At 50.6% G+C, this 115,343-nt stretch carries 110 protein-coding genes and 1 pseudogene (2 of these 111 running past the window's edge); 72 read left to right on the top strand and 39 right to left on the bottom strand.

The window, feature by feature from the left end; all coding sequences use genetic code 11:
- Window positions 1-238, bottom strand: the 5' portion of a protein-coding gene (locus tag WFK81_RS17890) for an NADPH-dependent FMN reductase (protein ID WP_336787751.1). Its footprint begins 332 nt before the window's first position; 238 of the gene's 570 nt are visible here — the first part of the coding sequence; the start codon lies at window positions 236-238; its stop codon lies off the left edge, out of view.
- 190 nt (window positions 239-428) lie between these two features.
- Between WFK81_RS17890 and WFK81_RS17885 the strand changes: the two genes are divergently transcribed.
- The 14 genes and pseudogenes from WFK81_RS17885 (at window position 429) to WFK81_RS17825 (ending at window position 15,608) form a co-directional block, all read left to right on the top strand.
- Window positions 429-1,307, top strand: a complete 879-nt coding sequence (locus tag WFK81_RS17885; RefSeq protein ID WP_336787750.1) for a helix-turn-helix transcriptional regulator — start codon at window positions 429-431, stop codon at window positions 1,305-1,307.
- A gap of 182 nt (window positions 1,308-1,489) precedes the next feature.
- Complete coding sequence (locus WFK81_RS17880) at window positions 1,490-2,395, top strand: alpha/beta hydrolase (protein WP_336787749.1); 906 nt, start codon at window positions 1,490-1,492, stop codon at window positions 2,393-2,395.
- A 158-nt stretch (window positions 2,396-2,553) separates the two neighbouring features.
- A pseudogene (locus WFK81_RS30980) lies at window positions 2,554-2,634 on the top strand (short chain dehydrogenase); the annotation flags it as partial.
- A gap of 247 nt (window positions 2,635-2,881) precedes the next feature.
- Entirely contained in the window at window positions 2,882-4,405 is a 1,524-nt protein-coding gene (locus tag WFK81_RS17875; RefSeq protein ID WP_336787748.1) for an MFS transporter, read from the top strand.
- 198 nt (window positions 4,406-4,603) lie between these two features.
- On the top strand, window positions 4,604-5,248 hold the full coding sequence (locus WFK81_RS17870; RefSeq protein ID WP_336787747.1) for a TetR/AcrR family transcriptional regulator: 645 nt from the start codon (window positions 4,604-4,606) through the stop codon (window positions 5,246-5,248).
- A 79-nt stretch (window positions 5,249-5,327) separates the two neighbouring features.
- Window positions 5,328-6,080, top strand: a complete 753-nt coding sequence (locus WFK81_RS17865; RefSeq protein ID WP_336787746.1) for an ATP-binding cassette domain-containing protein — start codon at window positions 5,328-5,330, stop codon at window positions 6,078-6,080.
- Window positions 6,058-6,765, top strand: a complete 708-nt coding sequence (locus tag WFK81_RS17860; RefSeq protein WP_336787745.1) for an ABC transporter permease — start codon at window positions 6,058-6,060, stop codon at window positions 6,763-6,765. Before WFK81_RS17865 ends, WFK81_RS17860 begins: the two co-directional genes overlap by 23 nt.
- Before the next feature lie 593 nt (window positions 6,766-7,358).
- The gene (locus WFK81_RS17855) at window positions 7,359-8,303 is read left to right on the top strand and encodes an ABC transporter permease (protein ID WP_336787744.1); all 945 of its coding nucleotides are present in this window, start codon (window positions 7,359-7,361) and stop codon (window positions 8,301-8,303) included.
- A gap of 14 nt (window positions 8,304-8,317) precedes the next feature.
- Window positions 8,318-9,247, top strand: coding sequence for a carbohydrate ABC transporter permease (locus WFK81_RS17850; protein WP_336776231.1), 930 nt, complete (start codon window positions 8,318-8,320; stop codon window positions 9,245-9,247).
- A gap of 96 nt (window positions 9,248-9,343) precedes the next feature.
- Window positions 9,344-10,855 carry an ABC transporter substrate-binding protein gene (locus WFK81_RS17845; protein WP_336787743.1) on the top strand — a complete coding sequence of 504 codons (1,512 nt, stop codon included), beginning with the start codon at window positions 9,344-9,346 and terminating at the stop codon, window positions 10,853-10,855.
- A 150-nt stretch (window positions 10,856-11,005) separates the two neighbouring features.
- Entirely contained in the window at window positions 11,006-12,766 is a 1,761-nt protein-coding gene (locus WFK81_RS17840; protein ID WP_336787742.1) for a sensor histidine kinase, read from the top strand.
- Window positions 12,741-13,502: a response regulator transcription factor gene (locus WFK81_RS17835; protein ID WP_336787741.1), complete on the top strand. Its 762-nt coding sequence runs from the start codon at window positions 12,741-12,743 to the stop codon at window positions 13,500-13,502. Before WFK81_RS17840 ends, WFK81_RS17835 begins: the two co-directional genes overlap by 26 nt.
- A gap of 7 nt (window positions 13,503-13,509) precedes the next feature.
- On the top strand, window positions 13,510-15,039 hold the full coding sequence (locus WFK81_RS17830) for an ABC transporter substrate-binding protein (RefSeq protein WP_336787740.1): 1,530 nt from the start codon (window positions 13,510-13,512) through the stop codon (window positions 15,037-15,039).
- Between the two features lie 74 nt (window positions 15,040-15,113).
- Window positions 15,114-15,608: a DinB family protein gene (locus tag WFK81_RS17825; RefSeq protein ID WP_336787817.1), complete on the top strand. Its 495-nt coding sequence runs from the start codon at window positions 15,114-15,116 to the stop codon at window positions 15,606-15,608.
- Between the two features lie 133 nt (window positions 15,609-15,741).
- Here WFK81_RS17825 and WFK81_RS17820 read toward each other — a convergent pair whose 3' ends face one another.
- From WFK81_RS17820 to WFK81_RS17800, 5 genes are all read right to left on the bottom strand, one after another.
- The gene (locus WFK81_RS17820; protein WP_336787739.1) at window positions 15,742-16,722 is read right to left on the bottom strand and encodes an NAD(P)/FAD-dependent oxidoreductase; all 981 of its coding nucleotides are present in this window, start codon (window positions 16,720-16,722) and stop codon (window positions 15,742-15,744) included.
- A gap of 46 nt (window positions 16,723-16,768) precedes the next feature.
- Complete coding sequence (locus tag WFK81_RS17815) at window positions 16,769-16,999, bottom strand: ferredoxin (protein ID WP_336787738.1); 231 nt, start codon at window positions 16,997-16,999, stop codon at window positions 16,769-16,771.
- A 139-nt stretch (window positions 17,000-17,138) separates the two neighbouring features.
- Window positions 17,139-17,987 (bottom strand): RnfABCDGE type electron transport complex subunit D, encoded by an 849-nt coding sequence (locus WFK81_RS17810; protein ID WP_336787737.1) that lies wholly within the window; start codon window positions 17,985-17,987, stop codon window positions 17,139-17,141.
- A complete protein-coding gene (locus WFK81_RS17805; protein ID WP_336787736.1) occupies window positions 17,988-18,869 on the bottom strand; it encodes an FAD:protein FMN transferase in 882 nt (293 codons plus the stop codon).
- A gap of 16 nt (window positions 18,870-18,885) precedes the next feature.
- Complete coding sequence (locus WFK81_RS17800; protein WP_336787735.1) at window positions 18,886-19,401, bottom strand: FMN-binding protein; 516 nt, start codon at window positions 19,399-19,401, stop codon at window positions 18,886-18,888.
- A gap of 121 nt (window positions 19,402-19,522) precedes the next feature.
- Here WFK81_RS17800 and WFK81_RS17795 point away from each other — a divergent pair, with 121 nt between their 5' ends.
- Both WFK81_RS17795 and WFK81_RS17790 read left to right on the top strand, forming a co-directional pair.
- Window positions 19,523-20,206: a response regulator transcription factor gene (locus tag WFK81_RS17795; protein WP_336787734.1), complete on the top strand. Its 684-nt coding sequence runs from the start codon at window positions 19,523-19,525 to the stop codon at window positions 20,204-20,206.
- Window positions 20,199-21,449, top strand: a complete 1,251-nt coding sequence (locus WFK81_RS17790) for a sensor histidine kinase (protein WP_336787733.1) — start codon at window positions 20,199-20,201, stop codon at window positions 21,447-21,449. Before WFK81_RS17795 ends, WFK81_RS17790 begins: the two co-directional genes overlap by 8 nt.
- Before the next feature lie 127 nt (window positions 21,450-21,576).
- On the opposite strand, the gene WFK81_RS17785 is transcribed toward WFK81_RS17790, so the two are convergent.
- The gene (locus WFK81_RS17785; protein WP_336787732.1) at window positions 21,577-22,002 is read right to left on the bottom strand and encodes an exosporium protein C; all 426 of its coding nucleotides are present in this window, start codon (window positions 22,000-22,002) and stop codon (window positions 21,577-21,579) included.
- 213 nt (window positions 22,003-22,215) lie between these two features.
- Here WFK81_RS17785 and WFK81_RS17780 point away from each other — a divergent pair, with 213 nt between their 5' ends.
- The gene (locus WFK81_RS17780; protein ID WP_336787731.1) at window positions 22,216-23,610 is read left to right on the top strand and encodes an MATE family efflux transporter; all 1,395 of its coding nucleotides are present in this window, start codon (window positions 22,216-22,218) and stop codon (window positions 23,608-23,610) included.
- Between the two features lie 361 nt (window positions 23,611-23,971).
- Here WFK81_RS17780 and ligD (WFK81_RS17775) read toward each other — a convergent pair whose 3' ends face one another.
- Both ligD (WFK81_RS17775) and WFK81_RS17770 read right to left on the bottom strand, forming a co-directional pair.
- Complete coding sequence (ligD, locus tag WFK81_RS17775) at window positions 23,972-24,283, bottom strand: non-homologous end-joining DNA ligase LigD (RefSeq protein WP_336787730.1); 312 nt, start codon at window positions 24,281-24,283, stop codon at window positions 23,972-23,974.
- Entirely contained in the window at window positions 24,262-24,423 is a 162-nt protein-coding gene (locus tag WFK81_RS17770; RefSeq protein WP_336787729.1) for a hypothetical protein, read from the bottom strand. Before WFK81_RS17770 ends, ligD (WFK81_RS17775) begins: the two co-directional genes overlap by 22 nt.
- Before the next feature lie 81 nt (window positions 24,424-24,504).
- Here WFK81_RS17770 and ligD (WFK81_RS17765) point away from each other — a divergent pair, with 81 nt between their 5' ends.
- From ligD (WFK81_RS17765) to WFK81_RS17725, 9 genes are all read left to right on the top strand, one after another.
- Window positions 24,505-25,440 (top strand): non-homologous end-joining DNA ligase, encoded by a 936-nt coding sequence (ligD, locus tag WFK81_RS17765; protein ID WP_336787728.1) that lies wholly within the window; start codon window positions 24,505-24,507, stop codon window positions 25,438-25,440.
- A gap of 143 nt (window positions 25,441-25,583) precedes the next feature.
- Window positions 25,584-27,131: an ATP-binding protein gene (locus WFK81_RS17760; protein ID WP_336787727.1), complete on the top strand. Its 1,548-nt coding sequence runs from the start codon at window positions 25,584-25,586 to the stop codon at window positions 27,129-27,131.
- A 128-nt stretch (window positions 27,132-27,259) separates the two neighbouring features.
- The gene (locus tag WFK81_RS17755) at window positions 27,260-27,721 is read left to right on the top strand and encodes a phage tail protein (protein WP_336787726.1); all 462 of its coding nucleotides are present in this window, start codon (window positions 27,260-27,262) and stop codon (window positions 27,719-27,721) included.
- A gap of 263 nt (window positions 27,722-27,984) precedes the next feature.
- Window positions 27,985-29,475: a PTS mannitol transporter subunit IICB gene (locus WFK81_RS17750; RefSeq protein ID WP_336787725.1), complete on the top strand. Its 1,491-nt coding sequence runs from the start codon at window positions 27,985-27,987 to the stop codon at window positions 29,473-29,475.
- Window positions 29,476-29,561: 86 nt separating this feature from the next.
- A complete protein-coding gene (locus WFK81_RS17745) occupies window positions 29,562-31,625 on the top strand; it encodes a BglG family transcription antiterminator (protein ID WP_336787724.1) in 2,064 nt (687 codons plus the stop codon).
- The gene (locus WFK81_RS17740) at window positions 31,622-32,056 is read left to right on the top strand and encodes a PTS sugar transporter subunit IIA (RefSeq protein ID WP_336787723.1); all 435 of its coding nucleotides are present in this window, start codon (window positions 31,622-31,624) and stop codon (window positions 32,054-32,056) included. Before WFK81_RS17745 ends, WFK81_RS17740 begins: the two co-directional genes overlap by 4 nt.
- Window positions 32,056-33,207 carry a mannitol-1-phosphate 5-dehydrogenase gene (locus WFK81_RS17735; protein ID WP_336787722.1) on the top strand — a complete coding sequence of 384 codons (1,152 nt, stop codon included), beginning with the start codon at window positions 32,056-32,058 and terminating at the stop codon, window positions 33,205-33,207. Before WFK81_RS17740 ends, WFK81_RS17735 begins: the two co-directional genes overlap by 1 nt.
- 42 nt (window positions 33,208-33,249) lie before the next feature.
- Window positions 33,250-34,968: a phosphoenolpyruvate--protein phosphotransferase gene (gene ptsP, locus WFK81_RS17730; protein ID WP_336787721.1), complete on the top strand. Its 1,719-nt coding sequence runs from the start codon at window positions 33,250-33,252 to the stop codon at window positions 34,966-34,968.
- Window positions 34,968-35,231, top strand: coding sequence for an HPr family phosphocarrier protein (locus WFK81_RS17725; protein ID WP_336787720.1), 264 nt, complete (start codon window positions 34,968-34,970; stop codon window positions 35,229-35,231). The genes ptsP and WFK81_RS17725 overlap by 1 nt, the downstream gene beginning before the upstream one ends.
- 193 nt (window positions 35,232-35,424) lie before the next feature.
- Here WFK81_RS17725 and WFK81_RS17720 read toward each other — a convergent pair whose 3' ends face one another.
- Together WFK81_RS17720 and WFK81_RS17715 are read right to left on the bottom strand one after the other, a co-directional pair.
- Window positions 35,425-37,158, bottom strand: coding sequence for a SulP family inorganic anion transporter (locus tag WFK81_RS17720; RefSeq protein ID WP_336787719.1), 1,734 nt, complete (start codon window positions 37,156-37,158; stop codon window positions 35,425-35,427).
- A 172-nt stretch (window positions 37,159-37,330) separates the two neighbouring features.
- Window positions 37,331-37,666 carry an ArsR/SmtB family transcription factor gene (locus WFK81_RS17715; protein WP_127494716.1) on the bottom strand — a complete coding sequence of 112 codons (336 nt, stop codon included), beginning with the start codon at window positions 37,664-37,666 and terminating at the stop codon, window positions 37,331-37,333.
- 176 nt (window positions 37,667-37,842) lie between these two features.
- Between WFK81_RS17715 and WFK81_RS17710 the strand changes: the two genes are divergently transcribed.
- Both WFK81_RS17710 and WFK81_RS17705 read left to right on the top strand, forming a co-directional pair.
- The gene (locus WFK81_RS17710) at window positions 37,843-38,448 is read left to right on the top strand and encodes a hypothetical protein (protein WP_336787718.1); all 606 of its coding nucleotides are present in this window, start codon (window positions 37,843-37,845) and stop codon (window positions 38,446-38,448) included.
- Entirely contained in the window at window positions 38,448-38,789 is a 342-nt protein-coding gene (locus WFK81_RS17705) for a zinc ribbon domain-containing protein YjdM (RefSeq protein WP_336787816.1), read from the top strand. Before WFK81_RS17710 ends, WFK81_RS17705 begins: the two co-directional genes overlap by 1 nt.
- Before the next feature lie 130 nt (window positions 38,790-38,919).
- Here the strand turns inward: WFK81_RS17705 and WFK81_RS17700 are convergent, their stop codons facing one another.
- The 12 genes from WFK81_RS17700 to WFK81_RS17645 all read right to left on the bottom strand — a co-directional run bounded on the left by WFK81_RS17700 (window position 38,920) and on the right by WFK81_RS17645 (window position 51,786).
- The gene (locus WFK81_RS17700) at window positions 38,920-39,663 is read right to left on the bottom strand and encodes an SDR family NAD(P)-dependent oxidoreductase (protein WP_336787717.1); all 744 of its coding nucleotides are present in this window, start codon (window positions 39,661-39,663) and stop codon (window positions 38,920-38,922) included.
- Window positions 39,664-39,689: 26 nt separating this feature from the next.
- Window positions 39,690-40,652: a helix-turn-helix transcriptional regulator gene (locus WFK81_RS17695; protein WP_336787716.1), complete on the bottom strand. Its 963-nt coding sequence runs from the start codon at window positions 40,650-40,652 to the stop codon at window positions 39,690-39,692.
- Window positions 40,653-40,697: 45 nt separating this feature from the next.
- The gene (locus WFK81_RS17690; protein ID WP_336787815.1) at window positions 40,698-42,212 is read right to left on the bottom strand and encodes an MDR family MFS transporter; all 1,515 of its coding nucleotides are present in this window, start codon (window positions 42,210-42,212) and stop codon (window positions 40,698-40,700) included.
- Window positions 42,213-42,552: 340 nt separating this feature from the next.
- Window positions 42,553-43,026 (bottom strand): YhcH/YjgK/YiaL family protein, encoded by a 474-nt coding sequence (locus tag WFK81_RS17685; RefSeq protein ID WP_336787715.1) that lies wholly within the window; start codon window positions 43,024-43,026, stop codon window positions 42,553-42,555.
- A gap of 22 nt (window positions 43,027-43,048) precedes the next feature.
- Window positions 43,049-43,903, bottom strand: a complete 855-nt coding sequence (locus WFK81_RS17680; protein ID WP_336787714.1) for a MurR/RpiR family transcriptional regulator — start codon at window positions 43,901-43,903, stop codon at window positions 43,049-43,051.
- A gap of 10 nt (window positions 43,904-43,913) precedes the next feature.
- Window positions 43,914-44,765 (bottom strand): ROK family protein, encoded by an 852-nt coding sequence (locus WFK81_RS17675; protein ID WP_336787713.1) that lies wholly within the window; start codon window positions 44,763-44,765, stop codon window positions 43,914-43,916.
- 5 nt (window positions 44,766-44,770) lie between these two features.
- Window positions 44,771-45,451, bottom strand: coding sequence for an N-acetylmannosamine-6-phosphate 2-epimerase (locus WFK81_RS17670; protein WP_336787712.1), 681 nt, complete (start codon window positions 45,449-45,451; stop codon window positions 44,771-44,773).
- A gap of 34 nt (window positions 45,452-45,485) precedes the next feature.
- A complete protein-coding gene (locus WFK81_RS17665) occupies window positions 45,486-46,331 on the bottom strand; it encodes a carbohydrate ABC transporter permease (RefSeq protein ID WP_336787711.1) in 846 nt (281 codons plus the stop codon).
- A gap of 18 nt (window positions 46,332-46,349) precedes the next feature.
- A complete protein-coding gene (locus WFK81_RS17660; protein ID WP_336787710.1) occupies window positions 46,350-47,204 on the bottom strand; it encodes a carbohydrate ABC transporter permease in 855 nt (284 codons plus the stop codon).
- 103 nt (window positions 47,205-47,307) lie between these two features.
- Window positions 47,308-48,708 (bottom strand): ABC transporter substrate-binding protein, encoded by a 1,401-nt coding sequence (locus WFK81_RS17655; protein WP_336787709.1) that lies wholly within the window; start codon window positions 48,706-48,708, stop codon window positions 47,308-47,310.
- Window positions 48,709-48,758: 50 nt separating this feature from the next.
- Complete coding sequence (locus WFK81_RS17650) at window positions 48,759-49,670, bottom strand: dihydrodipicolinate synthase family protein (RefSeq protein WP_336787708.1); 912 nt, start codon at window positions 49,668-49,670, stop codon at window positions 48,759-48,761.
- 307 nt (window positions 49,671-49,977) lie between these two features.
- Window positions 49,978-51,786 carry a sensor histidine kinase gene (locus tag WFK81_RS17645; protein ID WP_336787707.1) on the bottom strand — a complete coding sequence of 603 codons (1,809 nt, stop codon included), beginning with the start codon at window positions 51,784-51,786 and terminating at the stop codon, window positions 49,978-49,980.
- 208 nt (window positions 51,787-51,994) lie between these two features.
- On the opposite strand from WFK81_RS17645, the gene WFK81_RS17640 reads away from it, so the two are divergent.
- From WFK81_RS17640 to WFK81_RS17630, 3 genes are all read left to right on the top strand, one after another.
- A complete protein-coding gene (locus tag WFK81_RS17640; RefSeq protein WP_336787706.1) occupies window positions 51,995-53,386 on the top strand; it encodes an ABC transporter substrate-binding protein in 1,392 nt (463 codons plus the stop codon).
- A gap of 112 nt (window positions 53,387-53,498) precedes the next feature.
- The gene (locus tag WFK81_RS17635; RefSeq protein WP_336787705.1) at window positions 53,499-54,395 is read left to right on the top strand and encodes a carbohydrate ABC transporter permease; all 897 of its coding nucleotides are present in this window, start codon (window positions 53,499-53,501) and stop codon (window positions 54,393-54,395) included.
- An 11-nt stretch (window positions 54,396-54,406) separates the two neighbouring features.
- Window positions 54,407-55,243, top strand: a complete 837-nt coding sequence (locus tag WFK81_RS17630; RefSeq protein WP_336787704.1) for a carbohydrate ABC transporter permease — start codon at window positions 54,407-54,409, stop codon at window positions 55,241-55,243.
- 287 nt (window positions 55,244-55,530) lie between these two features.
- Here WFK81_RS17630 and WFK81_RS17625 read toward each other — a convergent pair whose 3' ends face one another.
- Together WFK81_RS17625 and WFK81_RS17620 are read right to left on the bottom strand one after the other, a co-directional pair.
- Window positions 55,531-57,168 (bottom strand): response regulator transcription factor, encoded by a 1,638-nt coding sequence (locus tag WFK81_RS17625; RefSeq protein WP_336787814.1) that lies wholly within the window; start codon window positions 57,166-57,168, stop codon window positions 55,531-55,533.
- A 130-nt stretch (window positions 57,169-57,298) separates the two neighbouring features.
- Window positions 57,299-58,174 carry an aminoglycoside phosphotransferase family protein gene (locus tag WFK81_RS17620; RefSeq protein WP_336787703.1) on the bottom strand — a complete coding sequence of 292 codons (876 nt, stop codon included), beginning with the start codon at window positions 58,172-58,174 and terminating at the stop codon, window positions 57,299-57,301.
- A 334-nt stretch (window positions 58,175-58,508) separates the two neighbouring features.
- On the opposite strand from WFK81_RS17620, the gene WFK81_RS17615 reads away from it, so the two are divergent.
- Together WFK81_RS17615 and WFK81_RS17610 are read left to right on the top strand one after the other, a co-directional pair.
- A complete protein-coding gene (locus WFK81_RS17615; RefSeq protein ID WP_336787702.1) occupies window positions 58,509-59,135 on the top strand; it encodes a nitroreductase family protein in 627 nt (208 codons plus the stop codon).
- Window positions 59,136-59,243: 108 nt separating this feature from the next.
- Window positions 59,244-59,627, top strand: coding sequence for a winged helix-turn-helix transcriptional regulator (locus WFK81_RS17610; protein ID WP_336787701.1), 384 nt, complete (start codon window positions 59,244-59,246; stop codon window positions 59,625-59,627).
- On the opposite strand, the gene WFK81_RS17605 is transcribed toward WFK81_RS17610, so the two are convergent.
- On the bottom strand, window positions 59,617-60,681 hold the full coding sequence (locus tag WFK81_RS17605) for an SDR family oxidoreductase (RefSeq protein WP_336787700.1): 1,065 nt from the start codon (window positions 60,679-60,681) through the stop codon (window positions 59,617-59,619). The genes WFK81_RS17610 and WFK81_RS17605 overlap by 11 nt on opposite strands.
- A gap of 170 nt (window positions 60,682-60,851) precedes the next feature.
- Between WFK81_RS17605 and WFK81_RS17600 the strand changes: the two genes are divergently transcribed.
- The 8 genes from WFK81_RS17600 (at window position 60,852) to WFK81_RS17565 (ending at window position 68,187) form a co-directional block, all read left to right on the top strand.
- Window positions 60,852-61,457 (top strand): TetR/AcrR family transcriptional regulator, encoded by a 606-nt coding sequence (locus WFK81_RS17600; RefSeq protein ID WP_336787699.1) that lies wholly within the window; start codon window positions 60,852-60,854, stop codon window positions 61,455-61,457.
- 251 nt (window positions 61,458-61,708) lie between these two features.
- Entirely contained in the window at window positions 61,709-62,476 is a 768-nt protein-coding gene (locus WFK81_RS17595; protein WP_336787698.1) for an ABC transporter ATP-binding protein, read from the top strand.
- A gap of 27 nt (window positions 62,477-62,503) precedes the next feature.
- Window positions 62,504-63,559, top strand: coding sequence for an aliphatic sulfonate ABC transporter substrate-binding protein (locus WFK81_RS17590; protein ID WP_336787697.1), 1,056 nt, complete (start codon window positions 62,504-62,506; stop codon window positions 63,557-63,559).
- 15 nt (window positions 63,560-63,574) lie between these two features.
- On the top strand, window positions 63,575-64,369 hold the full coding sequence (locus WFK81_RS17585) for an ABC transporter permease (protein ID WP_127494775.1): 795 nt from the start codon (window positions 63,575-63,577) through the stop codon (window positions 64,367-64,369).
- 4 nt (window positions 64,370-64,373) lie between these two features.
- Window positions 64,374-65,207, top strand: coding sequence for an ABC transporter permease (locus WFK81_RS17580; RefSeq protein WP_336787696.1), 834 nt, complete (start codon window positions 64,374-64,376; stop codon window positions 65,205-65,207).
- A 38-nt stretch (window positions 65,208-65,245) separates the two neighbouring features.
- Window positions 65,246-66,598 carry an LLM class flavin-dependent oxidoreductase gene (locus WFK81_RS17575; protein WP_336787695.1) on the top strand — a complete coding sequence of 451 codons (1,353 nt, stop codon included), beginning with the start codon at window positions 65,246-65,248 and terminating at the stop codon, window positions 66,596-66,598.
- Window positions 66,599-66,760: 162 nt separating this feature from the next.
- Window positions 66,761-67,468 carry a DNA alkylation repair protein gene (locus WFK81_RS17570; protein WP_336787813.1) on the top strand — a complete coding sequence of 236 codons (708 nt, stop codon included), beginning with the start codon at window positions 66,761-66,763 and terminating at the stop codon, window positions 67,466-67,468.
- 104 nt (window positions 67,469-67,572) lie between these two features.
- Window positions 67,573-68,187, top strand: a complete 615-nt coding sequence (locus WFK81_RS17565) for a histidine phosphatase family protein (RefSeq protein ID WP_442956068.1) — start codon at window positions 67,573-67,575, stop codon at window positions 68,185-68,187.
- Here the strand turns inward: WFK81_RS17565 and WFK81_RS17560 are convergent.
- Entirely contained in the window at window positions 68,184-68,699 is a 516-nt protein-coding gene (locus WFK81_RS17560) for a cupin domain-containing protein (RefSeq protein WP_336787694.1), read from the bottom strand. The genes WFK81_RS17565 and WFK81_RS17560 overlap by 4 nt on opposite strands.
- Before the next feature lie 210 nt (window positions 68,700-68,909).
- Between WFK81_RS17560 and WFK81_RS17555 the strand changes: the two genes are divergently transcribed.
- The 4 genes from WFK81_RS17555 to WFK81_RS17540 all read left to right on the top strand — a co-directional run bounded on the left by WFK81_RS17555 (window position 68,910) and on the right by WFK81_RS17540 (window position 72,830).
- On the top strand, window positions 68,910-69,686 hold the full coding sequence (locus WFK81_RS17555; protein WP_336787693.1) for a TerC family protein: 777 nt from the start codon (window positions 68,910-68,912) through the stop codon (window positions 69,684-69,686).
- A 91-nt stretch (window positions 69,687-69,777) separates the two neighbouring features.
- On the top strand, window positions 69,778-71,334 hold the full coding sequence (locus WFK81_RS17550; protein WP_336787692.1) for an SAM-dependent methyltransferase: 1,557 nt from the start codon (window positions 69,778-69,780) through the stop codon (window positions 71,332-71,334).
- A gap of 106 nt (window positions 71,335-71,440) precedes the next feature.
- Window positions 71,441-71,881, top strand: a complete 441-nt coding sequence (locus tag WFK81_RS17545) for an SRPBCC family protein (RefSeq protein WP_336787691.1) — start codon at window positions 71,441-71,443, stop codon at window positions 71,879-71,881.
- A gap of 115 nt (window positions 71,882-71,996) precedes the next feature.
- Complete coding sequence (locus tag WFK81_RS17540; RefSeq protein WP_336787690.1) at window positions 71,997-72,830, top strand: sugar phosphate isomerase/epimerase family protein; 834 nt, start codon at window positions 71,997-71,999, stop codon at window positions 72,828-72,830.
- Window positions 72,831-72,878: 48 nt separating this feature from the next.
- On the opposite strand, the gene WFK81_RS17535 is transcribed toward WFK81_RS17540, so the two are convergent.
- Both WFK81_RS17535 and WFK81_RS17530 read right to left on the bottom strand, forming a co-directional pair.
- Window positions 72,879-73,553: a class F sortase gene (locus tag WFK81_RS17535; RefSeq protein ID WP_336787689.1), complete on the bottom strand. Its 675-nt coding sequence runs from the start codon at window positions 73,551-73,553 to the stop codon at window positions 72,879-72,881.
- A 78-nt stretch (window positions 73,554-73,631) separates the two neighbouring features.
- Window positions 73,632-74,027 carry a hypothetical protein gene (locus WFK81_RS17530; protein ID WP_336787688.1) on the bottom strand — a complete coding sequence of 132 codons (396 nt, stop codon included), beginning with the start codon at window positions 74,025-74,027 and terminating at the stop codon, window positions 73,632-73,634.
- A 211-nt stretch (window positions 74,028-74,238) separates the two neighbouring features.
- On the opposite strand from WFK81_RS17530, the gene WFK81_RS17525 reads away from it, so the two are divergent.
- Both WFK81_RS17525 and WFK81_RS17520 read left to right on the top strand, forming a co-directional pair.
- Entirely contained in the window at window positions 74,239-74,736 is a 498-nt protein-coding gene (locus tag WFK81_RS17525; RefSeq protein ID WP_336787687.1) for an RNA polymerase sigma factor, read from the top strand.
- On the top strand, window positions 74,717-75,571 hold the full coding sequence (locus WFK81_RS17520) for a DUF5666 domain-containing protein (protein WP_336787686.1): 855 nt from the start codon (window positions 74,717-74,719) through the stop codon (window positions 75,569-75,571). Before WFK81_RS17525 ends, WFK81_RS17520 begins: the two co-directional genes overlap by 20 nt.
- Window positions 75,572-75,641: 70 nt before the next feature.
- On the opposite strand, the gene WFK81_RS17515 is transcribed toward WFK81_RS17520, so the two are convergent.
- A complete protein-coding gene (locus WFK81_RS17515) occupies window positions 75,642-78,083 on the bottom strand; it encodes a DUF7507 domain-containing protein (RefSeq protein WP_336787685.1) in 2,442 nt (813 codons plus the stop codon).
- 252 nt (window positions 78,084-78,335) lie between these two features.
- Here WFK81_RS17515 and WFK81_RS17510 point away from each other — a divergent pair, with 252 nt between their 5' ends.
- From WFK81_RS17510 to WFK81_RS17500, 3 genes are all read left to right on the top strand, one after another.
- On the top strand, window positions 78,336-79,052 hold the full coding sequence (locus tag WFK81_RS17510; RefSeq protein WP_336787684.1) for a hypothetical protein: 717 nt from the start codon (window positions 78,336-78,338) through the stop codon (window positions 79,050-79,052).
- Window positions 79,053-79,091: 39 nt separating this feature from the next.
- Window positions 79,092-80,390, top strand: coding sequence for a polysaccharide deacetylase family protein (locus WFK81_RS17505; protein WP_336787683.1), 1,299 nt, complete (start codon window positions 79,092-79,094; stop codon window positions 80,388-80,390).
- A gap of 256 nt (window positions 80,391-80,646) precedes the next feature.
- Entirely contained in the window at window positions 80,647-81,393 is a 747-nt protein-coding gene (locus WFK81_RS17500) for a GNAT family N-acetyltransferase (protein ID WP_336787682.1), read from the top strand.
- Window positions 81,394-81,409: 16 nt separating this feature from the next.
- Here the strand turns inward: WFK81_RS17500 and WFK81_RS17495 are convergent, their stop codons facing one another.
- Complete coding sequence (locus WFK81_RS17495; protein ID WP_336787681.1) at window positions 81,410-81,775, bottom strand: hypothetical protein; 366 nt, start codon at window positions 81,773-81,775, stop codon at window positions 81,410-81,412.
- Window positions 81,776-82,008: 233 nt separating this feature from the next.
- Window positions 82,009-82,650 (bottom strand): NAD(P)-dependent oxidoreductase, encoded by a 642-nt coding sequence (locus WFK81_RS17490; protein WP_336787680.1) that lies wholly within the window; start codon window positions 82,648-82,650, stop codon window positions 82,009-82,011.
- 142 nt (window positions 82,651-82,792) lie between these two features.
- Between WFK81_RS17490 and WFK81_RS17485 the strand changes: the two genes are divergently transcribed.
- From WFK81_RS17485 to WFK81_RS17470, 4 genes are all read left to right on the top strand, one after another.
- Window positions 82,793-83,143 (top strand): winged helix-turn-helix transcriptional regulator, encoded by a 351-nt coding sequence (locus WFK81_RS17485; RefSeq protein WP_336787679.1) that lies wholly within the window; start codon window positions 82,793-82,795, stop codon window positions 83,141-83,143.
- Window positions 83,107-83,598 (top strand): hypothetical protein, encoded by a 492-nt coding sequence (locus tag WFK81_RS17480; protein WP_336787678.1) that lies wholly within the window; start codon window positions 83,107-83,109, stop codon window positions 83,596-83,598. Before WFK81_RS17485 ends, WFK81_RS17480 begins: the two co-directional genes overlap by 37 nt.
- Before the next feature lie 212 nt (window positions 83,599-83,810).
- On the top strand, window positions 83,811-85,382 hold the full coding sequence (locus WFK81_RS17475; RefSeq protein ID WP_336787677.1) for a malate:quinone oxidoreductase: 1,572 nt from the start codon (window positions 83,811-83,813) through the stop codon (window positions 85,380-85,382).
- A 442-nt stretch (window positions 85,383-85,824) separates the two neighbouring features.
- Window positions 85,825-87,045, top strand: a complete 1,221-nt coding sequence (locus WFK81_RS17470) for a hypothetical protein (RefSeq protein WP_336787676.1) — start codon at window positions 85,825-85,827, stop codon at window positions 87,043-87,045.
- A 225-nt stretch (window positions 87,046-87,270) separates the two neighbouring features.
- On the opposite strand, the gene WFK81_RS17465 is transcribed toward WFK81_RS17470, so the two are convergent.
- The 3 genes from WFK81_RS17465 to WFK81_RS17455 all read right to left on the bottom strand — a co-directional run bounded on the left by WFK81_RS17465 (window position 87,271) and on the right by WFK81_RS17455 (window position 90,442).
- Complete coding sequence (locus WFK81_RS17465) at window positions 87,271-87,735, bottom strand: SgcJ/EcaC family oxidoreductase (protein ID WP_336787675.1); 465 nt, start codon at window positions 87,733-87,735, stop codon at window positions 87,271-87,273.
- A gap of 238 nt (window positions 87,736-87,973) precedes the next feature.
- On the bottom strand, window positions 87,974-88,936 hold the full coding sequence (locus WFK81_RS17460) for an alpha-E domain-containing protein (RefSeq protein WP_336787674.1): 963 nt from the start codon (window positions 88,934-88,936) through the stop codon (window positions 87,974-87,976).
- Between the two features lie 30 nt (window positions 88,937-88,966).
- Window positions 88,967-90,442, bottom strand: a complete 1,476-nt coding sequence (locus WFK81_RS17455) for a circularly permuted type 2 ATP-grasp protein (protein ID WP_336787673.1) — start codon at window positions 90,440-90,442, stop codon at window positions 88,967-88,969.
- Window positions 90,443-90,679: 237 nt separating this feature from the next.
- On the opposite strand from WFK81_RS17455, the gene WFK81_RS17450 reads away from it, so the two are divergent.
- The 3 genes from WFK81_RS17450 to WFK81_RS17440 are packed head-to-tail and all read left to right on the top strand — an operon-like array spanning window position 90,680 to window position 95,945.
- A complete protein-coding gene (locus WFK81_RS17450) occupies window positions 90,680-93,346 on the top strand; it encodes an ATP-binding protein (RefSeq protein ID WP_336787672.1) in 2,667 nt (888 codons plus the stop codon).
- A 12-nt stretch (window positions 93,347-93,358) separates the two neighbouring features.
- Window positions 93,359-94,201 (top strand): CheR family methyltransferase, encoded by an 843-nt coding sequence (locus WFK81_RS17445; protein ID WP_336787671.1) that lies wholly within the window; start codon window positions 93,359-93,361, stop codon window positions 94,199-94,201.
- The gene (locus WFK81_RS17440) at window positions 94,173-95,945 is read left to right on the top strand and encodes a response regulator (RefSeq protein WP_336787670.1); all 1,773 of its coding nucleotides are present in this window, start codon (window positions 94,173-94,175) and stop codon (window positions 95,943-95,945) included. Before WFK81_RS17445 ends, WFK81_RS17440 begins: the two co-directional genes overlap by 29 nt.
- Window positions 95,946-96,315: 370 nt before the next feature.
- Here WFK81_RS17440 and serS read toward each other — a convergent pair whose 3' ends face one another.
- Both serS and WFK81_RS17430 read right to left on the bottom strand, forming a co-directional pair.
- Window positions 96,316-97,593 carry a serine--tRNA ligase gene (gene serS / locus WFK81_RS17435; protein ID WP_336787669.1) on the bottom strand — a complete coding sequence of 426 codons (1,278 nt, stop codon included), beginning with the start codon at window positions 97,591-97,593 and terminating at the stop codon, window positions 96,316-96,318.
- A gap of 289 nt (window positions 97,594-97,882) precedes the next feature.
- Window positions 97,883-98,377 carry an 8-oxo-dGTP diphosphatase gene (locus WFK81_RS17430; protein WP_336787668.1) on the bottom strand — a complete coding sequence of 165 codons (495 nt, stop codon included), beginning with the start codon at window positions 98,375-98,377 and terminating at the stop codon, window positions 97,883-97,885.
- Window positions 98,378-98,546: 169 nt separating this feature from the next.
- On the opposite strand from WFK81_RS17430, the gene WFK81_RS17425 reads away from it, so the two are divergent.
- From WFK81_RS17425 to WFK81_RS17415, 3 genes are all read left to right on the top strand, one after another.
- Window positions 98,547-99,353, top strand: a complete 807-nt coding sequence (locus tag WFK81_RS17425) for an aminoglycoside N(3)-acetyltransferase (protein ID WP_336787667.1) — start codon at window positions 98,547-98,549, stop codon at window positions 99,351-99,353.
- Between the two features lie 21 nt (window positions 99,354-99,374).
- Complete coding sequence (locus WFK81_RS17420) at window positions 99,375-100,034, top strand: hypothetical protein (protein ID WP_336787666.1); 660 nt, start codon at window positions 99,375-99,377, stop codon at window positions 100,032-100,034.
- Between the two features lie 122 nt (window positions 100,035-100,156).
- Window positions 100,157-100,639 carry a GyrI-like domain-containing protein gene (locus tag WFK81_RS17415; protein WP_336787665.1) on the top strand — a complete coding sequence of 161 codons (483 nt, stop codon included), beginning with the start codon at window positions 100,157-100,159 and terminating at the stop codon, window positions 100,637-100,639.
- Window positions 100,640-100,695: 56 nt separating this feature from the next.
- On the opposite strand, the gene WFK81_RS17410 is transcribed toward WFK81_RS17415, so the two are convergent.
- Complete coding sequence (locus WFK81_RS17410) at window positions 100,696-101,478, bottom strand: DeoR/GlpR family DNA-binding transcription regulator (protein WP_336787664.1); 783 nt, start codon at window positions 101,476-101,478, stop codon at window positions 100,696-100,698.
- Window positions 101,479-101,734: 256 nt separating this feature from the next.
- Here WFK81_RS17410 and WFK81_RS17405 point away from each other — a divergent pair, with 256 nt between their 5' ends.
- The 10 genes from WFK81_RS17405 (at window position 101,735) to WFK81_RS17360 (ending at window position 113,577) form a co-directional block, all read left to right on the top strand.
- Window positions 101,735-102,541 (top strand): creatininase family protein, encoded by an 807-nt coding sequence (locus WFK81_RS17405; RefSeq protein WP_336787663.1) that lies wholly within the window; start codon window positions 101,735-101,737, stop codon window positions 102,539-102,541.
- A 13-nt stretch (window positions 102,542-102,554) separates the two neighbouring features.
- Window positions 102,555-103,328, top strand: a complete 774-nt coding sequence (locus WFK81_RS17400) for an ABC transporter ATP-binding protein (RefSeq protein ID WP_336787662.1) — start codon at window positions 102,555-102,557, stop codon at window positions 103,326-103,328.
- A 15-nt stretch (window positions 103,329-103,343) separates the two neighbouring features.
- Window positions 103,344-104,696 (top strand): FAD-binding oxidoreductase, encoded by a 1,353-nt coding sequence (locus WFK81_RS17395; RefSeq protein ID WP_336787661.1) that lies wholly within the window; start codon window positions 103,344-103,346, stop codon window positions 104,694-104,696.
- Between the two features lie 3 nt (window positions 104,697-104,699).
- Window positions 104,700-105,569, top strand: a complete 870-nt coding sequence (locus WFK81_RS17390) for an ABC transporter permease (protein ID WP_336787660.1) — start codon at window positions 104,700-104,702, stop codon at window positions 105,567-105,569.
- A 12-nt stretch (window positions 105,570-105,581) separates the two neighbouring features.
- Window positions 105,582-106,907 carry an amidohydrolase family protein gene (locus WFK81_RS17385; protein ID WP_336787659.1) on the top strand — a complete coding sequence of 442 codons (1,326 nt, stop codon included), beginning with the start codon at window positions 105,582-105,584 and terminating at the stop codon, window positions 106,905-106,907.
- A 123-nt stretch (window positions 106,908-107,030) separates the two neighbouring features.
- Window positions 107,031-108,035 carry an ABC transporter substrate-binding protein gene (locus WFK81_RS17380; protein WP_336787658.1) on the top strand — a complete coding sequence of 335 codons (1,005 nt, stop codon included), beginning with the start codon at window positions 107,031-107,033 and terminating at the stop codon, window positions 108,033-108,035.
- A gap of 69 nt (window positions 108,036-108,104) precedes the next feature.
- Entirely contained in the window at window positions 108,105-108,800 is a 696-nt protein-coding gene (locus WFK81_RS17375) for an NAD(P)H-dependent oxidoreductase (RefSeq protein WP_336787657.1), read from the top strand.
- The gene (locus WFK81_RS17370) at window positions 108,797-110,107 is read left to right on the top strand and encodes an amidohydrolase family protein (RefSeq protein WP_336787656.1); all 1,311 of its coding nucleotides are present in this window, start codon (window positions 108,797-108,799) and stop codon (window positions 110,105-110,107) included. The genes WFK81_RS17375 and WFK81_RS17370 overlap by 4 nt, the downstream gene beginning before the upstream one ends.
- Window positions 110,108-110,290: 183 nt before the next feature.
- Window positions 110,291-111,586: an MFS transporter gene (locus WFK81_RS17365; RefSeq protein WP_336787655.1), complete on the top strand. Its 1,296-nt coding sequence runs from the start codon at window positions 110,291-110,293 to the stop codon at window positions 111,584-111,586.
- Between the two features lie 35 nt (window positions 111,587-111,621).
- Window positions 111,622-113,577, top strand: a complete 1,956-nt coding sequence (locus WFK81_RS17360; RefSeq protein ID WP_336787654.1) for a translation factor GTPase family protein — start codon at window positions 111,622-111,624, stop codon at window positions 113,575-113,577.
- 33 nt (window positions 113,578-113,610) lie between these two features.
- Here WFK81_RS17360 and WFK81_RS17355 read toward each other — a convergent pair whose 3' ends face one another.
- Window positions 113,611-114,024, bottom strand: coding sequence for a MerR family transcriptional regulator (locus WFK81_RS17355; RefSeq protein ID WP_336787653.1), 414 nt, complete (start codon window positions 114,022-114,024; stop codon window positions 113,611-113,613).
- A 120-nt stretch (window positions 114,025-114,144) separates the two neighbouring features.
- On the opposite strand from WFK81_RS17355, the gene WFK81_RS17350 reads away from it, so the two are divergent.
- Both WFK81_RS17350 and WFK81_RS17345 read left to right on the top strand, forming a co-directional pair.
- Entirely contained in the window at window positions 114,145-114,975 is an 831-nt protein-coding gene (locus tag WFK81_RS17350; RefSeq protein WP_336787652.1) for an SDR family oxidoreductase, read from the top strand.
- 157 nt (window positions 114,976-115,132) lie between these two features.
- A protein-coding gene (locus tag WFK81_RS17345) for a TetR/AcrR family transcriptional regulator (RefSeq protein WP_336787651.1) crosses the window boundary here: on the top strand, window positions 115,133-115,343 show its 5' end (the start). The gene runs 311 nt beyond the window's last position; only the first 211 of its 522 coding nucleotides appear in the window; its start codon is at window positions 115,133-115,135; the stop codon falls past the right edge of the window.

Raw genomic sequence — 115,343 nt, 5'->3', positions numbered from 1 at the left:
TGGTCGAATTATATTCCGGAGTAACCCATAACACTGCGTCGGCAGCAGCGACTTGCCCTTTAAAGTCAATAACCGGCTGCGGCGGAGCAGACTCGACATCCTGATCGTAATAGGGGAGATCCCGAATGTTCAGCACATCCAACTGAAAAAGATGCTGATAACGGTTTTGGATATAGCGGGCTAACTTCAAGTTGTATGATTCTTTGCGAATGCTTCCGACTATGGCAGCTACTTTCATTTCATCACCTCAATGATATGGTCTGAATGGAAAACAGATTCAACCGATAATCGTTCTCTTATCCATTCTTGCTATTCTCCCTAAGGAGGACATAGACTAGTGTATATAGGTCTGACGAGTTTAGGGAGAGATCAGGTTATCGTAGGATTGGGAATCCTATGTTCACGAATGAACAGGAGGAATGGAAAGCATGGCTAACGGATTGGACCGTTATCAGGAATTGTCTCGTTTTTTGCGTTCACGCCGTGAAAGAATGACCCCGAGGCAGGCGGGATTATCGGAATCCGGACGCAGACGTACACCCGGACTTCGCCGCAGCGAGGTGGCTTTGCTTGCAGACGTAGGATTGGATTGGTACACCTACTTGGAACAAGGGCGTCATATCAACGTATCCGCTGAGGTCCTTGATCGAATAGCAGAAGTGCTTCGGTTAGATGAATCGGAACGCAGGCATCTGTTTCATCTTGCCCGTAAGCAATTTCCCTTGATCGATACGAAGCAACCCCCTAAGGTAACGCCTGAACTTCAACGCTTTTTGGATAGCCAAAAGCTGTCCCCTTCGAATGTCATGGATGCGCGCATGAACATCATTGCCTGGAATGAGGCCTACTGCGCATTGAATGGGGATCTCGCGGCTATGTCGGATAAGGAACGAAATTTTGTATGGATGACATTTACTTCTTCTCGTTTCCGATATGTCAAGGGAGACCAATGGGAGCTGCATGCGCGACGGATCGCGGCTAATTTTCATGCCGGGTACGCGCGTCATAGCGACGATCCTTGGTGGTCTGAGCAGTTTGTGGCGCTGTCACAAGCTAGCAGGGATTTTCGGGTATTTTGGGATTCTCACGAGGTTCTCGATGCCATTGATGCTCCCAAGACGCTGCATTGTCCGAATCTCGGGAAATTAAATTTCGATCTTGTATCGTTTCAATACTTGAACGATTCAAATTTGACCGTTTCCATACATGTTCCCCATAAAGACGGCACGGTGGAAAAAATGCAGCGGCTGTTAATCGATTATCAGAGCCGGCATTCAGAGTCGCTTGAAGCTTCTCAAAGAGTTTAGTACGAGGCTTATAGGCATGAATATTCGACGGAGCACATTCCATTATTTGAGGCATTGTCCTAAGATGAACATAGGGAATTGGAGGGGATGACCCGTCATCGCTCGGTGAATGAACAGGAAGACTTAGGTTTTTGGCGAACTTTTACTTAAGAAGTTATCCGATTTTAAAAGAGGGGTAAATCATGGATAAAAAATCGGCGGATATAGCAGCAAATGAAATGCCTGAAGGAACGCAGGTTTTGTATGGCGAGTATGCGGAAGCGGGAACATATTATTCTTGCACATACCGCCCTGACGTAGTTTATGCGACATATGGCGATGTGGAAAGAAGACTGCAAATCATCATGCCATACCAAGGTGAATACAAATTTCCGCTTGTCGTCTTTGTACAAGGCTCTGCTTGGAGGAAACAGGATAGATATGCTGCGATACCGAATCTCTCTCATATCGCTTCAAAGGGATATGTGATAGCTAGTGTTGAGATCAGGGACACCGATATCGCTCAATTCCCTGCATCCGTAGAAGATGTGAAATGCGCAATCAGATTTATGCGCAAGCATGCTGAGGAATATGGATTGGATCCGAACCGTGTAGCAGTATGGGGGGATTCATCAGGCGGACATCTCGCATTAATGACGGGGCTTACGATAGGCGGCTATAATAACGGACTTTATGGCGAACAGTCGGATGAAGTGAGTGCAGTAGTCGATTATTATGGAGTCACGGATCTTCTTACTTTAGGAAAGTATAATGATATTTTGGATCATGATGCTGCCGATTCCCCAGAAGGTTTGCTCGTTGGAGGAAGGGTAAAGGACCATATCGAATTAGCGAGGAAGGCAAGCCCTATTCATCAGGATTTGGATAAAGAACTTCCGCCGATTCTCATCATGCATGGTGACAGCGATCAAGTCGTTCATGTGAACCAGAGTATAGAGATGTATAAGGCGCTAAAGGAACATGGTCGGCGGGTTCTATTTTATAAAGTAGCGGGTGCTGACCATGGGACGGGCTTTTGGAATCCTCAGGTTCTTGATATTACCGAGAAGTTTTTATCTGTCAATTTAAGACGGCCATTAAATAGATAGTCGCATTTAATAAAAACAATCGAGGCACCCTAAATGGGTGCCTTTCGATTTCGCCGTTAGAATGATAGGGAGAACCGTGCCACAAATAGTGGTAAAGCGCAGAGAGTTGAGATAATGGTAACCGAAGCGAATATTTTTCGGCATTTGGAGGGAATGTAAATACTGGCAGCATTATCAACGTCGCTTCAACGGCAGGCGAGCGCGGCTTTGCTACCGGCTGGGCCTACTTGGTATTGAAGATTGATGATATATATGTTATATTTTTAACTTAGTTTGTTTAATAAACAAAGAAAGTTGCAAGTTCTCAAAAACACTGTGTAATGGAGGAACGCGATGGGTTTTTTGGCAGAAATTTTTAAATAAAAAATCAGGTATTTTTTTTTATTTTATTTGAAAAACATTTTAAGCAGATTTGTAAAAATGTAAGGGCTTTTATTTTGTTGCTTGTAAATTACACCTTGATTTGACTTAAAGGAGATTTTAGGAATGTCAGCTAGAGAGACAGCTAAGATTGGATTTACTGGAAAATTAGGAGCGAGTAAAAACACACAAAATATTCAGCAAGATGAATATCACAAGCTCAATTTTATTGAACGTATGGGCTACGGTTTTGGAGACTTTGCTCAGAACCTTGTCTTTGGTACAGTTGGCGGCTTTCTTGCCCTCTATATGACGACTGTCAATGCGATTGGTACAGCAATAGCAGGATTTATCTTCCTCTTTGTCCGTATTATTAATGTTATCTGGGATCCAATGGTCGGGACATACGTCGATAAACGCTCATCAAGAGCAGGTAAATATCGTCCTTGGTTGCTTCGTGCAGGTATTCCGCTGGTTATCTTGGCTGCGCTGCTGTTTGCGCCTATTCCTGGTATCCGCGGCTCTGTGTCCTTTATCTTCATTACTTATTTCTTGCTTGATTTGGTTTATTCCGTCGTCAATATTCCATACGGCTCGCTGAACGCTTCATTGACCCGTGACCCTGAGTCTGTTGACCAAATTACAACGACTCGAATGACGCTTGCAAATGTTGCCAACCTTCTTGTTTATACATTGTTCCCGATGTTTGTGCAAATGGTTGCGCCTAAAGATCGTTCACTCAAAGACACCGGTCTGTTTGGATTAAAACTTAATATGGGAACTTATACTGACCCTTCTGCAGGTCATGCTTGGTTTAACGTTTATGTCGTCTATATGATTATTGGAGCCATTGCGCTTTTCCTTTGCTACAAGTTCACGAAAGAACGCGTTGTCGCCAATGCTGAACAATCATCACATGTTAAAGTCACGGATTTCTTTGCTGAATTTAAGAATAACAAGCCATTGGTAATCTTAGGAATTTTCTTCATGTTGGCATTTACATTTATGTTCTTCATGAATACGGTTAATGGATTCTTTTACCAATATACCGTCAATCACTCGGATTGGATGGGTGCTGTAGGACTGATTGCCTCGATTCCTGGTATCGCTTTTACAGTATTCTGGCCAAAACTCAAGAAAACCTTCGGTAAAAAAGGCTTCTTCCATTTCTTCCTTGGTATGTTTGTTGTCGGAGAAATCCTGACTTGGATTTGGAGTCTTGACGGTATGCACGATCAGCTTTGGTTAGCTTATGTTTCAACTTTCATCAAGCAATGGGGCTTGTCTTCTGCGACTGGTTTCATGTGGGCACTTGTCCCTGAAGTTGTCTCTTATGGCGAATTGAAGTCTGGAAAACGTAATGCTGCTATTATCAACGCTATTATGGGTCTGTTCTTCAAGGTTGGCTTTACGCTTGGTGGTGCCGTTCCACTTTGGTACCTTGCTGCTTATGGATTTAATGGAAATGCCGAGCACCAAACAGCTAACGCCCTTTCAGGGATTAATATGACTGCTATTTGGATACCTGCTGTTCTTGCTGTTGTTTCTATGATTGTGATGCAGCTCTATCCACTATCTGATAAAGACGTTGACAGCATCAATAAACAACTCGACACAAAACGCGCTGAAATGAAAGAAACAGAAGCATAAGGATACATTTATCGCAGCCAACAACAGGTTCAGTAAAGGAACCTTACTTATAAGTGTTGCTTTATTAGAGATGATGCCTCAGCAGGGCATCATCTCTTTTCTTTCTCTACAAAGATGGCTGGATAATCCTTACTTTACATTTTAATAAATAAGAGATACCATACATACATATAAATGTATGTATGGGGGGGTAGCATTTTGCCAAGAAATAAATATCCAGAAATAACGGAAAAGAGAATTTTGGATACAGCAACAAAATTGTTTGTGGAAAAGGGATGGGAAGAAACGACGATTCAGGATATTGTAGATGATTTGGGGGATTTAACCAGAGGCGCGTTTTACCATCACTTTAAATCCAAAGAGGATATAATAGACGCTGTTCTCAATCGATTGGCAACTGAAAACGACCCGTTCAAAAAGTCGAAAAATATCCCTGGATTAAACGGACTAGAAAAGTTGAGAATGGCATTTTTACTTTCGTTTGATAATATTGGGCAATTAGAAGCCGTTAAAACGATACCAACGATCTTAAGCAACCCTAAATTAATTGCCAAGCAATTACAGGATTGCGTCAATTCAGGAGCTCCCGATATACTCGCCTTTATCGATGAAGGGGTAATGGATGGATCCATCTCTGTTCAATATCCTAAGCAGGCATCTGAAACCTTTATGCTGCTTACCAATATTTGGTTAAGTCCTATTATCTTTTCAGTGGACCCGGAAGAATATCTATTAAAAGCAAAGCATTTGCAAGAATTATTTAATAGTATCGGACTCCCGGTGATTGATGACCAGATACTTTCTACCCTTGAAAAATTTCATAAATCTTTTTATAAAATTTAAGTGGACTGCCATTAGGCAGTTTACTTTTACACATTTACATACATTTATATGTATGTAAATACCCTAGGAGGAATTTGATATGGATTATGACTACGCTGTAAAAATATCTGGATTAGTAAAGACTTTCGATCAAAAAGAAGTCATAAGAAATTGTAACATGACCGTTTCGAAAGGAAGAGTTTATGGACTGTTGGGCGTAAATGGAGCTGGAAAAACAACCATTTTTAAACTGCTATTAGGATTGCTTCGTCCTACTGCGGGACACGTAGAAATTTTCGGCGAGGATATTGGAAATCGTAAAAACAGTATTCTAAAGGATGTAGGAAGCATGATAGAAACCCCCATTTTTTATGAACATTTATCCGCTACTGAAAATTTAGAAATCCATCTTTCCTATATGGGTATTCAAAATGCAGATATCCAAAAAACTTTAGGGATAGTGGGGTTACATCATATAGGTAACCAACCTGTTTCTCAATTTTCTCTAGGTATGCGCCAGCGTTTAGGGATTGCAAGAGCAATTATCCATCATCCGAAGCTTTTAATTTTGGATGAACCGATTAACGGGCTGGATCCAGTGGGAATTCGGGAAATGAGGGTGCTTTTTCAAGACCTTGTAAAAAAACATGATATGACCATACTTGTTTCCAGCCATATTTTAAGCGAAATCGAACAAATCTCAGATGTTATAGGAATTATCGTAGATGGAAGCATTGTTGAAGAAATAGAGCTAGCCTCTATCGAAAAGGATTTTGCGGATGGCTTAGAGGAATATTTCTTTAGTATTGTGAATGGAGGAATGAAACGTAATGATGAACCTATTCAGACTTGAATTGAAAAAAAACAATATTCGTACATACATTATTTCAGCCTCTGTCATTGGAATCTGCATGTTAGGAATAATATATCTATTCGCCTATGCTCCAAAGATTGAGCCCAAAGACCCGGACATGAAAATGTTTGAAGGATATGAAAATATCATTCCATTGTTTAACGCAATAGGCATGTTCGCCTTCAGCTTATTATCATCCGTAATGTTTTCAAAAATAGTCATTGAAGAATATGCGGGCAAACGCGCCGCTCTGCTATTCTCATACCCAGTCAGCAGAAGAAAGGTTTTTCTTGCAAAGATTGCGGTTGTTTCGCTGTTCGTGGCAACTGCAATGATCACCTCGTGCATAAGTATATATATTATTTTTGGTATTAGTGAATCCATTTCCCCAGTGGTAGACGGAAACATTACTTTCGAAATGATTAGTAAGGCTGCCAAAACCACATTTTATATGTCAATTTCCGCTATTGGTGTTGGTATTATTTCCATGTCAATCGGCTTCATTAAAAAGTCCATACCGACCACTATTATATCTTCAGTCTTGCTTTGCTCTCTATTAAGCAACGTCGTGGCAGGTTCTATATCCGCGGATAGCCCAATCCTTATTTTTACAATAATTCTTGTGTTGATAAGTGTTCTCGTCATTAACATAATGACGAGAAAGATTAACTGCATGGAGGTATGAGGAATATGGAACAAAAAATTGAAAAAGCAATAGATCATGCTCTTGAAAACCTCGCACCGCTATTTTATCTGTCTAGTATCATAATAGGTATTCTTTTGGTCTTATTAGGATTTTCATTGTATTTCCTTAAATCATCCAAAAAGAAGTTAAGAACGGTCTGCTTGATTTGTATAGGAATTGGGATATTCTCCATACTCAGTGGAATGATGCAAATAGAATACTAACAGCCGCCACAGAACATGTTCGCAATCTCAGATTTCGCCTTACTGGAAACAGTATATTTCAGGTATCTACACCCCAAATCCCCGATTGTTGCCGAGAAGCTTTCCAAACCGTAGAATGATGGCGGTTGAAAGCTTCTTTTTATCGAATTTTGGTGATTGGCAGGTAGGCTACTAGCTGCTTCATTCCGCATCCCCCCAAAAAAATCTAACGTTTGTTGACTGCGGTCTCATGTTTTTAGTCTAGAACTGAGCAGGCGAATTTCTATAAAATGACATCAATTAGATTGATCAGCACTGGTTAATGAATGCGCTTACGGTGGCTAAAAGCGCGTACATGCTGAAAGCAAACAAACGTAAGGAGTGGCGAACATGGACATGAAGAGCGGGCGAAGACGCTTGCGAACACGCTGGCGCACACAGGATACCGAACTGACGCTTCTGGCCTTACCAACGACCATCTGGTATATCTTGTTTTGTTTCTTGCCAATGTTCGGCCTTATTATTGCCTTCAAAGATTTCAAGATCCACGGCGGTTTCCTGAGCAACGTCATCAACAGCGATTGGACCGGCTTCAAAAATTTCGAATTCCTGTTCAAGTCGAACGATGCCTGGGTCGTGATCCGCAATACGCTAGGCTACAATCTGATTTTTATCGTGCTGAGCATTGCGGTCCCCGTCACGTTAGCCCTGATGATCGGTCAACTGCATAGCGGCAAGGCCGGCAAAATCTATCAAACGTTGATGTTCTTGCCGTACTTCCTCTCCTGGGTCGTGGTTTCCGCCATTGTATGGGCGTTTCTAAGCTTCGATAAAGGGATCGCCAATCAATTTCTGGCCGTCCTCGGCAGCGATCCGGTGAACTGGTATATGGAGCCGAAATATTGGCCGTACTTCCTGGTATTCATGAACGTATGGAAGGGTCTGGGGTACGGCATGGTGGTCTACTTGGCGACCATTGCCGGCATCGACAACACGTATTACGAGGCTGCCGTCATCGACGGGGCATCCAAGTGGCAGCAAGCGCGCTACCTTACGCTTCCGCTTATGAAGCTGGTTATCGTGATGATGTTCATCTTGGCCGTTGGCCGCATCTTCTACACCGACTTCGGCTTATTCTTCCAAGTGCCGCGGGATTCCAACTCGTTGTTTAATGTAGCGACCACGATTGACGTCCTTGTGTATAAGCAGCTCAAGTCCGCAACGCTCGGCATGGCATCGGCTTCTGCATTCTTGCAATCCGTGATGGGCTGCGTGACCATTCTGATTGCCAACTGGGTTGTTCGTCTCGTAGACCGAGAGAGCGCAATGATGTAAAGGGGGAAGCGGGTATGTCATCAAGAGCGAAATTCGACACGGGTCTGGACAAGTTCAACCGGATCCGAACCGGCACGAACGTGGTTTTCCATTTGATTTTTATCGTATTGGCGCTGCTTTGCCTTATACCCGTCCTTGTGGTGTTGTCCATATCGCTGACCAGCGAGGATTCTATTCGCAGCAGCGGGTATCATCTTTTCCCGACGGCATTCTCCGGTGATGCTTATCGCTATATCGCGCAGCAAGGGACGATGATCACGAAGGCGCTCGGCATCTCCGTGCTCGTTACCGCCCTCGGTACCGTGATTGGCGTGATGCTTACAACGTCGATGGGATACGTCCTTTCCCGGCCGAATTACAAGCTGAAAGGGCTTCTGACCTGGATTGTATTCATTCCGATGGTGTTTAACGGAGGCTTGGTGTCCAGCTACTATATCAATTCGAATATGCTGGGCCTGAAAGATACGGTGTGGGCGCTCATTCTGCCGCTGGCCGTCTCCTCCTTCAACGTGATCATTTGCAAAACCTTCTTCCGAAGCACGATCCCGGACGCGCTAATCGAATCCGCCGAGATTGACGGCTCGAGCCAATTGCGCATTTACTTCTCGATCGTGCTGCCGATTTCTCTGCCGGTTCTGGCCACCATTGGATTGTTCCTCTGCTTCGCCTATTGGAACGATTGGTTCCAATCCATGCTGTACATTGATAACCAGAACTTGTACTCGCTGCAGGCGCTCTTGAACAGCTTGATGACTAACGTGGACGCCCTGGCGAAAAATGCTTCCAGCATGGGCATCAGTTATGCGGAACTTGTCGCAACCATGCCCAAGGAATCGGCACGCATGGCCGTTGCCATTGTCATCGTGGTTCCCGTGGCCGTTGCTTACCCGTTCTTCCAGAAATACTTTATTTCCGGTCTGACGGTAGGCGCCGTGAAAGGTTAACTCGAAATAAACTCGGATTCGTCCGGTTTATGATATCCACCGATGCAATGCAGACGGTGGGAATGAAGAGGGCTATATAAAAGGGAGGAAATGTACATGAAAAGGACGAAGAAAAAATGGCTTGCTATGAGTGCCGTGGCACTTTTGACAACCGCTCTTGCAGGCTGCGGCAACTCGAATTCCAATTCCGATTCAAGCACCAGCACGCCTTCGAACGCGACGGCAAGCGCGCAGACGGAAACAAGCAAGCCGGCTGATTCTGGCGATGTGCCTACGCTGGTATGGTGGACGATCGGCGGACAGACTCCCGCCAACTTCGATAAAGCGATTGCCGCGATGAACGAATACACAGCCGAGAAGATCGGCGTGAAAATCGACATTAAGGTAGCAAGCTGGGGCGACTGGGATACGAAGATCAATACGATCGTGAATACCGGCGAACCGTTCGACATCATGTTTACGAATAACTCCAAGTATAGCCAGCAAGTGACCATGGGTGCGTTTGCCGACCTAACCGACTTGGTGCAAAGCGAATCGCCCGATCTCTACAAGCTGATTCCTCAGAAGGTGTGGGATGGAACAAAAATCGGAGGGAAAATCTATTCCGTGCCGACATACAAAGACTCGTCTTTGACCCAATACTGGGTGTTCGACGACAAGTACGTGCAGAAATACGGCATCGACACGGCTGGCATCAAGACGTTGAAAGACCTAGACAAACCGTTCCACGATATGAAGGCAGGCGAGGGTAAAAGCTTCTACCCGCTGTCGCTCACCCAAGGCGACGGATTTAACGGATTCTTCAACGGCTACGACGATATGACGCTTGGTTTGGCTCCGATAGGCGTGAAGGTCGACGATGCTTCCCGCAAGGTTGTCTCCGTGCTGGAGCAGCCGGACATCATGGGGGGACTCAAGCAGCTGCACCAATGGTACCAAGACGGCATTATCAATCCGGACGCACCGACGAAAACGGAAGCGGACAAAGGCCGTCCGTTCTTCGCGGCGCAGGCATTCCCGGGTGCGGAAGCGAGCTGGCAGATTACGGAGGGTGTCGAGAAGTACGACATGTTCCAGATCTTTGGCCCGATTTATACGACAAGTACGATTCAAGGCTCTCTTAATGCCATCTCAGCCAACTCGAAATATAAGAAAGAAGCGTTGAAATATTTGCAGCTGGTTAATACGGATCCGAAGCTCCGCAATATGCTGGCCTTCGGCGAGCTGGGCGTCGATTACGACAACGTGGATGGCGAGAAAGTGATTGAGCGCAAGTCCGATACATGGCCGCTTGCCGCTTATACGCAAGGGACGTTCTTCGACCTGGCCGTAACGAAAGGCGCTCCGGTAGACCAGTGGGATCAAGTTCGTAAGCTGAACGATCAGGCGACTTCCTCCACGAACTTGGGCTTTGCGCTGGACATCAGCAAGCTGAGCACCGAAGTGGCCAATACGAAAGCGGTATGGGACAAATACCGGTATGAACTGCTGACGGGCGCTTCCGATCCGGAGAAGATGGTACCGAAGATTGTGTCTGAACTAAAGGCCGCTGGCATGGATACGATTATGAAGGCCGCTCAAGAGCAAGTCGATACGTATTTCAAATAAGTCTTGTCTGTCATCAACATCCGGAAAACCCGAACGGAGATCGCCGTTCGGGTTTTCTGGCACGAAATTTAGGATTGCTTTTACCGATAACAACGTTATATGTTTGAGCAGTGGGGGTAGGGCAAAAGCCTATTGCAAAGGAGACGCCGCATGCGTTCATTTATGCAAATCAAGATCTATCGCGGCAAATTCATTGCATATGCGGTATTTGTGGTGTTCATTGGCCTGGCGCTCGGCGCGATCACCTGCGCGGTACTGCTGGACCAATGGGTGGGGAATTCCAGAAATGAGGCTACCGGAGCGTTCTCTCGGGTCGAAAACAGCCTCCAGTACGATGCTGACCGTATCGAGGCGTTTATGCAGCGAGTGTATTCCAACAGCGGGCTGGTGTCCGACATTCGCAGTTTTTTGGGAAATAACGCAGAAGGCTATCTGACAAGCAGGCTGCAGGGCAGCCAATATAACCGGCCGCTTGTCTCCTTTCCCGACGATATGAAATCTTTCTTAAGCAACGGGGGTAAGGGAGACATCACGCAAATCAGCCTGCATACCGAGCAAGAGGGCAACGTGGTGAGCTTCGACAATAACGGCAATACGAGTTATCTATTCCGTCTGCCAAACTCCGATGAAGCGTTCCGCGAGACCATCCAAAAAGGATTCGTCTATCACAAGAAACTGTCGGATCCGAACCAAATTTCCCGCCAGCTGGGCGAATTTCGATTCCTGGTCAGCAGCGACCGGATTTTTAAGACGGTGCAAAATTACCATCTGGACGAAGCCGCGGCAGTCAGCGATTCCGGAGACATGTACCTGATCGCCGGCAACGGCCGCAGCTCGGAGGAGCTGATTCGCCGGATCGTGGCGGATGGACGCACGCATGGCTTTCTATCGACGGGATTCCTGGACCGAGCCTATTTCGTGACGTTTCATTCGAGCGAGTTCGATTATCGGTTCGTCAGCACCGTGGATTTGGCCTCGCTGATCCGTCAAAAAGCGAATGTGCTGCTTATCGTGTTTCTCATCGTACTGGCCGCGATGATCTGCGTCCTGCTGCTCATCGTTTACAATTTGCGCGAGGACGCGAACTTCCTGCATCGGATTATCGTATCCATCGGACGCGTGAAAACAGCGGATTTTACGCCGGTTAGCCCGGCTCGCTACCGAAGGAACGAATACGGCATGATCGCCCGGGAATTGGACGATATGATCCGACAGCTCGATCGGCATATCCGCACTAATTATCTTCTAAAACTCAAACAGCAAGAAACTGAAATGAAAGCGCTTCAGCATCAGATTAATCCTCACTTTTTGTACAATACGCTTGAGGTGATACGTTCCTCAGCCCTGGTGAACAGCGCCGACCATACATCCGACGCCATCGCCACCTTGGGCGCATTGTACCGCGATATCGTGAAAAACGAGAATATCATTTCGCTTGGCAGTGAGCTGAACTTGCTTCAAAAATACCTAAAAATTATGGAGTTCAAATATCCGGATCGATTTTATTATCAGTTTAATGTGGATCCCGCACTAATTTCCTTGCCCACGGTAAAATTCTGGATGCAGCCGCTGGCGGAGAACTTTTTCATCCATGGCTTTCACCCGGAGAGCGAGTTCAACCTGCTCCTTGTGAACGGCTGGGAGGAAGAGGCACGCTTCGTGCTGGAGATCGTGGACAACGGCAATCGGATTTCCGAGGAGCATTTGGCCGAAATCAGGCAAAAGCTCTCCAGAGGCGACGACGCCTCGGTGGACAGTATTGGTCTGCGTAACGTTTATACCCGGTTGCGCTTTTTCTATGGGAAAGGCTTCTCCATGACGATCGACAATAACGAGGAAGCCGGCGTTAAAATAACCGTAATCCTATCCAAGGAGGCGACTAACAATGTACAAGCTGCTGATCGTAGATGACGAGCCGCAGATTTTGGAAGGAATGAAGCGAACGCTGGATTGGGAGAAATACGGCTTTGGCCGCATCGAGACGAGCGAAACGTATGAGGGCGCGATTTCGAAAGCCGTGGAAATTTTGCCGGATTTGGCGATCTTCGATGTATGCATCGGCAAGCAGCGCGGTTATGACGCCATCCACAAGCTCAACGAGCTGCGCCTTCCCTCTAAGTACATTATTATGAGCGGCTATGGCGAGTTTCAGTATGCGCTGGAGGCGATTCGCTGCGGGGCTAAGGATTACCTGCTCAAACCCGTCGATCGTTCGAAGCTGCAGCAGCTGGTCGAGAAGATTATCGTCGAAGATCTGAACGGTAAGCTGGCCGATACGGCTCGCAGCGACCTGGATATAGACCCGGTACTCGGCGTACGTTATGACAGCTTGTCCAAGCTGACTAATCGCATTCTGCTCATCGTCAAGGCGGAGTATGCCCAGAACCTGAGTTTGAAGTCGGTTGCGGAACGTTTTCGCATGAATGGAACGTACCTCGGGCAGCTTTTCCTCAAAGAGACGAAAAAAAAGTTCTCGGAATATTTAATGGCTTACCGAATGCTTCGCGCCCAGGAACGCATACAGTGCACGGACGAGAAAATTATAAGCATCGCGTTTTCTGTCGGATATCCGAATCTGAACTATTTCTATTCTCATTTCCATGCTTATTTCGGCAAATCGCCCTCGGATTTACGGAGAAAGGAATAACGATGCCATGCGGGAACAACGGAAATTGAGTCGTCTCCTTGCATTCTTCGCACTCGTCATTATGTTGACGCTGCCTATATCCGGCTGTTTCTCTGCATCCGGCAATGAAAAGAATGCCGAAGTGGCGGGTAATACGGTGAATTTGATCTATTACACGATCGGCGACCCAGACAAGGACCTTAAGATGGTCAATGACAAGATCAATGAGATCCTGGCCAAGAAAATCGGCGTTACCATTACGTATATCAAAGTGGGTTGGCAAGAGTACGAGGAGCGTCTGAATACCCTCGTGTCGGCAGGAACACCCTTTGACATCGCTTTTGCGCCGGAGTACGCCAATTACGCGCAGCGCGGCGCTTGGCTGAGGCTGAACGACTATCTGTCGAAAGTGGGAAAGGATATGTATGATGCAATCGATCCTATTTTCTGGCAAGGCGTACGTATGGATGACGGCGGCATCTACGGCGTGCCGACCAATAAAGAATTAGCCGTGCGCGACCAGTGGATGTACCCGGATGCGCTAGTGAAGAAGTACCGTATCGATATCTCGAAGTACACAACGCTGGCTTCCCTCGAACCGCTGTTACGGATGATCAAAGAGAAGGAGCCCGCTTATCTGCCGATGGAGCTCGATAAGGAATCTCAAAACTTCTTTGCCTTGGACGGCTATGAATACGTATCGGATAAAACGCTTCCGCTAATGAGGAATGTTCTGGATCCGGATTCTCCGGTCGTGAATATTTTCGAAACCGACGAAGCCCGAAAAGTACTGGACCTTCTTCGACGCTACTATGTGGAGGGCTATATCAACGAGGATGCGGCCATGCGGGAAACCGAAGGACTGAAGCGGGGCGCGCTGGTCTTCTGGAAAGCTGCGGGGGGAGGACCGCTGGCGGAAAATAGCTGGAGCAAGGATCGCGGTTACAAGCTGGTGGCTTACCCGGTAACCCCGGCATTGATCACGACGGAATCCATTCGGGGTGGAATTATGGCGGTCAGTGCGGAAACGAAGCATCCCGTCGAGGCCGTAAAGTTTCTCAATCTGCTGAACACGGACCCCGAGGTGCGCAATCTGTTCAATTTCGGAATCGAAGGCGTGCACTACATCTTGGATCGTAATGGCCAAGTGGTGCCCATTCCGCCCAAGGACAAAAACGGCAATCCGATCCCGGACGCGCAGCCAAGCTATGGAGGCGTGCAGTACACCCAAGGCAATTGGTTCATCTTGAAGACCATGGGAGGAGAATACCCGGATCCCTTGGACAAATGGAATCAATTCCGCGCCAGCAACAAGGAAGCGGTTGTATCGAATACGCTGGGTTTTACTCCGGACTTATCACGGATGCCGATCCAGATGCAGAACATTCAGATGGTCTGGGAGAAATACTTTCCCAGCCTGATGACGGGCAGCGTGGATGTCGCTTCGGTGCTGCCGAATTTTAATCAGGAGCTTCGGCAGGCGGGCATCGACGAGGTGCGGGCCGAGGTACAGAAGCAGCTTGACTCCTGGCGGGCCGCCCATTCGTCGCCCGAATGAGGAGTACGGGTTAATTGGCTAATCGGCAACTTCTATCTTAATTAACTATGGGAGGCGGGGGGATTTTGGACAGTGTGAATATTGTGATTGACCATCTATTAATTAAATACAAGGCGGATCAGAAGTGGACCCGCAAGGTGATTGAGCAGTTATCCGAGGAAGACCTCGTCTGGTCACCTACGCCAGAGTGTAACAGTATCGCGAATTTGATAGCGCATATTTCAGGGGCAGTACGTTATTGGTTTGACGCTGCCTATTTCGGTGCTCCATTAAACGAGTATATGAATATCGAATTCGATCGCGGTTTACAGATGACGAAAGAGCAGGCGATGGAAATTTCAAAAAAATCCTATGACAGCATCGTTGGAGTCCTTGAAATGATGAAGGCAAACCCTGAAAGACTGCTTGAACAGCCGTATTTGGATTATCCATCGTTTGACTCTGCAGCCTTGAACAATAGATCGACCGTGCTAGAAATGCTTCTGCATCAGTTCAGACATTTGCCAAGCCACACGGGGCAAATCATATACATTGCAAAAATGAGGAAGGGGAATTTGATATGGGATTGAAATTTAATTCGTGTTCATAGAAGATTGAAAGTAAGAAGCACAATCAGTCATGCAAAAAGACCATTCAAGCTGTATTACAGCGAGAATGGTCTTTATTCATAGGAGAACCGCAGCTGAACAGGGGCTGAATTTTTCAGCGCTGCATATGACTGCTGTGGCCCGGCGAAAGCTTCGCAGACGGATCGATGTATACCTTCGCGTTGTTGACGGCTGTCGGGGCTTCGCCGAAGCCGACCGCGATAAGCTTCAGTTTACCGGGATACGAGGTGATATCGCCGGCTGCAAAGATACCCGGAATACTCGTCTCCATCCGTGAATCGACGACGATGGAGCCGCCGGACATTTCGAGGCCCCAATCGGCGATTGGGCCGGGTGCCGAGATGAATCCGTGACTGACAACCACATCGTCGACAGCAATCTCCTCGGTCTCTCCGGTAACGACATTGCGAAGCAGCGCCCGCTCCAGATGCTTTTCTCCCGTGAGGCCTAAAACCTCCCAAGGGGTCTTCATTAGAACGGTTGATTCAAGGAGCTTCTGGACGGAATGCTCGTGGGCACGGAACTTGTCCCGCCGGTGCACAAGCGTCACGGACTCGGCGATCGGCTCCAGCATCAGCGCCCAATCGACGGCGGAATCCCCTCCTCCGCTAATGAGCACCTTCCTGCCTTCAAATCTCCGAAGTTCACCGACTGTGTAATGAAGTCCATTTTCCTCGTAGGCCTCCGAATTCTTCGCTTCGAGTCGACGCGGCTCGAACATTCCGATCCCGCCCGTAATGATGACCGCACGCGCGTGGTGAACGGCACGGTCGGTAACGACCTCGAACTGCCGCTCCGCCAGCTTGTTCACTTGCAGCACCCGCTCGTTCAACCGCACGTTAACGGGAAAATGCCGCATTTGCTCATCAAGCCGCTCGGCCAGCTCCTTGGCTGTTACTTTCGGGAATCCCGCGATATCGTAAATATACTTTTCCGGATATAACGCGGCGAGCTGTCCGCCAAGCTGCGGCAAGCTCTCGATCAACGTAACGGAAGCGTTCCTCATCCCTCCGTAGAAGGCGGCAAACAATCCCGCGGGCCCGCCGCCGATAATGACTATATCTGTATCGCTCATATGATTTTCGCTCCTTGATGAGGGTATTTGGCATTCGCACGGATGATCAGAACGGCCGGCTGCTCAGCTTGATGGAATCAGTCGGGCAGCCGTCGCAAGCATCCTGAAGATCGTCTTGCAGACTTTCCGGAATTTCCGTCAGACCTCTATTCCGGTCGTTCCGGTAAATGGCCATGGCCAATCCCTCGTCGTCGTAATCGAAAAGCTCCGGTGCCGTAGCGCCGCAAGCCCCGCATGCGATGCAAGTATCCTGATCAACTTTCGTATATAAAGTCATGTCATTGCCTCCAATTGTAATTTGTGCAAGCTTCAAGTGATTCCATGGAATGCTTAACCTGAGTATATGGATGAAAGCTTTATTAAAGCTTAAATGACGTTAAGTTCCGTCATAAGGCTGCGAATCGAATCGATGAGGTTCAGGTGCCGGGCTTTCGGACTGCCGCGTTGCCGGGCTTCACGATCCGTTTAAAGAACTTGGCCCTTATCCATTGATAGCAGTTGCCGATCAGCAGTCCAATAAACAGATAAATCAATCCGCCGGAAATCCCGTATACAATGGCTCCCGCCAGTGCCGCAAGCGTCCCGAATACGATCTGGTCCCCCGTCTTCGCTGGCGAAGTGGGCGGGTCAGTCAGCATAAGCAGGGCGAAGAACAACGTTGCGTTAATGAACGGGGGCCGCAGCGCATCGTAGAAGCCTCCCGCCTGCAGCGCCGCGGCGTCCAGCGGCAGTATTCCTCGTGATATGGCCAAAAGCGTAAGGAGATAAACACCCAGGAAGGCGAAAACCTGCGGGAACTTCTGAACGCGGCTCGTCACCCAGTACCCGCCGATCAGCAGGAGCGGCACATACCAGCCGGATAAATCGCCGAACGCTCCCCACCAGCTTTGCTGCGAATGGAAAAGGGGAACTGACACTAAAAGCCCGAACATAGCCGGATTAAAGATCGGCCTTTTTTTATATGTGATTAGATGCTTGGATAATATAGAAATGGCGGACGTCGACGCAAGAATATACCAGGGTGAAGTTATGCTCAGGATCAATGCGACAATAAGTCCGGTAATGGCAGCCCCGTCAGGCATTATTCTCTTGCGCTTCGCTATAACCGAGCACAGGACGTCAACGGCCATGGTCACGATGACCGCAATAAGAGCGTTCACTGCGCCTTCCCAGCTGTGAGAAGCCAAGGAAGCGATGGTTAGAAAGGCTAGCATGACGTATATGACATAGGCTTTGGGCGATTTAACCCATTGCTTCAGTTTCATTCAGACACCTCCGATAGAGACGATTCGCAAATCGGGATTGATTAGGATGCCTTTTAGTCCCGATTGCTCAATAAGCGTTGCTGCTTGATCGTCCCCGTGCAGAAACGCCGCGGTCGAGAACGCATCGGCCAGCATAGCGTAAGGAGCGATCACGCTGCAGCTTACCCAGTGTTCCGGTGAAAGCTTTGTTCGCGGATTGACGATATGGGAAATGCCGTCCGTAACATCGCTTCTGCGTTCGTAGCTGCCGGACGTGCACACCGCTTCATTGGCAATTTCAACGATGCGGATAGACTGGTCCTTCCGCTCGGGATGCCGAATGCCGATCCTCCAGACATTCCTTCGCGGGTCCGAACCTCCGGCGAAGATATCGCCGCCGGCATTTACGGCGAAACGTTCGAAGGATTGCAGCTCTGCGGCGGCCAAATCAATGGCGAAGCCTTTGGCGACCGCTCCCAGATCGATCACGGCAGGCCTCAGAAGCAGCATCGTCCGATTTCGTTCGTCCAGCCTGATATCTGTATATGCGGCGCTTTCGGCGACAGGGCTCGATATCTTATCGCCGGTCAGATAATGGCGGTTAAAGCCATACTTCTCCATCGTTTTTCCTATGGCGGGATCAAAGACGCCGTTCGTCCATTCGGCAAGCTCCAGCGCCATCTTGAGGGGCTCGAACACGTAAGGGCTAAGCGCAACCGGAATGCCGGGCTGCCGGCAAGCCAGCATCAGCTCGCTGTCGGGGCGGAATCTGCTGCAGGCGTCCTCTACCCGGCGGAAGGCGGCAAAAGCCCGCCGGACCGCCGCCTCGGCGACTTCGTCAGGCTGCTCGGTATCGACTTCAATGGTCACGACCGTATCCATCATGAGTTTGGCTTTAAGCATGGTATACCTCCGCTGATCATGCATTCCTCGCTTGGGACAACGCTTCGTTCACGGCGTCCCGGAAGGCATCCGTGCTATAGGTTGCACCTGAGACGTTGTCCACTGTTGCGCTCTGCTTCCGCAATACTTCGGCAGGGAGGCCAACAACGTCGCTCTCCGAATAATGCATGCCGAAGTTACTGATCTCAACATCCGTAATCCGATCGTTGCTAATCGTCACTGATACTTCGATGAAGCCTCGGCGATTGTTGCCCATTCCTATATATGTGCCGTCCTTGTACGTCTTCTTTGCCGTACTTTCGGATGGACTGCTCGATGCGGGAGAACTATTGGACGGGCTGCTCGGAACGGTGTAGTCTGGGACAGGACTGCTAGACGGACGGGTGAGCTTTGGAATATCGGCTTGAACGGACGTTTGCCCCGTTAATTCCGGCACGAACGACTGCGGATCTGTTGTCATGTACTCGACAGCGTAAATGGCGCCGATTGCCGCCGTGCATAACGCGATCCATTTCTTGTTTATTTTGGGCATCGTCTTGCCTCCTCTCTCCACGTCCAACAGTTTAAACGGAGAACATTTAAATTTTATTAAAAGCTATCTTCTGTTAAGATGGGGGTACCAAAATGGAGGAGATCGGAAGGAGTTAAAGATCATGCGCGTGCTTGTCGTGGAAGATGATGCCGATCTGCTTAGGATCGTCCGCGACGTCTTCGAAGACGAAGGCTTCGCGACAGACGGAGCGGAGACGGGCGATGTAGGTTATTATCTCGCGGAGTCTTGCGTTCACGATTTGATCGTGCTCGATGTCATGCTGCCCGGCATGAATGGAATCGAGATTGTGAAAAGATTGAGAGCCCGGTCCGTTCATGTGCCGATCATTCTGCTCACTGCCCGCGATGCTGTCGAAGATCGGGTGGAGGGACTGGATGCGGGAGCGGACGATTATGTTGCCAAGCCGTTTGCCGTGTCGGAATTATTGGCTCGTGCCCGTTCCGTTCTTCGCAGAAGGGGGAACATCGGGCAGGAGGGCGATCTGGAATGCGGTCCTGTAAGGCTGTCGCCCCCGACAAGATCCGCTTTTGTCGGAGAAACTCCGATCCAACTGACAGTCAAGGAATACGAATTGCTGGAATACTTTCTATGCAATGTGGGCCGGATTCTCACCCGGGAGCAAATTTTCGACCGGGTCTGGGGCTTCGATTCGTCTTCGGGGCTTACGGCGGTTGACGTCTACGTACATCATCTCCGCAAGAAGCTTGCCGCATTGGGGGCAGGTACGATTCTGCGAACCGTAAGAGGAATCGGCTACTTGTTCTCGGGTGATCAGGATGTTTAATCATACCCGCCGCCGTCTCGCCGTTCTGAACGCTGCCGTGTTTCTCCTCGTCCTGGTGCTGATGAGCTCCTTGTTGTACGTGCACATGAGACAGAGGCTGTATCACGATACGAACGAAGTTCTTCAGCAGTCGATGTCAAGGATCCGGTCGTTTCATAAGCTGGAAGAGCTGATACGCTCCAGTCATTTGGATCCGCAACAGGACGAGAGGACCACTTACTTGTTCTGGGATGAGCAAGGAAGGCTGATCGGGCAATCGCCCCGCTTAAGCTTTGACGAAGCGACAGCCTACGCGTTAAAGGGCTCCGAGGCGGATGAGCTTATTCGGTCCGTGAAGTCGGGCAATGACCGCTTTCGCACGTTGACGTTTGAGCTATCCGCCGCCGATGCCAGCTCGGGCACGAAATCGGTCACTGTCGTCTTAAGCCTCAACGACGTGGAAGGAACCTTGCGATCGCTACTGCTGGACATCTCCGGAGGCATGGCGGGCGGCGTTGTCATTTCCGTGCTGGCGGGGTATTTCTTGGCGGCGCGGGCGCTTATTCCTATTCGCCGTTCGTGGGACAAGCAGCAGCGCTTCGTTGCGGACGCCTCCCACGAATTGCGCACGCCGACGGCTGTCATTCGTGCCCGGACGGAACTGCTGCTCCGGCATCCCGATCATTCTATCGAACGGGAGAGCTCCAATATCGCCGTCATCCTGCAAGAGACCAAACGAATGGGCAAGCTGGTGGACGATCTTCTCACCTTGGCCCGTTCCGACTCGAATCAGCTTCAGATACTGCAGTCCGACGTTGCGATCGATTCGCTCCTGACCGAGGTTGCGGAGCAGTTCCGATTCCTGGCGGATACCAAGGGGATAGAGATCGAGGTACAGACGGAAGGCCCTCTCGTTATCCCGGCGGACGAAGGCCGTCTTCGCCAATTGCTTATTATTGTGCTGGATAACGCGTTAAAGTACACGCCGGCATCGGGCCGGATCGAGGCGGTTTGCCGATTGCAATCGCACTCGGTCTACCTGAGCGTGTCGGATACCGGCTGCGGTATTCCAGAGGAAGATCTGCCCCACGTCTTTGAACGGTTCTACCGGGGAGACAAGATGCGTTCGCGCGCCCAAGGAGGAACCGGTCTTGGCCTTTCCATTGCGCGCTGGATCGTCGACGCCCACCGCGGCACAATCCGGATTCATTCCAAAATCGGCGCAGGGACGAAGGTCGAGGTAACGCTTCCGAGAAAAGGATAGCGAGGCAAGCATATGTACTTACCGTAATATAACCAGAGCACCTCTTATTGAGGTGCTCTGGTTTTTGTTTTTCGTGCTTGAACCGCCTTTGAGAGTTAGGCGTGACGCCGATGATTAAGAGGCGATGTTAGTTTCTGGTTTTAACCGCTAACCCACTGAATGATATCGGTCCTACAACGTCTACTCTTGTATTGGCAGTACGGTTTTCTGCGGTGACCGTGTAAGCATGAGTACCTGCTTTGACATTTCTGTCTTCAGCTTGGAAAGTAACGACATAATTTTGCTCTGAACCCGTAGATTCGATACCCTGCAGCGTGTTGAAAATTTCTTTATTGCCGCGGAAGACTCTGAAGAGAATTTGCCCAATGCCTGTGACACCTCTGACGCCAACGGTTGCTACCAAATCTACCCGGTTCGGTTGGGAATTTGCTGGAATCCGTATTGGGATTGTTGCGATTCCAGATTTTTGCGGGGAACGCAGAATAGTAAACGATTTGGCCGGGTTAAAGCGACGAAGCGGCTGGACGGCCGCTTTATCAAGGATTCGTACCATAATATCAACTCCTTTTATTTGATGCTCCAATTTATGATAGATTCATAGAGAATGATTGGGCAAAATTAATAGATTGATAGATTGTGTTTTTTGCCGACAGTCCGTATTGGGCGCTTTTACTTTTTTAACACGACATCCCCCATAGACGTATCGACTTGCGGGCGCTACACTAGGGAAGGCGACAGAGAATAAACATTGTAGGAGCTTGCAAACGTGACCTTATCAGACCATACTCCATCATGGAAGAAGCTAAGTCTTTATGCCGTGACCTGGCCCATTTTCGTAGACTCGGTACTGCGAATGCTGCTGGGCACGGTTGACGTGTTTATGTTAAGCCGTATCTCCGACAAGGCAACGGGTGCAGTAGGCTTAGCCAACGAAATTATTTATTTTTGCATTATGATGTTCGGCTTTGTCGGCATAGGCACCAGCGTCGCGGTATCCCAGTATATCGGCGCCGGGCGGGCGAAAGAAGCAAGCCGCATTTCGGCGATGGCCATCTCGATGAACCTGATTTTCGGAATCCTCGTCAGCATCGTTCTTGTAAGTTTTGGAGAATCGCTATTGCGACTGCTGAATTTGAACCCCGAACAAATCGGAATAGCGAACCATTACTTAAAGATTATCGGCGGATTTATTTGGGTCGAGGCGCTTTCTTACGCGGTCTCGTCGGTCATCCGTTCGAGCGGAAACACGAAGAGCGTGATGTTTGTAACGCTAGGCGTCAACCTCCTTCATATGGGAGGGAATTATTTGCTTATCTTCGGCAACCTGGGCTTCCCGGAATGGGGGGTTACGGGAGCGGCTATATCAACGGTCGTAAGCCGTTTGCTTGGCATCGTGGTTCTATTTATCCTTTTGTACCGCCGAATTGCCGCACCGATTCAAAGGAAGGATTACGTGAGCTGGAACGGTTCTTACGCCAAAAAAATCCTGAGCATCGGCTTGCCTGCCGCGGGGGAGCATCTCTCTTATCAGTCGCAATACTTGATGATCATCGGTTTCGTCAATATGATTGGTATTACTGCGTTAAATACGCATGTTTATGTCATGAATGTATCCAACTATTTTATGGCGCTAGCGCTAGCGATAGGGATGGGGACGGAGATTATCGTTGGTCAAATGGTCGGTGCCGGAGAAATGAAGGAAGCCTACCGCAGACTGATGAAAAGCGTAAGGATCAGCTTCTTGTTAACCATAGCTGTCGTTGGCGTAGCGGCCATATTCCGGCATGAGTTGATTGGATTGTTTACTAAGGATCCTGATATCATCGCTGCGGGAGCGGGTATTTTTTTGCTATCCATCATACTTGAACCCGGCCGAACCTTTAATATGGTTATCATCAATTCGCTGCGTGCCGCCGGGGATGCGCGATTCCCTGTCTTAGCGGGTGTCATCTCCATGTGGGGAGTCTCCGTTCCGCTTGCTTATTTGCTGGGCGTTCATTTCGGAATCGGCCTGCTTGGCATATGGATTGCTTTTACGGTGGACGAATGGCTGCGCGGGGTTATGATGCTGCTTCGCTGGAGAAGCAGAGCTTGGGAGAAGAAAGCTTTGGTAAAGCCAGTTTCCATCGTTTCGGATCACGGCGTTGAAGCACAGATTTAAGCTGGAATACTGCATATTGTCATACAGTAAAACCCGGTCTTTTAGACCGGGTTTTGTAATGCGTTGCGCTTTACTTCGAATTATTTTGCATCTTAGGTTTTCCTTGATCGTTCGGGTCGTTAGACCGTGACGGGCTGCTCTTTGGGGTGTTATTATCGGGCTTTGCCTTAGTGCTCACTGTACATTCACCTCCTGCATGATCCATAAAGAGTATTCCAACAAACCGGTTTTCTTATTAGATTGGACTTACAGCTGTCGTTTCCAGAAACGGCCCTGTGCGATTCCGTTAATAAAAGCTCGTAGACTCGCTGCTTACCAATAAAACGGCATCGAAGAGAGTAGCGTCCGTCGAAGGATGGCCTTATCCATTGTTTCTTTCAATAAACGCTAGAATCTCATGAAGGGATTGATTCTGTTTGTTGGTTGTCAGAGGCTGAAACAAATCCCCTTTTTCGCTTATTCTTCCCGCTATATTCAACATCGTATAGTCCGAAGGCTGAATCCCTTCCGCCAGCTCCGGCCATGCCAACGGGGCTGCAACGGTTGCATGCTGTTTGGCTCTCGGGGAGTATACGACAGGCATGGTTCTACCTCTCCACAGCTGCATGTAATCGAAATAAAGCTTGTCTCCTCTTTTTGAAACGACTCTTTCTAGAGTAACCTTCTCCGGCATTTGCTCTGCTGAATCATGTAGGGCGACACGCCGATTAAATAATGAATATAGTCGATCTTTGATATCCTCTGCGACTCCCAGATGATGCGGTCGGGATGCGTAATGGCAATCCTTTTGCCGTCGACAACGACTTCCTCCACCCAAAGCCCCCCTGTATTTTCTCTATATTTTCAATCCGTTTGGCTCAAACTATGTATTATCCAAAAATCGGAGTGATCAGCGTGGAACCTATTTTACCGATGGAGCCCATGGCCAGCGCAGCGATTCCAACGGGGGAAGAGTGGATCGCGCAGGTGAAGTGGGATGGTGTCCGGGTTTTAACCTATGCGGATCAAGGTGAGGTTAGGCTATTTAACCGCAAAAAGAATGAAAGGACGATGCATTATCCGGAGATTGCACACCTTCGCGAGTATTGCAGCAGCCAATCCGTCATTTTGGACGGTGAGGTAATATCTTTAGGCGAGCATGGCAAGCCTTCCTTTCAGCGGGTGATGAGGCGGGATGGCGTAAGAAATAGCGAGCGTATAGGAAGAGCTGTGGAGACGGTGCCGATCTTTTATATGATTTTCGATATTATCTACCTCAATGGCATGTGGATTCACGACAAACCGTTTCATGAGAGAGCCGAGTTATTATCTGAAATCATAGCGCCAAATAAACATATTCAGCTCGTTCCGTCAGTCAGCCCCACCCAAAGCTTATTTGACGTAGTAAAGCAGCAGCAAATGGAAGGGATTGTGCTTAAAAGGATAAATTCCTCCTATGCGATCGGCAAGAAAAGGGAAGACTGGCTTAAGGTGAAAAACTTTCAGGATCTCATCGCTGTCATTGGCGGTTTTACTCTTAACCATAACACCGTTAATTCCATTTTGCTCGGATTGTACGATTCGGATGGAAGACTGCATTATGTGGGACATACCGGTACAGGAAAAATGACGGTTAACGACTGGAGAGAGCTGACTGAAGAATTGAAGGGAATCGTTACTGCCCGTCTCCCATTTGCTAAACTCCCGCAACGCCACAGGGATGTCATCTGGGTACGGCCGGAAAAGACGGTCAAGATTAAATTTGCCGAGTGGACGGAAGGCGGTTCGCTAAGACAGCCAAGCATTGAGGGATTTGTTGAATTTCCTCCGGAGGAATGTTTGCTTGAATGAACGAAATAATCAGTTTACTCAGTATAGTAAAAATACTTATGTAGTAGGTATACTAGAAGTATGCCTACTACATATAATCAAGGCGCGGCAGATAACAAGCTGCAACGGCACAATAATGAGCAGCAGATTGGGGACGCGTAAATATGCAGGAAAAGGAAGGCGTTGTAGCCATAAAGCAAAGTGACACCCATTTGAGTCAGCTGGCTTCGGTTGGGCAAATAGCCGCGGGTATCGCTCATGAAGTTAAAAATCCCTTGACGGCCGTTAAGGGATTTTTACAGCTTCTCAAAGAAAAGAACGAACTCAAGTACATAGAAATTGCCGAATCGGAGCTGGGTAATGCGATAAATATCCTGCAGAATCTCTTGCATGTATCCAAGCCTGATTTGGAGGAAGAGCCATATACTGCAATCGATCTGTCCGTAGAACTGGATTCGTTGACTCAGCTGTTTCAGGATCAGATGTACCGGGTTTCGGTTCATGCCGATTTACGAGACCCGGGCTCATACATCATGGGCAAAAAGAATCAGCTTAAAAAAGTATTTTTCAATTTGCTGAAAAACGCCTTTGAGGCTATTCCGGGTAACGGATCGATTTCCATTGAGCACATGTCCACGGAGAACGAGGTGATCGTGTGTATTCAAGACAGCGGAGTTGGTATTCCGAAAGAGAAGCTCGGATTGCTCGGAACGCCATTCTATACGACGAAAGAAAACGGAACCGGCATGGGATTAACTCTCGTATTCTCCGTCATTTATCAGCATAATGGAGCAATCGAGGTGCAAAGCTCGGAGAATGAAGGGACCAAATTCACCATCACATTCCCCAAGGGAACAAAAAATATAAAATGGAGAGAGGTGGTTTATCTGGAGCTGGAAACCACGATGAATATGAAAGACTTCTTTATCATTAACCGGGACAATTTCGAGCAGAGGTTGTTGCTTGAAGCCGTTAATGTCCGGGACAAAATTGAAGAAATTCTCGCCATTGGAAATATTAATCTGTTGGACAACGCGCACAAGCTGGTACTCTTCGTCATTGACGGTAAAGAGTATGAGACGATTGCTTTTGCCAAGCAGGAAGGAGTTACTTGGGCAAAGCATTCATTGACTCTCGCATTCAAGCTGGAATGGGTGCAGGCAGTAAGACGGGTCATGTGGGACTTCCTTTACAATTACGACCGTCTGAACAATCATAACGATAGCAAAGAGCATTATTACAGCATGGAGAAGAGCATTAACCAGCTTATGGATCAATTCCTCAATCAGTTTTTTATCAGCTACTCTTTATTCAAGGATGATCTTATCCGGGCGCAGCGGGCCATGGTTGAGGATTTGTCCGTTCCGATAATCCCGCTTACGAAGGAAACTTCCATTCTCACTCTGATCGGGACGATAGACGAGTTCCGGGCCAACATTATTGAGGACAAGGTTATTTCGCAGATCGGCAACAACCGGATCGAAACGTTGATTATAGATATGTCGGGCGTTATGGAGATGGAGGAAAGCGTCATTAGGCAGCTCATCCATGTCTTTGACGGAATCAATATGATGGGCTGCCAGCCGATTGTAACCGGGCTGAGGCCGGAGATTGTAAAGAAAATGATCCGGACAGGCTTATCCTTTGAACATAAAGCGGTAACCAAAGGAACACTTCAGCAAGTGCTGGAGGATTATCTCGCTACCAGGTAACCGGAACTTGCCGATTGTCAGGGACTGATTTCCAATAAGAGGCTTTCTACTAAACATTTTTTGGTATAATATCTGATAGTTTAGGAATCCTGTAAATAGGAAAATTTCGTGAGAGATGAGGAATGGGAATGTCCTATACCGTTGATTTTAAACATGTGTCCACCGTTGGTCTGGATTCTTCGCCCGTAGCGGAGACGCTTGCCGGTCTGCGAGCGAACGAAGCCCGTTATTTTATGACTAAATACAAGCATGAGTTTACGGTTGTACCCGCGAGCGAGAGTCAAGAAGCCCTCGATTATGTGAACCGGATTTTGAAAGAACGCAATATCGAGTTCTCGGCCAAACCGCTGGAAACGTCGCAGTTCCAAGTGGAGAACATCAAGTTCACGTATGTCTTCTATGAGGACGGGCTGGCTCTTAACGTTATGTACACGGTAGATGATCCTAAGAAGCGGGCCGTTGGCTTCAAGCTGTCCGAAGGGATGGAGGTACCGCAGGAGCTGGAAGGGAAATTCAAGTTTGCCAGACAGAAATCCAAGCTTGCCGGTACGATCCGCGGTTCGTTCTTTGTCATTAAAGGCGAATATTAAGAAAGTTTCTGGAAAAGTAAATGAATGAGAGGGCTGAAGGCGCCTAAAGCGCCATCGGCTCAAAACCAACAGGCCGCTCCTTTTATAAGGGGCGGCTTTTTTGCTGTTCATAATCTAATTAAATGTTGTCAACAGTATGATTGACAAAACCTCGTTTTCCTTTTGTTGTTCCGGAAGCGGGCTTGAATTACGATGATAGTAATCCGACGGCACTGCCGGTCCGGCAAAAAAAGAAAGCGATTTTATAGAGGAGGAACCCAAATATGCAGCAAGTGCAAAACAACTCTCAAGCCGGGGGTATTCGGGTGGGAGTCCAGAAATTTGGACGTTTTCTCAGCGGTATGGTTATGCCCAATATTGGTGCTTTTATAGCATGGGGGATCATTACGGCGTTGTTCATCCCTACGGGCTGGCTGCCAAACGAAACCCTTGCAAAGCTTGTTGATCCGATTATCAAGTATCTGCTTCCGCTTCTGATCGGTTATACAGGCGGTACGATGATTCATAAGCAGCGCGGCGGCGTTATTGGCGCTCTGATGACAATGGGCATCATCGTCGGTACAGACATCCCGATGTTCCTCGGGGCTATGATTTGCGGTCCGCTGGCCGCATGGGTATTGAAGCAATTCGATAAATCGATCGAGGGAAAGATCAAATCCGGCTTCGAAATGCTGGTGAACAACTTCTCGCTTGGTATTATAGGCGCGATTCTTACCCTGATCTCTTATTCCGGCGTTGGTCCGGTTATCGAAGAATTGACCAAAATTCTGTCGAGCGGCGTGGAGTTCCTGGTTAACCATAACCTGATCCCGCTGGCCAACATTCTTATTGAACCCGCAAAAATTCTGTTCCTCAACAATGCGATCAACCATGGCGTATTGAGTCCGATTGCACTGGAAGAAGCATCCCGCACAGGCAAGTCGATTCTCTTCATGCTGGAGTCCAATCCGGGCCCAGGCCTCGGCGTCCTGCTGGCCTACATGATTGCAGGCCGCGGCACGGCGAAGCAATCGGCTTCCGGCGCAGCGATCATTCACTTCTTCGGCGGGATTCACGAGATTTATTTCCCGTATATTCTGATGAATCCGCGCCTGATTCTTGCTGTAATCGCCGGCGGCGTAACAGGTACATTCACCTTCTCGCTGTTTGGAGCGGGTCTTGTTGCCCCACCTTCGCCGGGCAGTATCTTTGCTTACATTGCCATGGCTCCAAAGGGTGGCCTTCTTGCAGCCCTCAGCGGTATCGTAACCGCTGCGATTGTATCGTTCGTTATCGCGGCTCTGCTGCTCAAGACGACGAAAAAAGAAGCCGAGGACGGGGACGATCTCGAACAAGCTTCGGCAAGAATGAAAGAAATGAAGGCGGCAGGCAATACCGCGGCAGCAGCAACGGCAGTTGCGGTTCCGACAGCGGCTGCGCAAGCCGTTCAGCATGAGGCTCAGCACGCTGGGGGAGCTAGCGATACGTTCAAGGCAAAAGAGGATGTTCATAAAATCGTCTTCTCCTGCGACGCAGGCATGGGCTCAAGCGCAATGGGCGCATCGATTCTTCGCAAGAAGATGAAGGCCGCCGGTTCGGATGTTACCGTCATTAATACGGCAATCAGCGATATTCCCGGCGATGCCGACATCGTCATTACGCACAAAACGCTGACGGACCGCGCTAAAATCCAGGCGCCAAATGCCGAGCATATCTCAATCGACAATTTCTTGAAAAGTCCGGAATATGACAAACTCGTCGACCGGCTCTCGTAAAGAATCCTTTCTCATCAAGGCTGCCAGCGCTGGAGATTAATTTCCGGCGCTGGGGCCATTCTATCGTTATAGGAAGGGTTATGTGAATGCGTATATCCAGCCGGTCCCGCCGGATTCTAGAGCTGCTGCTGCGGAATGATCAAGATCTGACAGCGGCTCAGATCGCGGCAGAGATTCAGGTTAGTGCAAGAACCGTACACCGAGAGCTGGCGGCGGTAGAGGAGATTCTGCTTGCGGAAGGCGCTCGGCTGCTCAAAAAATCGGGTTCGGGCATCAGGCTGCAGGGCGACCAAGCGGTGCTTGACCGATTAGCCCGGATCGTTACCGTATCGGAGGAAATCGAATTCGCTCCGGAGGAACGGCAGGTGTATTTGCTTTGCCTCCTTATCGAAAGCGGCGAGCCGGTTAAGCTGTTTACGCTGGCGCATGAATTGAAAGTGGCGATTCCTACTGTGGCCCATGATTTAGACCAGCTTGAAGGATGGGTACAGAGATTTGAAGTTACTCTGACCCGGAGAAGAGGATACGGGATAGAGCTGACCGGCCAAGAAGAACGGCTTCGGGAAATAATCCGTCAGATCATCAAGGATCGGTATGAAGATACGGAGCTGATCTCCAGCCGCAACGAGCTTCCGGTACATCCGCTTGACCGCAGGTTGCTTGCGGCCGCAGGTCAAGCGGAAATGGAAGCTGTTGAGAAAATCTTATGGAGCTGGGAAGAATACGGAGGAAGCCGATTAAGCGAGAGTGCTTATACGGATCTGCTGATTAGGCTGTCTATTGCGGTAAGGCGGATTCGGGCGGGCAAGACGGTTGCGGCTTCATCCATTGCAACAATAAGTCGGGAATCCGATGCGGTGTATCTTACGGAACGGTTGGGGGCGCTGACCGGACGGACTTTTCCGCCGGCAGAGACCGCTTATATCGGCAGGCTGCTGCGTTCGGCCCAGACCGACGATCTTTCCATGCTGCCTGCCGATGACTTGGCTTTAACCGATACGGTACGATCCCTGATCGAGCATGTACAGCATGCAATGGGGATCGATTACAATAAGGACCGCTCTCTGCGCGACGGGCTGTTCCTTCACTTGAAGGATGCCTTGCAGAGGCTGCACGAGGGCACGAATATTCGTAATCCGCTTCTCGATCAGATCAAGAAGGATTATTCGTCTTTATTTAACGTCGTTCGCAAAGCGGCAAACCGCGTCTTCACCGCTATGGATGTGCCGGATGAGGAAATCGGATTTCTTGTCATGCATTTTGGAGCATCGCTGGAGCGGCTGAAGCAGCTGCGGCAAAATGTCCGGGCCATTCTGGTCTGCTCGAGCGGAATCGGCTCCTCCAAGCTGCTGCAAATCAGGCTTCAGAAGGAACTGCCGGAAATCCATATCGTCGACCGCGTATCGTGGTACGAGGCATCAAGGACGGAGAAGGACAAATACGATCTCATCATTTCCACGGTAGATCTGCCTTTAAACGGAGAGCAATATATCAAGGTCAGTCCCCTCCTGACGCAGGCTGAGACCGACCGGCTGAGGGCTTTCGTTCAGACGGGTCTAGTCCAGAAGCGGGACGGCGAACCGGACAAGGAAGAGAAAACGGAAGGCTTGGCCTCCAGCTTCGAACAGCTGGTCAGCCTTAAGACAACGCTTGATGAAATGGTGAGTCTGATTCGGCGCTTTGAGGTTGTGCGGATCCAGGAGAAGAGCGGCGACTTGCCGCTTATTCTGCAAGAAGCCTGCGCGCGGGAAGAAGCCAAAGGCGTGCTGACGGATGCCGGTCTAGTGGCCCGGCGGCTGATGCAGCGGGAACAGAGCGGCAGTCAGATGATACCGGGAACCCCGGTAGCGTTGTTTCATACACGAGGAGAAGAGATAACGAGGCCATCGCTCTCGTTATACCGATTAGAAACTCCGCTTACGGTGGAGATGGCATCGCCGTCCCGGTTAAGCCATTTTTTATTAATGCTGGCGCCCCGGACTTTAACGAAGGAAGCGCTCGAGGTATTAAGCGAAATAAGCGCCATGCTGCTCGATTCGGTCATGATTGATTTGCTCGAAGCTGGCGATGAAACGGAAATTAAAGATTACTTAACCATACATCTTAGAATGTTTTTCAATATAAAAGCGGAAGCGAGTGACGTACAATGAGTATTTTATCTACAGATAAAGTGAAATTGAATGCAGCGGTGAAGGATAAATTCGAAGCGGTTCGTCTGGCAGGCCAATTGCTGGTTAACGCCGGTCACGCTGATCCAAGCTATGTGGAAAGCATGGTGGAACGCGAGCAGTCCCTATCCACTTACATGGGCGGAGGCCTTGCTATCCCTCACGGAACAAACGAATCGAAGGGCTCCATCATGTCGACGGGCCTGTCCATCGTTCAAATTCCGGCTGGCGTTGATTTCGGCGAAGGGAATATCGCGCATCTGGTCATCGGTATTGCGGCGGTTGGCGACGATCATCTGGACATTCTGACGAACGTAGCAATGGTTTGCTCCGATGATGAGAATCTGGAACGGATCTTGAAGGCTTCCACGGCCGAAGAGATGATCGAGATCTTCGAAAGCGGGATGGAATAATGAAAGCTTTACATTTCGGAGCGGGCAACATCGGACGCGGATTTATCGGACTCCTTCTTTCGCAATCGGGCTATGAAGTTATTTTCTCCGACGTCAACCAGGCGCTTGTTACGGAGCTCCAGAAGCGCGGAGCTTACACGGTAACTTTGGCTAACGAATCCAAGGATCAGCTGCAGGTGACGGGCGTAACCGCCATCGACGGAACTAAAATAGACGATGTTGCGGCGGCAGTGGCGGAGGCCGACCTGGTGACCACAGCCGTAGGCGTTAACATCTTGAAGCATATTGCGGCGGGCATCGCCCGCGGAATCGAGAAGCGAATCCAATCCGGAGGAGGGAAGCTGCATATCATCGCCTGCGAGAATGCAATTGGCGGCAGCACCCAGCTGAAGGAGCATGTATTCGGGCACCTCGATGAAAAGACAAAGGCAAAGGCAGCGGAGCTGGTTGCTTTTCCCGATGCGGCCGTTGACCGGATTGTTCCTATTCAGCACAATGAGGATCCTCTAGAGGTTACGGTAGAGCCATTCTATGAATGGGTCGTAGACGAATCCGCAATGTTCGAAGGGTACAAACCGGTTGCCGGTGTCCATTACGTACGCAATCTTATGCCTTATATCGAGCGGAAATTGTTCACGGTGAATACGGGACATTGCGCTGCCGCTTACCTGGGAAGTCTTCGCGGCTACGAGACTATTCAGCAGGCGATGGCCGACGAGGCAATCGTTGGGGAAGTGAAGGCGACCTTGAAGGAGACAGGGGCCGTACTTGTTGCGCAATATGGCTTTGACCAAGCAGAACATGACCACTACATCGAGAAGATTATCGGACGGTTCCGCAACGATCAGCTGACCGACGAGGTTACCCGTGTTGGACGTTCGCCGATCCGCAAGCTGTCTCCCAATGACCGTCTAGTGAAGCCGGCTTTACAAGCCCATGAACAAGGAATGAAGCCCGTTCAGCTGGCTAAAGTAATGGCGGCTGCGCTTCAGTTCGTTAACGCCGATGATCCTGAAGCTGTTGAGCTGCAGCAATCGATTAAAGACAAGGGTATGGGACAGACCGTGTCGCATTATACCTCGATTCCGGAAGGGCATCCGGTATACGAGCTGATCATTAAAAGCTATGAAGCGGTTGCGAATCAGCGTTAAGAGCAACGCTCAAGAAGACAAACCATTAGAGAGGTACGCATTATGGATAATATATTTACCGGTGTAGCCGCATCTCCAGGAGTGGCTATCGCAAAGGCATTCCGGTTTAACCATTCCCCATATATCCCGCAAAAGCAGACCATTGCGGATGCTGAAGCGGAAGCCGGCCGTTTCCGGCAGGCGATCGAGAAGTCCAAAGGCGAGATCGAAGAGATCCGCGTAAAAACGGAGCAAAGACTAGGCGCGCAAAAAGCGGAAATTTTCGAAGCGCATCTTTTTCTGCTGGAGGATCCGGACCTTGTGGACTCGGTACTGGATAAAATCGCGGACGAGAACCTTAATGCGGAATACGCTTTGCATGAAGTAACAACAACTATTGTCGAGATGCTTCTCGAGCTGGACAATGAGATGGTCCGCGAGCGCGCAGCCGATGTCAAAGACATCTCCGGGCGGGTGATGAGCCACCTGATCGGCAAGCCGTATGCTTCGCTGTCCGGCATTTCCGAGGAGACCATCATCCTGGCAGAGGATCTGACGCCATCGGATACCGCGCAGCTGGACCTGAATTATATCCGCGGCTTTGTAACGGAAATCGGAAGCCGTACATCACACTCCGCTATAATGGCCCGCTCGCTTGAGATTCCTGCGATAGTAGGCGCCGGCTCGTCGGCCGCAGCTGTTGCGGATGGCGCCATGGTCATTATGGATGCGACGGAAGGAAAAGTGATTGTGGATCCTTCGGAGGAAGTGCTGGCCGAGTATCGGGAGAAAAAGAAGCAATACGATGAGCGCAGAATACAGCTGAAGCGTCTGGCCGGGCAGCCGTCGGTAACGGCGGATGGCGAGCATCTCGAGCTCGCGGCCAACATTGGAAGCATTGAAGACCTGGATAAAGTGCTGGAGAACGGCGCCGACGGCGTGGGGCTGTTCCGCACGGAGTTTCTCTATATGGGACGCAGCTCGTTCCCGACGGAAGAAGAGCAGTTCCAAATTTACAAGCATGTGCTTGAGAAATTAAACGGCAAACGCGTCGTTATTCGCACGCTGGATATCGGCGGGGATAAGGAGCTTCCTTATCTGGAGCTGCCGAAGGAAAGCAACCCGTTCCTGGGGCTTCGTGCGCTTCGTTTATGCCTCAAGCGGGAAGATTTGTTCCGTACTCAGCTCCGGGCCTTGCTCCGGGCAAGCGTGCATGGCAAGCTGAACATTATGTTCCCGATGATTGCGGTGCTGAGCGAGCTTCGCGAAGCGAAGCGTATTCTTGAGGAAGAACGCGCGAAGCTGGAGCAGGAAGGGGTTCAGGTGTCGGGCTCGATCGAAGTGGGCATGATGATCGAAATTCCGGCGGCCGCAATTGGCGCCGATATCTTTGCGAAGGAAGTTGATTTCTTCAGCATCGGTACAAACGACCTGATCCAGTACACCATGGCAGCCGACCGTATGAACGAATCGGTGGCTTACCTGTATCAGCCGTATCATCCTTCTATCCTGAGACTGGTAAACATGGTCATCAAAGCGGCCGAGCGGGCTGGCATTTGGGCCGGCATGTGTGGCGAAATGGCGGGCGACCAGACAGCCATCCCTCTCCTTCTCGGAATGGGCTTAGACGAGTTCAGCATGAGCGCGGGCTCCATCTTGCCTGCCCGCGAGCTGGTGGGGCAGCTGTCCAAGCCGGAATGGGCGGCTCTGGCCGAAGAAGCTCTTGCCATGAGCACGCAGGAAGAAGTCCAACAATTCGTTAAGCAAAGGAGACCACAATAATGCTATCGCAAACTTATACCATTATCCATCCATCCGGGTTCCATGCCCGTCCATCGAAGCTTTTTGTTCAAGCGGCGTCGGAGTTCCCTTGCAATGTAAAGCTGATCAAAGGGACTAAAAAAGTAAATGGAAAAAGCTCGCTTGGTTTGTTGACCCTAGGTCTGGCAAAAGGCGACGAAGTAACGCTCGAAGTAGACGGCGAGCGTGAGGAAGAGGCGCTTGAGGTGCTTGGCGCCATGTTGACCAAGATCTACGAAGAATAGAGTAAAACTGCAAGGGGCTGTCCCTAAGTCATTAAATGACAATAGGACAGCCCTTTATATTTAGGTAATCGGTCTAACCTATTACGGATTCGCATTGCACAACGAAGGAGAGCTACATTGGATTTCATGCAGCATAATAGGGCGTTTTTTGCGAGGGAAATCCAGCGTACAGTGAGAAGAAACAAGAACTATCTCAAAAGTCATTAAAATAGCTTGGTGAAGTGTCCGACAGCTTCTTGCATTCACGGAATGCGAAATGTTTACAGCCTGTGCACTTATTGTGATCCAGGTGGATTAAAGCATAATCAATTGCTTCGCCTGTATGGTTAAAAAAACGGTTCTCTCCAATGAACATATCCAATCCTGTTTTCTTGAATACTTCCATCGATTGTGGTTGAATGCCCGAAATAAGGACGGTCCCGCCTGATTTCTTGAAATCTTTCACCAATCGGGCAAGCCTGGACTCACCTGTCGTATCCACGTAAGGTACTTTTGACATGCGAAGCAGCAAAATTTTTGATTTTAGATGAGTAGAGTCCATGATGATTTTTTCCAGAATATTGGCTGTGCCGAAGAATAGCGGACCATCGAGGGTATAAATATTGATTTGAGGACAATCATGGCCTTCGCTAACCATGTACGCTTTAACTTTATTGTTTTTGACAGATGAATCGGGCAGAACTTTGGTCACCTTCAACAATCCACTCATTCGTTTTACAAACAAAATAACGGAAATGATTAAGCCTGCTTCGACAGCCGTCGTTAAATTCGTGAATACGGTTAGTAAAAAGGTAATCAGCAGAACAAAAGAATCGCTGGTTTTCGTTTTTAGGACAAAAGCAAATTCTTTTCGCTCACTCATATTCCACGCAACGAGCATTAGAATGGGAGCCATGCTTGCAAGCGGGATATTAGAAGCGTAAGGAGCAAACAAAATCAGTATAAGAAAAACAACAATTCCATGTATGATACCGGAAAACGGCGATACAGCCCCATTTTTAATGTTGGTTGCTGTCCGCGCAATGGCCCCGGTCGCCGGGATTCCTCCAAAAAGCGGCGTTACCATATTCGCGATGCCCTGTCCAATCAACTCACGATTGCTGTTATGACGGGTGCCAGTCATTCCATCAGCCACAACGGCCGATAATAAGGATTCTATACCGCCCAGCATAGCAATAGTAAGCGCGGGATAAATCATCGTATTTATTCGATCCCACGTTATATTCGGGAAATGGAAATGAGGCAGTGTGCTCGGGACCGCCCCGAATGAAGATCCAATGGTTGCTAAATGCCCTTTGAAGAACAAGGCTGCCACAACGCTTGATAGGACAAGCCCTACTAATGAACCGGGAACTTTGGGCATGAATTTCGTCGACAGCAGGATAGCCATCAAACAAATGGCTGCGGTAGTGACACTATAGAGATTAACGGTAGTTAGATGCACCGCAATTTCCGTCATGTTTGGAAGGAATTTTTCATGTTTCTCGAGGCCGGTAAGACCCAATAAATTTCCGATTTGACCACTGAAGATGATTACGGCGATTCCTGCTGTAAATCCGATGGTAACAGGACGAGGGATAAATTTAATCAATGCGCCAAGCCTGAATAAGCCCATGAAAACAAGAATAATTCCGGCCAGAAAACCGGCAATCAATAAATTCTCGTATCCGTATTGCAAGACAATCGCGAAAAGAACGGGGATAAAAGCGCCGGTCGGACCTCCAATTTGATATTTGGAGCCTCCGAATAAAGCTATGAGTATTCCGGCGAAGATGGTTGTATATATTCCGTACTCCGGTTTTGTCCCAGAGGCTATGGCAAACGCCATCCCTAACGGAATGGCAATAATCCCAACAATCAAACCTGAAATGAGATCTTTGCGAAAAGCAGGTAGATGATATCCTTTATATCTCCCCATCCATTTCATTTCTACGCCTCTATCCCTATATATTTGATTATTTGAATATATAGGGATATTACTCTTGCGGACTGCCTTATGTCAAACCGTAAAATCGGCACTAATTCTTCGAATAGGCACTTGGAAAAAGGAAAAAACAAGGTGCTTCTTGATGTTTCTCATGAAAGCCCTTGTTTTTTGATTATTGTTCATTTCGAATGACCTCAAGCAGTGAAATGGCATCTACAAGATGATTATCAAATATGCGCTTTGCGACAACCAGTAATTCTTTAATCAGCGGGTCTCTTAACGAATAGATCACCGATGTCCCATCCTTTATGCCACTAACCACATTTTTATTTCGCAAAACGGACAATTGCTGAGAAACGGCAGAACCTTCCGAACCTAAGATGCTCTGCAATTCGTTAACGTTCCGATCGCCTTCGCTAAGAACCTCGAGTATTCGAATTCTCATGGGATGGGCTAATGCTTTAAAAAAATCAGCTTTAAATTGTTGAATATTCTGATTCTGGTTCATGGCATTTACTCCTTAATAGCTTACTTTTGAATATATGAATATAATATCACATTTCAAATCATGCTTAATGGAGAAAGGTACAAGCGGGGGCATCAATTGTTATTTGCACGTAACTGCATTATAATTACTATATTCAAATTTTTGAATATTTGATTTTTCTAAAGGGAGAAGGGCGAATGCCAAGCTTTAATGCTAATGAAAAGAAAATGAGTAGACAGACAGTCATCAAGATTGGCGTTAATGCTTTGTATGAGGCCGGCTCCGATTTGATTTGCAAGGTCTGTATAACAAACGGGGGCTCCTGCTGTAATGGTTGTCGGCACCTTGCAAATGGAATTGGATGTACACAGCGAAATACAAGTTGTACGGCATGGTTATGCGGGTTTTTAAAATACCTGTTGTACGCAACAGGGCTTCTAAAGGAATGGAATGATTTTTGGAGACAAGTACCCGGGCAAGACTTTCGCGAGGATTTTACTCCAGAAGTTTTTTTCGTGAAAAAGTCGTTACACATCGAGGGTATTCGGAATCTAGGACAAGCTTTGGCAATCGATCTGGAGGAGCTGGCAGCAGCACATATTGCAATTGGATTCATTATAACGCTCAGGGAGAAAATAGATAAGAACATTGACCGATTGAACCAATGCAAGAATGATCCCAAAAAGCAAATCAAAATTGAAAGAAATATTAAAGTTTTATCGAGTCCTTTTCATCGTTTCCAAAAGGAACTGCATGATTATCATCTCAATAACCCGAGCACCGAAAAAGGAGAGAATAAATGATGGCGGATTTTCCAAATTGTCCCCAATGTAATTCGGAGTATACGTACGAAGACGGTGGATTATTTATTTGCCCGGAGTGCAGCCATGAGTGGTCGAAAGAATCCGAAGCTGACATGAGAGAAGATCATAAGATGATCAAAGATTCTAACGGAAATGTACTAAACGATGGCGATACCGTGACCGTAATTAAAGACCTGAAAGTGAAAGGAAGTTCATCGGTTATAAAAATAGGCACAAAAGTAAAAAATATTCGCCTCATTGAGGGTGATCATGATATTGATTGCAAAATTGATGGTTTCGGAGCGATGAAATTAAAATCGGAATTTGTAAAAAAAGTTTAAATTTTATAGCAATTATTTCAACATATTCATCCCAAACTGCGAAAGGCATCCCAACGGGATGCCTTTCGCAGTTTGGAGGCTGACGCAGATTAAAAGACGGCATAAAATCACTTCATGGCGTGGAAACAACTTACTCCATGACAAGACCGCCGGTAACAGGCGTGTAGGTGCCTGTCAGGAACCGCGCGCCATCTCCGGCGAGAAAAGCAATCACACCCGCTACATCCTCCGGCTCGGCGATCCGGCCAAGCGGGGTAAAGCTGCTTATCACGCGGCTTTCTTCTTCGGAGATCATAAAGGCTTCATCGGATCTGACAAATCCGGGTGCTACAACATTAGCCGAGATCCCGTAGGGGCCATACTCTTGCGCAATATACCGGGCAAAAGTATCAAGGCCCCCTTTTGCTGTACCAAAGGCGATATAATTCGGGGTAGGATCTTTTCCTTCCGTGCTGGACAGATAGATGATTCGGCCGGATTGCTGCTCCATCATTGCTTTTATTACAGCCTTCGTTGGCTCAAAGACGGCCTTTAATTCGCCGGCCAACTGCCTTTCGAAGGATTCCCAGTAGAGCTCGGCAAAGCTGGCCGCCTCGGCTGATTGACTTGCCCCGCATACCAGCACATCGATTTGTCCCAAGGTATGAATGACGGTCTGGGCAAGCTGTTCCATTTGTTCCTTGCTGCGTGAATCAGCCGGAACGGCTATGGCCTCGCCGCCGTTTGCCCTGATCTCGGAGACCACCGCGTTTAAATCTCTTTCGAAATCACTTACTGCAATTTTCGCCCCTTGTTTGGCGAGCCGCATGCAGGCCGCTCTCCCGATCCCCTGGGCACCGCCCGTAACAATCGCTACTTTTCCTTGCAAGGACATGATGGGCAAGCCTCCTTAAGAGTGACTTATTCCTGCTCCAACCCGCCGTACTGACGCGCGATAGCCAGAGCGGTCTGCTTGATCTTTTCCGCGATCGAGGCGGGCTCGAGCACAATAACATCGGTCATATAATGAAGCACGTTACGGATCAGCCAGTGCTCGCTCGAGTACGTCACTCGCACGATAAGCTGTCCGTCCGCCAGCCGTTCAATATTTTTTTCGTCGAAATGGTCCATGACGGATAGGGCAGCTGCCGCTTTAAACTGCAGGACGGCAGGAATTCCCTCGCTTGCGCCTCTTCTCTCGGATGAATTCCACCAGTCGTTCAGCTGTTCCAGCGATTCTGTCCGTCTAGTAAAGGTGCCGGCCTGAATACTCAATTGCCGGATACGCGTCAGCTTGAAGATGCGGTAATCCTCGCGCAAGCGGCAATAGCCGTGAAGATACCAGGCATAGTTCTTCAGAACAAGGGCCATAGGCTCGATCTCGCGTTCCTGTTCGCCGCCGGTTCTGCTCGTATAGTGGAATCGGATCAGCTTACGGTCATTAACCGCTTGACGGAGCTGGTCGTACCGCGCTTGATCCTCTTCGCTGTTCTTCCAAGGGGTGAAATCGACTTGAATACGGCCTCCTTCACCGGTCCGGCCTTGCTCGGCCTGCGCCACCATGGCGCCAACCTTGCTAAGGAGGAGATCCATATTCGAGCGGTCATAGGCGTTTGTTGATTCCAGACCGCGAAGCGCCGTGAAGAGAGCGGTCAGTTCGTCAAAGGATAAGAGCTGCCGGTCCAGCCGGAAGCTGTCCATGATCTCATAGCCGCCCTCCATGCCGGTATAGGAGACAATGGGAATGCCGGCCTGACCAAGCGAATCGAGATCGCGATAGATGGTGCGCAGGGACACCTCGAGCTGGTCCGCAAGCTCCTGCGCCTGTACCCGCTTTCGATTAAGCAGTAAAATCGTAATGGCCATTAACCGTTCCAGCTTCATCGTTATCTCTCCTAAACCGGCATGCTCCAGCCTGCCGTTATATGATTAGTGTGCAGCCGCGAATTCTTCGCCTTCGGCAGCCGCCTCCATTTTGTCCTTCGTCATCAGGAATGCCGCAGCTAACGCTAATGCCGCAGGGATCAGGCTCCAGGCAAAGGTCGCGCCAATCGAGCTAGAGAGCCCGGCCGTTATCGTATCCAGAAGCTGAGGGTTAACGGTCTGCCGGAATGCCGGATTCAGCAAGGAATGCGGATCGTTTAAGTTCAAGCCGGACGGAACCGTGCCGTAGCCAAGCGACTCGGTAAGCTTCGAGAGCATGCTGTGGCTTTGAATAATCCCGAAAATCGTAATGCCAAGCGACATGCCAAGCGAACGGTTGAAGTTCAAGGTTGAGCTTGCCGCGCCGCGCTGCGCGGCAGGGAACGAATGAAGCACCGAGCTGCTTAATACCGAGAAGGAAGCGCCAATTCCAAGACCGATCAGAATCATAATTCCCGTGATGGAAAGTCGAGAAGATTCTACCGTAATTTGCGAGAGCAGAGCAAGCCCTATGAACAGGATGGCCAGCGTTCCTAACATAATCGTCCGGTATTGCAGCTTCGTCATGAGGAATCCGCCTAACGTTGCGGTCACAACCGAGCCAACCATCATGGGCAATAAGGTTAGACCGGAGTTAGAGGCGGAGCCGCCAATGACGCCCTGCACGTAGATCGGAATAAAAATCGCTGCCGTCATATAAGCCGCGCCGCTAAGCATAGCGACCAGATTGCTTGTGGTGTACAGTCTGCTGCGGAATAAGCCAAACGAGATGATAGGTTCGGCCGCTTTTCTCTCGACCAGAACAAGCAGGAAGGCAAGAACGGCAAACCCGGCAAACAGTCCGATAATTTGCGGAGAATCCCAGGCATAGGTTTTGCCGCCGAGCTCCAGCGCGAAGATAAAGCAGACAACAGCCCCTACGAGAAGAATGGAGCCCGCCCAGTCGATACGCTGCTTCGAATGGGCCGCCGATTCCTTGTAGAACAGAGCAATCATTAGCAGGGCGATGAAGCCAAGCGGAAGATTAATGTAGAAGATCCACGACCAGTTGAGGTGATCCGTAATATAGCCGCCGAGCAAGGGGCCAACTACGCTGGAGAGGCCAAATACCGCTCCAAACGCCCCCATCATTTTGCCGCGATCCTTCGGGGACACCACATCGAACAAAATCGTAAACGCAATGGATACCATCGCGCCGGCTCCAACCCCTTGAACAGCCCGGTAAATACTTAACTCAATAATCGAATGGGCCATTCCGCAGAGTGCCGAGCCGACCATAAACACGATAATCCCAAAGATAAAAAACCGCTTGCGGCCGTACATATCGGAAAGCTTGCCGAAGATCGGCATACATGCCATTTCCGCAACCATGTAGGCGGTAGTAACCCAGACAAATTTATCGAGTCCGCCCATCTCCCCCACGATTGTGCCGATTGCCGTTGATACAACCGTGTTATCCATGGATGCCATCAGAATGGCCAGCAGCAGTCCTCCAATGATGGCGCCTAATTTATTCTTTATTCCATATCAATCCTTTCTTCTCCCTGAATTGATTGCTGAACAATCATCTGAAACCATCATAAGTTACCCTTGTTGACAACAGTGTGTCAGGGAAGAAAGGCTCTGTAGGCAATTATTTTATAAAATGCAGGCAACGGAAAAAAAGGCTGTTCCAAAAGTCATTAACTGACCTCGAACAGCCCTTATTATTAAAGTAATAGAGTAACCTCTGGTCTTTTTACTGGACTAACTCCAATGCAGCCACCGCAAGTCATCCGTTTAACCTGATTTCACTGGAGTAACTCCAACGTACGGTGGGGTGAACAGGCTTGCCCAAAGTCAGACTGGAGGTCGGTGGCTTTCAGTTCGCAAGCAGTGCCTTGTGGATTTTGACAACAGCTTTCTTAATAGGCGAACCGTCGCCCATTCCCGGCCGGTGAATGTCATCGGGGAAGAAGACGGCATACATGCCGGGCTTTAACGACAGCAATTGTTCATCGGCTTGAGGAGCGTATAATGCAAAATCATCCGCCTCATTATACGGCTGTGAGGGAATCATTCCCGCCTCAAGAGGCGACCATCCGATCCGTTCGGCACCTTCAATGAGATAGTGGATGTCGAGGTATTGCTCATGCTTCTCCGCAGCCTGCTCCTCTTGGCTCTTCGTATCGAAGGACATGAAGTTGATATAGAGCAAATCGCCCCGCAGCTCCACTCTGCCTTCGGGCAGTTCTTTATTCTCCGTTAGCTGGCGCAATGCCTGAAGGGCTTCTTCAATGACAGAGTAACCGCCTTTAGGAAGATCATTTTCCCCTGACAATAAACCTAGTATCATATAGCCTGCTCCCTTCTCTGCTTCAGAACAGTTTGACGGCAACCGCGGCCGACGTATTTTCCTTGTTTATGATGGATGCTTCATAGGTGCGTTTGAAATATTCGACGTACAGCACGTCAAGCAAATAGAGCTGCGCGATCTTTGCCGATAAGGAGCCGCCTTGCAGTGGACCTTCGTTGGCCCCGCATAACAAAGTAATATCAGAATAGGAGGTTAACGGCGATTTGACGAAGCGGGTAATCACGATAATCGCCGCTCCCCGCTCTTTGGCCTTTTTCGCAACCTCAATGGAATCCTTGGTTGAACCGGAGTAGGAAATAATAATCGCGACATCCTTCTCGCCCATTAGAGCAGCCGACATCGCCTGCTGATGCGAATCAACGGAGCAGCCGGTCTTGTTCGTAATGCGCATGAACTTGTTGTTCGCTTCCATCGCGGTCATTAAGGACGAGCCAACTCCGTAAAAAATGAACCGGTCGGATCGGATAAGCAGATCAATCGCCCGGTTGATGCTGTCCAGCTGAATGAGATTAAACGTCTCATTTAACGCATTGATGTTGCTCTGAAGCGTCTTGGAGACGGCTTCTTCGAGCGTATCCTGCAATCTTACCTGAGCGGAGAGCTGCGGAATTTCATTATCCGCGGAGATGCTGTGAGCAAGCGCAATTTTGAATTGCTGATACCCTTTAAAGCCCAAGGCTTTGCAAAACCGAAAGATGCTGGCCTCTCCTACGCCGCAGCCCTCGGCCAGATCCGTAATCGACATATAGACGACGGCATCGGGGTGCTCCAAAATATAATCGGCCGTTTTTTTCTCCGTGGCCGTAAACCGGTTGTAGTGGGAATGAATCGTTGAAGTAATGCTGATCTCCCGCAAGTTGTCCCTCCTAGCTTAGAAACAAGGATGCCGCTCCAAGCAAGCCGGCTTTGTTGCCCAGCGCGGCCGGACGTATGGCAACGCCCGCGAAGCTGCTCATAATCAGCGTTTTGGTCCGAGCCTCTACGCGTTCTACTAGCGGCAGCTGTTCCATGACACCGCCTCCAACAACGATTGCCGCCGGGTTGAAGATATGAATCAAGGAGGCAAGGCCTAGGCTGACCTCTTCAATCCAAACGTCTAATACCCCGTTAAGCTGCTTATTGCCTTTATGAATCTGTTCGAATAGCATTCTTCCGTTGATGCAGGAAGGATCGGCCTGTCGGGCCAGTTTCACCAAAGCGGTTGTTGACGCCAAGCTCTCATAGTAATGCAAAGGACGGGTGAACATATGGCCAAACTCCGCAGCGACTCCATTCGCTCCTTTATAAAGCCGGTTGTTGATGACTATAGCGCCGCCTATGCCGGTTCCAAAGGTAAGACACAAGAAATTTGCAAAGTCTTTGCCCGCGCCGTAACGGGCTTCGCCAAGCGCCGCCGCGTTTACGTCGTTTTCTACTTTCACCGGCACGTCAAAACATTCCCCAACGATCTTGCTTATCCGCATGCCGGTATAATCGGGAATATTGGCATTGGCGTAAACGATAGAGCCTTCCTCGGCGTTTACTTGTCCGGCCGTACTGATTGCGATGCAGTCGTAGCCCGAGTATGAAGACATCCGCTCCATCAGCCGCTGGATCACATGCGGCCCGCCTTTTCCGCTTTCCGTGGCATATTCCGTAAACTGCTCAACGTTTCCAAGCTCATCGCAAAGACAAAGCTTCGTATTGGTACCGCCGATATCCGCCGCTAGAATCCTCATGGGACCTACTCCAGCGCTTTCAGAAAACGTTTCGTAATGTCCATCGGCCTTGTAATAGCCGAGCCAACAACGGCGGCATACGTGCCAAGGTCAAACATGGCTCGCAGCTCCTCCGGCGTCGAAATACCTCCTTCGGCAATGACAGGCACATTCAAGGTTTGCACCAGCTTGGCAATCAGCCCGAAGTCAGGGAGCGCTTGGCCTTTCGTTGCTTCCGTATAACCGCTTAACGTTGTGCCCACGCAATCGAAGCCAAGCTCGGCGGCCTGCAGCGCTTCCTCGTAGGTCGAGCAGTCCGCCATAAACAGCTGGTTCGGATACTTTGCGCGGATTTGCGGGAACAGCTCGGCGATTGTCGAGCCGTCCGGTCTTACGCGGTCTGTTGCGTCCATGGCGATAAGCTCGACGCCTTCCCCGCAAAGCGCGTCCACCTCTGCCATCGTTGGCGTAATGAATACGGGACAATCCCCGTAAACCTGCTTAATAATGCCGATAATCGGCAGGTTAACCCGCGTCTTGATCTCTCGGATGTCCTCCACGCTGTTCGCCCGGATGCCCGCCGCTCCGCCAAGAGAAGCGGCATAGGCCATTTTCCCCATAATAAACGGGCTGTGCAGCGGCTCTTCGGGAAGCGCCTGGCAGGAAACGACCAGCCTTCCTTGTATTCGCTCAAACAAGTTATTCATCCCAACGACCTCTCTCTTCCTTCAATGTGTGAAGCTATTCCTTAATGGCACCGGCCGTTGCTCCGGAAGTGAAATAGCGCTGGAACAAAATAAAGATAATCAGCATGGGAACCGCCGCAACGGTTGCTCCCGCCATTTTATAGGCAAAGTTCGGATTCAGATCCTGCATGAGGGTCGCGGTGCCAACCATCAGGGTTTTCATGGTCTTCTCCTGGCCGATGACAAGCTGCCACAGGTAATCGTTCCAAATTTGCACGAAGTTCAAAATAAACAAAGCCCCGATGCCCGGCTTGACGATGGGTAGCATAATTTGCAGGAATACCCGCCACTCCCCGGCACCGTCGATTTTGGCCGCTTCCCGCAGCGCATCCGGCGTACTGTCGAAAAAGCCCTTTAGCAGAAATACCCCAAATGCGCCGGCTACGTTGGGCCAGATCATGCCATGGAAGCTGTTGACCATGCCGAAATCCTGCACAATGCGGAATAAAGGGACAATCATAATTTCCTTTGGAATCATTAAGCTTGAGATAAACACGATAAAGATCGTCTGCCGGCCTTTGAAATGGATCTTCGAGAAGGCGTAAGCGGCCATGGAGCCAACGGCTATGACGAGAATGGTCGTAGCTGCCGCAACAAAGATACTGTTGAACGTCCATCTTAGAGCGGGCTGGTTCCGAAAAATATCGGCGTAGTTGGCAAAGGTAATGGAAGCGGGCCACCAGTCCGGAGGCATTTTCACCACATCCGAGCTATTTTTCAAGGAGCTGGTGAACAGCCAATACAGCGGGAACAAGCTGATTACCGCAAAGAAGGTAACCAGAATATTCGACACCAGGTCAAAGGGCTGCAGTTTATTTGCTTTCTTCGGTTGCGTCATCATGATTTCAACTCCTCGCTTCTACTTCTGTTTGAGCATGGCCTTTAATTGAGGGATCGACAGCAGCAAGGTGATGGCGAACATGATAACGCCAACTGCGGAAGCTATGCCAAGCTGGTTGTATTTGAACGCGTTATTGTACAAGTAATACATGAGGGTGACCGAGCCGTTGTTAGGCCCGCCGCCTGTGAGAAGCTGAATAACGACAAAGATCTTCAGCACGGCAATAATATTGATAATCGTAATGTAGATCGTGGTCGGTTGAACCGAAGGGATCAGGATTTTCGTAATAACCTGCCATCTGCTGGCCCCGTCCACCTCGGCTGCTTCGAAGAGATCCTTGGATACTCCGATCATGGAAGCGATATACAGAATAATCGACTGACCGACGTTGCCGGCGAACGTCACGAAGATAATGACGGGCATGACCGTCTGCGTATTGCCCAGCAGATTGACCGTGCCCAGACCTGCTTCCCTTGCGAAATAGGAGATGAGGCCGTTAGCCGGATTAAGCAGGAAACTCCACACCATACTCATGACGACCATGGAGACCATGACCGGTATATAGTAACTTCCCCGGATGAAGGAAACGTACTTGGCATTTTTATCGAAGATGGCGGATGCTACAAACAAAGCAAAGCCTACGGTTAACAGAACGATGAATACAACAAACACGACCGTATTCACGAGCGCTTTGAAAAAGACGGGATCATTAAACAAAGCTGCGTAATTGTCGAAGCCTACAAAGCTTTCATTCTGGTAATTGATTTTATAAAAGCTGAGCCGAATGCCTTCCAATATCGGATACACGAGAAAAGCAAGGAAAATGAGCATTTGCGGTAAAATAAACAAATAGCCGGTAAGGTTCTCTTTCACAAAACTGTTCCGAATGCGCATGGTGGCTGCCTTTCCGATTAGCGGCTCTTCCTGCTTTCCCGAAGACGAAGAGCCGCCGATCCTGTTTATTTGTCTGACCTAGCTATTTCTTATAGATGACCGAGTTTTCTTTGTTGGACTGGATAACCTTGTTGCCGTTCGTTACATAGTCTTTAATGGCTTGCTCAGGCGTTTTTGCTCCCATGTACAGAGCTTGCAGCTCCGGATAAAGAGCCTCGCGCAACTGGCTGTAGCCCGGAACGTTGCCGCTGAAGTTGAAAATGTATTTGGAGTTCGCATCGTATGCCGCAAAGAACGGATTCTCGCCGCTCAGCTCTTTAATGACCGATGCGCGCACCGGAATGCCGTTTTTCGACGATTTCACGAGCTCCGGATCGCTGGAGAAGAACTTCACGAAGTCTTTGGCGACTTCGGTTTTCTTCGGATCTTTGGATTGGAATACGCTTGCGCCAACGACGTAAGTGAAGGTCAGCGGGTCGCCGCTTTCCGAAGGGATATTCGCCAGTCTGATATCGAACTTCGGAGAAGTGCCGTTTGCCATATTGGCTTTAATGCCGTTGAACAGAACCGGGTTCGTAAAGCTGATGGCGAGCTGCTGGTTTTGGAACATGGCATTTGCGTCATTGGAGGAGACGGATTCCGCGCCAGGATTCGTATATTTGGCGTCGTATATTTTCTTCAGCCATGCCGCCGCTTTAACGCCGTTGTCGCCAAGCACGATATTGCCGTCCTTATCAAAGAAGTCGAAGCCAAACATTCTCAGGTAAGACAGGTTCCATGTGTCGCCTTGGTTGTTAACCGCAAACAGCGCCATTGGGTAAGCGTTGGAGTATTTATCCTTAGGAAGCTTGGTCTTGAGGCCTTCAAGAATTTGCTCGTATTCGGCAAGCGTCCAGGTCTTGATCTCGTTCTCCCCGCCGACGTACTGCTCGAGCCCGGCTGCCTTGAACATATCCGCGTTGTAGACGAGCGTTCCCGGATTGTTCTGGAACGGGTAGAAGTAAATATCCTTGCCAAACGTCACCATGTCCCAGTAGTTCTGGGCGATATCGCTTTTCGCATTGTCGTCGATGATGCCGGTAAGCGGCTCAAGCGCGCCGCGGTGCACGTAATCACCCATGGCGAATGTGCTTTCGAAGAAGACGTTTGGAGCGGTTCCGCCGTTCAGATTGACATTCAGCAGCTGGTCGCGTTGGTCACCGGCGATTACTTCCACCTTAATGTCAGCGTCGTACTTGTCGTATTGCTCCGTAAATTTTTTGGCTGCGTATTTCAGGAAGCTGTCGTAATCGGCGCCTTGCTCGGTTGCATCAAGCACGCCTTTCCATTGCGGAGTCAGCCAAACGTTAATCGATACCTTTTCTTTGCCTTTCGAATTACCTCCGCCGTTTGCGCTTGAACCCTCGTTATTGGCATTGCCGGAGCATCCGGCGAGCAAAGCCATAATCGTTACCGCGGTAATGCCCATGGACCATTTCTTCATCTTTAACCGCTCCCTTTTCGTGTTAGGATCTGATCTGGCAGTGGACTTCTCTAGCGAACAAAATTTGCAATGGCCTTGTCGATACTCGCGACAATCAGCTGGATCTTCTCTCCGTCATCGCCGCTGAGGTTCTCGAGCGGCGCCCGAACGCCGCCAATGTCTACCCCTCTTGCGCGAAGCACTTCTTTGATGCCGGCATACATCGAGCCGTTTAAGGAACAAAGCGCAATGATGATGTCGTTGATCGCGCTTTGAAGGCGCGTAGCCTCTTCCAGCTTGCCTTCCTGCAGCAGTACGTTGGCCTCTAGGAACAGCTCCGGCATAGCGGCATAAGTGCCGCCGATTCCGCCTTCCGCTCCCATGATGCGGCCAGCGACGAATTGCTCGTCCGGACCGTTAAAGACGATAACGCGGTCGCCGCCGACGGATTTGAAACGCTCGATGTCGAGCGCCGGCATAGACGAGTTTTTTACTCCAATAACCTTCTCGTTAGCAAGCAGCTTGCGGAATACCGCAGGCGTTAACTGGTAACCCGTTGTCTGCGGAATGTTATAAATGATGAACGGAAGCGGGGTTGCATCGATAATGTCGTTCCAATAACGAATGACCGCGCTGTCCGGCAGTTTGAAATAAATCGGCGGTATAGCGGAAAGAGCGTCGTAGCCGAGCTCCGCGGCATGCCTCGCCAGCTCGATGCTGTCTCTGGTCGACGGAGCTCCAACGTGAGCGATAAGCGTCATCTTGCCTTTCAGGCTTTCCGCTGCATAGGAGAGTACCGCTTTTCTCTCTTCGATACTTTGGTAAATGCACTCGCCCGAGCTTCCTCCCACGTATACGCCTTGTACCTTCTTGGCTAACAAATAGGACGCAAGTTGTCCGGTTCGGTCCTTTGAGATGTTTCCGTCATTGTCATAGCAAGCGTAAAAAGCCGGAATGATCCCATGAAATTTTTGCAGGCTCACGGTTAGTCCCCCTATTGTTCTTGAAGTAATTGGAGGATTATTTTCTCTCCTTCGGAACGGATGAAAATAATTTTCTCCCTTTTGGAACACAGCGTTCCGATCGTTGGTTTGAACTGCGGTAAGGACTGCCGGCTGTCCTTAGCTAACGTTTTAACACAAAAAAACGGCTTTGCCTGCGGTTTCGGGCGATGAGGTAAAAAATGAACCTTGGGGTGTAAAAAGAGAGGTATCTATGTGGGAAGCGCTTCCAAAATGGCAAAAAAGAAAAAGTCCCGCCGTTTGGACGAGACTTTCAGAGTTTTTGTTGTTAACGCGGGGAGTCGGAAATCGCTTTTGCCGCGGGAAATCGAAGGGTTACCTTTGTGCCTTCCCCAGGCCGGCTTTCAATCGCGAGACCATATCCGTCGCCGTAATAATAGCGGATGCGGTCCTGCACGTTTTTGACGCCGATATGGGTGCTGCCAAGCGTGTCCTCGGCGGCTTCGTTCAAGCGTTGACGGAGCTTTGCGAAATCCTCTTCCTTCATGCCGGCGCCGTTATCCGTCACTTCGATATGCAAGGCCTGGCCGGAGACAAAGGCGGCTATTTCAAGTTGGCCTTGTCCGCTTTTGCGCTCCAAGCCGTGAACGATGGCGTTCTCCACAATCGGCTGCAGCGAGAAATGCAGAACCGGAAGCGTTTCGGCGCCGGGCTCGATTGTTTCCGAATAGCTGATCTTATCGCCAAAGCGCATTTGCTGCACCTTCACGTACAGCCGGGTATGCTCCAGCTCCTCCCGAAGGCTTACGATATCCTTGCCGGTCTGGATATGAATGCGGAACAGCCGGCCAAGCAGGCCTACCATATCCGCAATATCCCGCTGCCCCGCAATGATGGCTTTCATCTGAATCGACTCAAGCGCATTAGCGAGGAAATGCGGGTTGATCTGGCTCTTGAGCGCTCCGTATTGCGCAACTTTTTGTTGGGCCAGCGTCATGGAAGACCGCTCGATATGCTCCTGCAGATCCTCCACCATTTTGCGGATACCTTTATAGAGAACGCCGAACTCATCCTGCCGCTGCGTGCTGAGGTCGACGTCGAACTTGCCAAGCCCAACCGCTCTGACCTGCTTGCTGAGCTGGATAATCGGCTTGGTGACGCGTTTGGACAGCATAATCATGAACAGCAGCGCGGTAACGAGGGAGCATAAAGCGCCCCACAGCAGAATTTTGCGGAACATGGCCGCGTCCTTCGTCATGTTATGCTCATCCATGTACTGAATGACCTTCCAGCCGGAGAATGGCGAGGTGACAAAGTTCAGATAAGAAGGGACGCCGTTCATGGCGGAGTAATAGCTCCCCGCGCGGGCTTTCAGCTTCGCCTGACTGCCCGGCTCCCCGAGATCCTTCAGCAGCTGCTCCTGATTAGGGTCCGAGGAATAGACGATGCCCCCAGCGTCGTCGAGAATAAGAAAATTTCGGTTTGTATTTTCGGACAGGCTTAAGATTTCGCGCAAGGAATCAAGCCGGATATCAACGAGAATGACGGCCAGATTCGTCCGGGTTCCCGTCTTATTGATAACTCGGGCGATGGAAATAACGGACTCGGAAGAATTCGTCCGCAGGAAAGGGGTGTGCGCGCCAAACAAAACCGCCTTGCCTTGGGACAAGAGCGTTTTTTTGTACCAATCCTGATCAAATACGTTATCCGTGTTGTAATCGGATTGGTTAAAGTCCGCCGAGTAGAAAATGCGGCCGCCCGCAAACACCTGCACGCTATCGACGTTCTTGATCGTAAGCTCGATCCGGCTTATGAATTGTTCGATAACGCTGCCGTACCGGATGCTGATATCGCTTGGATTCGGATTCTTGTTCTCCGACCAGTGGACAAGCGAGCTTTGCAGCTGGCTGTCGAGCTGGGCGGTAAGCGTGCCGGTCTCAATGCTTTGCAGGTACTGGTCGATATTAAAGGACAAATTGTTCAGAATAAGATTGGCGCTGTTCTGGTATTCGTTCTTTACCGTTTGAAGCGAGAACAGGTACACGATGCCCGACATAATCGTCAGCGGAAGGGTAATAATGCAAATCATAAGGATGAAAATTTGATGATTGACTCGCAATTGCCTGAATCTGCCCAAGCTTCCCGCCTCCTTTTAAGACCTAAATATAGCACTGTTTATAAGATTTGCTACTGCAATGATAATATAGACGGTATGACGTAAAAAAAGGGGAATGTCATGTAAAAACCGGGGGATTCTCCCCCTTTTTCAAATAAATTATGCTTAAACGGCAGGAGACGGGCAAGCTGCAGCTGCTTGTCTCCAATCAGGAGCAGGGGGAATAGAAATGGCAGCACGGACCAAGAAGGCAGCAATGCTGATGACCATCTTGCTAGTTATGCTTACGGCAGCCTGCAGTTCCAACAACAATGCACCGGGCAACAAGACAACAAGCGAACCGCAGAATACCGCATCGGGCGGAAGTGAAGCACCACCGGCAGCGAAGCCCGTTGAGATTACATGGTGGAACTTTCCCAACTTCCAGGCTTTAGACGGAGAGGTTGGCAAGTACGAGAAAGAAATGATTGCCGCATTCAACCAGAAGCACCCGGAAATTAAAGTGAATCTTGAAATGATTACGTTTGACGGGGGGCCGGAGAAGCTGAACGTAGCCATCGCCTCCAACTCCGCTCCGGATGTGATTTATGATGCGCCCGGACGCGTGATCGACTGGGGTAAGAAAGGGCTGCTCGCACCGCTCGACGACATGATTTCAAGCGAAGTGCGCAGCGATATTCCGGAAGCGTTCTGGAAGCAGTCCATGGTTGGCGACAAAACGGTCATGTATCCGATTAACACGGCTCCGTTCATGATGGCCGTAAACAAAACGGTGTTCGAAAAAATAGGCGCCCTCGATCTGCTTCCGCTGAACCGCAAAGACCGCGTATGGAGCTTTGACGAGTATAAGGCAGCTCTTCAAGCGGTGAAAGAGAAGGCTCCTGACGTTATTCCTTCCGTCTTCTTCGCCAAGAGCCAAGCCGGCGATCAAGGCACGCGGGCGTATATTGCCAACCTGGGTCTTTCCTCTTTCCTTAAGGATGACCTCTCCGCCGTTGCCATCAATACGGACCAAGCGGGCGCTGCGCTGGACTGGATCGCTCAGGCGCAGAAGGATAAGCTTGTCATTTCGGGCTCCGCGGCGCTTGCGGCATCCGATGTCAACGATTTGTTCCTGCAAGGCAAGGTGGCGTTCTCCATCAACTACTCCGCCGTATTGAAAGCGCAAAACGCGACGCTCAAAAAAGCGCAGTTTGAAGAAGCGCTGCTGCCGTTCCCGACGCTGGACGGATCGGCGCCTAAGCTGGAGCCTTATTTGGGAGGCATGGCGATCTTTAACAACGGCGACGATGCGAAGATTCAAGCCGCCAAAACGTTTATCGATTTTGTAGCCAATGACGAAGTGTACGGCAAGAAAAATCTGATCCAGACCGGCGGCTTGTCCGTGCGCAATTCGATTACGGGCCTGTACAACGACGAGGAATATGCTTACTCGGAGCTTGCCCGCCAGTTCATCACGGCACCTCCAACCATCGCGGACGGCTACGCGGAAATCCGAACATACTGGTTCCCGGCGCTGCAAAGCGTGCTGTTAGGCCAGCAGACCGGCAAACAGGCATTGGACAGCTTTGCGAAAAACGCCGATGAAGCGATTGCGAAGGCTAAAGCCCAGCTGAAATAAGAAAGCGTGCTACTGAGCAGCGCACAGGCTTAACGACATAGAAGCCAAGCTTGCCCCGGCTTATATGCGCCTCTGCGCTGCTCTTTTTTCTGAAAGAAAGGAGAGACCAATCATGCTTCTAACGGCTCTAAAATCCAAACGCCTGGTATGGCGCGAATGGCTGGCAAGCTATTTATTCCTGCTTCCCGCACTTGCCTTCTTCCTGCTGTTCGTCGCTTATCCCATGCTAAGAGGCGCTTATATCAGCTTGTTCGACTACAGCCTGAACCGATTCGAATACATCGGCCTTCGCAATTATGCCGATCTGTTCCGGGATAAGACGTTTCTGAAGTCGATGAAGAATACAATCCTTATCGTTCTTATTACGGTTCCGGCGGTTATTGCCTTTTCGGTATTCGTATCCAACACGATATACCGGAAAAGCGAGCTTGCTAGATCCTTCTTCCGGGGTGTGTTCTACTTGCCGGCAGTATCATCGGTTGTCAGTATCACTGTGGTATGGGCTTCTATCTATGATCCGAATTACGGCATTCTGAACTATATAACGAGCTTGTTCGGCGCGGAGCCCATAGCCTGGCTGGGCGATCTCCGGACTGCGTTGTTCGCGATTATCGCCGTCCTCGTGACGACCTCCGTCGGCCAGCCGATTATTTTGTACGTAGCCGCTTTGGGGAATATCCCTACCTCCTACATTGAAGCCGCTCAAATTGACCGTGCAACTCCGGGACAAATATTCCGGAAGATTATATGGCCGATGCTGATGCCAACCAATCTATACATTATCGTCATCACGACGATTAATACGTTCCAGACCTTTGCGATTGTCCAGCTTCTTACCGCTGGGGGGCCGCTTAACGCCACTTCGACCGTCATGTACGGCGTGTACGAGAAAGCGTTCATGCTGGGGTCGTTTGGCGTGGCTGCCGCGATGGGCATGATTCTGGCGGTTGTCATTGGCATCATTTCGCTTATTCAGTTCAAATTTTTGGGCAGCGACGTCGAGTACTAGGAGGAAAGCTCATGCATGCATACCTGCCGTTTCGAAAGAAACCGAAAAAGCTCATTTCGAATATCGTGCTTCTTGCGATGGCCTTATTTTTTATTTTTCCCTTCTATTGGATCGTCACCGGCGCCTTCAAGGTGCAAAATGTGGCAGTGGCTATTCCGCCGGAATGGTTCCCGCACGCGCCAACGCTCGATAATTTCACGGTTCTGTTCAAAAATCCCGTCTGGCGCTGGACCTTCAACAGCTTTTTTGTTGCCGCGGCCGAAATGGCGGGCGTATGCCTCGTAGCCTCCATGGCGGGTTACGTACTGGCAAAAAAACAATTTCCCGGACGGAAAATCATCTTTACGCTGTTTGTCGCAGCCATGGCCTTGCCCAAGCAGGTTATTCTGGTTCCGCTGTTTACGATGATTGCCGACTTCGGCTGGATCGACCATTATAAAGCATTAATTCTGCCCGCGATCGGCTGGCCGTTTGGCATCTTTCTCGTTAAACAGTTCGCGCAGACCTTGCCGGGAGAGCTGCTCGAGGCAGCCAAGGTAGACGGCTGCACCGAGCTTAGGCTTTATTACAGCATCGTGCTTCCGCTGCTTAAGCCCGCGCTGGGGGCGCTTGCGATCTTTACCTTCATCAATGCCTGGAATGATTATTTCAGCCAGCTCATCATGATCCGGTCTACCCCTATGATGACGCTGCCGCTCGGCGTCGCAACGCTGAAGGGAGAATATACGACGCCGTACGGCGTGCTGATGGCAGGCGCGGCCTTCGCTTCGCTTCCGATGATTGTGATCTTCCTGTTGTTCCAGAAAGCCTTTACGCAAGGCATTACGATGGGGGCCGTAAAAGGGTAATTTGCAGCAAACTCCCATACATTGGATTATCTCCAGTAAAAATAGGACATGAAGAAGAAGCTCGACAGCTACGTTGGATTCGCTCCAGTAAAAGAGGGAGGAAGGGAGCCGCAATCGGCCAAATGAGCCCATTATACTGTAGCCAATCCAACGAAGCGCAAGCAGTCCGGCAAAAACGCCGCATTATACTGCGTGAAATCCAATGTAGCTAGCCGTTAAGGGCAATCTGATTGCAAGTGGGCTATCCCTTTGTCACCTCGTGACGAATGGAATAGCCCACTTTCTTTTTAATGCATAATGCCGAGCTGCCTGCGATAGTCGGTTGGCGTGGTGCCCGCCACAAGCCGGAACATTTTCACAAAATGCTTGTAGCTCTTGTAACCGCACATCGTGCATACGTCAGTCACAAGCCGGTTAGGGTCGCGAAGCAGCTTCTTGGCGTAATCAATGCGAATCTCGGTGACAAAGCTCAAATAGTTCTGATTCAGCTTCGACTTAAACAGCCGGCTTAAATATGAGGGGTTATAGAAGAAATGATCGGCCACCATTTGCAGGCTAAGCTCCTGGTCAATGTTCTTCTCAATAAACCCTTTAATCTGGCTGAACACCGCATTCTCCTGGGAAGAGGAATGAGTCTGCTTAGAGTAGACATCATTCAGGTGAACGATCCATAAAGCCAAGTAATCGAACAAGCTCTTGAGGGTCCGGAAATCATGGACGAAAGACAAATCAAGCAGCTTCTCGCTGGATACTCCCTGGATCGGTATGCCTTCCTTGTGGGCAAAGCGCAGGGTGACGTTAATAATCTCCTGCAGGAATACGAGCCATTGTTCCGCTTGAATATGGGGGAGAGCCTTCTCCGATTGCTCGCATAGTTTGTCCATCAGCTCGCCGGCAGCATCGGAATCTCCATGCTCCAGGCAGGCTTGCAGCTTCTTGCGGTCATCCGGGTGAAGCGAGACGAAGTAATCGCCTCCTGCCGGGGATTCGTCAGCCGGCCATTGATCGACCGATATTAACCATTGTCCGGGCGAAGCAAAACGTTGGAGCAGGCTTAGTCCGGCGGACTTGAGAGCCGCTCCTGCTTGTGTTAGATCACATAAAGCAGGCCCTGCGGTGAGATACAGCTGCGTACCGGAATCGAACGGATATACAGAAGAGGCCAGCCGCTTGCTTAGAAGCCGGGCGCCTTCTGCGGGATCGGACATTCCTTCCGCGAGAACCAGAAGAACATAAAGCCTGCCCCTGCTCATATAGCACATAAGCCTATGCCCGGGGGAAATGTCGGCAGCCGCCTTGCCGATAAGCTGCTCCGCCGTTTGGCGCCATTTGCGCTCCTGTAGCAGTCCGCTGCGGCCGAAACAGCTTGCCGCTAGCGCCACGTAAGTCAGCTCCAATTGCTCATTAAATCCAAGCAGCTTCTTCCAGCCCGGTATTTCGGATAAGCTTCCGTCCATGAGCTGCTTAACGGCCTGACCGTATTGCCATTTCGTTAGTTCAGCAGCTTGTGCTTCCCAGTCCTGCTTCTTCCGCCGCTCTTCCCGCTTGTGCACCAGCTTGTTGATGCAGGCCGTTATCGCCTCCATGCTGACGTCATACTCCAGCGGCTTAAGCAAATACTCCTGAACAACGCCGAGACGGATAGCTTCCTGCGCATATTTAAATTCGTTATAACCGGTGAGAATGATAAAGCCGGCATTCGGAAGCAGCGGCTTCAACTGCTCGATCATTTCCAGCCCGTTCATCTCGGGCATGCGAATGTCGGTCACAATTAAATCCGGTTTTTCCCGCAGAGCGACGTCTACGCCGTCCTTGCCATTCTCGGCCTCCACAATTCCGCCGACGCCGAGCTGCTCCCAGGGAAAATAATGCTTTAAGCCAGCGCGAATAAGCGGTTCGTCCTCGACAATCATTACTTTTAGCATGGTGTTCACCCGGATTCGAATTTTACGAAATATTAAAAATAATTATACCGAAAAGGCGGATTGGCTTGAATCGGGCTGCGCGATATGCGTAAAGAATGGACCTGTTATGTCAATTTTGAGGGATATCCGGTTAGTTGCAGTAGTCCTGAACAATAACATCGATAACACGCTTCCCCCAATCCGAAGCTTCCGATCCCGGCTCATTCCAGGCGTAAGTGATAAGCGCCTTCCATAGGGCCCAGCCGCGTGCGCGGTTAATAGTATCCTGGTCAACATTCATGGCGCTCAGAAATACTTTGCGGCTGGCCTCGTCGAAAAAGTTCCATGCCATGACCAGATCGCTTGATGGGTCGCCGACACCCATGGTTCCGAAATCAATGACGCCGGACAGCCGGCCATTCCGCGCAAGCAAATTGCCTACGGCTACGTCGCCATGCAGCCATAGCGGAGCCGCTTCATATTTCGTCGCAAGGGCAAGCTCCCAAATCTCGGTTAGCAGCTTCCGGTCGTATGGACCGCTCAGCTTCTCAATGACCGATCTGGAGTCCTGATCGTATACGGCTAAGTTTCCCCCTCGATGGAAGTTTTGTATGCCTGCCGGGATGCCGTCCGTTGCATCGATAGCTTCCAGCTCCTTCAGAAAGCCGGCAAGATCTTGGGCAAATTCGTTGAGGTCGCGAATGTTGCCATACGAAACGGTATCGCCTTCGATCCAGCGGTTAACGGACCAAGGGAGAGGATATTCCAAGGTAGGCTCGCCTTGCGCAACGGGAGCGGGTATCGGCAGAGACAGGAGAGGCTTAAACACGGGAAGCCAGGTCAGTTCCTTCTCGACAGCCGAGGCGTACCGCTCATGGCTCGGCAGGCGCACCGTCATTTCGTTGCCCAGCCGGTAGGTACGGTTATCGTGCCCGCTTTTTTCCACGGGTTTTACCTCCAAGCCCTTCCATTGCGGAAATTGACTATTAATGAGTTGCCGTACCAGATCAGTCGTGATTTCGATCATATCCTTCGCCTCTTTCCTATAAAGGTCGTTCCATTGTTATCGTACCTAGATCATAACAATCAGTCTTGACCTTATCAAAGGAGAAAACGGCTATAAGCGGAATTGGCACCAGCCCTTGCGCCCATTTTTGAAGCTATGCGGACATGGACTCAGCAGTATGGCGCATATTTGGGGAATGTGATAGAGCAAGGTCAGAGTAAGATCGGCAAAAAGTTGAAAAAATTTCTTGTTAGGGGTTGCATTCTTACATTACATATCTTAAAATTAAGATAATTAAATTAAAGATTTCTGATCGACGAATAAAATCCAACTTTACATAGAGGAGGCGGTCGAAATGAACGATTTCGTATCCGTAGTAACAGAAAGAAGATCCGCAAACAAATTTATTAAAGGGATTTCCATTGAAGATAAAGAGCTGAACGAGATTTTTGATCTTGTAAAATACGCGCCGTCGTCCTTCAACCTGCAGCATGCCCATTATGTTGTAGTAAGGGACGAAGAGATGAAGCAAAAAGTGTATGAAGCGGCAAACAAGCAGTATAAAGTAAAAACCGCTTCGGCCGTTATCCTGGTTCTTGGCCATCTGGATGCGCATCACAACACGGCGGAGCTTAATGAAGGGCTGCTGCATCTCGGCGTTATTAATAAACAGGAATTCGATCATACGGTCGAGTCCGTGCAGCAATTTTACGAAGAGCGGGGCGAGGCTTTCAAACGGGACGAGGCGATCCGCAACGCGAATCTATCCGCCATGCTGTTCATGCTCGCCGCCAAAGAGAAAGGCTGGGACACGAGCCCAATGATAGGCTTTGATCCGGAAGCCATGACGAAGGTGCTGGACGTGCCGGATCGGTATGTTCCCGCTCTGCTCATCGGCATCGGAAAAGAAGATACATCGAACAGCCGGGTACGCGGCTACCGCAAGCCGGTTGGCGAGTTCGTAAGCTTTGAGCGTTTTTAAATAAAAGAGCAGGGCGTCCATCGCATGGACGCCCTTTATTTTGCCTCGGAACGGTACACCTGTTAGAGGTAAAATGATAAAGTGGAGCATAGGAGGCGATTCCAGGCTATGCAGAATGAGGAGAAAATTTTCAATACCGCGGTCGAAGCCACTCTTGAAGCAATTGGAGGCAAATGGAAGCCGGTTATTTTGTTCCATCTTACATTCGGCAAGAAGCGTAACGGCGAATTCCTGCGCCTAATTCCCGACATCTCGCAAAAAGTTCTGACGCAGCAATTGAATGAGCTAATAAGGGATGGAATCATCAACCGCCTTTCTTATAATCAAGTGCCGCCGAAGGTCGAATATGAGCTAACGGAGTATGGGTGGAGCCTGAAAGATATCCTGCATGCCATGTGCCGGTGGGGTGAAGGGTATATTGACAAAAAGTACGGCGCCAAAGGCAAGGTTCTGTTCCAGCCTCCCGTATCCGATAGTGAAATCAAGGAATGACCTTCCGCTTGCGGAAGTCCTCGAATATGTCCATAAACATCTTCTCCGTATTGATAAAGTCATGAAAACCGAAACGGCGGGCTTTTGATCCGTCCGCAAAGAAGTCGTAATCCCAGGAAAACACGAAGTCCCCGAACCGCCAAGAGGATACATCCTTATAGTTGATTTTCTGTAAATCGTATTTATCAATCATGGCATTCCAGAGCGGCTCTTTGTCCGCCATAACGACCTCAAGCGACATCGGTAACGGAGGAGCGGTCTCGAGGCCGAAAAAGGCGGCGATCTTCGGCCAAAGCTCGTTCCACCTGAAGAGATCGCCGTTCGTAATGTTAAAAGCTTGATTGGCGCAGCGTTCGTCGGTAGCTGCCCATACGGTTGCGCGGGCAAGCAAATTCGCGTCGGTCATCTCCAGCAAGCTGTGATAAGCGCCGGGTTTACCCGGGAAGCGAAGCGGCAGCCCAAGCTCCTTGGACATGGAAGCGTAGACGGCGATAACCATCGCCAGGTTCATCGGATTCCCGAGCCCAAAACCGGCAACAACCGAGGGACGAAGGGCTGACCAGGTCCAGCTGCTTCCCGGTTGCCGACGCTCAAGAAATTGCTGCTGATCGACATTAAATTCGGGCGGCATATGATAGGCATCCGTTTCGCGCGCCGGCGTCTTGAAGGGACCGAGATGCGCCCCGTACACTTTATAGCCTTGCATGAGGCTGATATGCTGCAGATTCCGTGCAATCGGTTCAATGGCATTGACTACATTTACGAGCATGGCAAGGTTCGGGGCTACAAGCTCAGCCCACGTCGGCCGATCCTGATAGGCAGCGTAAAAGATATGCGTAACGGCGGTCAGGCCGCTTAACTTCTCGCGGGTATCCGCTTCGTTCAAAAGATCAGCCGCGATATACCGCACCCGATCGGAATCCTCTCCGCCGCGGCGCGACACGCCGATAATATCCCACTCGGGAAGCGTCCTCAAATAATCAATGAGATTCCGTCCGATCACGCCGTTTGCACCTACGACCAGGGCTGTTTTGGATGTGTCTGTTGTTTTCATCTAACATTCCTCCTCTGCTTCTGATGACTATTGTGAAACAGAAAAGGAAAGCCGTGAAGTACGCACTTTCAACTCCTATAAGCACCTTCAGGTAACGATGGCGAGGCCGGGATCGCCCTGTTTCATGCCCTCTGCTATAATGGAGGTCAAGAAAGGGGCTGCTTTGTTTTATGTCGCCTAGAAACGTAGAGAAGGACCTCATGCAAAGGGAAAAAAGAATTAACCACATTCTTGATTCCGCTCTCGAGACCATTGCCGTAAAAGGGATCGGTTCGGTAAGCATCAACGATATTGCTGCGGCAGCAGGCATGAGCATAGGCAACATGTATCATTACTTTAAATCGAAAACCGAGATTATAAGCGAGATTTTGCGAAGGGGCCAGACGGGTTACGGAGACCATGTCACCCGAATTGCCGAACAGGAATGCCCGGCCTTGGAGAAGTTGTTTATGCTAGCCGAATCTTGGCTTGCTCTTGAGAACAGCTGGGCTTATACCATTCTTATTCATACGTCGCGCTTGTCCGATGCTTCCTCCGAAGAGATCCGCAAGGCGGTTACGGAGCGCTTTACGAACAACCTTGGACCGGTCGCGGCCATGATGAAGCAGGGCCAGCAGGAAGGGCTTGTTGTCAACGGCGATCCGCTTGAGCTTGCCTATTATTTCGTAAGCTTGATTCAAGGCTTAACCCTGCAGAAGATGCCTGGCGCGGAAGTGCCGATCCGCGCGCAAGCGAGCACGATTGTCGCTCTATTCGCGACACGAACCAAGCGGTAGGAAAAGCGGGTTGCGCTGCTGCGCAGAACTCGCTTTTTTTTGTGATTGACAACAAATGGGGGCCACTGCTACAATTTAGCCAATAACAAACCGAGCGATTATTCGGTTTGTGGAAAAGTACGCCGGAATATCGACTGGACATCCAGAGATTGGCGAGGGTACAAACGACGAGGGCAGATGCCCCATTTTTTATAACTATAATCCCAAGTAAATCGGTGTGAAAAATTTAGATTAAGCTGGAGGCGGTATTCATGCTAACGATTGAGCGCTTAAACAAGACGTTTGCGGCTCCTGCAGGACCGGTGGTAGCGCTAAGCAATATTCGGCTGCAGGTAGAGCGGGGACAATTCATTACCTTCATCGGACCAAGCGGCTGCGGCAAGAGTACTTTGCTCAAGATCGTAGCAGGTTTGGATACGGCTTACGAAGGAACGGTGGAGTTAAACGGCAAGGCCATTACGGGACCGGGCGTGGATAAAGGATTTATTTTTCAAGAGCCCAGGTTGTTCCCATGGCTGACCGTCGAGAAGAACATTGCCGCTAACCTGTCGCTTGGCAACGCGCAGGTTCGCCGCCAGGTCGACGAGCTGATTGAGCTGGTACGCCTGAAGGGGTTCGAGAAGGCTTATCCGAAGGAGCTGTCCGGCGGGATGGCCCAGCGGGTCGCGATTGCGAGAGCGCTGCTCCGCAAGCCGGAGGTTCTGCTGCTCGACGAGCCGTTCGGCGCGCTGGATGCCTTCACCCGCACGCATATGCAGGAGGCGTTGCTGGATATCTGGCGAAGCAGCAAGACGACGATGCTGTTCGTGACGCATGATTTGGACGAAGCGGTATTCCTCGGGGAGAAGGTCGTTATTATGAACCCGCGACCCGGCCATATCCGCAATGTTATTAACGTTGATCTTCCCTACCCGCGCAAGCGGACGGGAGTTGCCTTCCAGGAGCTTCGCTCGAAGGTGCTTGGAGAGTTTGAAAAGGTAGAACAGCCGCCCCTGCTTGATCAGGGTGCAGGCATTTAATCGGAAATTTGAGGGAGATGCAAATATATGAGAAAAAAATACGGTTTGATAACGGCAATCATCGCTTTGGTCCTTATCGTAGCGGGCTGCGGCAATTCCAATAACAATGCCGGCGGCAGCAACAAGCCTGCCGAATCGGCTGGTGCTTCGGCGAATGCGGAAGGCAATGCCTCGACGGCTCCGGCTTCCTATGACGGCGTAACCGTTAAGATTGGCGTGCAGGGCAAAGGCGGCCTGTTCGGCAAAGCGCAAGAGGAGAAATGGTTTGAAAATGCCTTTGAAGCGCTAGGCGCCAAAGTGGAATGGGTAGAGTTCCAGAGCGGTCCTCCAATGATTGAAGCGATGGCTTCCAATCATCTCGATTTTGCTGGCATGGGCAATATGCCTCCGATCGCCGCTCAGGCGGCAGGCGTTGATTTCACGATTATCTCGCAGCTGCTCGACGGCAAGAACAACGTGGCGATTATTGTTCCGGCAAACAGCGACATCAAGAGCATTGCCGATCTGAAAGGCAAAAAGGTAGCGGTAACGAAGGGCAGCAACGCTTATAACTTCCTCTACCGGGTACTGGATAAAGCAGGCCTGAAGAAATCCGATATTCAAGAGATTCAATTGCAGCCGGATGAGACGCAGCCTTCCTTCGAGGGCGGCAAGGTAGACGCATGGGCGGTATGGGATCCGTACATTTCCCTGAATACGCTGAGCGGCAAAGCCCGCGTGCTGGCAGACGGAGAGAGCGAAGGCGTATTGTCCCCGTCGTTCCAGCTGGTTCGTTCGGAATTTGCGAAGAAGTATCCGGACCTTGTGACGCTGTATCTGAAGACATTCGAAGAGGCTCGCAAATGGGAAGCGGACAATCAAGACGAGGCTTTCAAGCGTTACGCCGACGAGCGCAGCATTCCGCTAGAACTGGTGAAGGGCATTCAGAACCGTTCGACCATGATTAATATTCCGGTAAGCGACGAGACCATCGCCGAGCAGCAAAAAACGGCCGATTTCCAATACGAATTAGGCACTATCCGCAAACAGATTAAGGTCGCGGACGTGTTCGACAACCAATACATCGAAAAAGCTCTTAAGTAAAGAAGAGGTGCAATCATGCAGATAACGAGGAATAAGCTTGCGTTTCGCGCGGTTCACGTGCTGATCGGAATGATGGTTCCGCTGGCCGTGCTGGTCATCTGGCAGATCGCGTCCTCAAACGGATGGGTGAATGCCGTGCTGATCCCTCCTCCGAAGGACATTGTGGACGAATTCGGACGCATGCTCTCCTCGGGCGAGCTGCTGAGCAACCTGCGCGTTTCGGCGGGCAGGGCAGCGCTTGGGTTCCTTATCGGCGGGGGGCTGGGCTTAGCGGCCGGATTATGGGTAGGCTTCTCGCTCAAAGCCGAGCGGCTGCTCGATCCGTCGCTGCAGCTGCTCCGGACGCTGCCTCACCTTGCCGTGGCCCCGCTTTTTATTTTGTGGTTCGGCTTTGGCGAGACGTCCAAAATCCTGCTGATCGCAAAGGGGGCCTTCTTCCCCCTCTACGTGAACGCCTTCCTTGGCGTCCGTTCCGTAGACCGCAATTTGTTTGACGTAGCGCGCGTGTTGGAATTTACGAGATGGCAGACGATTACGAAGCTTATCCTTCCTGCCTCTCTTCCTTCTCTCTTTCTCGGCATTCGGCTTTCCATCGCGGTAAGCTGGCTTGGCTTGGTCGTAGCCGAGATGATGGGCTCCAGCTCCGGCATCGGTTATATCATTAACGACGCGCGATCGTTCTCGCTGACGTCCGTAATTTTCGTAGGCATTATTGTGTTCGCGGTAGTTGGCAAGGTTACCGATTCGCTGGTAAGGCTGGCGGAGAAGAGACTTTTGCGCTGGCGGGATTCCTTAGGCGGGGAGGGATAATGGGATGAGTGCAAACGAGGTGACATTAGGCTCTAAAGCCGGCGGAGGGCAAGCGGCGATTGGCCGGAAGCGCCGGGCGGGAATGCCGAAGTGGCTGTACGGCTGGGTACTGCCCGTTATCGTGCTGGCCTTGTGGGAATCGGCATCGGCGCTTGGGCTTGTGTCCGAATCGGCCTTGCCGGCGCCATCCCGGATTGCGGAGGCTTTCTGGAAGCTCTGCGTGGACGGGGATATGGCGAAGCATGTATCGACCAGCGCGATTCGGGCAGGCGGAGGTTTCTTGCTGGGCGGAGCGACGGGACTATTGCTTGGCGTATTTACCGGTCTTGGCAAATGGGCAGAGCGCACGCTTGATCCAAGCATTCAAATGCTGCGGACGGTTCCGCTGCTTGCGGTAATTCCGCTGTTCATTCTTTGGTTCGGGGTAGGCGAATTCTCGAAGGTTCTGCTTATCGCGCTAGGTTCTTTCTTCCCGCTTTACTTCCATACGCATCTTGGCGTTCGCAGCGCGGACCGCAAGCTGTACGAGGTGACGCGCATTCTTCAATACTCCAAGCTTCAACTGCTGACGAAGCTAATTATTCCGGCGGCGCTTCCGAATATTCTGCTTGGCGTCCGGTTGTCCGTCGGGACCTCCTGGCTGCTGCTTGCCGTAGCGGAGATGATGGGCGCAAGCGCCGGCGTTGGCTATATGATTCAAGATGCCCGCGTGTATGGGCAGACGGACATTGTGTTCGTTGGCATTATTTTGTTCGCTCTGGTCGGCAAGCTGTCGGATTCGGTCGTGCGGCTGGTGGAGAGAAGATGCCTGCGCTGGAACAACAGCTATAAAGGTTAAAGATAGATCGATACTTACTTGGAAAGTGGGGAACAGGCATGAGTCGACAACGACAAGGGCAGCTTCATCTAGGCGCGTTTATTTATTTCACGGGGCATCATCATGCCGGCTGGCGCCATCCGGAATCCGGCGTAGAGCGGATGTTCGATATCGAATGGTATAAGCGGATCGCCAAGTCGGCGGAGAAGGGCAAGTTCGATATGATCTTTTTTGCGGATCTGCTGCACTTGATCTATCCAAGCCGCGCGGCCGCAGGCATGCTCGACCCGGTGGCGCTGCTGTCCGCTTTATCTACGGTAACGGAGAAAATCGGTCTGACGGCAACGCTGTCTACGACTTATAACGAGCCTTATAATGCGGCACGCCGCTTTGCTACGCTTGACCATTTGAGCGGCGGCCGGGCCGGCTGGAACATCGTAACGTCCCAGGTCGATACGGAGGCTCGCAACTTCGGCAGGGAGAAACATCCGGAGCATGCGACGCGCTATGAGATGGCGAGGGAGTTTGTAGACGTTGTAACGGCGCTATGGGACAGCTGGCCGCAGGAATCGCTTGTGATGGACCGGGCATCGGGAACGTTCGCGGATGAGTCGAAGTTCCGCGCCGCCGATTACGGCGGGCAATTCTATTCCGCGCATGGGCTGCTGAATGTGCCGCGTCCGCCGCAAGGCTACCCGGTTCTTATTCAAGCGGGTTCTTCAGGACCCGGGCAGGATTTTGCCGCGAGCATTGGCGAGGTAATCTTCACGGCGCAGACCTCGCTGGCTTCCGCCCAGGGCTTCTACCGGAGCGTAAACGAGAAGCTGATCGCGGCAGGACGGGAGCGGGGAAGCCTGCTCATTATGCCGGGACTGTCGCCCATCCTTGGCTCGACGGTAGAGGAAGCCCGCCGCAAGGAGCGGGAGCTGCTTGACCTGATCGATCCGCAGGAAGCGGTCATGATGGTATCCGGCATGCTTCAGGCGGACCTCAGCAAATTCCCGGCCGACGGTCCGCTGCCGGACATTCCGGATCCGGTGGAAGCAAGCAACGGCATGAAAAGCCGCGTTCAGCTCATCATGGATCTCGCCCGCAAAGACAACTTGTCCATTATTGAGCTTGGCCGCAGACTTCTAGGCGCGCGAGGCCATATGCAATTCGTCGGCACGCCGGAGCAGCTTGCTGATCTGATGGAAGAATGGTATGACGGTTACGGCTGCGACGGCTTTAACATCATGCCGCCGGTATTGCCGGGCGATCTGGACGATTTCGTGGAGCAAGTCGTACCGGTGCTTCAGCGCCGCGGGCTCTACCGCGAGGAATACGAGGGCTCCACGCTGCGCGAGCATCTGGGGCTGCCGGTGCCGTCGGTCGATCATTTCAAGAGATTAGCCGGCTTGCAGCAGGCATAGACCATTTTCATATCAATGGACTTATCATAGCCGGCAACAGGTTAAAGGCACCCGAAGGGGTGTCTTTTTTTGTCCTAATGAGCGGGTGGGCGTTTTATGGTATATTCAAGGAAGACGAGTACGGACCCGGACAATAAAACCATTCCAAAGGAAGTGCGAACGATGAATCTAGAAGAGGTCATGCAGGAGCTTGAAGCGCTTGGCAAAGAAAGAACCAAGAAGATTTATATGGGCAATGGCGCGCACGAACCGTTGTTTGGCGTGGCGACAGGCGAGATGAAGCCTATTTTTCGTAAAATCAAACATAATCAGCCGCTGTCCGATGAGCTGTACGCGACAGGCAATTACGATGCTATGTACTTCGCCGGGATCATTGCCGATCCGAAGGCGATGACGGAGGCGGATTTCGAGCGGTGGATCGACAGCGCGTATTTCTATATGATCTCCGACTATGTGGTGGCGGTCACCTTGTCCGAGACGGATATCGCCCAAGAGGTGTCGGATAAATGGATTGCAAGCGGCGAAGAGCTGAAGATGTCGGCGGGCTGGAGCTGCTACTGCTGGCTGCTTGGCAATCGCAAGGACGGCGAGTTCTCCGAGGAGAAAATCGCCGGCATGCTGGAGCTGGTGAAAAAGACGATTCACGATGCTCCCGAGCGGACGAAATATTCGATGAACAATTTCCTGTACACGGTGGCGATATCCTATAAGCCGCTTCATGAAAAAGCGGTTGAGATCGCGAATGAAGTAGGTCCGGTTGAGGTTGGCCAAGGTACGAATAAAAGCAAGCTTATCAACGCTTCCGCTAATATTCAGAAGTTCATGGGCAGGGGGCAAATTGGGTTCAAACGCAAGTACGTAAGATGTTAGGATAATAGAGGCACCCGATTTCGGGTGCCTTTTTTACTTGGTTTTATTTTCCCCTCCTTGCGGATACTATTTCACGAAACGCTTATATCCGAAGGAGGAAAAACGTGAAAAAGGTTTGGATTGTCAGTATTTTGTTCATACTCATCCTGCTTCAAGCGAAACCGGCTGAAGCTATGCCCGCAGACCCCTCATTGCTAAGGTCTCTTCAACAAGGAGGCTACATCCTATATGTCAGGCATGGAGACGCAACGGTTGGCGCGGACTCGCCAAGGATCAACTTCAATGACTGCGCCACCCAAAGAAATCTTTCGGAGGCCGGCCGGAACCAGGCTGTAAGCTATGGAAACGCGCTTCGCCAATTGCATATCCCCGTTCAGATGCCGGTAGTTGCAAGCCCGTTTTGCAGGACGAAGGAAACGGCCGAACTAGCTTTTGGAGCAGGTAATGTCCGTACGGACCCGTTTTGGGTTCAGATCTATCAATTAGGCGGTTCCGTTCCTCCTGCCCAGCAGGAAGCTGCTCTGAAAGCCCTATCGTCCCAGTTGGAAATTCCCCCGTCTCCTGGGACGAACAAGGTTATAATCGCCCATAGCTTCCCTTCGGGCGTTGGATTAGGAGAGATAAATTCATTGGGAACGGTAGTTATTAAACCCAAAGGCCAAGGCAATGGTTACGACATTGCGGGGCGCTTTGATTTGAATGAGCTGACCTCGCCTTAGTCATGTTCCGCCGGTTTGGTTTCCTGAACGGTACCAAACGGATGATGCGGCGGCGCGTAAATAGAATAGAGCTTAAGCGGCTTGCTGCCGGTGTTTATGACATTATGCCAGGTGCCTGCAGGAACAAAGATGGCGTACCCGTCGTATGCCATGGTTTGAAAGTCAAGATGATCTTTGCTGTTTCCCATCTGCACGAGTCCTTGGCCTTCCTCGATCCGCAGGAATTGATCGGTTGCAGGATGGACCTCAAGGCCAATATCTTCGCCAACATTTAGGCTCATTAAGGTCAATTGCAGGTAGTTTCCCGTCCATAACGCGGTACGGTAGTTCCTGTTCTGCTTCGTGGCTTCCTCCAGGTTCACGACCAGCGGGCCTGTTCCGTAGTCCTTTAGCTCAATCTCTCTGTAGTGCGCATTCGGAACGCTATAGCTCCAATTGTAATAACGGGGATCCCAATAATAACCCCAAGAATGGTCAGGCCACTGATAATAATGGTAAGGATAAAGGTACATCCATGTTCTCCTTTCGGCAAAACGATATGTTCATCGCATTATCTTATGCATGCGCCTATCCGTAAGGCATCCGTTTCGGATGTCTTTTTTCATGCAGTTCCTTCCTTTTGAGAAAAAAGTGAACTCATTTGCGTATTTCTTACGTATATGCAATAACGGACAAGAGAAAATTACTTATACCAACTACGTTCGAAGAGAGGGGAATCCACGTTGGAATCGATCTGGCTGGAGTATGCGTGGGCATTATTGATCCTGATAGGACTGGAGGGCTTGTTATCCGCCGATAATGCACTGGTGCTTGCGGTAATAGCCAAGCATTTACCGGACGATCAGAAGAAAAGAGCGATTAACTACGGAATTATTATGGCGTTTGTTTTTCGTTTCGGCGCTCTTTTTGCAATATCTTTTATTGCGAATGTCTGGCAGGTACAGGCGATTGGCGCAGCCTATCTGCTATACCTGGGATTAAAGCACATTATTCAAGCGCGCTTTGGCAAGAAGAACGAGGACGTTCATAAGGACGAGAAACAAAAAGCGGGGTCGGCCTTCTGGCCTACGGTAAGCAAAATCGCTATTGCGGACCTCGCGTTTGCAATTGACTCCATTCTGGCTGCGGTGGCCCTTGCGCTTGGTTTGCCGGATTCCCCGCTTGGCGAGTTTGGCGGCATGGACGGAGGCAAATTCGCAGTCGTATTGCTTGGCGGTATTGCCGGCCTTATCTTAATTAAGTTTGCGGCAACCTGGTTTGTGAAGCTGCTTGCCGATCGCCCGGCACTGGAGACTACGGCGTACGCCATCGTAGCGTGGGTAGGGGTGAAGCTGGCCGTGATTACGCTGGCTCATGAGGACATCGGGGTGCTGGATCATGACTTCCCTCATAGTACGGGTTGGACGGTTGTATTCTATGGCGTGTTGGTAGCCATTGCGCTTATCGGGTGGTTTGCTCCCGGGAAGAAGCCGCAGAAGGCGGAAGCCGAGGCCTCTTAACGGAGATTTAACCCTAAATTTCGTAAAATGTCTTCTATTGAGGTAATATAGGAGGTATTGTTCGAAGCATAGAAAGCAGGGTTAAGAATAGATGACGATCTCAAATACGCAGCGCTACCGCTTTAGCGAAGCGCCAATATGGGAAATAAACAGGCAATATTACGAAGAAGAAGGCTTGAGGGCCTGGAATAACGACCAGGTTCCTCAATACATTACGAGCAATCCGATGATTGCGGCGGCTTATGCCGAGATGCTGTTCGGGTTTCTTCAGGACAGAGCTAATCAAGGACAAAACTTGGAGCCTGTTCAGATTCTAGAGCTTGGAGCAGGGGCGGGCCGATTCGCTTTCCATGTGCTGCAAGAGTTAAGTCAATTAATAGACTACGCGGGAATCGCAGTGCCGCCGTTCCGGTACATCATGACGGATCTTGCGGCAAACAATGTGGAGGCTTGGCGGAAGCATCCTGCTCTTCAGCCTTTTATCGAGCGGGGAATGCTTGATTTCGCCCGGTTTGATGCTGTCCAAGATTCGGAATTAGTACTGGCCGCATCGGGAGAAACGATCCGCAGGGGAGATTTGCGGCAGCCTCTGGTCATTGTGGCGAACTACTTTTTTGACAGTATTCCGCAGGAGCTGCTTTATATAGGCGAAGGCCAGGTTTACGAGGCCGATGTGCTGGTGGAGTACCCTAAAGACAAGGATTCGCTTAAACCATCGGAGCTGCTGTCGCAAATCGCCTTGAGCTACGAGCTCCGGCGCGCGCCGCAATACGAGGATGCGTCTTATCCTTACCGTGACGTTATCGCCGTCTATCAGGAGCAGCTGGAGGACTCGCATGTTTTATTCCCGGAGGCCTCTTTGGCTTGCTTGGACCGGCTGAATCAATTGTCGCAGGCGGGAATCGTGCTGCTGACGGCGGATAAAGGGGATCATCTGCTCGAGCACTGGAGGTTCGCGGAACCGCCGGAGCTTGTCTTCCATGGCAGCTTTTCACTGACGGCAAACTATCATGCGATCGGGGAAGTGTTAGAGCGCAGCGGTGCCTTGGTCATGTTCCCTTCGCATCACTATGACAATATCAATGTCAGCTGTATGATCAGCGTTGACTCGCCGCAGGACTATTATCAGACAAGGCTGGCTTACCGCCGGTGCGTCGAGCGTTTTGGACCGGATGATTTTTATAGTCTGAAGTGGTGGTTAGACCGTTATATCGACGATATGGGGCTTCGGCAAATCCTGAGCTTCTGGCGTCTTGGCGGCTACGATGCGGAATTCTTTATCCAGAGCACGAAGCGGATTTCTAGTCTGCTGCCGGATGCCCTCGATGAGGAGAAGGAGGATATTCTGCTCGGAATCGAACGGATGTGGTCGTCTTATTACGCAATGGAGCAGAAGTATGATCTGGCGCTTGAAGCGGGCCTGCTGCTGTTTGAGATGGACATGTACGGCGAGTCAAAGCGCTTCCTGGAGATCTCCGTTGAGGAAGACGAAGAGGAGATTGTATCTACCGTATTTTATTGTCTGGCCATATGCTGTTTCGAACTGGAGCTGGAAGAACAGGCTTTGCATTACTTGAGGGAACTGCTGAGGCTTGAGCCTGATCATGAAGAAGCAAGGGCATTGATAAATAATTTTGAGTCCGCATAAAAAACCGCTTGAACCTTACGTTACGTCATCTATTATGCTTAGGCTACCGGTAAACAGTTAGCGCTAATATCTATGGGTGAATATCTGAAAGGTGGAGTAGACGGTTATGGCTGCTATTCATGGAGAAAATGAGATTATTTCGACGCGCGAGTTTGATTTTTCCCGTGAGAGGGTGTATGAAGCATGGGTGAATCCGGAGCTGCTTAAGCGCTGGTGGGGGCCAAACGGCTTCACGAATACCTTTCAAGAGTTTGAGATCAAGCCTGGCGGTCATTGGCGGTTTACGATGCATGGCCCAAATGGCGTGGATTATGCGAATCATAATGTCTTCGAAGAGATTGTGCCCTTGGAGCGGATTGTCCTTAAGCATATGTCCAATCCCGAGTTCCGGGTGACGGCTATATTCGAGGATCTGGACGGCCGCTCGAGACTAACGTTCCGTCAGCTGTTCAAGGACAAAAAGACGTTTGAGGCGGTTAAGGCTTATGCGGCCGACGGCAATGAGCAAAACTTTGACCGGTTAAACCTTGTTTTACAGGAAGGTTAACAGGAAACCCGTGCTTCGGGAGAGGCACGGGTTTCTTTTCTTTTGCCATCCGGGCATTACAACGTATAATGAGAGACAAAGTAGATTTCAGATGAAACGTGAGAGGATGGTTATCATGTCAGTCGGAATTTTAGCTCATTTGCTTGGAACTTTGCCTTATAAGGAATTGGCGGCCAAGATTGCCGCTAACGGATTTCCGTACGTACAATTAGCGCTGGCGAAAGCGTTCTCCGATGTAGACTCGCGGCTTGGCAAGCTAAGCCCGGGGCTCGCCCAGGAGGTAGGAGGGGCGTTTGCGGAGAAAGGAGTCCGCATTGCGGTACTTGGCTGTTATGCAAGCCTGGTCGATCTCGATGACGAGGTCTACCGTCATAATGTAGACCGCTTCAAAGAGCATCTTCGGCATGCGCGGCATTTCGGCGCGCCCATTGTGGCGACGGAGGTTGGCGGAGTAACGGATCCGGAGCGCCGGGGCGAGCATACGGATCGTTTAAACCGTGCGCTTGAAGAGCTTGTCGAAGAAGCAGAACGCTGGGGCGTAACGATTGGGCTTGAAGCGGCCCAAGGACATATGATCGATACCGCGGAAACATTGGCCGAGACGATTGAACGTTTTCCATCCTCTTGCGTTGGCGTCGTGATGGACCCTTGCAATTTGATGAACCCGGCCCGGTTCGACAATCAAGACCATACGGTCCGCGAAGCCTTCCGTCTGCTTGGCCCGCGCATCGTAAGCGCCCATGTGAAGGATTTGAACCGCGGGGCAGACGGTACATTAATAGAAACCGCAGCGGGGCTTGGCGAGCTGAACTATCCGCTATTCTTCGAGCTGCTTGAGCAGCATAAGCCGTATAGCTTTGCGACCATGGAAGCGGTAAGCGAATCGCAGATGGCGGAAGCCGCACGATTTGTGCGGGAAGGCCGGCGGGCTGCGAGATTCAAGAAGTAGTGAAAGCTGAATGAGATATGTAAAAATAGCCGCGATTCCCGCGGCTTTTTATTGCAGCAAATGAGTATACACGACGAGCCGCTTTTCGTGCTCCTTTTTCTGGCGGTTGTATTTTCCGGTACAGGTAATCATATTTAACCTTTTGCCGTTCGTGTCGCCGAAAATTTTATCGAGCGGCGCTTCGGCGGTGGGGTAAGCTTCAACGGCATCGACCGAATAAACGAGATATTTGCCGGACGAGTCGGAAAGTATGACGGGATCACCCGGCTTCAGCTTTTTAAGGGGATAGAATATAGCGGGTCCCGTATAATTATCAACATGCCCCGCAATAATAGCATTGCCCTTTTCCCCCGGAAGTACTCCATCGATAAACAGCCCGGCGATATCGCTGGATGCAGGCACGCCTAATTGTCCGTTTTCCAGCAGTCCAACAGGCTCTACGGGAGCTTTTATCCCGACAGACGGTATCCAGATCCGATCAGGGACAATAACGTGGGTTTTAGCGATTATGTCTTTAGGCTTTGACGGAGCTTTTGACTCTGCTGCACGCAACGGTACCATAGTGTGAGAAGGAGCGGGCAGCGCGATTTCTCTGTTTGGCTTGCTTTGTTCCTTGGTTTGTTCCTTCGTCTGTTGCTTGATCGGTTGCTTGGTCTGTCCCGACGCGCAGCCTGTTAGCAATAAAATTAGTACTAATATTAAAATACCATGACGATTGCTCATATTATTCATCCTCTAAAGGGAGAGGAATAGAGCGCAAGCTGCCTCTATTCCTCCGCTGTTAGTGATTCGATTGGCGTCTTATTCGCTTACTCCGCCGTAGCCTGTTTTAGGGAGAGCTTTTGCACGCAGCTTCGATTTGGCATGCAGCTTATGCGCTTTGGACTCGGATTTAGCGCGAAGCTCATGCGCTTTAGCTTTATGTTGCTTCGCATGCATCTTATGTTCCTTTGCTTTTACTTTGTGTTCTTTGTGTTCTTTAACATGCATTTTGTGCTCAACTTTTTTAGTCGCTGTTGGTTCTACGGCCGATGCGGAAGCTGTTGCTGCGGACACGGACAGGAATAGGCATGTAGTTACTGCGATCATAGCTGCTTTTTTCATTGTTGTTCTCTCCTTCAGGTTTAAGTTTTCCCCTTGATTAAGGTTAACCGTAGCAATAAAAATATTAGTGGGTTTTGTTACCGTTCTTGGCATCCAGGACCTTCCCGGTTGTTTAAGCGCAAAAGGCACATTCCTCAACCTGCATGGCAGGCAAAAGGGATGTGTCTTTTTGGCGTTTGAAATATTTTACAAACCGCATATCTGCAGTCATTTCCGCATCTCATTACGTCTACTAAAAAAATATCGCATGAAATGAAAAATAATGGGGCACTCAGTTGTATTACAAGTGAAAGGAGGTGCTGAGGTGTACAATTCATATGAGCTCAATGAATCTGTGCGACGGGCCTTGGATCTATATTCGCAAAGCATGATCAAGATTGCTTTCGCTTATTTGAAAAATATAGCTGACGCAGAAGAAGTGACGCAGGAGGTCTTCCTGACGTATCTGCAGAAGCGTCCTGTCTTCGAGAACGGTGAACATGAAAAAGCGTGGTTGATTCGAACAACCATTAATAAAAGCAAAAATATGCTGAAGACCGGCTGGTTCAGGAGCCGAAACCCTGTTCCCGAAGACCTGAGCTACCTCCCCAAGGAAGAAAATGAGGTTCTGCAGGCAGTGCTCTCCTTGGACAAGAAGTATCGGATTCCGATCCATCTTCATTATTACGAAGGGTATTCGATCCAGGAGATTGCCGTTATTATGCAGGCGAAGGCCGCAACGGTAGGAACCTGGCTGGCCAGAGGACGCGCACTCTTAAAAGATAAGATTGGAGGCCTGGAGAATGAAGAAATCTGTCTATAAGTCCGCCATGTCTCAATTGCGTACCAGCGACGACTTCCAAGAGGCAACCTATCAGAAGTTAATGCTGGAATTAGAGAAGACTTCACATAATCCTGCAAATCAAAAGGAGCCGATTAAAATGGAAAAAAGCAAAAAGAAATGGACAGGTTGGACAGTAGGTATTGCAGCCGCAGCAATTTTGGCGGTTGGCGTTATTAGCGTAAACCAGAATCAAAATAGCCCGGCTTCCACGCCAACGAATCAAGGGCAAACGGCTGAAGCAACAACTAAGCCTCCTATCATGGGCAAAGTTGCGGTTAACATCGATGGCGTTATTTCCGAAGTAAGCCCGGACGGCAAAAGCTTCAAAGTAGGCGATCTGTGGGTAGAAGTAACGGACAAAACGCAGCTGGGAAGCAGCGAGCCAACAGCGGCAGCGCCGTCCCAAGAGCTGCTTAATAAAGAGTTTAAAGCGGGCGACATCGTATCGGGTTATACTTCCCAGGACGTAAGCACGGGCAAAGTTACGGCTGATGTGATCTATAACTTGATCGCGCCTGAAAAAGAGGATGCAGGCAAGCCTGCCACAACGGGAAAAATGGCTGTTAACATCGACGGCATTATCTCGGAAGTAAGTGCAGACGGTAAAAGCTTCAAGGTTAACGATGTATGGGTAACGGTTACTCCGGACACAATCATGGGTATTACGGAGCCAACGGCCGGCGGTCAATCCGATGAACTGCTGCAAAAAGAATTCAAAGTGGGCAACGCGGTATCGGGCTTTACAACGGAAGATTTGAGCTCCGGCAAAGTTAATGCAACACGTATTTACAATAACTTCGCTCCGCAAAAATAATAGCTGTACCGGAAAAAGGCGCCTGTCTGCAGGCGCCTTTTTCGTAAGCTTTATTTTTTCACGTGAAACATTACTCCTCTTCCTCTTTAACTTCAACCTCAACCGGGTTGGACGGCACCTGGAAGGTTGGGCCCTCCACCTCGACTCGGAAGGCAGCCACCGCTTGATTTACGACCTTCTCGTCCGCGCTGACCTGATTGGCAACGGCGAGGAAGGAAATCTCGATCTCGGCACCCGGAGACAAAGAGCCAAGCGCAATCTGATCCGGCTGGACGCCGGGACGCTGCTGCCCGTTTACCTTGACGCTGCCCGGCACAAACTCGAGGGGCTCCAGGAGTATATCCGATAGGCGCAGATCAATTAAGGTAGTCTGGCCGCGGTTTACTATCGTAACCGAGTAGGTTATCTGTTCCCCGACAGTGACCTCGCCGGATGAAGCGGATTTGGTCAAGTCGACGGGCGGGGGAACAACCGTTGTCTCTTCCTTATCGGATACGGGAGGAGTCTCGACGGATACAACGGTTACCGCATTGGCGATGATGCTGCCGTTCGCGGCATTTAATGGCACAACATAGGAGCGCTGAATGTCGATAGATTGGCCGGGCTCCAGAGTGCCGGTTGTTTCCACGAGGCCAAGCAGCGGGTCTGAAATTTGAACATCCGTTAACGGAATATTACCCGTGTTCGTTACTTTAATGGTGTAGATAATCGTATCGCCGGGTGCCGCGGTTGCGCGATTTGCGGTTTTCTTAACGGCAAGACCCGGAAGAGCCGGAATGAAGATCGTTGCCGACCCCATGACAGGGCCGGTCTCATCCGAGACGGCAGAGGCGATATTTACTATGCTGGTGTTGCCTTTTGTTCCAGGCGGAACAACAAACGAGACAGGAAAGCTTTGCGATTCACCCGCAGGAAGGAGAGGGATGGTCTGGTCCAGCGAAAGAGCAGGGTCTGTCACCCGGACATTCGTCAGCGGAGCGTTCGACAGGTTGGTTACCGTTATCGTATACTGAACCGTTTCGCCGGGCAGCGCGATTTCACGGTCGACGAATTTTACCAGGCTCAGCTCATATTCGGGTGGAATAATTGTTGTAATAACTTCGTTGGACGGAATATCGCCCACATTTACCGGACCGCCGGCAATACTCTCGTATTGGAATTGGACAAGGGCCTGATTCAGAATGAGGCCGTCCTCCGGGAAAGAGATAACAACCGCTTGATAGGTGACGGTAATGGTGCCGCCCGGCTCCAGAGCGCCAAGGCTGATGCCGGTCAGAGGGTTGCCTTCCGTCGGAACCCCGTCAACGGTAACGCTGCCGGGCACAAACGAGGTATCATTCGGCAGGCTGTCAAGAAGGAACATCGCATCGGCAGCTACTGTGCCCGAGTTATTTATAACGACGGTATAGGTCAGCACTTGGCCAATCTCGGCTGTTTCGGCGTCAACACTCTTCTCCACCGCAATCCTAGGAGAGTTGATGTCAATGTAGATTCCTACGGCAATGACGGAATAGCCGTCATTTGTCGTGCGGAGCTGAAAGGCGGCGGTGGTCTGATTGTTCGTTAACGTCTCGGAAATATCGACGTTCGTAATATCCCAGCTTTGCCGGCCGCCGACGATTTGGGTACCGGGTTCGCCGTTAATCTGGTTTCGGTCGCCAAAGGTGCCGGAGGTGTCGAGCTGGCCGCTGTCGTCATTAATCTGGGAGGCAAAAAAGTTATTTGGGAAGTTATTGGGACCGGACAGGATCGTCAGGTTAGCTTCATCAGGGCCAAACAACACCTGATCGCCAACCTTGTTGGCATCGCCGTCCTGGGCGCATAGCGCCATACGGCCGGTAACCGGCCCGGAGACCGGTGTTGCGAATCCGGTTAAGACCGTCGTTACGGACGGGTCGCTGCCAAAGGCAATTTCCACGATGCCGACATCCAGACTCAAGTTCCTGAACGGCATACGGGTATCCTCATAAACGACGCAAAGCGTCCAGCCGCAGTTGTTGGCCGTGCTGTTGCCGAAATCGATATTGCCGACAACGCCTCCTACGGTATAAGGGCCGGCACCCCCGGCTTGCACGATAGAGGTTACATTGGCGGAGCGAAAATAGTTGTAAGTAGCGTTGCGAAAAGAGGTTTGCGCGGTAGCGGGATCAGGCGCCACGGATAGCGTCGTGCCCTGCGGGGTTATAATGGAAACGGATTTATCAATAAATGGTAAATAATTATTTGTGCCGCCGCTCACTCTGTAAGTGCCTGCCCACACAAGCTCCGCATAGAGGACCGTGCTGTCTTCCGGCAATCTAAGTATCGCCATGGAACTGTCTAGATTAAAGTCAGAGGTTGTTCCGGGCGGGTAGCTCCCGAACTGCAGGGTTGTATCTACAGTAATAAATGCTCCGATATAATCGCGGGTGCCGGGAACCCCTTCGGTCGAGGATCTGCTTAATCCCAGCGTATTGCCTGTAAAGGTAATCGCTCCGGTATCGTTGCCGCTGAAACGAAGAATAAATGGCATGTCATCACCGCCCATTCATAAATAGATAAGCTAATATATGCTCTCCGGCCGCCTATAGTGTCATATTTCGGATGACCGGCAGGCCGCGGAAAAATCGGCGTATCCTCCTGTATGACCACTCCTTTAAGCCTAGTTGCACAAGTGCAATTAGGTACTTTAGCCCCGCATATAAACTTGGAAAATTAATCTATAATGAAGGAAACATTTTTCGATATTAATCGACATATTTTCTCAGAAAAGGTGAGTTGATCTATGTTTTCTCCTTTCCAAAAGAAGAAAGAGCAGCAGCAATCGCGAGAGGATCTTGGGATTAGGAGGGACGTGGAGGAGTCTCAGGAGGAAGTGTCGGCTAGTTCGGCCAAAGCTGAACAGAGCGATGAGTCTTCAGGCTCGGTTCTGATTAATAAGGGCCACTTGGACAAGCGGTCGCTTGATCTCGTATTCGCCGTTGAGCAGATGATTAAAGCCAAGCAGCATGTCGAAATGAGCCATAACGACCTGCAGGACCGGCTTGGGCATGCGAATGGTCAGATTGACCGGCTGAACAGGGATTTGAAGAACCTAGGCAAGGTTATCGAGGAGCGGGAAAAAAGCATTCTGGATCTGGAGAAGCGGCTCAGCGACAAGAATCTGAAGGTTGACCAGATGATGGATGACTACCGTGAACTTCATGCCGCTCTATCCGGCGAGATTGAGGAGCTTAAGAGCGTTATCGAGCTGGAGCGCCAGAACTATGCAGGCTTGCTTCAGAAGCACAATGAAACAACCGCGGATAAGAACAAGAAGATTAACGAGCTAGAGGAGAAAAATACGCGGCTGGAAGCCGAGCTCTCCCAGATGAAGCAGAAATTCGATGCCCTCCGTCAGGAGAAGACGCATCTTCTTAACATTGTAAACGACTTTACGAACCGGCTGACATCTCCGTTTGCGCCAAACACAAGCTCTGTTGATGGTGGTTCATCCGATTAAAGGTCATGCCCGGAACGGGAAAAGAAGGACGATATGGGGATGGAGACATACAGCACGCAGGTTTTGGAACTGCTGTCTCTTGGGAGGACCTCCAGCGGTATTAGCCAGATGAAGATCGGCGTCGCCCAAGACGACAAGTATGCAACCTACGTAATCGAAGTTGACGAGTTTACGTTTCTTGAACTTGAAGCACTGGGGCCATTGCATGGAGACAGGATTCGAATCTCTCCTTACTCCAAGTGGGATCCTTACCGCAATTCGTATTACAGTTCTTTTATTCGGACGACAGGCAGTACCCGTGTTCCGTTGTATTTTGCTTGCAGCGAAGCCTATATCGCATTGATTAGACAAATCCGCCAAGGGGAACTTCAGCCTGTCTCGCCGGCAAAAGAAGAGCAAGTGGTCCAAGCGGTCTTGATGCCTGTTTCCAACCGGCCGGATCCAAGAGGCGGCTTCGCTTCGCGTCTGCCGAAGGTTGCGGTTGCTATTCTTATAATGATTGGCCTGCTGGCCCTATTCTCGATCGCTACCGGAGGCAAGGTGGACTCCGGACGCTTACTTGGCGGTCAAGTGGCGAAGGCTGAGGTGACAAACGGCGATTCCGGCATTACGGTGGCTCATGCTTTATCTCCGGTGAGCGATAAGGCTGTCACTCAGGACGAAGCCGCTGTAGTAACGGCCGATCAGCCTGTAGCGGAGCAGAGCCCGGTTCAGTCCAAATCCCGCGAACACGAAGAGAAGCCAGCCTTCACAATCATCGATATCGACGAAGACAAGAAGTTTTTCGGTTTGCCGAAGGAGTATGTCGCATTAACCTTTGACGACGGACCGTCCAAGCTGACGAAGGATATCGTTGATATCCTGACGGAGCAGAACGTGCCGGCAACCTTCCTGTTCGTCGGGCAAAATGTGGCTCGTCATAAAGAGGCCGTTACTTATGCAGCCGGGCATGGCATGTCCATCGGCAACCATTCCTGGGATCATAGCGTGCTCACGAAATCAACTTTGCAGGATCAGAGTGACAATCTTTCCAAAGCGAGCAAAGCGATTGAAGCGTTGACGCATAAGCCGGTTACGTTATTCCGTCCGCCGTATGGTGCCGTTAATGACGAACTGGTATCCTCGGCCGATCAGCAGCATATGAAGACTTTGCTGTGGAACAGGGACCCGGAGGATTGGAATGCAAAAACGCCGGAGGATATAACCGCATACTTCCATCATGTCGAATCCGCTGGCGGCATCTATGTCCTGCATGAAGATAAATACACGGTACAAGCGCTTCCCGCTATTATAAAATATTTAAAAGGCAAGGATTTAACGTTTGTTGCCTTCAAGTAATCATAAACCTTACGTATATAGTTCGCAGAGAAGCACCCGTTTGGGTGCTTTTTTTATTCTTTTTGCAAAAAATATTTCGGCTGAATCGAAGCAGCAGGTTTCGGCCCTTGGAGCGCAGAAAAAATTAATCTTAAGCATCGGTCGATTTAGCGGTCTGCCGTTCGTTGATCCTAAAGAGCCCAGTACCAGCGGCTAATCATACCGATTCATTATTTCAAAGGGGAAGGTTGATCGGATGATTATAAAAGCATGTACAATGGATGAGATCAAACCGCTTATAGAGGAATATTTGAAAGGCTTGTCATCGCCGTTCGATTCCTTTTTGGAGGATCATATTCTTTCATCCGCCTTTTACCGGATTCAAGACGGCCGGGAGGACATTGGGTATTACGCCTTGCATAATGAGGAGCTGCTGACGCAGTTTTACATCCGGAAGTCTTCTTTGAAGAAAGCGCAGACCTTGTTTCTCGAGGCGCTGAAACGGCATGCAGTCAAAAATTTGTTTGTACCCACCTGCGATGAGCTGTTTGTAAGCCTCGCTATTGATCAGGATTTTAAGATCAACAAGCAGGCATACTTTTTTCAGGACAGCGGAGTAGAGATTCCGATCAGCATGGAGAGCGATGAAGTATTCCGTCCCGCTGTACCGCATGATCTTCCTGTAGTTCAGCAGGTATGCGGGGATTTTTCGAACAATTATGGTCAGTGGCTGCATGACGGAGGGCTGTTCGTTTATTACAAAGGCGAGACCTTACTAGGGATTGGAGTTATGGAGCGCTCCAAGCTGCTTGACGGGTTGGCCAGCATCGGAATGTTTACGAATGAAGCTTACAGGAAGCAGGGCCATGGGACAACGCTAATCGTCCAGATGCGCAATTGGTGCAAGACTCGCGGCATAACCGCGATCTGCGGCTGTTGGTATTATAACGAAGCGTCCAAGCGCACCTTGGAGAGGGCAGGCATGGTGACGATGACAAGGCTGCTTAATGTAGAAGTATCTTAAAAGCTGACAATGAAGCTTACAGGACAGAGAAGTAGCTCATGGATTCCTCAAATAAGATGGAGGAGTCTGGTGTTTCCTCTTCTTTGGCAGCCGCCGCCGAATTGTCCAAGTTCGATAAAGCCATCAGCACAAGCTCGGTCTTGGCATTGCCCCATACCTCTCGGTTCAGGAGAGCCGTGTTCCGGGCGTCGGCAAGAGATTGCCGGTTTAGCTTACACAGAAAATCGCCCCACGCAATGATGTCGAAGTGCGGAGCATCGGTCGTTATGACGCATTCGCCCCAGCCGGTTTCCGAACCGCAGGACATGCTGAGGAGCCCGTAATGGCTGTTGTCTCGGCATAGATGATAAAGCTGAATACCCGAAATGATGTCTGTGTTCATAGGTAACAATCCCTTCTATTCTTGTACGCGTGCGAAATTAATAGCATCTTACTCCTAATAACGCGCGGTGTAAAATAAGACAGGGATGAATTGGCGGCAAATCCGTCGAAATAACCGAGTTTGGCAGAATTAGACCCGGCAAACCGAAATAGCTATTCATTTTACGGTGAGGATTCTTGATAAAATAGCACTTCTGAAAAAAAAAGACTCCCTGCATTAGGGAGTCTTAACGCTTATTCCGATTCGCCGACAAGCGTAAACCGCTCGTTCACATGCTGCGGATTCTCGATTTCGTCCAGTACGGCGATGGCATAGTCGGCATAGCTGACGTAGCTTTGGCCTTTGCTGTTTACGATGACATGATCGAGACCTTTCGTATACGCGCCGGTTCTTTTTCCTTTTGGATCAAAGAAGGCAGCGGGGCTGATGTACGTCCAGGTAATGGAGCTCGTGTTCTTCAGCTCATCCAGCTGTTTGCCGGCGTTGGATGCCGTCGGATAGACGAAGGCCGGAAACTCCGGAGTGTCCATCAGCTTTGTTGTCTTCTGCTCGTCGACGTAGAGGCTTCCGGCACCGCCAACTACGATAAGCTTTGTTCCCGGAGCATCCTGCAGCGCAGTCGTCAGCGCTCTTCCGGCATCCACATAGAGATGCTCTTCGCCTTCAGCGGCTTTGAACGTATTAACCACCACGTCAAAAGGCTTCAAATCCGCACCGGTCAAATGAAAAATGTCCTTCTCCAAAATGCTGGCATTCGAATCGCTGATTTTGGATGCGTTCCTGACGATAGCCGTTACCTCGTGGCCTCTCTCTTGAGCTTCCTTCATAATTAGGCTGCCTACCTGTCCATTAGCGCCAATAATACCGATTTTCATCATTTATTCCCTCCGAATTGTATGGATTAGTTGTGTGATTTCGCATAAACTAATATTATTTCTTTAGTTCGATTTTTTAAAGTAGTCACTATTTTATTACATAGTCATAAAAACAATACCATGGATGAAACGAGGGATTGGAATGGCTCGCAGCTCGTTTGAAGGAGAAATTCCGGTAGAGCAGATTGAAGTATGTCCCGTTACGGAAACGCAAAATGTGATAGCGGGCAAATGGAAGATCATTATTTTATGGCATTTGCGGGAGACAAGGCGATTCGGGGAGCTTCAGCGCTTGGTGCCGGGCATCTCGAAGGCCATACTAACAAGTCAGCTCAGAGAGCTGGAGAAGGACCAGATGGTTAACAGAGTGGTGTATCAGGAGGTTCCGCCCAAAGTCGAGTACTCCCTTACGGAAGCGGGGGAGCAGTTTCTTCCGATTCTCGAAAGTATGGGCGTTTGGGGGAAAAAGTATGCGGCGCGGCGCAAATCCTGAAACCTGCCTGCCGCACGATCCGTCTGAATAGATATAAGCGGGACGAAAGGAGCCTGGATATGTTGTTCATGCGGTTAGGGAAAATAGCTATGGTCGGCGGAGGTTTGCTTGCTGCCATGCTGATCGGATTTATTGTCTTGCGGTTTGGCGGCGCGTTATCGCAGGAAGGTAACCCGGCACCCATCTTGTCTGCTATTGCAAAGCTGGAGTATTCGGACGAGAATCATATGCGGTTTGATACTACGGATAAAGAGAGCAGATATGTCTCTGCCAATTCGGGACAGGACCGGTATGCGCCGGTTAAGGCCTACATGAAGCGGTACGGCTGGGATTTCAAGGAGCAAATGGGCTCCGGCCTGATTTTTGAAAGAAACGGACAATCTTCTGTCGTAGAGACAAGATTATATTCAAAGCATTACTTCCTCTGGGATATTCCAAATGAAGTGATAAGCTGAAGGAATAAGAAACCACGCCAATGTTTGGGGTGGTTTTGTTGTTTTTCGGGCGGTCCCGGTCCGATGAAGTGGAGAATAGTTCAGGGAATGGTTAAAAAATCATGTGGAAATGGCGTCGATTATAGCTTCAAACTGTCGTATAATAGAAATAGACATTTTATCTATTTATCAACCTGTAGCATAGAAGCAGTTCATTTTTTTGATCAGAAAAGATGTGTGAGAAATTTCACGAGCGTGAAACATCCTTTCTGCAAATCGAAAGGTTAAGGACGGTTAACATGAGCAAACAAACGAAAACAGACGTAATTTTGATTGGTGCCGGCATTATGAGTGCCACTTTGGGTTCTTTGCTGAAGGAACTGAAGCCGGAGTGGGAAATTACCGTATTCGAGCGCCGCGCAACCGCCGGCGAAGAAAGCTCCAACGAATGGAACAATGCAGGGACAGGACACTCCTCCCTATGCGAGCTGAACTATACAACGGAGAAGCCGGACGGTTCCATCGACATTAGCAAAGCGGTCAAAGTCAATGAAGAGTTCCAGGTATCGAAGCAGTTCTGGTCTTATCTCGTGAACAGCAATTTGATCCGTAATCCGCGGGACTTTGTTGTACCCGTTCCTCATATGAGCTTTGTGCAAGGGGAAAAAGACGTCACGTTCCTGAAGAAGCGTTTTGCCGCATTGTCCGGCAATCCATTGTTTGAAGGCATGGAATTCTCCGAAGATCCTGCGAAGCTGGCAGAGTGGATTCCGCTTATGATGAAAGACCGCAAGGTAAATACGCCAATTGCCGCAACCAGAATTGAGTCCGGGACGGACGTCAACTTTGGTTCTTTGACACGTATTCTGTTCAATCAATTGAAGAAGCAAAACGTGGACATAAACTACAACCATAATGTAGATGATATTAAACGTGCGAACGACGGCACTTGGGAACTGAAAGTGCGCAATCTGCAAAGCGGCAGCGCGGAACGCATCAATGCGAAGTTCGTCTTTATCGGCGGCGGCGGCGGAAGCCTGCATCTGCTGCAGAAATCCGGCATTAAGGAAGGCAAAGGCATCGGCGGCTTCCCGGTAAGCGGTCTGTTCATGGTCTGCAAGAAGCCGGAGGTGGTAGCACAGCACCGTGCGAAGGTATACGGCCAAGCACCTGTTGGCGCTCCGCCAATGTCCGTGCCGCATCTGGATACGCGCGTTATCGACAACAAAGAATCGCTGTTCTTTGGTCCGTTCGCGGGCTTTACGCCAAAGTTCTTGAAATACGGTTCCAACATGGACCTTATTACATCCGTCAAACCGCATAACTTAACGAACATGCTTGCGGCAGGCGCGAAAAATATGTCTCTTACCACATATCTGGTCAAACAGCTTATGCTCTCCAAAGAGCAGCGCATGGAAGCCTTGCGCGAGTTTATCCCGAACGCGAAGAGCGAGGATTGGGAGCTGCTCGTAGCCGGCCAACGCGTGCAGATTATTAAAGAAACAGCGGCAGGCAAAGGCACTCTGCAGTTCGGTACGGAGGTTATCAGCGCGGCTGACGGATCGATCGCTGCCCTACTAGGCGCTTCGCCGGGTGCATCGACAGCCGTTTCGGTTATGCTCGAGGTAATCGGCAAATGCTTCCCGCAGCATATCAAAGAGTGGGAGCCTAAGATCAAAGAGATGATTCCGTCCTACGGAACCAAGCTTCTGCAAAACCCTGAGCTGATCCAGCAGATCAATGCAACAACGAATGCGGCTCTTGGCCTCGCAGGCAAAAAACAAACGAGCTCGGCGTTGGCTTAACGCCTGTATATAGAGAAAGCCTTCAATTGCCGATTCGGCAATTGAAGGCTTTTTTATTTTACCGTCGATTTCTTCGGTTAATCTCACGTTTATACTGCGAGTCCAAGTCAAACAACTATGATGAATCATTTATATTACGATGTTGTAACCATGAAAGCTCCGAGTTCGATGGGAATTTCAAATCCAATTGGAGCCAATTGGCATTATGCAACAACTGGTCACAGCTTGGTGATTAACGCCGTATATGACGACAAGTCTAAAGTCCAATTCGCCGACCCACTTGGCGGAACGCAATCTGGATGGGCATATTATTATGAAAAAACAGCAACTGTCGCTAATAGTGTTTGTACCCGGGTTGTTTGGTAATATTATTAAAGAGGTGTTTGTTTGCAAACACCTCTTTTTTACAAGTTGATGGCTTTTGCGAAAAGGAAGGGTTATTTTGAAAAAAATAATAGGTTTGCTTTGTTTGGCTTTTCTACTGATTTTATGTAGTTGTGATAACAACTCCGAAAACGGAGAAACACGAGATTCTAAACAAACAATTTCCGCAAGCACTTCGCTTTCAAACGAAATAATTTCAATTTATGACATCAACAACGCAAAAATCGGAGAAATTGAACGTTATGGAATCTTAGTGCTAACGGATGACAGCATTATTTACAATAGGATTCCTACTCGGTCTGTTGACTCGATAGCTGAAATGGATTATTATCGTTACAATTTTGAAACAAAAGAAAATATAAAATTGGGAACAATTGAAAATTGGTCATACGAAGCTAAGTATGACACAACTGTCATCGGTAATTCTTTATACATGTTTGTCACAACTGGCGAAATATCGGATATTAAAAATAGAACGCTTCATCTTTATAGAGTGGACTTAATCAGTAACACTATGTCTGTTATATTTTCTGAAAAGGGTGGATTTCCCTATAACACCATGACAGCTATGGGAAATAAATTGTTAATGGTTAGAGTAATCCCTACCGGTGGCTCTGAGATAGAAGAATATAACACAGAAACGAACGAGAGAAAGATTTTAAAGAAATTTGATTTTGATGACAAAGCAAATAATGGAGATGCTATCCGACAGATAACATCTGACGAAAACACAATTTCATTATTACGGTTGAGAATAGAATCGGATAGGACATCAAAGCTGTACCTGGATGTATACGACCATGACATGAGTTTTCTTCGTACTGTTGATGTATCAACGATTCCATCTAAATCCACTGACTCGCTCGAGAGTGAATTGCGTCAAGGAGTAACAAATTTTGTTGTTGCAAACAATTACATCTATTATGAGAATTTTAGTATTACAAGATATTTAGGAAAAATTGAAAATGGCTCCCTTCGTTCTATTATGGATGTTAATCCAGAATTTGAAATGTCTTCAGAATCTGTAAAAAGCAATTTTTCCGGTTTATTTTATCAATCGTTTAACAAAAACAATGACTTATATCTACTAAATTACATAGATGGCACACTTAGAAAAGCAACGTTTAATATCGATGACCAAAGGTATTACATCATTAACATTTCGAGAAATACAAAGGACAATCTCTTAATTACAATGAGATATAAAGACCCTAACACCGGAAAAGAACTTGTGCCAAGATTATACTATGTTAATTTGTCAGAACTGAAATTTTCATAGGAGCTGTGGCAGTTTCTTTTCTGATTTAGGGTGACGTTTGGTGACCACACGAAAAAAACGTTTTGCTGCATCTCGAAATACGTCCAGAGGCCGGCTTCTGACTGCCGGCCAGTGTATGTGTAGCATCTAGCATGATGGCTTTACAAAATACGGTCTTGAAAAAAATCAGGACTCTTTTTTATGATCTCAAACAAACAAAGGCCATCCATTTGGATGGCCTTATTTTTATGTCTTCGCTGACGCTTTACTCTTGGGCTGATACAGCAGCCTGGTCAGCCAATTTAGCTTTTTGATGCGGCAGTTGTGGAAGGCAGCGATCTTCCATTCACCGTTTTGTCTTACCAGCACGTTGGTGTTAATGGAGTCGCGGCTCGCCGGCGCTTTCTTCTGCCACCTCATCAGAACGGCTCCGGTTGCATGCGCAATAGCCGTATCCGGAGAAATGAAACGCAGCTTCATTTCCCGCAAATCCGAAATCATCTTGGATCCGCGCAGCGGGCCATCCCATAAAGCCTGATGAGCGTTATCGATCTCGCTGCGTCCCTTCAGGTGCTCACCGAAAAAGGTAACGTAGTCGGCATCCGGGGTGAAAAACTCGCTATAAGCCTTGCCGTCGCCCTGGTCCCATGCCCTGTACAGAGCCCGAAATACATTATGGATGGCTTGAATATCCTCTCGTTGACCCGGCATCGGTATCATCCTTTCCTTCCTGACCTTTCTCTTTGCCACTGATTATATAATAATCCTGCAGCCAGATAATCGCCCGTAGGAAGGAAGCTGCCTCCGACTTTGGTCGGAATAGAGAGCTGGCCTTATCCGCTCCGCCCTGCACGCAGACGGTATTCCGTCGGGGAGCAGCTGGCTTCCTTGCGGAATGCCTTGGCGAAATGCTTGTTGAAGATAGCTGGGCCCTTTATTGGCAACCCTTTCAAACCTCTACCGTAACCAGCGGCTCCTCCTGATAGCAGATATCGGCGAATAACAGGCCAAGATCGCCTACGGTAAGCTGCAATTGCTGAAGGAGGAGCAATACTTCTTCCGTAATATTCTCGCCGTGGCGCTGCCTGCCCGCCCGGATGCTCGACAACACGTCGCTGGTCTGAATGGACAAATTCTTAATGGAATGATGCAGCAGCGGATTTCTCTCAATATAGCTGGCAAGCGAATTAATGCCGAACCGGACCGAACGGGGGAATTCGGCGTTGAGCAGCAAGAACTCGGTTACCTCCGTCAACCGTACATGATGGGCATGAAATTTGCGGAAGGCATCGTAACCGCCGCAGGATTTCAGCAGAACTAGGAAGCGGTTATAGCGGAGTTCCTCATCCAATAGCTTCTCATCCTGCTGCATATTCCGGTAGGTGGCATGGATGATTCGAACCGTGCCGTTCATCCGCTCTACAAATTTACCGGTCTGAATAAAGTTCCAACTTTGCCCCCGGACCATCGCGGCGTCGGCGGTACCGTTAAACAGAGCCAGCTGTTCGCTAATATGTTTATAAAACAGATAAGGAGATTGCAGCATCAGCTTGCTGACATCCTGCTCCTTCAGCCATAAGTAGAAGGTATTCATAATATCCCACAGTTCCCCGGGAAGCAGGGGCCGGAGAGTACAGATATGGTTTCGCACCTGTTGAATGCTGGAGTAGATGCTGTCCGGATTCGTCCGGTCAAAAGTCAGATCGTGAAGGACAACCCACTCATTAGCCGGAGTGTTCAGCGCAGGGGTATGGCCTACGGCCGAAGCAAGCCGTTCCCAGGCGTAACCCTCGTCGGTTTCCATCAGCTCATGGCGCATGCTGTAGTAAATATTGATGATACGGGCATAATTGTCGGCCCGTTCCAGACAGCGTCCGATCAGGAACAATAATTCCGCATAGCGGTTTATCATCTCAAATCACCTCATCATTAGTTAGGATTATTATCCAAGCACCCATGTATCCTTCGTTCCGCCGCCCTGCGAGGAATTCACGACAAGCGAGCCTTCCTGAAGGGCAACGCGGGTCAAGCCTCCGGGCACCACATAAGACGAATCGGAGCCCATAAACGTAAAGGCGCGCAAATCGATGTGCCGGGGAGCAACGCGGCCGTCAGTCAGCGAAGGGCAGCCGGACAGCTTTATCGTAGGCTGAGCGATATAGCGCTCAGGATGCCGGACGATTTTCTCCGCAAAAGCTTTGATCTCTTCCTCTGTAGCCGTAGGGCCAATAAGCATGCCGTACCCGCCCGACAAAGACCGTTCTTTGACAACCATATCGGAGAGGCGGGACAGGACATATTCTCTTTCGTGGGGCCGTGTCAGGATATAGGTCGGCACGTTGTTAAGTAGGGGCTCTTCCTTCAGGTAGTAGCGGATCATATCCGGCACGAAGGCATATACCGCTTTATCATCGGCTATACCGGTTCCCGGAGCGTTAGCCAGCGCGACATTGCCGGCAAGGTAGGCATCCATAAGTCCCGGAACGCCAAGAAGGGAGTCTTTGCGGAAAACCTGCGGATCCAGAAACTCATCGTCAATACGCCGGTAAATGACATCCACTTGCCGCAGTCCGTGACGGCTTTTCATATATACGATTCGTCCCTTCACGATCAGGTCATTGCCTTGAACCAGCTCGATCCCCATTTCCTGCGCCAGGAAGCAGTGATCATAATAGGCGGAGTTATAAATGCCGGGGGTCAGCAGGACAACAAGAGGGTCGGGCTTGGAATGGGGAGCCAGGCTGCGAAGACTGCCAAGCAGGGCATTCATGCCGCGATCAATGCTGCGGATCCGATAATCGAAAAATAATTCCGGGAACAAGCTTGTCATTAAAGCTCGGTTCTTATAGACATAAGACAGGCCGGACGGCGTTCTCAGGTTATCTTCGAGTACGTAATACTCGCCGGATTTACCACGGATAATATCGATGCCGGATAGAGGAATGTAAACGCCGCCCGGAACATCGACGCCAGCCATCTCCGGCACATAATAAGGATTGTTCAGAACCATGTCGCTTGGAATCAGACCTTCCTTTAGAATGCGCTGCTCATGATAGATATCCCAAATGAAATGGTTTAACGCTTTAACCCGCTGTTTGAGACCCTGGCTTAGATGAGCCCATTCCTCGGAAATGATCATTCTCGGCAGTACATCGAAAGGAATCGTTCTTTCCCGGGAGGAATCCTCGGAATTATTGCTATATAAGGTAAACGTAATCCCTTGCGTAACCATTTCTTTCTGCGTCATAGCGTGGCGCGCCTGTAAATCATCCAGTCCCATTTTGGCCAACCGCTGCAGCATGGTTCCATAGTGAATCCTGCATTTCCCTCGCCCCTCGAACATTTCATCGTAAAAAGCCGGTTGCTCGTAATCGGCAAAGAGCTGGTTCATGTTATCCTTTTTCATCAGCATAGCCATGAATATATCCCTCCAATGTGTTTATTCCTTGTTCCATCTATTAGAGTGTAAATTTAACTAACATTTGGATAACACAGCCAGTATAGAGCAGGGGGTCACTGGATGTATGTCGAAACACCTTGCTTAAATGTGTCTGTTTTGTGACAATTTAATTTTGCATGTTTACTTCTAATTTTTGCTATATTCACTTCTTTGCAAGGGTAGTAAGATATAGGAAATAAAAGGTGAGGTGCAAGCATGAGGTTTACGATTCGAAGCAAGCTGCTTATCAGCTTCTTATCCGTTGCTTTCTTCGTGGCTGCGGTGAATATAACCGCATACATTTACAACGACAAACTGAATCATTCCTTCGATAATCTCATAGACCAGAGGGTAGCCGTCCTTAATAAGGCCACGGAGATTCAGTATTTGGCCGTGCAGCAGACCAATAGCTTAAGAGGCTATTTGCTGACGCAGGATCCTGATTTTATGGAGGAGCTGCGGGCCTCGAACACCGCGATATCCGGACTTGTTAACGAAGTCGAAGACTTGATTATCAAACCGGAGGTTAAGGAATCCTTTCAGGAACTGGCCAATACCGATGCTTCTTTCATCAGAAGCACCGAACAGCTGCTGGCTAACCTAGAGAAGAACCATGATCAAGCGGCCGCATTAGCTTATTTCAAAACAACCGTACTCCCTTTAGGCGAACAGTTAGGGCCTCTCTCCAAGAAGTTTGTTGGATACCAGCAGCAGCTGCTGGAAGAAGACCGGGCGAATAACGCTTCGATGGTCGACTTCGTTAATTCCCTGACGGCAATTCTTACGGTTATTACCTTTCTGCTTACCCTGCTTATCGGACTCCTGCTATCACACCGCATCACGAGCAATCTCTTCAAAATTACGAGCGTTATTACCGGCTTTAATCATGATTCCAAAACATCCTCGAATATCCCGCATATTGAAGTTCGTTCCCAAGACGAGATCGGAGATATAGCCCGATCCTTTAATGAAATGGCAATTACGCTAAACAAATATTCCATTCTGGAGCAGGAGCAGCGCTGGCTGGAGACCAATGTTGCCGAAATGGCGAAAAGGTTCCAAGGTGCAAATAATCCGGAGTCACTGGCTCAGCTATTTATTACGACCATTGCTCCACTAGTGGAAGCCAGCTATGGCGTCTTTTACTTGAAAGACGGCTCAGGCAGGTCTCATCAGCTTAATAAACTTGCATCGTACGCGTATCAACAGCCGTCGGCCATCGGTGTGGATTCCTTTAGAAATGGGGAAGGGCTTGTCGGACAAGCGGCTCAAGAAAGCCGCACCATTCTGCTGACCAATGTGCCTGACAACTATATACAAATCTCATCCGGACTAGGGAAAGCTTCTCCCGCAAGCCTGCTCATTATGCCGATCCAGTTCGAAGGCCAAGTCATTGCCGTCATGGAATTGGCGTCGTTTGGCGCCTTTACCCCGATTCAGCAATCGTTGCTGCAGCAAGCGTCCACTCATCTCGGAAGCGTGTTAAGCAGTCTGCTGGGGCGGATGCAGGTTGAGCAGCTGCTCGCGGAGTCGCAGGTGCTGACGGAAGAGCTGCAGACCCAGTCGGAAGAGCTGAGAGGCATTAATGAGAAGCTGGAGGAGCAGAACAAGAACTCCGAGCAGAAGACAAGAGAGCTGGAGAAGACGAAGACCCAGCTCGAGGAGAAGGCAAGGCAGCTGTCGCTCAGCTCCCAATACAAATCCGAGTTTCTGGCCAATATGTCTCACGAGCTTCGGACACCGCTGAACAGTCTGCTAATCTTGTCCAACATTCTGGCCACCAATACCGAGGGCAACCTGAACGATCATCAGGTGAAGTACGCTCACACGATTCATCAGTCCGGCAATGATCTGCTGCAGCTGATTAACGATATTCTGGATCTGGCCAAGGTGGAGGCGGGCAAGATCGATCTCGTCCACGGCAACGTTTGTCTCCGTGAGATCAGCGAGTTTGCCGAGCAGCAGTTCCTGCCGGTCGCTCGTCAGAAGGGGCTCGAATTTGCGGCGGTTGTGGATGCCGATCTGCCGCAGGCTCTTTACACCGATGAGCAGCGTGTGCTGCAAATCATTAAAAATTTGCTCTCCAACGCCTTCAAATTTACCGAACGCGGCGAAGTGAAGCTGCATATTCACCGTGCGCCGGCGGGAAGGAAGTTGGAAAGCGGTATTGCATTCTCCATTATAGATACCGGCATCGGCATTCCTAAGGAGAAGCAGGAGCTGATCTTCCAGGCGTTCCAGCAAGCGGACGGAACGACCAACCGGAAATACGGCGGTACAGGTCTTGGTCTTTCAATCAGCATCAATATGGCGCAGCTGCTGGGCGGAACGATTAGCGTAACCAGCGTGCCGGGCAAAGGAAGCGTATTTACCCTTACTCTGCCGTGTGACGAGGCCGCTTTGAGCGGCATTCCTTCGGCCGTGCGGCAAGAATCGGCAGCGGCTGTTGCGGAGCCGGAGGTTATTGCGGGGCTGGAAGTCGATGACGCCGATCTGGACGATGCCGTCTGGGTGGGCAAAAAAATATTAATCGTCGACGACGATATGCGCAATATCTATGCCACTACCATTGCCCTTGAGAGCAAGCAGGTAGAAGTGCTTTTTGCCGAGAACGGACTTTCGTGCTTAAAAGTGTTGAAGGAACATCCGGACGTGGATCTTATCCTGATGGATATTATGCTGCCTGAAATGGACGGCTACGAGACTATGCGCACGCTGCGGCAAATGCCGGGCTTTGGCGCTCTTCCGATTATTGCCTTAACGGCCAAAGCGATGAAGGACGATAAGGACAAATGCCTCGAAGCCGGCGCATCCGATTATATGAGCAAGCCTGTCAAGCTGGAGCAGCTGTTTGCCCGCATCCATTCTTGGCTGAGCAGATAGGTGGTAAAGCACATGTGTACGAATGAGAAAGAACCGATGGATGAGCGGGAACAGCTCGAAATTGAACTTCTGCTGGAGGCGCTCTACCGGTATTACGGCGTAGATTTCCGAAATTATGTGCTTCCGACGATCCGCCGCAGAGTATGGAATCGGGTTCGGACGGAACGTCTGAGGACCATTTCCGGCCTGCAGGAGAAGGTGCTGCATGACCGTCAGGCGTTTATGCGGCTGGCTAACGATTTTTCTATCAACGTGACCGAGCTGTTCCGCGACCCGAGCTTCTTTAAGACGTTCAGGGACAAAGTCGTGCCCCAGTTGAGAGATTACCCCCGCATTCGCATCTGGCATGCCGGCTGCTCAACGGGGGAAGAGGCATATTCCATGGCCATTCTGCTGTATGAAGAAGGATTGCTCGAGAGGACAAGAATTTATGCGACCGATATGAACGAAGCGGTTATTGAGGAGGCCAAGCTGGAATCCTTTCCGCTTGACCGCTTGGCTGCTTATACCCATAATTACGTGCAGTCAGGCGGCAAGAAATCGATTAAGGAATATATAGCGGTTACGAGCGATCGCGCGAAATTTCGTCCTTTTCTGGGAGAAAAAATAACGTTCGCCCAGCATAATCTGGCGGTTGACGAGTCCTTTAACGAGTTCCACGTTATCATTTGCCGTAATGTCATGATCTACTTTAACTCCTATTTGCAGAACCGCGTGCATGAATTGTTCTACCAGAGCTTGTCCCCTTCCGGATTTCTTGGCCTGGGGCATAAGGAGAGCATGACCTTTACCAGCTTTATAGACTTTTACAAGGAGATGGAGCCCAATGAGAAGCTTTACCGCAAAGTTAAATAGCGCCGTATCCAAGGTGAATATTCTGATGGTCGATGACCGTCCGGAGAATCTCATTGCGCTGGAAGCCATTCTGGCTTCACCCGATTACCGGCTGTTCTCCGCTCATTCGGGCGAGGAGGCGCTCCGTCATGTGTTGACGACCGACTTTGCCGTTATTTTGCTTGATGTGCAGATGCCGGGGATGAACGGGTTTGAAACGGCAAGCCTCATCAAGATGAGAGAGCGCTCGAAGCATGTCCCCATTATTTTCATTACGGCAATCAGTCAGGCAGCCGAGCATGTTAAGCATGGCTATTCGGTTGGCGCGATCGACTATATCTTCAAGCCGTTCCATGCCGAAACGTTGAAAATGAAAATAGAAGCCTTCGTTCAGCTGTACCAATATCAGGAGCACATTAAGCTGCAGAATGAACTGTTGAAGGTCATAGGCGAGACCTCGAATGACACGATTGTAACCGTTGACGAAGCGGGTATCATGCAAACGCTTAATGCCACGGCAGCCCGAATGTTTGGCTACTCTCCGGACAAGCTGGCAGGCCGTTCGATCGACGATATCGTTCCGGCGTTGTCTTCTTTCCTTCATGCCGAGATGAGTCAAGGTGCAAGGCTGATCGAAACAACGGCTTTGCGCAAAGAGGACATCCCATTCCCCGTAGACGTTCAGATTGGAAGAGCAAGTATTGTGGGGCACCAGCTCTATGTCTGCTCGATCCGCGATGTTACCGACCGAAAGATGATGGAAGAGGAAAGGTTCCGCAAAATTTTTGACACGACGCCATGTCTGATTGCCTTAAGATCGTTAAAGGACAAGCGTTATATCAACGTGAATGAAAGCCTGCTGCAAACGATGGGCTATGAAGGGAATGAAGTGTTCAATCAAACGGCAGATTTGCTGCAATATATTGTAGACGTAGACGACAAGGGGGCAGAACGTCATAATCCATGGCAGCCGGCGCGTAATGTCCGGATCCGTTATATGACCAAGACAGGGGAACTGCGGCATGGGCTGTTGTCCAGCGAAGTAATGCAGGTGCATGGAGAGGATTGCCTGCTTAGCGTGGTGACGGATATTTCAGATCGCGTGTTTCTGGAAAAGGAGATTACCCGGCTGGACCGGCTTAATATTACAGGAGAGATGGCTGCGGGTATCGTCCACGAAATCCGTAATCCGATGACGACCGTAAGGGGATTCCTCCAGCTGTCGAAGAACAATCCAACGAAGGAATATACCGACATCATGATTGAGGAGCTTGACCGGGTACATAATATTGTTACGGAGTTCTTGGCGGTTGGCGCACAGGCTCCAACCAGCCGCAAGTTGAAGCATATCAATGCGGTCATCGAAACGTTATTCCCGCTCATTCAATCGAAAGCGATGACCGGCAATCATGATATTGCCCTCGACCTGGGAGAATGCCCGCCGATTCAACTCGATGAGAAGGAAATCCGCCAGCTGGTGCTTAATCTCGTGCTGAACGGACTGGATGCAATGCCCTCGGGCGGTCAAATGAAAATCAGGACTTATGCCGACAGTAAACAGGTGGTTATGGAGGTAAGAGACCAAGGCAGCGGCATAAAGGAAGAGTTCCTGGCGAAGCTGGGAACGCCGTTCTTTAGCACCAAGGCGAGCGGCACCGGCCTTGGCTTATCCGTCTGCTACGGCATTGCCGCCCGGCATGACGCCGTCATCAAGGTGCAGACAAGCGAGCAAGGCACAACCTTTTTTGTGCATTTTAATTTGTAATCTCATGGGAAAAGACCATACCTCCTGCCTGGCGGGAAAGTATGGTCTATTTGCGCTTGTGCGGCAGCACGCCGCCTGCGTTATCGTCAACGGTTATCCTCCGCGAACGTTGGCTGACTAGTTACATGAAGTGCAGTAATTCCCCAACGTTCGTTGTACAAAGTGCAGCATAATGGGGCGAATTAGTTTGGTAAAAGGAAATATCCTGCACGGAGTGCAGGATATTGGAGAAAATGGGCCTCATAGGATGCAAATTGACGAAATATAATGCATTCTGTACAACGTCTTTCACTGGCGCTGCCCAATCTGGGTAAATATACTGTATTTTGTGCAACGTACCCGAGCTAGCCTGCAGCCTGCTAGACCATCCTCACAGCTGCAGCCGCTCTATCCCGTTCATATACTTGCGCAAGGCCTCCGGAATACGGATCGAACCGTCCTCCTCCTGATGATTCTCCAGCAGGGGAATGAGAATGCGCGGCGATGCGACGGCCGTATTATTAAGGGTGTGGCAGAACCGTAGCTTGCCTTGGGCATCCCGGTACCGAATGTTCGAGCGGCGTGCCTGAAAGTCGAGCAGATTCGACGACGAATGAGTTTCGCCGTAAGCTTGGCGGCTTGGCATCCATGTCTCGATATCGAATTGCTTATAGGTTTTTTGCGACATATCTCCCGTGCATACCGCCATGACGCGATAAGGAAGCTCAAGCTGCTGCAGGAGATCCTCCGCATTTTGCGTAATTTCTTGCAGCATCTGCTCCGATGCCTCTACGCTGTCTTCGCAAATAATGACCTGCTCGACCTTCGAGAACTGATGAACCCGGTATAAGCCATGCACATCCTTGCCCGCAGAGCCAACCTCGCTGCGGAAGCAGGTCGAGGCGGCTGCCAGTCGGATCGGCTCGCTCACATCAACGATTTCGTTATCGTAGAACGAGATGAGAGGAACCTCCGATGTGCCAACGAGATATTTGTCGCCGCCATCAATCCGGTAGGTCTGATCCTCCCCAAGCGGAAAGAAACCGGTATTAAATAGTGCTTCCTTGCGGACCATCAGCGGTACCTCGAGCAAGGTGAAGCCTCTCGCCGTAAGCAAATCGAGCGCAAGCTGCTGTACGGCACGGTGCAAGGCAGCTCCGGCTCCGGTCAAATAGTAGTTGCGGCTTCCGGCCGTTTTGACCCCGCGGGGGATGTCGATCATTTGGTGAAGCTCGCCGAGCTTTACATGATCCTTGATTTCAAAGGCAAAGCCCGGTGGCTCGCCAACCCTTCTTACCTCGACATTATCTTGATCCGACTGGCCGATCGGCGTATCTGGCGATACGATGTTCGGAACAACCTGCATAAGGTCCGCGTACCCGGCTTGAACGGCTTTATGGTCTTTTTCCAGGCTGGCTATGCGTTGGTTAATCTCCTTCATGCGAAGCTTCTTCTGCTCCACATCCTTTTCGTCGCTGCTATAGATGGAGAGGTTAATCTCCTGAATGGTCTGATTCCGTTCCTGGCGAAGCTCCTCAATCTCCTGCTGAAGTCTGCGCCGCTCGTCATCCACTTCCACAAGCTGCGAAATGGAGATTGCGATCCCTTTCCGGTCAGCGACCGTTTGAACCTCTTCCCGGTTGTTTCTAATCCACTTGATGTCTAGCATGGCAACTCGCTCCTCTTCAATAAGAATACAAAAAAGCGCTCTAATCGTCCGATTGGGACGAAGAGCGCTTGTATTCTCGCGGTGCCACCCAAATTGATTAAACAGGAAGTTTAATCCACTTAGTTCCGCGGTAACGGGCGGGTCCGGTTAACTTAGGGAGAACGGTAATTCCCCTTGACGAGAACGCCTCCGAGTTGGATTCTCTTCATCGGCATAATTTCGTTTGAATTTTTACTAGTATAGCTTATGCTGCTATTTTTATTCAAGTGCGAATTTAAAAACCTACGGGTTAATGCTGCTGCAGAGGGGCGAGGGAATAAAAGCGCTCGGTTTGATCCAACGTTTCTCTTGTCTTCTCATCCCACACGTAGCTCAGTTCAAATGTCCCCTCCTGGAAGAAAAGCGGGAACCGGCGCGCAAACCAGCTTTGCATCGGAAGCTTTAGGGCGTCATCCTTGTTCACCCATAGCAGCTCGCCTTCCGGCGGGTTCTCGAGCAGCGTTCCTTCAAACGAAGTCGCCAGGTAGTTGAAGACCATGTATCTCAGGTTCGTGGCGGGATCGCAAAATTCCTCGAGGCCTTTATAGATAATGTCTTTTATGATCAACCCGGTCTCTTCCCGCACTTCGCGAATGGCGCCATTCACGAGGCTCTCCGGGAAGTCCACTTTGCCGCCCGGGGCGATATAGCCGGGAAAACCCTTTTTGTCTGGCCTATTGATTAAAAGTACCTTATCCTTATCTTGAACCATACACATCGTATACATTTTATAGGTAATGGACATGTCATGCCGCCGCCTATTCTATTGGACTAGGATTGATAGATTTATTGTACCATAGAGGTTTTCTCGCCACTATTACTGAAGGAGGATGCACCATCATGCAGGGATATGGGCACATGATCGAGCAGGTCAATTTGTACAGGGATGAAATATTTGGGGGTGTTACAAGCCAATGAGCGAACACGACATAATCAAACAAACGCGGATGCCGGTAACGGTAAGCAGCATGGTGAAAGATCTGCGTATGCTTGGCATACAGGAGGGTGACCATCTTCTTGTTCATTCCTCCATGTCCAGTTTAGGCTGGGTATGCGGCGGTCCGCAGGCGGTTGTGCAGGCGCTTCTGCAAGCTGTTGGAGCCGAGGGTACGCTGGTCATGCCGGCGCAGTGCGGAGACTGGAGCGATCCCGCCGAATGGGGCAATCCCCCTGTGCCGCAGGAATGGTTAGAGATAATTTACAACGAAATGCCGGCCTTTGATCCGGCCATAACGCCAACGCGGGGGATGGGGCGTATTGCGGAGTTGTTCCGGACCTATCCGGGTACGGTAAGGTCAGAGCATCCGCAGGTATCCTTTTGCGCGAACGGCAAGTATGCCGAATATATGGTATCCGGTCATCCGTTAACGCCGCAGTTTGGGGAAGCTTCCCCGCTTGGCAAGCTGTATGCGGCAGGAGCAAAGGTGCTGCTCCTCGGCGTAGGCTTCGACTCCTGTACAAGCCTGCATCTTGCCGAGACAAGGATTGACCGCATGCCTACGAAAAAGATGGGAACCGCCATGCTGGTCGATGGGGAACGTTCCTGGCAGTGGTTCACGGACTATGCGTATGACTCGGGTGATTTTGAAGAGTTTGGCGAACAATTCGGCGTTGGAGTTCAGAGCGGCAAGGTAGGCCAGGCTTATTGCAGGCTGTTTGAAATGAAGGCAGCGGTTGATGCCGCGGTTCGGTGGCTGCCGAAGCATCGGCATTTCACTTAAAGGGAGAATGGAGCTGGCGATATGATCGAAAGATTAATGTTCAGGGCAGCGTGGCAGGACGGGCTTCAAGAGGAAGGCATAGCGGCTTTGCAGCAAGATGAGCAGGTTATCCGCCTCGTGAAGCGGGGACGTTTGATGACGGCGGCGGCTTTTTATTGGAATCATAATCTCTTTCTCTACTATGAGTGTCTGGACGGCAAGCTGGCTCCCGAGGAAGTTGCCGGGGCGGCCGAGCCGTACTTGAAGGATTGGCCGGGCCAGGTTGAGCCCCGCAAATGGATTCGGATGATGGATGTGTTTCACTTCAACGAACCTGTGGATCAAGAGCATTGGCTTCGCAAGCATCCGGTGGAGAAAAGAGTGGGTCGCATTGCCCACCTGAAGCCGGAAATGATCGGAAGCTACGTGTATTACCATTATCAGCTTCAGGAGGAGCGAGCTTTCTTTGGTCCCAAGTATGAAATTATCGGAATCCACGAGAATCTCCTGTTCGGCTATCAGGAATTCCCGAATGTAACGGAGGAGCCTGTTGTCTTGGGCCGTCTCCAGACAAAGGGCACGCCGGAGAACTGGAACGACTCTAGAATGGATCTGCATTTCCAACCGTGGGAAGACGGGCATCTGTATTTCAAGCCGATTGAACGGATTTATGCTTATTACATAGGTGATATTACCGTATAGAACTAGTGTGAAAATATGGCCATTCAGCCCCGCTGAGAGGCCTTTTTTTTGCTGTTTTGCAGGATTTTACAATCCATTTCTTGTAAAATAAGAGAGTGAACTCTACTTTGGAGGTTGATGGAATGGATCAGGTCTTTGAAGCCGTCCTAGTTAGCAAACCCTCTTTCCTGGCGGTTGGGATCAGGTGGGAAGGAACGTTTGCGGAAGCGGGAGAGGGGGGCATCCGTGCCGTTCAGACGGAAGTGATTCGAAGGTTAGCGGAAATCAGGCATGTTGTTGATCCGGAGACTTTACTCGGCTTATCGTACCATCATGAAGGCGACAGCTTTATTCATTATGCGGCTCTTGAAGTCGAACAGGTGGAGGATATCCCTGAAGGAATGACAAGCGTGACCGTTCCGGCTCTGACTTACGCCAAGACCGAGCACAAGAAGGGAGACAATATCGACTCCTCTTATACGAATATTTTCGCCTGGATTGAGAAGAAGGGTTATCCGTTACATAAAGGCGATGTCACTCATTTTGAGCGGTACCGGGTGGCGCAGGATCCCTACGCCAAAGACCCCGAGTTTACGATTATGATACCGGTTGACCCCGAAGCATGACGCTATTCATACGGAGCCTCCGCAGACCTTGTCCGCGGAGGCTTTTTTTTGTTTTATCACCTTGCAGTGGCGGATGCTATCGTTAACGTCAGGCCGGATTTGCGGTACGACGCCGCTTCATACTCATCCAGGCGACTGTCGGTAATGATCTCGTCAAATTCGTCAAGGGACGCAAAAATCGCAAGCGAATTGTAGCTGAACTTGGTGGAGTCGGCCAGCAAAATCGTTTTTCCGGCGGCCTCCATGGTGGTCTGCCGGACACCGACAAGATTCGGGGACCAAGCCATCGCGCCTTTCGCCAGAGAGACCGCTTCGCAGGTTAGGAAGGCCGCATCGACGGTTAGCGACTGCAGCATTTTCTCCGCGTAGAAGCCGTCCAGACTATATGCCCATTTGCTTATTCTTCCTCCCGAGCAATACACGTCAAAGCTGCCGAATCTCTCCTCATTGGACAGCATGAGAGCCGTATGCAGATCACGGGTAATGATCTTTAGCCCCTTAAACCTCTCCAGTTCATCCACCATGGAAGCCACCGTTGTTCCTGCATCCAGAATAATGCTCATGCCATCCTGAATATGCTTGACGGCTTCTTTGGCAATGGCCAATTTCTCCGCTTTATGCTCGTTTGCCCGTTGCTCGTATTTGGCGCCCATGAACCGTTTTACCTTGACGGCTCCTCCATGGAAGCGCTGAATTTTACCCTCCGATTGCAGAAGATCGAGGTCGCGGCGAATCGTCATCTTGGATACGTTAAACTGCTCGGCAAGCTCGAGGATCGTTAACTGCGGCTTTGAATCCAGCAGTATCATAATTTCGTGACGGCGTGTTCCGATTAGCATCATGGATCTCCTCCTAATAGCTTCCCTGAATGTAACTTATAATGTTATGTATTTGTTCAATTGTGTGAAAATTCTGTATACAAACTTTCATTTCTGTGATATAAGGTGAATATGAGGTTATTTCGTGTTACTTAAGTGTGACTTTAGTTTACTTAATATTCAGAAAATTTGCTAGCCCCTCATGAAAATCGTTTCCTTCCATCGTCATTTTGTCAGCTATACTAACATCACATTTTATTGAAGAGGTGAGTGTTTCATGTTCTTTCGTTATCAGGGAGAAGCTTATGACCGCCGTTTCCTGCCAAGATTGACGACCAAAGAGATTGCGGCCATGAACAAAGACGATGCGCTGCTTGTACTGCCCGTCGGCGCGGTGGAGCAGCATGGTCCGCACATGCCGGTCTTTACGGATACGCTGCTTGGCGAAGCGATGCTGGCCAAAGCTTTTGAGCATTTGCCGGGGGATTCGTCCATCTGGCTGCTGCCATCGGTGAGTTATGGAAAAAGCACCGAGCATGCGGGTCATCCGGGCACCATTACCCTGTCCGCTAAGACATTAATGGCGGTGTTGGAGGATATCTCGTCATCCCTTGCCCGAAGCGGCTTCCGCAAGCTGCTGCTCTTTAATACGCATGGCGGCAATGCGGATTTGCTGGGGATGATGGCAAGAGAGATCCGGATAACGACGGGACTTGAGGTTTACCGGCTGGATCCCGGCGCTGTCGGCTACAGCGATTCCTTCACGGATGAAGCGGAAAAAGCCTGCGGCATTCATGCCGGCGATGTGGAGACGTCTCTTGTTATGGCGACATGTCCGGGCTGGGTTCACGCGGAGCTTGCGCCCCGCGAGATGCCGAGGTTCCCGGATTCCCGCTATTTTTCATTCCGGTCGCGGTCCTTTGCCTGGGTGATGGACGATATTTCGGGCAGCGGAGTGGCGGGAGACGCAACCAAAGCTACGGCTGATAGAGGGGCAGCAATGCTGGAGATTGCAGGACCGCTTCTGGCGGAGGCACTCATGCACATTGCTTCGTTTGAAATGGCATCACTGAAGAACGGATAGGAGGAGGATTACCATGACAACGATGACGGGAGCCAAGGAATGGGTAAGAATGGAGCGGCTGTCCAAGGTATATCCGAACGGGACGGTAGCGGTCAAAGAGGTTGATCTGACGATCCATGAGGGTGAATTCCTTTGTTTCGTCGGGCCGTCCGGCTGCGGGAAATCGACGATCTTCAAAATGATAACCGGCTTGTCCAATCCGAGCAGCGGCACCTTGCAGGTTATGGGGGCATCGGCGAGCGAAGCGCGGAAGCGCTCCGATACGGCTTTTGTTTTTCAGGACCATACGCTGCTGCCCTGGAACTCGGTCATTGATAACGTGACGCTGCCGCTGGCGCTTCGCGGAGTATCGCGCAAGGAGAGACAACAGGAGGCGGAACGCGTGCTGGAGATGGTTGGCCTGAAGGACCATATGCGCTCCATGCCGCGCGAGCTGTCCGGCGGGATGAAGATGCGGGCATCGATTGCCCGCGCTTTGGTGGCGAGACCCAAGCTGCTGCTGATGGATGAACCCTTTGGCGCGCTTGATGAAATTACGCGCCAGACGCTGCAGATCGAGCTGCTCGAGCTGTGGCGGCAGGACCCGGAAATGACCGTTCTGTTTGTTACCCATAACGTATTTGAAGCTGTATTTCTGTCGACCCGCATCGCGGTCATGACCCCGCGTCCAGGCAAGGTGTCCGATCTGATTGACGTACCGGTGCCGTTCCCGCGAGACGAGTCATTCCGAACAACGCCGGAATTCGGGCAAATTGTCCGCTCCGTGTCGCAGGCTCTTAAGCATTAGAGAGGAGGAAAAGCAATGTTAAAGGATTGGATGGTTGAAATGCGGGAAGCGGTTGGAGAGGAGAGACTGCTGTCGGACCCCGGCCAGGTGGAGAAATTGTCCAAAGACTATTATTGGTATTCCCCCGTGCTCATCCCGCTGCTTCAGGATAAAAGGGCGGAGGCGATTGCCGTCCCGCATTCCGTGGAGGAGACGGCGAGCGTGCTCGCTTACGCTTGGAAGCACCGGGTTCCGGTGACAACCCGCGGCGCGGGTACCGGCAACTACGGTCAGGCGGTTCCGCTCGAAGGCGGCATTGTTCTCGATCTGAGCAAGCTCGACAAGGTCATTGAAGTAACCGATACTTATGCGCGCGTGCAAGCCGGAGTTCGGCTTGGCGGACTCGAGAAGCTTCTCCGTTCCGAGGGGAAAGAGCTCCGGATTTACCCTAGCACCTACGTGAAAGCAACGGTTGGCGGCTTCGTAAGCGGCGGCTCGGGCGGGATCGGCTCGATAACCTGGGGCAACCTGTGGGACGGCAACGTGCTGGAGGCAGTCATCCTGACGGTGGAAGAAACGCCGCGCAGGCTGACCGTCAAGGGAGACGATCTGATCGCTTATATCCATAATTACGGAACGACGGGCGTGCTTGTCGAGGTTGTTATCCCGATCGCGGCAAAGGTGGAATGGACGCAGACGGTTGTTCAGTTTGACGATTTCGAATCGGCAGCGCGGTTCTCTCACGCGGTTGCGCTGGATGATTCCATCCGCAAGCGGCTGGTTGCTCCCGTCGAATGGCCGATTCCAACCTTCTTCAAGCCGATCGCTTCAAAACTCGAAGTCGGCTGCAGCGCCTGTCTGCTCGAAACCGAGCATGGCAGCGAAGAACAGCTTGCGGCGCAGGCCGGCGCGTTTGGCGGTCGAATCGGCTACACCATCCCACCTGAGCAGTACCGCAAGGTAATCGGGCTGTCCGATTTTACATGGAATCATACGACGTTGTGGGCGCTTAAGACCGACGCGACGCTGACTTACTTGCAGGCGGGCTTTGATAAGGAGCGCTTCCTTGACCAGATCACGCTTATTAAAGAGCAGTTCGGCGACGAGGTGCTGATGCATCTCGAATTTATCCGCACGGCGGGCGTTGTTGTTCCCGCGGCGCTGCCGATTGTCCGTTACACGACCCATGAACGTCTATATGAGATTATTGCCTTTTTCCGGTCCATTGGCGTCCGGATTAATGACCCCCATACCTGGATTTTGGAGATGGGAGGACGCGGGGAGTGGGATGCGATGGTGAACGCCAAGCGTGCCAACGACCCCCGCGGACTGCTAAATCCGGGCAAGCTGCAAACGCCGGTTGAAAGTATTTCGAATCAGGAGGGATAAGCGATGCGGGAGGAGACAATCACCAGCCCGGATTTAACGTTTGGAACAAGTGCGGGCACAACAACCAAGCTGCGTACCTCGTCACTCAAGAAAGTATGGAGAAGAATAGGTCCGCCGTCTATCGCCTTTATTCTGTTCATCGGGGCATGGGAGCTGTTCTGCCGATTATCCGGCCTGAAGCCGTATCTGCTGCCTAAGCCCTCGGATATTGTGCTGGCCGCCTCCGAGAACGCCTCGAATCTGTGGGTATCCGTGTATACCACCATTACCGAGGCGGTGCTGGGATTCCTGCTCAGCATTCTTCTGGGCGTTGGTTTTGCCATTCTGCTCGCCAGCTCCAAGCTGATTGAACGAAGCATTTACCCTTACGCCATCATTATGCAGACGATTCCGATCGTTGCGATCGCCCCCATTATCGTCATCTGGTTTGGAGCCGGCATGAACGCCATCATCATTATTGCTTTCCTGATCGGATTTTTCCCAATGCTGTCCAACACCCTTATCGGCCTGAATTCAACGGACCACAACATGAAGAACCTCTTCTATCTTTACAATGCTTCTCCCCTGCAGACGATGTTCCGGCTCCGTATCCCGGCCGCGCTTCCTTATATCGTGGCTGGACTCAAAATCTCTTGTACGCTTGCCGTCATCGGCGCGATTGTTGGCGAGTATATTGCCGGCATCGGCGGAGGCAATGGCGGACTTGGCTACGCCATAACCGTTGCGTCCTCCCGCCTGCAGACGGCTTATCTGTTCGCCTGCGGCTTATCCGCATCTTTGCTCGGCATTGCGTTTTTCCTGCTCGTCAACGCCTTCTCTAAATGGATGCTGAGCTCCTGGCATGAATCCGAGATGAAATCTTCCGAAGGTTAGGGGTGAGTTCTCTTGCGTACAGAAACTCTGGAAGCCATTAACGTAAAGCTGCCGCTGCAGTTAAGCGATGACCTGTACACGGTTAAAGTGCAGGGAGGACGCTGGACGTCGGTTGAACGTCAGGAAGGAATGATCGCCTCCTCGGAGCATCTTCCCATCCATGCGCTGTCGTTCGACGACCTGAGGGTAGCGGTGCTGCTTGATCTGGAAGGCAAAGTGATGCTGCCGGGCTTTGTAGATGCGCATATGCATCTCGACAAGGCGTATTCCTTGCCTTGGGTGCGCAACCGGTCCGGCACGCTGCTGGAGGCCATCGAGAACTACCGGGCGGCTTCGCCGGCCTTCACGAGAGAGATGATCCGCGATCGCATTGTGAAAGCAGCGCTCAGCTCGGCTTCCTTCGGCTCGGCGGTGCTTCGCAGCCATCTCGACGTGCCGGTGCATCTTGGCCGCGAGATGGCGATGCGGACGATTGAAGCGGCGCTGGAGGCCCGGGAGAAGGTCGGCGGAATCGTTGATATTCAGTACTTCCCGATGTTCTTCTACGACCCTGCTTACGAACGGGAGCTGACGGAGTTTGCTTCCGAGGCGCTCCGCATGGGCATCGACGGAGTAGGAGGGGCGCCGCATCTGTCGCCTAATCCCGAGACCAATGTGGGCTGGGCGTTCCGGCTGGCTCAGAAGTTTGATAAGCCGATTGACCTTCATACCGATGAATCGGATAATCCGGACACAAAAACGATCGATATTTACTGCGATTACGTGAAAGCAGGCGGATACGGCGGCCGGGCAACGGCCGGCCATCTCTGCTCTCTGTCGGCAATGGAGCATGGCGAAGCGGAACGGCTGATTGCGAAAATGGCGGATGCGGGTATCGCGGCGGTTACCTTGCCCGCCGTTAATCTCTACTTGCAGGGACGAGGCGACCGGGGCAACGTGCGGCGCGGCGTCACCCGCGTCAGGGAGCTTGAGGAAGCGGGAGTTACCATTGCCGCGGCTTCGGACAATATTCAGGATCCGTTCCATCCGTTTGGCAGAGGGGATCTGCTGCAGATTGGCCTGGTGACCGCCTATGCGGCCCACTTAGCCAAGGAAGAAGATATTGTAACCGTGCTTCGCATGCTGACAACCAACCCCGCCAATCTGGCCGGCCTTACCCAATACGGAATCGCACCGGGCAATCCGGCCAGCTTTGTTGTGCTGGACGCCTGCTCGGAAGAAGAGCTGTTCCAGGAGCTTCCGTCATCGCGTTGGGTGTACAACAAATCGAAGTGGACGTTTGCCTCCATGCTGAGCCGATATGGCCTGGAGCTTAGTGTCTCCGGCTCACTCGTTTAACTCTTGATTTTTCCATAAAGTCCGGTGTTTGTCCGCTGCCAGAGGGATGCGCATATAGAGAAGAAGAGGATAGGCTGATGCTTTCGAAGTAAAAACCAATTCTTTTTTAGGGGGAAGAGAAACATGCTGACAAAGACGGGTACAAAGAAAACATTAGGTGGAATGACGGTGCTTCTTGCCGCGGCGCTTACGTTGTCCGCTTGCGGGGACAGCAAATCATCCGGGGATTCGAAGGAGCTGACCAAGGTGAGCCAGGTGACCAACTGGTTCGCGGAGCCGGAGCATGGCGGGCAATATGCCGCGCTGGACAAAGGCTTTTACAAGGATGCGGGTCTCGACATGACCATTCAATCCGGCGGTCCCGGCATCTCCTCCACCCAGATCGTAGCCGGCGGCAAAGCGGAGTTCGGCATGGGGCAGGCGGACGAAATCCTGCTGGCGCGTCAGAACGGCATTCCGCTTGTGGCGATTGCGGCGACCTTCCAGAAGAATCCGCAGGGCATCATGTTTCATAAGGGTCAGTTCAAGGACATTAAGGAGCTGAACGGCAACAAAATTTTTGTCGGCAGCGGCGTGGTGTTCTGGGAGTACTTAAAGAAAGCTTATGGTCTCGATAAGGTGACGGAAATGAAGTATACCGGCTCGCTGGCTAACTTTGTAGCGGATCCGAAGGCCGCCACGCAAATCTATATTACCTCCGAGCCTTTCTCCATGCAGCAGGAGGGCGTCGACGTCGACTACTTCTTGAACTATGACCTTGGCTACAAGCAGTACGGCAACGTTCTTTATACAACCGAGGATTTCCTGAAGAAGCATCCGGATACGGTAAAAGCCTACGTAGAAGCATCCATTAAAGGCTGGGACTATTACAAGGATCATTCCGAAGAGATTAACAAAGTGATGCAGGAGAAAAACCCGGATCTGAAGCTGGAAGCGATGGCGTATGGCGCCAAAGCGCAGGAGCCGCTTGTGTACGGCGGCGATGCGGAGACCAACGGCGTTGGCTACATGAGCAAGGACATCTGGTCCGGCCTGCAGGCGCAGCTGGTTGACATGGGGCTCCTGAAGGAAGCGGAGCCGATTGAAAATGTGTTCACGAACGAATATTTGCCGGGCAAGGGCAAGTAACGAAAATCAAGCAACGGAGCCGCTGCATGCGGGCATGCGCGGCTCCTGTTTCTATAGGGAGAGATCGCTATGGCTAACGTGCTCGTCATTTACTTCAGCGCATACGGACATATTCACCGGATGGCGGAAGCCGGCGCGCAAGGGGTTGAAAGCGAAGGGCATACGGCAAGGCTGGTCCGTATTCCGGAGTTTCGCCATTCGGATAATGTAACCGCTCTGCTCGATCATCCGGACCGCAGACGGTCAGAGGGAGACAGCCAGCTGTCCGGTACCTTCCGGATTGGAGCCCGCTGGGAAAAGTATGAAGCGGCCCAGGCTCTTCAACAGACGGTACGCGAAGCGACGGCGGACGATCTCCGCTGGGCAGACGGCGTTGTCTGGGGTTTCCCGACCTACTACGGCTCCATGCCGGCGCAGGTCAAATCCTTCCTTGATCTATCGGGCAGCTTATGCGCCGGCGGAGAGCTGGAAGGGAAGCCAACCGGCGTTATGACAAGCGCCGGATCCATCCATACGGGGCACGAGGCAACGATTTTGACGTCTATCATTCCGCTGCTGCATTTCGGGATGGTGTATGTCGGATTGCCGTATTCGCAGAATCCGGAATATTTGACCGCGGACGCCATTGGCGGTTCCCCTTACGGTCCTTCGACGCTGGCAGGTCCGGACAGCTCGAGAACGCCGGACGAACGCGAGCTTCGGATGGCTGGCAGGCTTGGCGCGAGGGTGGCGAGATTTGCCGCAGCAACCAAAGGCATAAAATGAATGGCGGGGATACGATGACGATACCATTTGATTTGCTTGTTTCCGAGGCGAAGCTGCCAGGCAGCGGAGGATTAACGGATCTGGGCATTAATAGCGGAAAAATAACGGCAGTCGGCAAGCTGGCCGGGGCTGCCGCCAAGACCGTCTTTCAGGCACAGGGCAGACTGCTGCTGCCTCCTTTTGTTGAGCCGCATGTGCATCTGGATACGACCTTAACGGCAGGCGATCCGGTCTGGAATGAGAGCGGAACGCTGGCGGAGGGCATCTCGGTATGGACCTCCCGCAAAAAGCGGCTGACCCGCGAAGACGTCCTTGCGAGAGCGGAGCGTACGTTAGAGCTGTTTATCGGCTATGGCGTACTGCATCTGCGCGCGATGGTCGACATCGGCGGCCCGAAGCTGACGGCGCTGCGCGCGGTGCTGGAGCTGAAGGACAAATACCGGGACCGGATGCATATGCAAGTGATCGCATTTCCGCAGGACGGCCTTGTTGCTTGCCCGGAAAATGAAGCAAGGCTGGAGGAAGCGCTGCGTCTTGGCGCTGACGGGGTATCCGCGGTTCCGCATTTGGAGCGGACCCGCGAGGACGGGGTATTAAGCCTCCGCAAGGCCTTTGCACTTGCCGAGCGGTACAACGCCTTTGTTCATGTCTTCTGCGACGAGACGGACGACGAGGCATCGCGTTATTTGGAGGTATGCGCCTCGCTTGCCCTAACCACCGGGCTGGGCTCCAAGGTGACGGCTGCCCATGCCAATGCCGCGGCTTATTATAATGAGCCGTATTTTCAAAAGCTGCTTGGACTGGTGAGGCAGTCTTGCCTTTCCATTGTGGCCTGCCCGCTGATTAATAGCGTTATGCAGGGGCGATACGATGCGTCTCCGAAGGGACGCGGCATTACGAGGATTCAGGATTTCCACCGGGCCGGGATTAATGTCGCTTTGGCGCATGACGATATCCGCACTCCCTTTTATCCGCTTGGAACGGGAAATCCGCTCGATGCGGCGCATATGGCGGCCCATCTTGCCCATATGTGCGGCCGTCAGGATCTGAACGATATAGTCGGCATGATTACGTACGGCGGGGCAAAAGCAATGGGAATCGCGGGCTACGGCTATGAGCAAGGAATACCGAGAGTTGGGGACCCGGCTTCCTTCCTGCTGTTTGACGCGGCCGATCCCGCCGAATTAATCCGTACCCGGATTGCTCCGCGTTTTGTATTCCGTCAGGGGCGGCTAGTTGCGGAAACGGCTCCCGCTATTACAAAGCTGCTGCACGCCTCAAGCATCGAAACAGGAGTAAGATTATAATTTGCTACCACAATAGAATTTGTATGTTTCTACTATGTGCCGGAGAGCAAATTTAATTAAGTTATGCAAACAGGGCTGCCCCGCAAGCAATCTGCTTCGGTGGCAGCCCTGTTTGCATAACCGGAGGACACGCGGCATAAGACGTAAGGTAGCTTTACTTCGGCAATAGGGAGGGAACATGCGGTGAGCAAAAGGTTCCTGAATTCTCCAACCGCCTATGCGCTTGGGATGTTCGCGATGATGGTTCCAAGCCAGGCCTTTGCGTCTTTTTTCAACTACTACTACGTGGAAAAGCTGGGGCTCAGCCTAGGGTTGGCTACGATAGCGCGTACCATCTACCTCATCTGGGATGCGGTCAACAACCCGATGGCCGGTTATTTGTCGGATCGGACCCGCACGAAATACGGCAGGCGCAGACCTTGGATTTTTTTCTCCACGCCGGCGTTTATGCTTGTCTTTATCATGGTCTTCTCCGTTCCGAAGGGGCTTGGCAACACGGAGCTGTTCGTGTGGCTTCTTACGTCGTTGATCCTGTTCGAAGGGATTGCTACGCTCCTGTGGGTGAATTACGGGGCGCTATTTCCAGAGCTGTTCGAAGGGGACCGTCTTCGGGCGAAGGCATCCGCCGTCCAGCAGGGCTTTCAGATTGCGGCTATTCTGATCGGAATGGCGCTTACGCCAATTCTCTACGGATGGATCGGCTTCGGATGGATGTCGGTTATTTATTCGTTTGTATTCGGTATCTTTATGACCTGGTTCGCTTTATCCGTCCGCGAGAAGGAGAGCGCCCATCAGGAAGCGCCGCTCCCGCTGATTGCCGCCTTCCGGGAAACGCTGACGAATAAGCCGTTCTGGATCTTTAATATAGCGGGCTCCTTCGCCCAGACGGTGAACGGCCTGCTTGCCGCCCTGCTTCCTTTCTACGCGAAATACAACCTGCATATCTCGGAAGGCGAGGTGTCCATCCTGATGGGTGCCGTCTTTGTCTCCATTATTCCTCTTGTGGCGGTCTGGTATCTGATCTCCCGCAGGCTTGGCGGCCTGCTCAGCTGGCGGCTGGCGCTCGCCGTTTACGGGCTTTCCGCCATTCCGCTATGGTTCGCGGGCAATCTTGGCAGCGGTATTCTCGCCGGCATTCTGGTCGGCTTCGGAATGGCAGGGTTTCTTGTTACGCCGGCGATGCTGAGCGGACGGATTATTGATCTCGACGCGGAGCGGACCGGCAGACGCAGAGAAGGGATTTACACGGCGGTAGCCGGTTTTATTACGCGGTCCAGCGGCCTGATCGCGGCGGTAGCCTTTTGGATTGTGGGCCTTATGTACGGCTACCGGAGCGGCGACGAGCCGGGGCCGCAGCCGGAGACGGTGTTTCGGGTACTGATCTGCGTGGTTCCCCTTATTTTGCTGACCGTATCCTTTGCCATTTCCTTGTTCATGAAGAATTTAGAGGAGCCGGGTCAATCGAAACGTCCGGTGTGATATGATAATGGCAAAATCAAACCAAGGGGATTCGCATGAAGCAAGTAACGATTGGCATGTTCGCGCATGTGGATGCGGGCAAGACCACGCTGGCGGAACAGCTTCTTTATCATACGAACAGCATACGGGAGCGGGGGCGGGTCGATCATAAGGATGCCTACCTCGACAGCCACGATATTGAACGGGCGAGAGGGATTACGGTGTTTGCGGATCAGGCGGTTATGACCTATAACGGCGCGACTTATTACTTGATCGATACGCCGGGACACGTCGATTTCTCGCCGGAGATGGAGCGCGCCGTCCAGGTAATGGATTATGCCGTCTTGGTCGTGAGCGCCGTGGAAGGCGTGCAGGGTCATACGGAAACGGTCTGGCGGCTGCTTTCGAAGCATCGCGTCCCGACGTTCTTTTTTATCAACAAAATCGACCGGACCGGAGCGGACGTTAAGCGCGTCTTGGAGGAAATTCAACAGCATCTGACGCCGGATGCTTGTCTGATGACGCACAGTTTTGCCGGCGGCGTTGTAGGAGAGTCATTAGTGGAGAGTCTGGCGGAGAGGGATGAGCGGTTACTCGATGCGTTCCTCTCCGGGGAAGGCGACCAAGCCTTCTGGCTGCAAGCTTTGCGGGACATGGTGAAGAGCGGCAGGCTGTATCCTTGCGTTTGCGGTTCGGCCCTGCAGGATACCGGCGTGAAAGAGTTTCTGGAGCAGCTTCATTTACTTACGACGGTCGACTATAACGGACAGGCTCCTTTTGGAGGACGAGTCTATAAAATCCGTCACGATAAGAGCGGTACCCGGCTAACCTATATCAAGGCCTTAAGCGGTACACTCAAGGTTCGCGAAGAGCTCTGCTATGGCGGAGGGGACGGACCGATCTGCGAGAAGGCGACCCGGCTGATGCTCGTGAACGGCAGTAAAATGCAGGCGGTTGATCAGGTGTCGGCAGGGGATTTGTTTGCCGTTATCGGGTTATCCGAAGCGCACGCGGGACAAGGCGTTGGCCTCTATTCGGACAGGCTGTCCTATGATCTGGCGCCGGCTTTGACGTCAAAGGTCATTTTCACTGAAACCCTCCCCGTGAAGGACGTGCTGAAGGCGTTCCGCATTCTGAATGCGGAGGACCCGTCTTTGAATGTCGTCTGGGAAGAGACCCTGCAGGAGATCCATATTCACGTGATGGGCGTTATTCAGCTCGAAGTGCTGCAGCAGCTGGTGAAGGACCGTTTCGGATACGACGTGGTCTTTGGAAGCCCGGAGATTTTGTACAAGGAGACGATCTCGTGCGCGGTAAAAGGGTACGGTCATTTCGAGCCGCTCCGGCATTACGCCGAGGTGCATCTGCTGCTGGAGCCGGGCGAGAGGGGCAGCGGCCTCACATTCAAGAATGCCGCCCATGTGCATGACCTGAGCATAGGCAATCAGAATCTGATCGAGACGCATCTGTTCGAACGCGAGCATCATGGGCTGCTGACGGGCAGTCCGCTGACGGACGTGCAGGTTACTTTGCTTACGGGCGCGGCCCATAACGAGCATACGCATGGCGGCGATTTCCGGGAGGCTGCTTTTAGGGCTTTAAGGCAGGGGCTTGAGAAGGCGGATAATGTGCTGCTCGAACCGTTTTACGAGTATAAAATCAAGGTTGAGCTGGACCATCTGGGCAAGGTGCTGTCGGATTTGCAGCGCGCTTCCGGGCAGTTCGATCCGCCTCAGACGACGCAAGCCCATGCAGTGGTTACGGGCCGGGTGCCTGTCGCGACTTTTATGGATTACAGCACGGAGCTGGCGGCCTTTACACATGGCCGGGGCAGCATTCAGCTTGTCTTCGCGGGTTACGACCGCTGCCATAACGAGCAGGAAGTCATTGAGAGGAAAGGCTACCGGAAGGATGCGGACCCTTTATATACGTCTTCGTCTATCTTTTGCGCGAAAGGGGCCGGTTATGCGGTGCCCTGGGACGAGGCGGAAGCAAAAATGCATTTGCTCTAGCTGTCGAATGTTTCAGTAGAAGGCCGTTTTCCCTTAGTGAGGGTAAACGGCTTTTATAGCTTCGAGCATCGCTGCTGCCTTCTCGGGATTGTGCATTAACGCCTTCCTGTATTCGATCATCCAGTCGAGCGTTTCGAGGATCTGATCGTATTCGGCCTTTTTGCGCGCAATCTCGTCTTTCTTTTGTTCCATCCATTCGATGATCTGCTGATGCGTCTTCGTATTTGTATCCTGATCCTGGAAAACATCCTTTAATTCGGCGAGCGAACTGCCAAGGCCTTGAAATTTTTTGATCATCCGCAGGCGCTCGACCGCCTCTTCGGTATAGCTGCGATAGTTGTTTTTCTCCCGCTGGACATGACGGGTATCGAGCAGGCCTTCCTTTTCGTAAAAACGGATCGCGTGGACGGATAAGCCCATCATTTCCGCTAACTCCTGAATTTTCATGCTTCTCTCTCCTAAAAAGAAATCCATTATCGGGGTCTTGCCTTAGAGTTCACTCTATAGTTTATGCTGTAGTTGTTCGATTCATCAACTACTTTATCTATTTATAAGGAGTGATCCACTATGCGTATTTTCGTAACAGGGGCAACCGGCTATATTGGCATGGAAGTTGTTCGTGAGCTGATTGAAGGCGGTCATAAGGTTGTAGGCCTCACTCGATCCGATAAAGGTGCTGTTTTATTGGAGGAGGCCGGTGCGGAGGCGCACCTTGGCACCCTTGAGGATCTCGACAGTCTTCAGCGCGGCGCGGCAGCCGCGGACGGCGTCATTCATTTGGCATTCCGTCATGATTTTTCGGATTTTGCCGGCTCGCTAGCCATGGATCTTCGCGCCGTTGAGGCGATGGGAGCCGTGCTTGAAGGCTCCGGCAAGCCCTTTGTTATTACCGCCCACGCCAACGGCATCGCATCGGAGGAGGCGGTATTGGGGCTAGCTGAGCGCGGGGTGCGGACCTCCATTGTGTCGCTTGCACCATCCGTGCATGGCGAGCGGGATAAAGGCTTTGTACCGCATCTCATTCAAATCGCCCGCACGAAAGGGTTCTCCGCGTATATCGGCGACGGGGCAAACCGCTGGCCGGCCGTGCATCGCATCGATGCGGCATCCTTGTTCCGGCTGGCCGTGGAAGCTGCGCCGGCAGGCTCGAGGCTCGATGGCGTTGGCGATGAAGGGATCCCGTTCCGCGACATTGCCACTGCTATCGGACGGCATCTGAACGTGCCGGTACGCAGCATTTCCCGCGAGGAGGCTGCCGGCCACTTCGGTTTCCTGGGCATGCTCGCAGGGCTTGATTTTCCTAGATCCAGCGCAGAGACGCAGAAGCTGCTCGGCTGGAAGCCAACTCATCCGGGATTGCTTGAGGATCTGGAGCAAGGACACTATTTCAACAAATAATCAACGCTTAGCGAGACCTTTCCTGTGCCAGAGCAGGAAGGGTCTTTTTATAGGACTGTTTTTCCATGTTCGATAGCATGTTGCTTGGCAGGCATAAGGCCTGATACACTAATATTTAGTGATTCATCAATCAAAAGAATAAACAGGGGTAATAAATATGGCGAAGAACGATACAGTATCCGTAAACCGGAGGATGGAAATTATTTCGGCGGCAATAGAAGTATTCGCGGAGACTGGCTATTACCGCACAACAACTGCGCAAGTAGCACAGCGGGCAGGGATTTCGCAGCCTTATGTATTCAAGTTTTTTGCAACGAAGGAAGCTTTAATGCTGGCGGCGCTTGAAGTGTCTTGGGAGAGAATTACGG

The sequence above is a fragment of the Paenibacillus sp. MMO-177 genome, from assembly GCF_037147795.1.
Lineage (GTDB): Bacteria > Bacillota > Bacilli > Paenibacillales > Paenibacillaceae > Pristimantibacillus.
Note: the sequence above shows the minus strand (reverse complement) of the source record. Positions and strands in the feature narration are given on the sequence as shown.

Coding starts and splice junctions, on each gene's coding strand:
- WFK81_RS17785 (WP_336787732.1), bottom strand. CDS start 22,002: ATGGTACGAATCCTTGATAAAGCGGCCGTCCAGCCGCTTCGTCGCTTT.
- WFK81_RS17855 (WP_336787744.1), top strand. CDS start 7,359: ATGGACATGAAGAGCGGGCGAAGACGCTTGCGAACACGCTGGCGCACA.
- WFK81_RS17800 (WP_336787735.1), bottom strand. CDS start 19,401: ATGCCCAAAATAAACAAGAAATGGATCGCGTTATGCACGGCGGCAATC.
- WFK81_RS17865 (WP_336787746.1), top strand. CDS start 5,328: ATGGATTATGACTACGCTGTAAAAATATCTGGATTAGTAAAGACTTTC.
- WFK81_RS17575 (WP_336787695.1), top strand. CDS start 65,246: ATGAGTCGACAACGACAAGGGCAGCTTCATCTAGGCGCGTTTATTTAT.
- WFK81_RS17805 (WP_336787736.1), bottom strand. CDS start 18,869: ATGCTTAAAGCCAAACTCATGATGGATACGGTCGTGACCATTGAAGTC.
- WFK81_RS17670 (WP_336787712.1), bottom strand. CDS start 45,451: ATGAATAACTTGTTTGAGCGAATACAAGGAAGGCTGGTCGTTTCCTGC.
- WFK81_RS17815 (WP_336787738.1), bottom strand. CDS start 16,999: ATGACTTTATATACGAAAGTTGATCAGGATACTTGCATCGCATGCGGG.
- WFK81_RS17640 (WP_336787706.1), top strand. CDS start 51,995: ATGGCAGCACGGACCAAGAAGGCAGCAATGCTGATGACCATCTTGCTA.
- WFK81_RS17595 (WP_336787698.1), top strand. CDS start 61,709: ATGCTAACGATTGAGCGCTTAAACAAGACGTTTGCGGCTCCTGCAGGA.
- WFK81_RS17750 (WP_336787725.1), top strand. CDS start 27,985: ATGCAGCAAGTGCAAAACAACTCTCAAGCCGGGGGTATTCGGGTGGGA.
- WFK81_RS17400 (WP_336787662.1), top strand. CDS start 102,555: ATGACAACGATGACGGGAGCCAAGGAATGGGTAAGAATGGAGCGGCTG.
- WFK81_RS17585 (WP_127494775.1), top strand. CDS start 63,575: ATGCAGATAACGAGGAATAAGCTTGCGTTTCGCGCGGTTCACGTGCTG.
- WFK81_RS17590 (WP_336787697.1), top strand. CDS start 62,504: ATGAGAAAAAAATACGGTTTGATAACGGCAATCATCGCTTTGGTCCTT.
- WFK81_RS17850 (WP_336776231.1), top strand. CDS start 8,318: ATGTCATCAAGAGCGAAATTCGACACGGGTCTGGACAAGTTCAACCGG.
- WFK81_RS17405 (WP_336787663.1), top strand. CDS start 101,735: ATGTTCTTTCGTTATCAGGGAGAAGCTTATGACCGCCGTTTCCTGCCA.
- WFK81_RS17530 (WP_336787688.1), bottom strand. CDS start 74,027: ATGCCAAGAACGGTAACAAAACCCACTAATATTTTTATTGCTACGGTT.
- WFK81_RS17725 (WP_336787720.1), top strand. CDS start 34,968: ATGCTATCGCAAACTTATACCATTATCCATCCATCCGGGTTCCATGCC.
- WFK81_RS17760 (WP_336787727.1), top strand. CDS start 25,584: ATGCAGGAAAAGGAAGGCGTTGTAGCCATAAAGCAAAGTGACACCCAT.
- WFK81_RS17560 (WP_336787694.1), bottom strand. CDS start 68,699: ATGTACCTTTATCCTTACCATTATTATCAGTGGCCTGACCATTCTTGG.
- WFK81_RS17545 (WP_336787691.1), top strand. CDS start 71,441: ATGGCTGCTATTCATGGAGAAAATGAGATTATTTCGACGCGCGAGTTT.
- WFK81_RS17490 (WP_336787680.1), bottom strand. CDS start 82,650: ATGAAAATCGGTATTATTGGCGCTAATGGACAGGTAGGCAGCCTAATT.
- WFK81_RS17790 (WP_336787733.1), top strand. CDS start 20,199: ATGTTTAATCATACCCGCCGCCGTCTCGCCGTTCTGAACGCTGCCGTG.
- WFK81_RS17460 (WP_336787674.1), bottom strand. CDS start 88,936: ATGATAAACCGCTATGCGGAATTATTGTTCCTGATCGGACGCTGTCTG.
- WFK81_RS17740 (WP_336787723.1), top strand. CDS start 31,622: ATGAGTATTTTATCTACAGATAAAGTGAAATTGAATGCAGCGGTGAAG.
- WFK81_RS17635 (WP_336787705.1), top strand. CDS start 53,499: ATGCTTCTAACGGCTCTAAAATCCAAACGCCTGGTATGGCGCGAATGG.
- WFK81_RS17600 (WP_336787699.1), top strand. CDS start 60,852: ATGTCGCCTAGAAACGTAGAGAAGGACCTCATGCAAAGGGAAAAAAGA.
- WFK81_RS17630 (WP_336787704.1), top strand. CDS start 54,407: ATGCATGCATACCTGCCGTTTCGAAAGAAACCGAAAAAGCTCATTTCG.
- WFK81_RS17745 (WP_336787724.1), top strand. CDS start 29,562: ATGCGTATATCCAGCCGGTCCCGCCGGATTCTAGAGCTGCTGCTGCGG.
- WFK81_RS17835 (WP_336787741.1), top strand. CDS start 12,741: ATGTACAAGCTGCTGATCGTAGATGACGAGCCGCAGATTTTGGAAGGA.
- WFK81_RS17510 (WP_336787684.1), top strand. CDS start 78,336: ATGTTTTCTCCTTTCCAAAAGAAGAAAGAGCAGCAGCAATCGCGAGAG.
- WFK81_RS17620 (WP_336787703.1), bottom strand. CDS start 58,174: ATGATCGAAATCACGACTGATCTGGTACGGCAACTCATTAATAGTCAA.
- WFK81_RS17395 (WP_336787661.1), top strand. CDS start 103,344: ATGTTAAAGGATTGGATGGTTGAAATGCGGGAAGCGGTTGGAGAGGAG.
- WFK81_RS17445 (WP_336787671.1), top strand. CDS start 93,359: ATGTGTACGAATGAGAAAGAACCGATGGATGAGCGGGAACAGCTCGAA.
- WFK81_RS17415 (WP_336787665.1), top strand. CDS start 100,157: ATGGATCAGGTCTTTGAAGCCGTCCTAGTTAGCAAACCCTCTTTCCTG.
- WFK81_RS17475 (WP_336787677.1), top strand. CDS start 83,811: ATGTGTGAGAAATTTCACGAGCGTGAAACATCCTTTCTGCAAATCGAA.
- WFK81_RS17450 (WP_336787672.1), top strand. CDS start 90,680: ATGAGGTTTACGATTCGAAGCAAGCTGCTTATCAGCTTCTTATCCGTT.
- WFK81_RS17360 (WP_336787654.1), top strand. CDS start 111,622: ATGAAGCAAGTAACGATTGGCATGTTCGCGCATGTGGATGCGGGCAAG.
- WFK81_RS17880 (WP_336787749.1), top strand. CDS start 1,490: ATGGATAAAAAATCGGCGGATATAGCAGCAAATGAAATGCCTGAAGGA.
- WFK81_RS17810 (WP_336787737.1), bottom strand. CDS start 17,987: ATGAAACTGAAGCAATGGGTTAAATCGCCCAAAGCCTATGTCATATAC.
- WFK81_RS17420 (WP_336787666.1), top strand. CDS start 99,375: ATGATCGAAAGATTAATGTTCAGGGCAGCGTGGCAGGACGGGCTTCAA.
- ptsP (WP_336787721.1), top strand. CDS start 33,250: ATGGATAATATATTTACCGGTGTAGCCGCATCTCCAGGAGTGGCTATC.
- WFK81_RS17485 (WP_336787679.1), top strand. CDS start 82,793: ATGGCTCGCAGCTCGTTTGAAGGAGAAATTCCGGTAGAGCAGATTGAA.
- WFK81_RS17820 (WP_336787739.1), bottom strand. CDS start 16,722: ATGAGCGATACAGATATAGTCATTATCGGCGGCGGGCCCGCGGGATTG.
- WFK81_RS17695 (WP_336787716.1), bottom strand. CDS start 40,652: ATGAAGCTGGAACGGTTAATGGCCATTACGATTTTACTGCTTAATCGA.
- WFK81_RS17605 (WP_336787700.1), bottom strand. CDS start 60,681: ATGAAAACAACAGACACATCCAAAACAGCCCTGGTCGTAGGTGCAAAC.
- WFK81_RS17390 (WP_336787660.1), top strand. CDS start 104,700: ATGCGGGAGGAGACAATCACCAGCCCGGATTTAACGTTTGGAACAAGT.
- WFK81_RS17665 (WP_336787711.1), bottom strand. CDS start 46,331: ATGATGACGCAACCGAAGAAAGCAAATAAACTGCAGCCCTTTGACCTG.
- WFK81_RS17430 (WP_336787668.1), bottom strand. CDS start 98,377: ATGTCCATTACCTATAAAATGTATACGATGTGTATGGTTCAAGATAAG.
- WFK81_RS17715 (WP_127494716.1), bottom strand. CDS start 37,666: ATGAACCAGAATCAGAATATTCAACAATTTAAAGCTGATTTTTTTAAA.
- WFK81_RS17465 (WP_336787675.1), bottom strand. CDS start 87,735: ATGCCGGGTCAACGAGAGGATATTCAAGCCATCCATAATGTATTTCGG.
- WFK81_RS17570 (WP_336787813.1), top strand. CDS start 66,761: ATGAATCTAGAAGAGGTCATGCAGGAGCTTGAAGCGCTTGGCAAAGAA.
- WFK81_RS17845 (WP_336787743.1), top strand. CDS start 9,344: ATGAAAAGGACGAAGAAAAAATGGCTTGCTATGAGTGCCGTGGCACTT.
- WFK81_RS17500 (WP_336787682.1), top strand. CDS start 80,647: ATGGATGAGATCAAACCGCTTATAGAGGAATATTTGAAAGGCTTGTCA.
- WFK81_RS17540 (WP_336787690.1), top strand. CDS start 71,997: ATGTCAGTCGGAATTTTAGCTCATTTGCTTGGAACTTTGCCTTATAAG.
- WFK81_RS17495 (WP_336787681.1), bottom strand. CDS start 81,775: ATGAACACAGACATCATTTCGGGTATTCAGCTTTATCATCTATGCCGA.
- WFK81_RS17795 (WP_336787734.1), top strand. CDS start 19,523: ATGCGCGTGCTTGTCGTGGAAGATGATGCCGATCTGCTTAGGATCGTC.
- WFK81_RS17830 (WP_336787740.1), top strand. CDS start 13,510: ATGCGGGAACAACGGAAATTGAGTCGTCTCCTTGCATTCTTCGCACTC.
- WFK81_RS17580 (WP_336787696.1), top strand. CDS start 64,374: ATGAGTGCAAACGAGGTGACATTAGGCTCTAAAGCCGGCGGAGGGCAA.
- WFK81_RS17610 (WP_336787701.1), top strand. CDS start 59,244: ATGCAGAATGAGGAGAAAATTTTCAATACCGCGGTCGAAGCCACTCTT.
- WFK81_RS17735 (WP_336787722.1), top strand. CDS start 32,056: ATGAAAGCTTTACATTTCGGAGCGGGCAACATCGGACGCGGATTTATC.
- ligD (WP_336787730.1), bottom strand. CDS start 24,283: ATGCCGGAGAAGGTTACTCTAGAAAGAGTCGTTTCAAAAAGAGGAGAC.
- WFK81_RS17535 (WP_336787689.1), bottom strand. CDS start 73,553: ATGAGCAATCGTCATGGTATTTTAATATTAGTACTAATTTTATTGCTA.
- WFK81_RS17410 (WP_336787664.1), bottom strand. CDS start 101,478: ATGCTAATCGGAACACGCCGTCACGAAATTATGATACTGCTGGATTCA.
- WFK81_RS17550 (WP_336787692.1), top strand. CDS start 69,778: ATGACGATCTCAAATACGCAGCGCTACCGCTTTAGCGAAGCGCCAATA.
- WFK81_RS17720 (WP_336787719.1), bottom strand. CDS start 37,158: ATGAAATGGATGGGGAGATATAAAGGATATCATCTACCTGCTTTTCGC.
- WFK81_RS17875 (WP_336787748.1), top strand. CDS start 2,882: ATGTCAGCTAGAGAGACAGCTAAGATTGGATTTACTGGAAAATTAGGA.
- WFK81_RS17380 (WP_336787658.1), top strand. CDS start 107,031: ATGCTGACAAAGACGGGTACAAAGAAAACATTAGGTGGAATGACGGTG.
- WFK81_RS17885 (WP_336787750.1), top strand. CDS start 429: ATGGCTAACGGATTGGACCGTTATCAGGAATTGTCTCGTTTTTTGCGT.
- WFK81_RS17440 (WP_336787670.1), top strand. CDS start 94,173: ATGAGAAGCTTTACCGCAAAGTTAAATAGCGCCGTATCCAAGGTGAAT.
- WFK81_RS17375 (WP_336787657.1), top strand. CDS start 108,105: ATGGCTAACGTGCTCGTCATTTACTTCAGCGCATACGGACATATTCAC.
- WFK81_RS17615 (WP_336787702.1), top strand. CDS start 58,509: ATGAACGATTTCGTATCCGTAGTAACAGAAAGAAGATCCGCAAACAAA.
- WFK81_RS17685 (WP_336787715.1), bottom strand. CDS start 43,026: ATGATACTAGGTTTATTGTCAGGGGAAAATGATCTTCCTAAAGGCGGT.
- serS (WP_336787669.1), bottom strand. CDS start 97,593: ATGCTAGACATCAAGTGGATTAGAAACAACCGGGAAGAGGTTCAAACG.
- WFK81_RS17710 (WP_336787718.1), top strand. CDS start 37,843: ATGCCAAGCTTTAATGCTAATGAAAAGAAAATGAGTAGACAGACAGTC.
- WFK81_RS17505 (WP_336787683.1), top strand. CDS start 79,092: ATGGAGACATACAGCACGCAGGTTTTGGAACTGCTGTCTCTTGGGAGG.
- WFK81_RS17625 (WP_336787814.1), bottom strand. CDS start 57,168: ATGCTAAAAGTAATGATTGTCGAGGACGAACCGCTTATTCGCGCTGGC.
- WFK81_RS17705 (WP_336787816.1), top strand. CDS start 38,448: ATGGCGGATTTTCCAAATTGTCCCCAATGTAATTCGGAGTATACGTAC.
- WFK81_RS17840 (WP_336787742.1), top strand. CDS start 11,006: ATGCGTTCATTTATGCAAATCAAGATCTATCGCGGCAAATTCATTGCA.
- WFK81_RS17350 (WP_336787652.1), top strand. CDS start 114,145: ATGCGTATTTTCGTAACAGGGGCAACCGGCTATATTGGCATGGAAGTT.
- WFK81_RS17860 (WP_336787745.1), top strand. CDS start 6,058: ATGATGAACCTATTCAGACTTGAATTGAAAAAAAACAATATTCGTACA.
- WFK81_RS17355 (WP_336787653.1), bottom strand. CDS start 114,024: ATGAAAATTCAGGAGTTAGCGGAAATGATGGGCTTATCCGTCCACGCG.
- WFK81_RS17425 (WP_336787667.1), top strand. CDS start 98,547: ATGAGCGAACACGACATAATCAAACAAACGCGGATGCCGGTAACGGTA.
- WFK81_RS17700 (WP_336787717.1), bottom strand. CDS start 39,663: ATGTCCTTGCAAGGAAAAGTAGCGATTGTTACGGGCGGTGCCCAGGGG.
- WFK81_RS17455 (WP_336787673.1), bottom strand. CDS start 90,442: ATGGCTATGCTGATGAAAAAGGATAACATGAACCAGCTCTTTGCCGAT.
- WFK81_RS17675 (WP_336787713.1), bottom strand. CDS start 44,765: ATGAGGATTCTAGCGGCGGATATCGGCGGTACCAATACGAAGCTTTGT.
- WFK81_RS17755 (WP_336787726.1), top strand. CDS start 27,260: ATGTCCTATACCGTTGATTTTAAACATGTGTCCACCGTTGGTCTGGAT.
- WFK81_RS17370 (WP_336787656.1), top strand. CDS start 108,797: ATGAATGGCGGGGATACGATGACGATACCATTTGATTTGCTTGTTTCC.
- WFK81_RS17655 (WP_336787709.1), bottom strand. CDS start 48,708: ATGAAGAAATGGTCCATGGGCATTACCGCGGTAACGATTATGGCTTTG.
- WFK81_RS17520 (WP_336787686.1), top strand. CDS start 74,717: ATGAAGAAATCTGTCTATAAGTCCGCCATGTCTCAATTGCGTACCAGC.
- WFK81_RS17515 (WP_336787685.1), bottom strand. CDS start 78,083: ATGCCATTTATTCTTCGTTTCAGCGGCAACGATACCGGAGCGATTACC.